The sequence below is a fragment of the Curtobacterium sp. MCLR17_039 genome (genome assembly GCF_003234745.1).
GTDB lineage: Bacteria > Actinomycetota > Actinomycetes > Actinomycetales > Microbacteriaceae > Curtobacterium > Curtobacterium flaccumfaciens.
Genome location: NZ_QKTF01000006.1, coordinates 111110 through 225346 on the forward strand (window position 1 = coordinate 111110; position 114237 = coordinate 225346).

Sequence of the window (114237 nt, forward strand, 5' to 3'; positions counted from 1 at the left end):
CCGAGGGCGAGCAGGAGGCCCGCCCGAACGGCCGCGCGCTGTGTCGCGAGTGGGTCGGCGCCCAGTGGCTCGTCCGCTCGAACTCCCCCGACGGTGACGAGCAGTACTCCCTGACCAGCCACGCCCTCGAGGCGCTGAGCCTCGTCGACGCCCTGTCGGCCGACCGTGCCCTGATCAGCGAGAGCCGGCTGGCGATGATCGTGGACGCGGTGCACCGGTGGGCGGCTCGCGCCGAACCCGACCCCGACGTGCAGATCCGCCGGATCGACGCCCAGATCGCCGAGCTGCAGGCCGAGCGGGAGCGCCTGGAGCACGGCGACGACGTCGTGGCCGTCGACGACGACCGGATGCGCGACGGGTACACGAACATCTCCGACCTGATCCGGCAGCTGCCGAGCGACTTCAAGCGCGTGGAAGAAGCGGTCGCGACGATGCACCGCTCGATCGTCGAGGACTTCCGGCAAGAGGTCCGCCCGATCGGCGAGATCCTCGACGACTACCTGGCGCGCACCGACAACCTGATGGAAGCGACGCCCGAGGGCCGTGCCTTCGAGGGTGCCTTCGAGCTCCTCCGCGACGACGCCCTGCTCCTGCGGCTCCGCGACGACATCGCGACGATCCTGGCGCACCCGTTCGCGCAGGGCCTCGGAGCCGGCGAGCGTCGGGCCTTCCGCAACACCGTGACGATCCTGCGCCAGGGCATCGAGGACGTCCTCGCCCAGCGCCGTCAGCTCACCGCCACGCTCCGCGACCAGATCGTCGCCCACGACGTGGTGCGCGACCGCGAGCTCGACGCGGTGCTCCGCTCGATCAACCGCGGCCTCGCCACCCTGATGGACCAGGGCGGCGCACGCGACCGGATCCCGCTGCCGCTCCTGCCGGCGGCGGCCGAGGTCGGCACGCTGCGCGAGCGCTTCTACGACCCGGACGCCGAGTCCGTGCCGCCGCCCATCGAGGAACCCGACGACGACGTCTTCGAGGACCTCGACGTCGAGATGCTCCGCAAGCACGGTGGGCCGCTCCTGACCGAGCTGCGCGCGGCACTCCGCTTCGCCGAGGCCGACTCCAGCGTCGATGCGTTCCACGGGCTGCCGCCCGAGCAGCGCCGACCGGTCGAGCTCTTCGGCCTCGCGCACCTGCTGACGGGGCGCGACGACTTCGAGTCGGCCGCCCACGTCGCCGAGCACCGCACGGTCCGCCCCGACGGCACCGCGATCACCTTCCACATGCCCACCGCTGCGCTCGACGACGAGCGCACTCCGGTCGGCGACGCACACGACGAGAACGCACAGGAGGCACGGTGAGCGACATGACGCCGGCACCGGTCGACGACACGGTCCCCTACGACGACCCCGCATCCGTGATGCAGGACGACGAGCGTGACGAGTCCAGCTTCGCCCTCTTCGAGGGCGACGAGGGCCGGCTCGACGAGCACCAGCGACGCGCCCTGGTCGCCCTGCTGCGGCACTCGTACGTCAGCTCCCGCACGCACCCCGACGAGTGGCGTGCGGTCCTCGACGCCGAGTACCAGCTGCGGTCCCGTCTGAACGACCTGTTCCTCGAGCTGCACGTCGACCGTGACCGCGAGGTCGCGTGGAAGCGCCAGGCCCGGTCGGAGAGCCAGCGCCGCACGTTCCCGACCCTGCTCCGCGACCTGCCGTACACCCGCGAGGAGACGATCGTCCTCGTCTACCTGCGGATGCGACTGCGCGCCGACGCCCGACCGGGCCCGGACCAGGTCGTCGTCGACCGGTCCGAGATCCTCGGCCACGTGGCGGGCTTCCGTCCGGCGACCGCGACCGACCGCACCCGCGACGAGGGCCGGGTCGCCAAGGCCATCGAGCGTCTCGTGACCGCACGCATCCTGATCCGCACCTCCGACCCGGACCGTTTCCGGGTGGCGAGCGTCGTCGAGGTGCTGCTCCCCCTGGAGCGCCTGCTCGAACTGGACGCCTGGCTGCGGACCACCACCGCGCAGGGTGAGGCGACCGCCCCGGGCGGCGAGCCGACCGACGGGGACGACCCGGGCCTCCCGGCAGACGGCGAAGCCGAGACCGACACCGACACCGACGACGAAGGCGAGACGGAAGCGTGACCGACACGTTCGAGATCCCGGCGCTCTTCGACACGGTCGCGCAGTGGCGCGCCGAGTCGATGCAGGTCGTCAACTGGGGTGGGTTCCACGGCCACCGGCAGGTCGAGCTGTCCGGCACGGCGACGCTCATCTCCGGCGCCTCGGGCACGGGCAAGTCCACGCTGATGGACGCCTACCTGGCCGTAATGATGCCGTCCGACGTGCCGTTCAACGGCGCCTCCAACGACGCCACCACCGGCCGCGCCCGCAGCGCCGACCAGCGCAACCTGCTCACGTACCTGCGCGGCAAGGTCGACACCCGGCGCGACCCGGAGACCGGCAGCCTGCGCGACGTGAACCTGCGCGGCGACGACCAGACCACCTGGGGCGCTGCGGCGGTCACGTTCCGGAACGACGACGAGCGGCGCTTCACGGTGCTGCGTGCGTACATCGTGCCGAAGCGCGCCCGCGGGGTCGGCGACATCCAGATGACCATGGCGACGGTCGACGACACCTTCGACCTGCGCCGGCTCGAGGAGTTCGTGCCGTCGCGGTTCCACCACCTCGAGCTGACCGGCCGCGTGCCGGGGCTCGTCATCCGCGACACCTACCAGGAGCTCGCGTACACGTTGCAGACCCGGCTGGGCATCGGTGACTCCGGCGGCGGCAACCGCGCGATGCGCCTGCTCGCCCGGATCCAGGCCGGCCAGCACCTGCCGACCGTCGACGCGCTGTACAAGTCGCTCGTGCTCGAGACCCCCGGCACGTACGAGGCGGCCGACCGGGCCCTCGCACACTTCTCCGCCCTCGACGAGGCGTACGAGGCGATGGACACCGAGGAGCGCAAGGTCCGCATCCTCTCCCCCATCACCGACCTGCACGACGAGATCTCGCGCGCGACCGAAGCCGCAGCGGCCCTGGACGGCATCGCGACCGGCGCCGAGGTGTCGCCGTTCGCGCACTGGACGGCCTCGCGGAAGCGCGACCTGCTCGACGCCGAGGTCTCGCGCAACGCCCGGGAGCGCACGGCATCGCGCGCCGAGGTCGCCGCGGCCGAGGCCCGGCACGCCGCCGTCGAGATCGAGCTGCGCGACGCCGAGGCCCGGCTCCGCGACCAGGGCGGCAACGCGCTCGCCCAGCTCGAGGACCGCATCGAACGGCTCACCCGTGAGCGCGACGCCGTGGTCCGCACCCGTGCCACCTTCGACGAGCGCACCGCGGTGCTCGGCACGTCCGTCGCGACCGAGGCCGACTTCACCGCCGCACAGCGCAGCTCGCACGAGTTCCTCGGGTCGTACACCGACGCGCGCACGGCCCTCGACGAGCGCCGCGACGCCCTGACCCGCGAGGAGTACCCGCTCCTCGACCGCGAACGGTCCCTGCGGCAGGAGCGCCAGTCGCTCGAACACCGGCAGGGCGCCATGCCGCTGCCGATGCACGAGGCCCGGCTCGCCATGGCCCGCGCCGCCGGCATCGACCCGGCCGAACTGCCCTTCGTGGCGGAACTGCTCGACGTGCTGCACGGCGAGGAGCGCTGGCGCACGGCCATCGAGTCCGTCCTGGCGCCCGTCGCCCGCACGCTGCTCGTCGACCAGGACCGCCTCGGCGACTTCAGCGAGGCGATCGACGCACTCCGCCTGCCCGTCCGCGTGCAGTTCGAGGGTGTGCCGACCGGGCCGCACCTGGACCTCGACGGCGACCCGGCGATGGTGTCCGGCAAGCTCGCCATCAAGCCGTCGCCGTTCAGCACCTGGGTGCGCGAGCGGATCGAGTCCGACCGCACCGACGCCCGCTGTGTCGCCTCGGCGTCCGACCTCGGCGGTGGTGGCCGCCGGGTCACCGAGTCCGGGCAGCTGCGCGACGGCCGTCGTGGCGCGCACGGTGACCGCCGCCAGTCGAACGTCATCGGCTTCACGAACGAGGCCCGCGTCGCCGCGGTCGAGCAGGAGCTCGCCTCGATCGCGCAGGACCTCGCCACGCTCGAGGCCCGCCGCACCGACGTCGCGCAGGACCTCACCGCGCTCGACGTGCTCCGCGCCGCGCACCAGCACGTGGTCGACGCCACGTGGGCCGCGATCGACGTCGACGGGCTGGGGACGTCCCTCGCCCGGCTCGACGAGGAACGGCAGGCGCTGCTCGCCGCCGACGACGGCCTCCGGACGCTGCGGGCCTCGGTCGCCCGGCTCCGGAAGTCCCTCGACGAGGCTGCCGACCGTCGCTCCGCCGCACGGCTGTCCGTCCAGCGGCTCGAGGAGCGCCACGCGGTGCTCGTCGACGGCCAGGACGCCGCCGCCGAGATCCTCGAGCGCTTCGAGTCCTCGCCCGGTTCGCTGCCGGACGACCAGCAGGCCCGCCTGCTCGAGGAGACCTTCGAGGAGATCGGCGCCCCGGACGGCGTCGATGGGTTCGACGACGCCACGCGACGGCTGAAGCGCCGGCTCGAGGAGCGGCTCACGCAGGCACTCGACGGTGCCGCAGCAGCCTCGACCTCGTTGACGCTGACGTTCCAGAGGTACCAGGATGCCTGGCCCGACCCGAACCTCGGCACCGGTGTCGCGTCGTACCCGGACTACCACGCGATCCTCGACCAGATCGTGGCGACCGGCCTGCACGCGCGTCGGAGCGAGTGGCGTCGACGCCTGTCGCAGTGGAGCGGCGAGGACCTCGTCCCGCTCGCCGGTGCCTTCGACCGCGCCGTCGTCGAGATCGAGGAGCGCCTCGAGCCGGTCAACGAGATCCTGCGGGAGCTGCCCTTCGGCGCGAACCGGGACCGCCTGAAGATCCAGATCCGCCGGGTCACCCGCGAGGACGTCACCGCCTTCCGCCGCGAGCTCCGCGCCCTGTCCGCCTCGGTCGACACCGAGCTGACCGACGACGTGCTGGAGACCCGGTTCCGACGGCTCCGGCGCTTCATGGCGGTCATCCGGCCCGACCCGGACGCCGCCCGGGGCCGCACCACCCAGCGCGACGCGGTGCTCGACGTCCGCCGGCACATGGAGATCACGGCAGTCCGGTACGACACCGACGGGAACGACCTCGGGGTGTACTCGTCACTCGGCGACAAGTCCGGTGGCGAGACGCAGGAACTCGTGGCGTTCATCGTCGGCGCCGCGCTGCGCTACCAACTCGGTGACGAGACCCGTCCCCGGCCCCGGTTCGCGCCGGTGTTCCTCGACGAGGCGTTCATCAAGGCGGACTCGGAGTTCGCCGGCCGTGCGGTCACCGCGTGGCTCCGGCTCGGGTTCCAGCTCGTCGTGAGTGCGCCGCTCGACAAGGTCACGGCGCTCGAGCCGTCGATGGAGCGGCTCCTGTCGATGCGCAAGCACCCTGAGACGGGCCACTCGTCCATCACCGAGATCGCCCGGCTGGAGCCGGCCGCCGTCTGACGCGGGCCGCGGTGAGTGGTCGCGCGTGTCGGCTGGTCAGGACACCCCGCTCAGGTTCGCCGAGCGGTCACGAACTGTCGGATGGCGGCGCCGCAGCCGACACTTCGTGACCACTCGAGGCGGTGTCGGCGGGGTGTCCTGACCACCCGGCCCGCGCTCTGGACGCGACCGACAGCGGCCTGGAGGCGCGGTGCGTGTCCGCCACGGGCCTCCCGGCCGTCGTCCCGCCGGTCGCAACACCCCGCTCACCTCCGCGCGCTGGTCACGAACCGTCGGATGGCGGCGGCGCAGCCGACACTTCGTGGCCACTCGACGCGGTGTCGGCGGGGCGTCCTGACCACCCGGCCCGCGGCCTAGACGCGACCGAGCGGTCTGGAGGCGCGGTGCCGGCCCGCCACGGGCCTTCCGGCCGTAGTCCCCCCGGTCGCAACACCCCGCTCAGGTTCGCCGAGGGGTCACGAACCGTCGCCTGGCGGCGCCGAGGCCGACACTTCGTGACCACTCGACGCGGTGTCGGCGGGGTGTCCTGACCGCCCGGCCGCGGCCTGGAGGCGACCGACGGCGGTCTGGAGGCGCGGTGCGGGCGCGCCACGGGCCTCCCGGCCGTCGTCCCGCCGGTCGCAACACCCCGCTCAGGTTCGCCGAGGGGTCACGAACCGTCGCCTGGCGGCGGCGCAGCCGACACTTCGTGGCCACTCGACGCGGTGTCGACGGGGTGTCCTGACCACCCGACCCGCGCTCTGGACGCGACCGACAACTGCCTGGAGGCGCGGTGCCGGCCCGCCACGGGCCTCCCGGCCGTCGTCCCGCCGGTCGCAACACCCCGCTCACCTCCGCGCGCTGGTCACGAACCGTCGCCTGGCTGCGCCGCCGACGACGGTTCGTGGCCACTCGACGCGGTGTCGGCGGGGTGTCCTGACCACCCGGCGGCCGGGCCGTCAGCGTGTCGGCAGGTGCCGCACAGACGTTCCATGACCACGCGCCGCTACGGTGATGGCGTGTTCGGACGCCGCCGCTCCCCCAGTCCCCGCCCCGACGACGCTCCCGGTCTCGGCATCGGTGCCCTCGTGCAGGTCATCGACACCGATCGGGGTGGCGAGCAGTGGGCCGACGAGCCGATCGGGGTGATCGTGGCTCCCGGCGGGAGTCAGATCGGCGGGACACAGCGCACGTGGACCGTCGCGTTCGAGGAGCCCGTGTACACGAAGGACGGCCGCGGCCCCTTCGAGCGCGCGACCGTCCTGAGTCGTCAGCTGGTGCCGGTCACGACCGACAGCGGCGAGTAGTCCGGGTCAGGGACTCAGTACTCCTCGGAGCCGCTCTTCATCATGGCCGCGACGGCCATGCAGCACCCGACGCCACCGAGGACGCCGACGCCGATGATGATCCCTGCGATGAGTTCGAGCATGGGTGGTGACTCCTTGGTTGCGTCGGCGTGTGGCTCCGCTCAGGTTACCGGATGCCGCGCATGAGCCGCAGCACCGGCTTGGCCAGGAGCAGCAGGACCACGCCCACCACGACGGCGACCAGGCCGAGGATCGTGAAGTACGGGGCCTCGTTCGCCGGGTCGTAGTAGCGGGACAGCACCCCGGTGACGGCGGTGCCGAGCGACACCGACAGGAAGAACAACGCGACCATCTGCGTCTGGAACTTGGGCGGCGCGAGCTTCGTGGCGACGGACTGGCCGACGGGCGAGAGCAGCAGCTCCGCGAGCGTGAAGACCAGCAGGATGCCGACGAGCGCGAGCAGCGGTGTGCCGTTCTCGCCCGAGCCGGTGAACGGCAGGAAGAGCAGGAACGCGAGCCCCATGATCCCGGTGCCGAGGGCGAACTTCGTCGGGGTGGACGGCTGGCGATCGCCGAGCTTGGTCCACAGCGCCGCGAAGACGCCGGACAGCACGATGATGAAGACCGGGTTGATCGACTGCACCCACGACACCGGCATCTCCCACCCGAACAGCGAGCGGTCGAGGCGCTCGTCGGAGTAGACCGTCACGACGGTGAACTGCTGCTGGTAGAGCGACCAGAACACGGCGCTGCCGATGAACAGCGGGATGAACGCGAAGACCCGCGACCGCTCGTCACGGGTGATGCCGCTCGACAGGATCACGACGAAGTAACCGATGGTGGCCAACACGACGACCGCGACCACGACGGTGGGCAGGTTGCCGACGTTGAGCAGGCCGGTCAGCACGGCGACGACGATGACGACGAGCGCGACGACGACGCCGGCACCGATGAGCGGCAGGCGGCGGCGGTCGACGGGGTTCGCCACGTGGCGGACGACCTCGGGTAACTTCTTCCGACGGATCGCGTACTGCACCAGGCCCGCCGCCATGCCGACGGCGGCCAGGCCGAAGCCCCAGTGGAAGCCGAGCGAGCTCTGCAGCAGCCCGGTGAGCAGCGGTCCGAAGAACGCCCCGAGGTTCACGCCGAGGTAGTAGAGCGAGAAGCCGGCGTCGCGGCGCGGGTCCTCGCGGCTGTAGAGGCCGCCGACGATCGTGGTGGCGGTGGCCTTGAGCCCGCCGGAGCCCAGCGCGATGAGCACGAGGCCGACCCCGACCCCGGCCACCCCGGGGATGAGCGCGAGGGCGATGTGCCCGAGCATCACGACGATCGCGCTGCCGAACAGGGTCCGGTCCGCACCGATCAGCCGGTCGGCGATCCACGCCCCGATGATCGTGAACAGGTAGACCGCGCCGCCGTAGGCACCCATGATGCCGGTGGCGATGCCCTTGTCGATCCCCAGGCCGCCCTGCGTGACCGTGTAGTACATGTAGATGAGGACGATGCCCTGCATCCCGTAGAACGAGAACCGCTCCCAGAGCTCCACGGCGAACGGTGTCGAGAGCTCGAACGGTTGCCCGAAGAAGGTGCGTCCGGGACGGCCTTCGCGGTCCGCGGGGGTGGTACATGACATGGCGGCCAGTCTGCCCCTGGCCGGGTGGGCACGCCCAATCGTCGAACACGGCTCATGTCTTTGGAGGGTTCCCACGACCTCGTGACGCCACCGACGACACGGGGTTGTGCGGCCCGCACGGCGTTCCCGCCACTGTCGGCACCGGTGTCTAGCGTGGACCGTGCAACACGGACACCGCAGTTCAGGAGGACTCCGCCCATGGTCGACACCGCCCCCGCCCAGCGCACCACCCCCGCCAGCGGCAACGACACCGCGCCGGACGTCGACGCGCAGCACGCCGCGCCGAACGCGGACGCCGCCGGCGACCCGGCAGCGGGCACCCCGACCGCCGGCACGGACACCGACGTCCGCATCGACGTCGAGCTGGTGCAGGAGCTCCTGCTCGGACGCTGGGCCGAGGACCGCCGGATCTCCCGGCGGCTCGCGCTCGACCCCGCGATGCAGAAGATCGAGGGCCAGCCGATCCCCGAGCACCGGGCACGCGTGCTCGAGCAGCTCCGGACCCTGGTCGACGCCGGGGCGATCCAGCGTCCCTACCCCACCGAGTTCGGCGGCCAGGACAACCACGGCGGCAACCTGGCGGCGTTCGAGGAGCTCGTCGTCGCCGACCCGTCGATGCAGATCAAGGCCGGGGTGCAGTGGGGACTGTTCGGGTCCGCCGTGCACCACCTGGGCACCGAGGCGAACCACCGCGAGTTCCTGCCGGGCATCGTCTCGTTCGAGGTCCCCGGCTGCTTCGCGATGACCGAGACCGGCCACGGCTCGGACGTGCAGAGCATCGCCACGACGGCCACGTACGACCCCGCGACCGAGGAGTTCGAGATCCACACGCCGTTCCGTGGTGCGTGGAAGGACTACATCGGCAACGCGGCCCTGCACGGGCACGCCGCCGTCGTGTTCGCGAAGCTCGTGACCGCAGGTGTCGACCACGGCGTGCACGCGTTCTACGTCCCGCTCCGCGACGCCGAGGGGACGTTCCTGCCCGGCGTGAGCGGTGAGGACGACGGCCCCAAGGGCGGCTTGAACGGCATCGACAACGGCCGGCTCGCGTTCGACCACGTCCGGGTCCCCCGCACGAACCTGCTGAACCGCTACGGCGACGTCGCCGCGGACGGCACCTACTCGTCGCCGATCGCCTCGCCCGGTCGCCGGTTCTTCACGATGCTCGGCACCCTGGTGCAGGGCCGGGTGTCGCTCGACGGCGCCGCGGTCGTCGCGCAGAAGATCGCGCTGCAGATCGCCCTGACGTACGCGATGCAGCGCCGGCAGTTCCCCACCGGTGACGGCACCGAGGGCGTGCTGCTCGACTACGGCCGGCACCAGCGCCGTCTCATCCCGCGCCTGGCGACGGTGTTCGCGCAGTCGTTCGCGCACGAGAAGCTCCTGCGCACCTTCGACGACGTCTTCAGCGGGCGCGAGGACACCCCGGAGCGCCGGGAGGACCTGGAGACCCAGGCCGCGGCGTTCAAGTCGATGTCGACGTGGTCGGCGCTCGACACCCTGCAGGAGGCCCGCGAGGCCTGCGGCGGCGCCGGGTTCCTCGCCGAGAACCGTCTGACCGGGCTCCGCGCCGACCTCGACGTCTACGTGACGTTCGAGGGCGACAACACCGTGCTGCTGCAGCTCGTCGGCAAGCGCCTGCTCACCGAGTTCCGCGCGAAGGCCCCGAAGGACCCGGCGTCCACCGCGAAGTTCGTGGCGGCCGTCGCGGCGTCGAAGCTGGCCGACGCGTCCGGCATCCGCCGCCTCGGCCAGACCGTGGCCGACCGCGGGTCCCTGGCCGCCAGCGTCGCCGACCTGCAGGACCCCCGCACGCAGCGCGAACTGCTCGCCGGTCGGGTCGACACCATGGTCGCCGAGATCGGCATGCGCCTGGCGTCGGCCGGCAAGGACCGAGCCCGCGCCGCCCGACTGCTGAACCGCTCGCAGCACGAGCTCATCGAGGCGTCGAAGGCGCACGCCGAGCTCATGCAGTGGGACGCCTTCACCGAGGCGCTCGACGAGGTCACCGAGGGCGACACCCGACGCGTGCTGGTCTGGCTGCGCGACCTGTTCGCGCTCGGCCTGCTCGAGCAGCACCTGGACTGGTACCTGCTGCACGGCCGGCTGTCGGCGCAGCGTGCCCGTGCGGTGTCGGCGTACATCGACCGGCTCGTCGCCCGGGTCCGGCCGATCGTGCCGCAGCTGATCGAGACCTTCGGGTACGAGCCCGGTCACGTCCGGGCGCCGATCGCGCTCGGTGCCGAGCAGGCCCGACAGGACGAGGCCCGTGCCTGGTTCGCGGCCGAGGCCGCCGCCGGCCGCCTGCCCGAACAGGAGAAGAAGCCCCGTCCGTGACGGACACGCGGCCGCGCCCGTGACGGACACGCGGCCGCGCCCGTGACGGACGTGCAGCCACGTCCGTGACGGGCGTGCAGCCGCGCCCGTGACGGGCGCGGCCGTGTCGGCCGCTAGGAGTCGGTCGGCTCCGGCGGAGCCTGGTCGCCCGCGGCCGCCCCGCCGCGAGCCCCGAGCGCCGCGCGCAGCTGCGCCTCGGCGTCGTCACCGGCAGCGGCGGCCTCGGCGTTCGCCTCGGCGACCGCACGCACGACCTCTTCGCGCTGGATCTTCACGCCGCGCGGGGCGTCGATGCCGATCCGGACGCCGTCGCCCCGGGAGTCGAGCACCGTGATGACGATGTCGTCGCCGACGAGGATCCGCTCGCCGACCTTCCGCGTGAGTACCAGCACCCGTTCAGCCTAGCGACACGACGGGGAGCCCCAGCAGGTCCACCGACCCGGGCGTGGCGGTCTCCCCCGCACCGATCGCCACGACACCGACCACGGGCAGCCGCGAGGCCACCGCGGACACCATCGCTGCCGAGTCCGCGGGCTTCCGCCCGACGTCGACCACGACCCACACCTGGTCGGCCTGCAGCGCGTCGCCGGTCGCCCGGTCGTCCCAAGCGGCGACGGCGAGCACGGCGTGCCCGTCGCGGACACCGTCGGCCCGCGCCAGGATCGCCGCACGGCGGTCGGCGGCGTCCGTCGGCCGGAGCGCGTGCCGCACCGCGAAGAGCCCGGCGGCCGCGTCGACGTCGTTCGGCCGCCCGACCAGGAGCACCAGGTCACCGTCCGCGGACCGCACGGTCGGGGCCGTGGGCCGGCCCACCGGTGCAGGCGAGGGCGCGTCGAGGACGCGGGACGGGCCTCCCGACCGGGTCTCGACGACCGGCTGCGCGACGGCCACCGCCTGCGCGTCGACCACCGTTTGCGCGTCGACGGCGGCCTGGAGGCGCGGGTCGACCCCGGTGGGCGCGTCCGGCTCGGACGGCGCGCGCGTCGGGCGCGGGGCGCTCGGCGTGATGCCGTCCGCCTGGAACCCGTCGAGCACCGACGCGAAGGCGTCGGCCCGCGTCGCCCTGGTGCCGTCGGTGCCGGCGATGCGTGCCTCGGCTGCCTCGGCGTCGGCGAGCAGCGCGGCGATGCCGACGCGCTGCACGGGCGAGTCGGCGATGAGGACCCGGGCGGTGGGCTGGTCCCCCGGTTCCGGCACCTCGACGGTGGCCTCGACGTGCGCCTTGCGGAACAGCCCGCCGAAGCCCGGCGTGGTCACGCGTTCGGCCGCGACGATCCGCGCGCCCGCGCCGAACTCGGTCCGGACCGCGTCGCGGAGGGACTCGAGCGTGGCGCCGCTACGCTGCAATCGGGTCGGCGGCACGGACCACTCCCACGGTCTCGATGGTGGAGCCCGCGGCGGTGGCCTCCTGGTACGACAGCACCGGGAGCCCGTTCGACTGGGCGGCGACCATGCGGTGCACGGCCGGGCGGAGCTGCGGGGCGCAGACCAGGACGGCGGAGAGCCCCTGGTCCTCCACGGAGCGCACGGCGTCGCGGACGGAGCCCAGGACCTGCTCGATGCGGTGCGCGTCGAGCACGATCTGGCTGCCCTGCTCGGACGGCCGGAGCCCCTCGAGCATCGACTGCTCGAGCATCGGGTCGATCATGATGACGCGCAGGGTGCCGGCGTCGGTGTGGCGGGCGGCGAGGGCCGGTCCGAGGGCCGCACGGGCGGACTCGACGAGCCCCTCGGGGTCGGTCGACACCTTGGCGCGGAGCGTGAGGGCCTCGCAGATCCGCCCGAGGTCGTTGATCGGCACGCGCTCGGCGAGCAGGCCCTGCAGCACCCGCTGCAACTCGGCCATCGAGAGCATGCCGGGGACGAGTTCCTCGACCGCGGCGGGGTTGACCTGCTTGACGCCCTCGGTCAGGACCTTGACGTCCTCGCGGGTGAGCAGGCGTGCGGCGTTGTCGCCGATGACCGCCTGCAGGTGGGTGACGAGCACCGAGACCCGGTCGATCACGGTCGCGCCGGTCATCTCGGCGGCGTGGCGCAGTTCGGCGGGCACCCACTTGCCGGTCAGGCCGAACACCGGCTCGACGGTGGAGGTGCCGGGCAGGCCGTCCAGGTGGTCGCCGAGCGCCAGGACGCTGCGGGCGGGCGCGGTGCCACGACCGGCCTCGACGCCGGCGATCCGGATGGCGTACGTCGACGGCGGCAGGTCGATCGAGTCGCGGGTGCGGACCGGCGGGACGACGATCCCCATGTCGATCGCGATCTTGCGGCGGAGGGCACGCACCCGGCCGAGCAGGTCGTCGGAGGCGCCGGAGACCATGTCGACCAGGTCGGGGGCGAGCAGGATCTCGAGGGCGTGCACGCGCATCTGCTCGAGCAGGTCCTCCGGGGTGTCGCCGGTCGGTGCCGCCGCCGCGAGTGCCTGCTGCTGGGCGGCGTCGGCCTCGGCCCGGGCGGCGTTCCGGCCGATGCGCCAGCCCGTGAAGAGCAGGGTCGCGCCGACGAGCAGGAAGGGCAGGATCGGCATGCCGGGGATGAACCCCATCGCGATCGCGGCGACGCCGGCGATCATCAGGGCGTTCCGCGACTGCGACAGCTGGGTCGCGGCCGAGGAACCCATCTCGGACTCGGCGCCGGACCGGGTGACGATCATGCCCGTCGACACCGCCATGAGCAGCGCCGGGATCTGCGTGACCAGGCCGTCGCCGATCGTCAGGATGCCGTACTTCGACAGGGCGTCGGTGGCGGACAGTCCGTTCTGCAGCATGCCGATGGCGATGCCACCGATCAGGTTGATGATGATGATCAGGATGCCGGCGATCGCATCGCCCTTGACGAACTTCGACGCACCGTCCATCGCGCCGTAGAAGTCGGCCTCGGCGGACACCGCGGCGCGGCGCTCCTTGGCTTCCTGGTCGGTGATCAGTCCGGCGTTCAGGTCCGCGTCGATCGCCATCTGCTTGCCCGGCATCGCGTCGAGGGTGAAGCGTGCCCCGACCTCGGCGACGCGCTCGGCACCCTTCGTCACCACGACGAACTGGATGACGATGAGGATCAGGAAGATGACTGCGCCGATGATGATCGACCCGGAGACGGCGACGTGGCCGAACGCCTGGATGACGTCGCCGGCGAAGCCCTCGCCGAGCACCAACCGGGTGGACGCCACGTTGAGGCCGAGCCGGAACAGCGTCGCGACGAGCAGCAGGGACGGGAACACCGAGAAGTCGAGCGGCTTCTTCACGAACAGCGTCGTGAGCAGGATCACCAGCGCCAGCAGGATGTTGATGATGATCAGGAAGTCGAGCAGGAACGACGGCACCGGCAGGATCAGCAGCAGGATGATGCCGACGATGAACACCGGGACGACGAGCTTCGGCAGGTCCTTGCGGTTCATGCGGGGAGTCCTTCGGTCTGGTTCTCTGCGGTGCGCGGTGTGCGGAGCCTGCGGGGGCGGAGGTCCCCGGTCAGGGTGGCGGGGTCGATGACGCTCGCGACCTCGTCCGGGGTGGTCGGCCGCGGCGGCGCGTGTGTGCCGGCCGCGGTGCCGCGCGCCTTGAGCGCCATCACGAAGGACAGGACGCGGGCCACGGGCGTGTACAGGTCGACGGGGATCTCGTGCCCGAGCTCGCACGTGGCGTGCAGTGCCCGGGTGAGCGGGACGTCGCGGACGATCGGCACCCGCTCTTCCTCGGCACGGGCGCGGATCACGTCGGCGACCGGGCCGGCCCCCTTCGCCACCACCCGGGGCGCGGACTTGCCCGGCTCGTACTTGATCGCGACGGCGTAGTGGGTCGGGTTCGTCATCACGACGTCCGCGGTGCCGATGGCCTGGATCATCCGGTTGCGGCTCATCGCGAGCTGACGGGAGCGGCGCTGCGACTTCACCAGCGGGTCGCCGTCGCTCCGCTTGTTCTCGTCCTTGACCTCGCGCTTGGTCATCATCGTGCGCTTCCGGTTGCGGCGGATCACCACGAACACGTCGAGGGCTGCGAGGACGAGCCCGGCGACGATCGCGGCGCGCAGCAGGGTGCCGGACCCGGCAGCGGCGGCCTCGAGCACGGCCGACAGCGGCAGCGAGCCGCTCGTCATCAGGACCGGCATCAGCCCCTGCACCGCGAACCACAGGACGAGCCCGACGACGGCGGTCTTCAGCAGCGCCTTCGCCCCGTTCCAGAGCGCCTGGGTGCCGAACACGCGCTTCAGTCCGGCGATCGGATCGAAGTGGTCGGGCTGCGGCGTCATCTTGCGGAAGTGCACCCCGCCCTGGGTGACGGCGGCGGCGAGCACCGCGACCGCGACGACCGCGAGCATCGGACCGAGGGTCGCACCCATCGAACCGAGGGCGTCGGCGAGCAGGGCCTGCACGGCACCGAGCTCGGGGTCCTCGATGACCCGCTGCACGGCGAGGAGCTGGTCCTGTCCGGCGGCCGCGGCGTTGCCGATCGCGGCCGGGATCATGAGCGCCGCGACGGCGATCCCGATCCACGCGCCGAGGTCCTGCGAGCGACCGATCTGGCCCTTCTCGTGGACCTCGCGCATCCGCTGCTGGGTTGCCTGTTCGGAACGTTCTCCGCTGTCGGACACGTCGTCACCCCCGTCCCGTGATCGCCTCGACGGCGTCGCCGGTCAGCGACGACACCACCGAGGGCAGGGCCATGAAGAGCGCGCCGGCGAACAGGACGGTCAGGCCGATCTTGATCGGGAAGCCCATCTGGAACGCATTGAGCGCCGGTGCCACACGGGTCAGCAGCCCGAGGCCCACGTCGGCCAGGAAGAGCACGACGACGAGCGGGCCGGCGATCTGCAGGGTGGCGAGGAACATCTGTGACATCGCGGTCACGAGCATCGACGCGAGCCCGTCCACCGCGAATGTGCCGGTGAGCGGCACGGCGTCGAACGACCGCACCAGGCCGCCGACGATGAGCTGGTAGCCGCCCGAGGTGAAGAGCAGCGCGAGCGCGGTCATCTGGAACAGGCGGGTGAACTGGGCGCCGTTGACCTGGGACTGCGGGTCGAACGCCTGTGCGAGCGTGAACCCGCCGAACAGGTCGATGAGCGCACCCGCCGACTGCACGGCGGCGAACACCAGGAACACCAGGAACCCGAGGGACAGCCCGACGACGAGCTGGGTGAGCAGGGCGAGCAGGAACGGCCCCGTGTCGAGCGACTCGTAGCCGACGGCGACGCGCGGGGCGACGCCGATGGCGAGCCCCAGCCCGAGGATCACCTTCACCGTGCCGGGGAACGCCCGGTACGAGAACGGCGGCGCGATGACGAAGAACGCGACGAGCCGGACGCCGGCGAGCATGGTCGCCTCCAGACGGTCGGCGTCGATGCTGAGCTCCATCAACCGGCCCCGAGCAGCTTCGGGATCATGTCGAAGGCGACGTGCGTGAACGCGATCATCTCCGAGATCATCCAGTTGCCGCAGACCACCAGGGCGATCGCGACGGCGACGGCCTTCGGCACGAACGAGAGCGTGACCTCCTGGATCTGCGTCACCGACTGGAACAGCGAGATCGCGAAGCCGACGACGAGCGAGGTGATGAGCACCGGGGCGGCGAGCTTGCCGGACACCAGGAGCGCCTGGAGCACGAGGTCGATGACGGCCTGCTGGTTCATGCGTGCCCCCTAGACAACGTGGTAGCTCTCGATGAGCGACGTGATGATGAGGCCCCAGCCGTCGACCAGCACGAAGAGCAGGATCTTGAACGGCAGCGAGATCATGACCGGCGGGAGCATCATCATGCCCATCGACATCAGGGCCGCGGAGACGACGAGGTCGATCACCAGGAACGGGATGAAGATGACGAACCCGATGATGAACGCGCTGCGGAGCTCCGAGATGATGAACGCCGGGATCACCGTCGTCATCGGCACGTCCGCCATCGACTTCGGGTTGTCGAGCCCGGCGGCTCGGGTGATCAGGGCGACGTCCTCGTCGCGGGTCTGGTGGAGCATGAAGGTGCGCAGCGGCTTCGTGCCGATCTCGACGGCCTGGTTGAAGTCGAGGTGCCCGGCCAGGTAGGGCTGCAGGGCGTCGTCGTTGATGTGCCCGAGCACCGGCGCCATCACGAACAGCGACAGGAACAGTGCCAGTCCGGCGATCACCTGGTTCGGCGGGATCGACTGCAGCCCGAGCGCGTTCCGGGTCATCGCGAGCACGACGAAGATCTTCGTGAACGACGTCATCATGAGCATCAGCGCGGGTGCGACGCTCAGCAGCGTGATGCCGATGAGCGTCACCACGGCCGACGACGGGGTGCCGTCCGGGCCGTTCACGCTGACGCTGAAGTCACCGGTCGCGGGGGCTGTCGGGGTCGCCGGGGCGGTGGGTTCGACGACACCGGCGGCGTGCGCACCGGTCGTCGTGAGCATCAGGAACCCGGCCACGACCGCCAGGCCGAGCAGGACGAGGGCGACGAGTCGACCCGACCGTGCCAGACGGTGCGGCCCTGCCGCGGTCACCCGGCCCGCCGGTTCCGCAGCGCGGCCGCGGCCTGGCGCCAGGTGTCGACCGACAGGATCGAGCCCTGCAGCTGCTGGGCGCTCGGCACGGCGCGCTGCGGGCGACGGTTGCGCGGGCGCATCGGCAACGGCGCGACGGCGCTGGTCGCGTCGGTCGCCCGGGTCACGTCGTCCGTGCCTGCCGGGAGGCCCGTGGTGGCGTCCGACTGCTGCGCGAGTTCCCGACCGAACGCGTCGGCCGACGGGGCGGGACGCACCGGCAGTGCCACCGGTCCGGTCACGATGGTGAGTTCCGGCGCGGGCGCCTGCCCGCTGGTGAGCAGGTTGACCCCGTGCTCGGACACGCCGAGGACGAGCCGCTCCCCCTCGACGTCGACCACGACGACGCTCGCCTTGCCGCCGATGCCCTGCCGACCGACGACCTCGACGGTCGCCGCACGACGGCCCGACGGCTTGCCCGAGAAGCGCTTGCGGCTCGCGCGGTGCAGCACCCACATGAGGGCGAGCACGACGCCGAGCGAGAGCGCGACGCGGAGGGTGACGACGAGGGTGTCCACGTGCGGGTCTCAGACGCTCTCGGCGACGTCGAGGATGCGGGTGATCCGGACCGCGTAGTCCTGGTCGACGACGACGACCTCGCCGTGCGCGATGAGGCGGCCGTTCAGCAGGACGTCGGCGGGGGCGCCGGCACTGCGGTCGAGCTCGACGACGGCCCCGGGCTCCATGCCGAGCACGTCGCGGACCGACATCCGGGTGCGGCCGATCTCGACCGTCAGGGTCATCTCGACGTTGTTGATCCGGCCGAGGTTGCCGGCGGGCAGGTTCGCCACGACGGGCGCCGACACCGTACCGTTCTCGCGGACCCGGATGCCGAACCACCCGGCGGGCAGGCCGCCGGCGGTGAGTTCGAACACGACGGTGTCCGGGTCGGCCAGCAGCGACGCGGCCGACTCGCGGTGCGCCTCGCCGAGCACCCCGACGCCGAGGACCCCGGCCGCGGCCTCGAGCGACGGACGCAGCACGTCGGTGACGGCCACGATGCCGTGGTCGGTGCCTCCGGCGGCCGTGATCGATTCGAGGTCGGTGAGCACGAGCGCCAGGTCGGCCGACAGGCCGCCGACGAACGAGGCGACCACGGCGTCCGTCGCCGCGTCGAGCACGACCGGTGTCGCGCCTCCAGGCAGGAGCACCGCGGTCAAGGGGGCGGCCGTCGGGAGCTGCGCCGCGAGCGACTCGGCCGCTGCGGTGTGGAGGGTGGTCGTTTCGGTCATCAGTGCTGCTCCGTGCTCGTGGTGGTGACGACGATGCCGGCGAGGCGCGAGCCGTTCGCGCCGACCGCGGCGGTGCCGACGGGTTCGCCGTCGACCGCGATGGTGAGGGGCCGGTGCTGCGGGTGCGGCAGCGGCAGGACGTCGCCGACGGCGAGCCGCAGGACCTGCGTCGGCAGGACCGCGGCCGGGGCGAAGCGCAGGCTGACGCCCACGGGCACGCTCTCGAGCTGCGCGTCGAGCAGGGCTCGGGCGTCGGCCGGCGACACGTGCGCCGCGGCCTCGCCGAGCTGCGGCAGGACGGCCTCGGCCGGCAGGGCCAGCGTGCCGGGGGCGATGCGGTCGCCGACCCGGATCGAGAACGAGGCGACGATCATCAGGTCGCCCTTCTGCGCGGCCTGGGCGAACTGGCTGTTGAACTGGAACCCGCCGACCGCGACGTCCTGCGCGAGCAGCCCGCCGAACGAGTAGCGGAGGTCGTCGAGGGCGTCCTCGACGATCTTGCGGACCAGGGCCTGCTCGATGGGCGTGAAGGTGCGGTCCGGCGTCGGCAGCGGCTTCGAGGCGCCCAGCGCGTGCGACACCCACGTGAGCGCGGCGTCGAGCGGGACCTGCAGCACGCCCTTCGGGGTCAGGCCGGTGATCGGCAGCAACACCATGCCGGTGAGCGCGGGCAGCGACGCGGCGTACTCGTCGTACGTCGTCATCTCCACCTGCTCGCAGGTGACCTGGCTGACCGCACGGACCTTCGCCGTCAGCTGCGTGCCCCACTGGCGCGCGAACGTCTCGAAGGCGAGCTCGAGGACCCGGGCGTGCTCACGGGCCAGCGTCGACGGGCGTGCGAAGTCGTACACCTCGGGCGCTGGCAGGGTCTCGGTCACGGGTGCGTCTATCGGTCACCTGTGGGGCACCCGTCAGTGCTGTACCCCGTAGTGGGGCGGTGGCGTCAGCGCTGGTGCACTCCGCGCGGTGCGTGCCTCAGCCCTGCTGCGCTCCGTCCTGTGCCTTCGCCAGCGCCGGCATGAGGGCGCTGACGTCCTGGTCGGCGTTCGACAGGACCACGATGTCGACCCGCCGGTTCAGGGCGAGGTCCCGGTCCGTGCCGCCCTTCGCCAGTGGCCGGCTCGACCCGAACCCGACGCTCTGCACGTGCTCGCCGGGCATCCCGCCCCGCTCGACCAGGTCGCGCAGGACCCCGGTCGCCCGCGCCGCGCTGAGCTCCCAGTTCGTGGCGTACGGCGCCGTCGAGTTCCGCTGGTCGGCGTGCCCCTCGACGCTGACGTCGTGGTCGGAGGTCTTCAGCACCGGCGCGATGGCGTCCATGATCGACCGCGCCTGGTCGGACAGGTCCGCGCTGTTCGTGCCGAAGTACGTCTCGCTGCCGATCAACCGGACGATCAGGCCGCGGGCGTCCACGGTGAACTGGACGTTCTCGCTCTGGCCCGCCTTCGCCAGGTTGTGCTGGATCGCACGCTCGAGCTTCGTCAGGTCGTCGAGCTCGCGCTTCGCCTCGGCGAGGTCCTGCTTCGTCGCCGTCGTCGGCACCACCGTCGACGCGGGGTCGACGTTGGTGTCCTTCGTGCCCGACGAGGCGGTCGAGTGGTCGGCCTGGGACTTGTCCGTCGAGTAGCCGGAGCCGTCCTCGACCTGGTCCTTCGTCACGACGGTGCCGCTCGCGGTGTCGATCTTCTGCGAGTCGACCTCGCCGAAGCCGGTGGCGAGCGACTGCTTCAGCTGGATGTACTTCTCCTGGTCGACGGTGGACATCGCGAAGAGCACGAGGAACATGCACATCAGCACCGTGATCATGTCCATGTACGACGCCATCCAGCGCTCGTCGGGGTGCTCGGCCTCGTCGTGGGATTTCTTCGCGCGACCGCGGCCGCGGCCCCGGGGGTTGGCGCTCACGGTCAGGCCGCCAGCTGCTGGTCGTCGGCCGCGTCGGCCTTCTTGCCGGCCTTGCCGCCCTTGCCACCCGTGTCGGCGCGGGCGGCGGGCGGGACCATGGCCTTCAGCCGCTCACCGAGCAGACGGGGCTGGCTGCCGGCCTGCACCGCGAGCAGCCCCTCCATCAGGAGCGTCTGGCGGTCCGACTCGAGCTGGGCGAGCTTGCGGAGCTTGCCGCCGATCGGCAGCCACATGAAGTTCGCGGTCAGCAGGCCCCACAGGGTGGCGACGAACGCGCTGGCGATCAGCGGTCCGAGCTCGTCGGGCTTGCCGAGGTTCGCGAGCACGTGGGTCAGCGAGACCACGGTGCCGATGATGCCGACGGTCGGGGCGAAGCCGCCGAGGCCCATGAAGAACGCGCTCGCGCTCCGGGTCGGGGCCGCGTTCGACTCGATCTCGTCCTCGAGCAGGATCCGCAGCTCGTCGCCGTCGGTGCCGTCCGCGATGTTCTGCAGCGCCTTCTTCATGAACGGGTCGTCGTGCTTGTCGGCCTCCTGTTCGAGGGCGAGCAGGCCGTTCGCGCGGGCGGTCTCGGCGAGCCCGACGACGTCGTCGATGACCGACGCCGGCGGGGTGACCTTGCCGGTGAACGCCTTCGGGACCGCCTTGAAGCTGGCGATCGCGTCCTTCAGCGTGGTGCTCGCGATGCCGCAGCCGATGGTGGCGCCGAACACGAGCAGCATCGGGGCGGGCAGGAAGAGTCCACCGAGCTCGACGTGCTCCATCTGGACCATGCCGAACAGGGCGCCGAAGGCGAGCAGGATGCCGACGATCGTTGCGATGTCCACGTCAGCGACCCCCGTCCAGCGCGCGGCCGTGCTGCGTGGAGCGGAGTGCGGCGACCGGGGCGAGCGTGGGCTGCGGGCCGGTGTTCGTGCTCGAGCGGGGGGCCTGGTCGGTGCCGTAGGCCATCCCGACGATGCGGGCGCGGTACGCGGCGATCAGGTCGATGACGTCGGCCATCGACTCCCGCACGATGTACTTCGCGCCGTCGACCATGATGAGCGTCGTGTCCGGCGTCTCCTGGATGCGCTCCACGAGATCGGGGTTCACAGCGAATCCGCTGCCGTTCAGTCGTGTGACGACGATCATGGCCCGTCCTGGTTCTCGATCGTCCCGCCGCCGTCCGTGGGGCGGGATGCGGGCCCGTCCGTGGGCCTGCACGGAGGACTATCGGCGGGTGCGACGGGTGCGTTAGCGGCCGTCACTAGCCTGGTTCGGTGATCGATGCCTCGGACCTGCTCGCCCACCCGCGTGGCCGGCGCTTCTGCCTGGAGCTCGTCAGCGGTGTCCAGGACCCCGACGACCCGGCCGCCCTACAACTCGGCGACCTGCTCTTCTGGGCGGAGCACCACCTCGGCGTCGAACGCGGCGACGACCGAACGCTCTTCGGCATCGGTGGTGCGGTCGAACCCGATCCGGCTCCGAATCTGGCAGCGGTGGCGAGCGCACTCGCGGCGGTGTCCCTGCCGTCCGTGGGCGAGGACGACGTCGTGGTCGCACTCGAGTCGACTGCGGAGAGCGCGCTGTGGTGGCAGCAGCCCGATGCGCTGGACGCGCTCCTCGCTCGGACGGAACTGCTGGCCGCGCTCCGGCGGCTCGCTCGGTGGGCGGTCGACAGCCCGGTCGTGCGCCGGCTCTCCGACCCGCAGGGCGGAGCATGGAGCGTCGAGTTCGACGAGGGCGACCAGCCCCGTCGTCCGAGCGCGGAGGCGGCACTGGCCGACTGGGCGCTGGAGCTGCGGGACGAGATCTCCGAGGGAAGTCCGGGGACCGGCAGCGGGGTGTGGTGGACGACGCCGCCGTGGCCGCTCGCGCAGCACACGCGAGCGCCGTTCCCGTCCGCCGGGCCGCTGGCGCTCTGGGCGGTCGAGGACTCCTTCGGGCAGGAACGCGCCGTCGTCTCGGCGGTGCCGGCCGATGCCACGGCGCGCGTGTGCACTGTCGAGGGTCCCGCCGACTGGGCCGCGCTGTGCCGGCGCTGGCCGCTCGACGTGACGGGGACGACCCGACGGAACGACTGGGCCGTGGCGACCGGACGGCAGGGCGACTGGGTGCTGCCGGACTGGTCCGCGGTGGCCACCGAGTACGACGTCGTGCACCTGACCGTCGCGGGCTGGTTCCGCACTTCCGGGCTCGCCGTGCCGGTCGACGGCAGCCGCGCGAGCGTCGTCGCCGGGTGGACGCCGGACTCCGCGTACCGGCTCACCGACCTGGGAGCCGGGGACGAGGCCGTCACGGGCGATCCGGAGACCTGGTCGCGTCCGGGCAACGCAGGGGTCTGGCGCCGTCTCAGCTGATCCCCAGGAAATCGCTGCATCCGATCGGGGTGCTCCGGCGGTAGTGGGGGTACGACGTCGAGGACGACGTCGTCCGCACCGGCCCGGACAGGCCCGAAGGAGACACGTCATGCGCAAGACACTCGCCACCGGCCTCAGCGCCGGTGTCCTGTTCGCCGCAGCTGCGGCCGTACTGCCCGCGACCGCTGCGACCGCCGCCACCGGCGAGGCGACGCTCTCGGTCCTCCACGCCGTGCCGGACGTCACCGTCGACGTCTACCTCGACGGCGAACGTGCCATCGACGACTTCACCCCGGGCACCCTCGCCGGCCCCATGATGGTGCCGGCCGGTGCGCACCAGCTCGCGATCACCGCCTCGGACGCCACCGATGCGTCGAAGCCGATCATCGGCCCGGCGGACGTCTCGTTCGACGCCGGGGGCAACTACACCGCCGTCGCCCACGACGCCACGGACGGGTCCCCGACCGCCACGGTGTTCACCAACGACACCTCGGCCGTCGCGGCCGGCCAGGGACGCCTGGTCGTCCGGCACGTCGCCGCCGCACCGGCCGTCGACGTCCTCGCAGGTGGGAAGGCCGTCGTGTCGAACCTGTCGAACCCCGACGAGCAGGCACTCGAGCTGCCGGCCGGCACCGTGTCGGCGACCGTCGCCGCCACCGGGACCACCGACCCCGTGATCGGCCCGGCGGACGTCGCTGTCACCGCGGGCTCATCGACCATCGTCTACGCCTGGGGCAGCCTGGACGATGACAACCTCGCCCTCGCCACGCAGACGATCGCGGACCTCGGTGGCACGCCGAACGGCGTCCCTGCCGGGAACGCCGGTCTCGTGGCCACGAACGACCAGGACCCCCTGCCCCTGGTCGGCGCAGCGGCGGCCGCACTGGCCGCCGCTGCCGCGATCGGGGCCGTGGTGCTCCGCCGCCGGCACGCAGCGACCCGCCGCTGAACGTGCCACGCCCCGTGCGGTCCGCCACGGTGACGCTCGTCGTCGCCGTGGCGGCCGCCGCCCTGACCGGGTGCTCGTCGGCCGGGACCACCCCCGGCGGGCAGCCGTCCGTCCTGCCGACCACCACCCCCACACCGGTCCCGTCGGCGTTCTCGACCGAGGTGCCGCAGCAGGCCGCCACGATCCCCCCGGTCCGGGACGCCCCCGCCCCGACCACCATCACCGTCGACCACGCCGGCATCAGCGCGCCGGTCCGGCCGGAGGGGGTCGACGAGGACGGCGCGATGGCGCTCCCGCCCGACCCGGCCACCGCGGGCTGGTACCGGTTCGGTGCCGCACCGTCGTCCACCGAGGGCACCGTCGTCATCGCGGCCCACGTCGACGCGGTCGGCTACGGCATCGGCCCGTTCTCCCGCCTCGGCGACGCCCCGTCCGGCACCCGGGTCACCCTGACCGACGCGGACGGTGCCGAGACCGCGTGGCGGATCGACTCCGTCAGCATGCTCGAGAAGCAAGGACTCCCCTGGGGTGAGGTGTTCCGTCACGACGGGCCCCGACGGCTCGTCCTGGTGACCTGCGGCGGGACGTTCGACGCAGCCACCGGACACTACGAGAGCAACCTCGTCGTCACCGCGGTCCCGGCCTGACCGTGGCGACGATCCGCCCCCTACGATCGGATCGTGGTCGACGACGACCGCGCCAGCGACAGGAAGACGTGACGACCATCCTCCCGGACGACAGCGAGCTCTCGGACGCGTTCCGCGCCGGGGGCGAGCACGCCCTGCGAGCCGTCTACGAGCGGTGGTCGTCGCTCGTGTACTCGCTGGCCCTGCGCGCCCTGGCCGACCCGGCCGCCGCGGAGGACGTCACGCAGCAGGTCTTCGTGAAGGCCTGGCAGCGCAGCACGAGCTACGACCCCGGCCGCGCCCCGCTCGGCGCGTGGCTGGTCGGCATCACCCGGAACTGCATCGCCGACGCGCAGAACGAGCGCCGACGGCACGCCAGCGCCGCCGACCCGGACGTGGTCGAGGAGACCACCCCGGCGCCGGAACCGGCCTTCGACCTGGCCGAACGCGCACTGGTCGCCGGAGAGCTCGAGCGGCTCGACGAGGTCCCACGGCGCGTGATGCGACTGGCGTTCTACGACGACCTCAGCCATCGTGAGATCGCCGAACGGCTCGAACTGCCGCTGGGCACCGTCAAGAGCCACATCCACCGAAGTCTGGCTCGGCTCCGAACACGTCTGGAGGTGATCGAATGAAGCACGTCGACGATGAGACGCTGGCGATGCTCGCGGTCTCCGACCAGGTCGCGAGCGACGACGTCGCCGACCACCTGGCGTCCTGCGACCGGTGCCGCGACGAGGTGGCCGCGCTGCAGCGGGTCGCCGCGGTGACCCGGGCGTCCGAGGACGTCACGCTGGCCGCGCCCCCGGAGCACGTGTGGGACCGGATCGCGGCCGAGATCGCCCGGACGCCACAGCAGGCCGCGGCGCCGGCGACCGAACCCGAACGAGCGGCCGAACGCGCGTCCGGCGGGACCCAGTCTGGCGCCCAGCACCACGCCGTGGCCCGCCGACCCCGATCCCGTCCCCGTCGTCGCCGAGCCCTCGCCATCGCGATCGCCGGCGTCGGTGTCCTGGCCGTCGTCCTCGGCATCGGTGTGGCGTCGGGGGTCGTCCCCGGACTCCCCCGCGGCGACACCGAGACCGTCCTGGCGAACACCGAGCTCGCAGCGCTGCCCGGTTGGTCGGGGACGACTGGCCGCGCCGAACTCGAACGTGACCAGGACGGCCGGGTGACCCTGCTCGTCGACCTGCACGGTGAGCGCGGTCGCTCCGGCACCGGTCCGCTGCGCGAAGTCTGGATGATGCGGTCGGACCTCGGCGGACTGGTGAGCGTCGGCTACCTCGACGGCGACCAGGGCCGCTTCACGGTGCCCGACGGCGTCGACACCGCGGAGTTCCCGGTCGTGGACGTCTCGGCCGAGGCCGACGATGGCGATCCGGCGCACTCCGGTGACTCCATTGTCCGGGGCACCCTGACCGATCCCTGAGCAGTGCGGGGCACTGGTGTTCGCGAGCGGGACAACGGTGCGCGCGGCCACGCGAAATCGTACGGGTGGGACTGCTCAACAGACGGCGTTGATTGGTGCCCCGCCTGTCGTGCAGCGCAGGCAGCACTCGACTCCTAGACCGCCGGCTCGGTCAATCGTGCCGTCGCTCGTCCTGCACCAGCCCGATCAGCGCGAGGGTACGCTGCAGCGCAGCCTCGGCTCAGAACCCGCCCGCGGAGTGATCGAGGAGGTTCAACTGCTTGATCGCCTGGCGACGCTCAGCGGCGAGCTCGTCGACAGTGAGCCACTGCAGCGCCTCGGTCCCTGGATGGGGACAGCGCACTCCTCTGGCCCCGGCGGATCGAGCCGGGACTAGGGAGAAACACCTCCCCGGCTCGACCCGTACCTGCGTGCCGACGACGTGTCGATAGGCGATCTGCTAGCGCATGTGCTGTCGGCGCCTACTGGCAGCATGAGTAGATGTCTCAGGTTCCCCCCGCGCGGCGGCACCACACCGTCCCGCAGTTCTACCTCCGTGGTTTCGCCGACGGTGAAACGCTTCGCACCATCGCTTTGCCTGGCCGTCGCCGGTACAAGCAGTCGGTCCGCGATGCGTCTGTTGAGACCGACTTCTACGCTCTCCCCGGGCATCCCGAGGGCGACGATGTACTCGAGCGGGCTCTGTCCGAGGTTGAGGGGGCCGCTGCCGCCGTATTGCGTCTCATCGTGAAAGGCCGATGGCCACTTGACGTCGCAGATCGCACTGCCTTGGGGTACTTCATCGCGTTGCAAGCAACCCGGACACAGGTGAACCGAAGAACGGCAGACTCGCTCGCTGCTTTCGCCGCACGGCTTGAGATTGGCTTCGGGGGACGAAATCGGTTCAAGGCTCGGCTCGAGCACGACGGAAGGACCGTCCCCGAGGAGAAAGTGCAACAGCTGTGGGATGAAGCAATGCGCCCCGAGGGGCCGCCCGTACAAGTCAGTCATGGGGAGTTCGCCGAACAGATGCTGAAGACCGCCGACGGCCTTCTGAAAAACCTGATCGGACGACCTTGGACGCTGGTCCGATTCGATCGCAGGTCGCTAGTCACCTCCGACTCCCCGGTGAGCTTGGTCGCACAGCCCGACGCTAACGAGTGGGAAGGGGTCGGATACATGACCGCTTGGGGCATCGCAATGCCCTTGACTCGGAAGCTTGGACTCATCATGGGAGACCCGACGCCGTTCCAAGGCCTGGTCCCCGTCGAGGAGGTGCACCAGGGCCTGCGAGACACACTCGTCCCTGTAGGCACGACCGCCTACGAGCGCTTCTTCAACGAGCACACGATCGGCCACGCAAGCCGATGGCTCTACTGCCACCCCAGCGATGAGCACCGCATCCCGGAGGACCTACCCGAGCCCCATCTCGTGAACATGCGCATCCAGAACGACCCTTGGGAGTTCGACGGCGAACCGAACGGTGTTGTCTAACCGCTCGCCGACGCCGAGCACGCCGCGAATCCGGCCCACGCGGACCGTCTCGATAGCCGATCGGCTACCGGACGAGATCAGCGGAAGAGCTCGGCGTTTTCCGCGACCCAGTCCGGGATCGAGCGGGCAGGCCGGCCCAGCAGATCTTCCACAGTGGACGTCTTTTCGGTGCTGGCGCCAGAAGCAAGGGCTTCGACGTCGATGCTCACGAGGAGCCCCACGACCATCTCCGGCAGTCCGAGTGACAGCAGCAGGGCCCGCTGTTCGTCAGGGGTTCGGTGCGTGTAGGTCACGGTGCGCCCGATCGCTTCCGAGATGAGCTCTGCGATGGCGTCCATGTTCAGCCCGTCGGGTCCGGTGAGGTGGTAAGCCCTGCGGACCGAGCCGCTCGCTGCACCGCTCAGGATCAGGCGTGTCGCGACGTCTCCGACGTCGCGCACGTCGATGAGGTTCGCGGGCAGCGTGCCGGCAGCGCCTCCCCACAGGTCGCTCTTGATGAGTCCGGCCTGACCGCCGATGACGGCGCTGAAGGTCATGGGGCGCAGCACGCTGTAACCGATGTCGACCGCGCCGAGATGGTCCTCCACCTGCAGATGCCAGTCGATTGGGTGCATGCGGGAGGGCCAGCTCCACGAGCTGACCTTGACGACGTGTTCGACCCCGGCGCGAGCGGCCGCGTCGATGAGGGCGATTTCCTGGTGGGCTTGGTCGTCGGAGCTGCCGAGGCTGATGACCAGCACGTCGGCGCCGTTGACAGCGGACGCGATCGACTCGGGGTCCGCGTAGTCGATGTGGACGCTCGTGGTCTGGGTGCCAGCGTTTTGCGCTGCGGGTGTCCGGCTGAGTGCACGTACCGCGGTGCCGGCAGCGGAGAGCCCGTCGGTGATCACCCTGCCGACACGCCCCGTCGCGCCTGCGATCGCAACGAGCCCCGGTCCTGATACTTCGGTCATGTCGATGTCTGCCTTCTCTTGGTGACTGCGGGTCGGGCGGGCGCTTCGCGCTCCTGGGCGACCGGGATGAGCGGTGGTCGAGGTGCGGTTCAGCCGTTCGCTCGGACGGAGAACTCCTTCCAGGACTCCCACTCCGCCAGTCGGGCGGCGTAGACCTGGGGGACGACAACGGTGGGTGCGGCGCCGAAGAAGACGCGGAGCGGCGGGGTCGGGTTGTCGACGAGCTCCAACATGGCTGCGCCGACGGCCTCGGGCTTGCCCAGCCACTCGACCGGTCGGTTGCTTTCGGCCGCCTCGGCTGCGCGGTGGGCGTCCTCGTACGCCGAGTTCGGGGTGGCGTTGACAGCGCTCGACCCTGCCCAGTCGGTGCCGTACTGCCCCGGTTCGACCAGGGTGACGTTGATCCCGAACGGGGCTACTTCCTGGGCGAGGGCGTCCGAGAGGCCCTCGAGTGCCCACTTGGAGGCGTTGTACCCGCCGAGGCCGGGGAACGCGATGACCCCGCCGATGGTGGAGATCTGCACGATGTGGCCGCTTCCCTGAGCGCGCAGGACGGGCAGCGCCGCCCGCGTGACGTTGAACGCGCCGAAGAAGTTGACGTCGAACTGCTGGCGGAGTTCGGTTTCGCTGAGTTCCTCGACCATCCCGAACAGGCCGTACCCGGCGTTGTTCACGACGACGTCGAGCGTGCCGAAGCGTTCGGCCGCCGCGTCGACCGCCGCGTGGACGGCGGCGGCGTCGGTGACGTCGAGTGCGATGGCGAAGAGGCGGTCGCCGTGGGTGGCGGCGAGGTCGTTGAGTGCGGCGAGGTCCCGAGCGGTCGCTGCGACGCGGTCGCCGCGTTCGAGGGCGGCAACCGTGAACTGCCGGCCGAAGCCGCGGCCGGCGCCAGTGATGAACCAGGTCTTGGAGGTCATGCGTTTGTTCCGATCTGCTGTGTCTGCGGAGTTGTGTTGCGGGGTGTCAAGTTGGAGCGGACTCAACTGGTTGACGAGTTCGTGTCGGTTCGGCTGATGGTCCTGTCTCGGTGTGCACGGACGCGGGCCGCGTTGCCGCAGCGGGCCGACGAGTGCCACTTGCCGGCCCCGTTCTTGGACTGATCGAAGAACGCGACCTGGCAGTCCGGGTTCGCGCACAACTTGAGCCGCGAGAGCGCACCCGTGGCGCGCCCTTCGAGCAGCGCGACTGCGACCTTCGCCTCGATGAAGTCACCGCCGTCGTGCGGCACGGTGATGCCGTCGTCGTCGAGGCGCAGGCGGAGGGCGAGATCCACTGGCTGATGGTGTTCCGCGGGCCCGTCACCGAGCAGTCGCCTGATGGCTGTCCGTAGGCGACGCAGGCGTTCGAGGGAGTCAACGTCGACGCCGGCCCCGGTGCCGGTACCGATCGACGCCAGCCAGGTCGTTGCGCTGTCGGTGGATCCAAGGAGGTCAGCCCCAGGGCCGACGCTGACGGTGTTGACGAGGTCCTGCAGGAGCGCAAGGTCACCCGGTGCGGGGTTCGCCTCGTACCGGGTCGTCGCGGTGCCCTCGAGCATCAAGCCGCTCCCCCCAGGAGGGTGAGACCACCGAACCAGACAGGGCTGAGATTGAGGTGGTGAGGGTAGCGGGTGGTCACCTCCTGCAGGAACCGCTCCGGGGTGACACCGTCATCGAGCAGCGCCATGACGTCGCGCAGGTACGTCCGGGTTTCGGCGATGGTTTCGGGGCTGTCCGCCAGTGCCCGGTTCTTGTGGCCTGCCACGACGTGATGGGCTCCGAGTGCTTCGATGACGTCGAGCGCTGCGAGCCAGTGCTCGAAGCCGCCACCAGGCCCCTCCAGGAGGTACTGGTGCACCCCGTTGTAGACGCTGTCGCCAGCGACGACGAGGTCCAAGTCCGGGACGTGGAGCACTGTGGTGCCGTCGGTGTCGGTGTGTCCGACCTCGATGGGGAGCAGCCGATGACCTTCGAGGTCGAACCCGTCGGGGCCAACCTCTTCCGCGATGACAGGTGCCTCCGGGATCAGCCCCGGGAAGATCTGGTCCCACAGCTGTTCGCGGCCCGTTGTCGCCTCCTGGTGCATCATCGCGATCGTCTGCTTCGTCGCGACCACCGTCGCCGACGGGAACCGCTCCACCAGGGCGTGTCCACCGAACCAATGGTCACCGTGGCCGTGGGTTGCGTAGATGTACGTCAGTGTCTTGCCGGACGCTTCGACCCAATCACCGACCGCCTTGATCTGCTCGTGGGTGAACGGTGCGTCAACGAGCACCGCGTGCTCCGCCCCGGAGATCAGGACCGTGCTGCCTGGGTTCCACACCAGAGGGCGGCCGTCAGGCAGCCGTGCGTCACCAGCCCACTCCGGTCCGTCGGTCACGAGAACGTCGTAGCTCAATTCACTCATGCAACTCACTGTAACGTACAAAACGGTTTTGCTCGTTACAGAACCTCAAGGAGTTCGATGCTGCCGTTCGGCTCGGCTCGGCACGCACCCGCCCGCGCACCCCCATCGGTCAGGCTGATCGCGGGGCTGCCACAACAGGCCTCACTCACTGAGCATGCCCTCATCGAGCAGGACCCACTTTTCGACATACGGTCGTATGGCGTGATGCGACCGCAGGACCGCGGCCATGCGACCGCGGGCGCTTCGGAACCGAGCGCCGTCAAGACACGACTCGCCGGCGAGGAGCCCCGTGAACCTGTACTTCCGACTTCTTCTGGTGCTCTTCGGACAGCGCTTCCGACGAGGCCTCAACATCCACGAGACCGACACCACCATCTTCCGCGTGACCGTCGGGGACCTCGACGTATACGGCCACATGAACAACGGCCGCTACCTCACGATCATGGATCTCGGCAGACTGCGGTGGCTCCGACGCACCGGGATCTTCGGTCGCACCCGGGCCAGAGGTTGGGCAGCGGTCGTGGCGCAGCAAACGGTGACCTACCGGAGGCCCCTCCGAGTCGGCCAGCGCTTCGAACTCCGCACGAGGTACCTCGGTTCCGACGATCACGGCAGCTACACCGAGCAGACCTTCGTTCGACGCGGAAACCTGCACGCGCACGCCGTCGTGCGGACGAAGTTCTTGACGCGACACGACGGCCCCGTCGTAACCGACGATCTCCGCGCTCTCCTCGACGGGGACGATCTCGTTGTGCCCGACTGGGTCGCTGACTGGTCCGCTTCCGCTCGCAGCGCCGCGGCCGATTCGCCGTCGTGAGCCCGGCGGCCGCGTGACACAGATCCCGCTCAGGACCGCGGGGTGTCAGTCGCCGGACGGCCGATCGACGATGGCGTCGGCGTGCTCGACTATCCAGTCCATGAGGGGAACGAGTCGAGCTGCCAGTTCGCTACCGCTGTCGGTGAGCGAGTAGTCCACCCGAGGCGGGATCGTGGGCTGCGCGACCCGGTTCACGATCCCGTCGTGCTCCAGCGTCCGCAGAGTCGAGGCGAGCATCTTCTCGCTGATCCCCTCGATGGTGCGTCGAAGTTCCCCCCAGCGCATGCTGCCCGGCTCGAGCGCGAGGAGCACGAGGACACCCCACCGACTCGTGACGTGGGTGAGCACAACTCGCGTAGGACACGCCGCTGGGAAGCGCGCGAACGCATCCGGATCCTGCACGGGCGGTGCAGGGGCTTCCACGATTCCGACATCCATGTAAGTACCTTACAAAAAGGTGCGTACCTCCGTACAGGAGAGTTTCCTGCGATGCTGCGATCACCCGCTGAAGATCGCAGAAGGAGACCTCGTGTCCATAATCGTCACCGCCGCTTCCGGCCAGCTCGGCCGCCTCGTCGTCGAAGCTCTCATCGAACGCGGGGCCGACCCCGAGTCGGTCATCGCGACCTCACGCAACATCACTCGCCTCGCAGACCTCGCGACACTGGGCGTCCGGACCGCCGTGCTCGACTACACCCGTCCGAGCACGATCGCTGACGTCATCGGTGCCGGCGACGTCGTCGTCCTGATCTCGAGCGATGCCGTCGGGCAGCGCGTCGCCCAGCACACTGCGGTGATCGACGCCTCCGCAGCGGCCGGCGCCAGCAGGATCATCTACACGAGCGTCCTGGACGCCGGTCGCTCGGAGTTGATCCTCGCTCCCGAGCACAAGGCCACGGAGGAGGCCATCGCCGCATCCGGCGTCCCCGCCACCATCCTCCGCAACGGTTGGTACACCGAGAACTACGCGACCACGCTCGACATCGCACGGCAGTCGGGTGTGATAACGGCGAGTGTCGGAGACGGCCGCGTCGCCAGCGCCAGCCGACGCGACTTCGCGGAAGCAGCCGCAGTCGTCGCGCTCGATGACGAGACCGCCGGGCGTGTGTTCGAACTCTCCGGCGATTACGCATGGACCCATGCCGAGCTCGCCGACGCCCTCACCGACGTGATCGGTTCACCGGTGCACTACCAGGCCCTCAGCACGGACGAACACGCTGCGTTCCTCCGGGGAGCGGGGCTCGACGAGGGCACGGTCGCGTTCTTGGCGGCCCTCGGCGCGGGCATCCGCGACGGTCTCCTCGCCCAGACCAGCGGGGAGCTCAAGGCTCTCATCGGCCGACCGACCACCCCGCTCGCCGAGGGCCTCGCAGCCATCGCGGCGCAGTGACCCGCATCCAGTCCCGTCAACCACACACGAGCAGGAGCACAACCATGACCAACGACCTGATCACGCGCACACGAAGCAGCCGCATCGCCCGCGGCGCGGCGGCCATCGCCGGCGCTGCCCTCCTCACCGGTCTCGTCGTGTCCACGCCGGCAGCGGCCGCTCCCGCAACCCAACCGAAGCCGACCGTGACGGTCGCCGGGAACCGGCAGGACACCACCACCGAACACCGCAACGCCTGCATCGTCCGGACGCTCATCACCCGGACCTTCACCGATCCTGACAGCAGGTCCTCCCGGCAGCTCGCGGCACGGTTTGTGTCCCCGAGCGCAGTCACGCACGGCGCAGCAACCGCTACCGGACCGAAGGGTGTCCTTGCCCAGTTCTCGGCGGACCGTACCCGCGTCCCTGGTGCTCGAGCAGTGATCAAGCGCACCGCAGCAGACGGCAACCTCGTCGCCGTGCACTGGCAGATCGCACCAGACCCGCGCAACGAACGACGCGGTGATGCCGCCGTCGACCTGTTCCGCCTCCAGCACGGACGGATCGTCGAGCACTGGTCGCTCGAGCAGCCCATCCCGACGGGCACCCCCGCAAGCGGGAACACGAACACCATGTTCAGCGACCTGTACCGGCCGGCACGTCCGACCACCGCGCCGTCGGAACGTCAGGAAGAACGCAACCGCGTCCTCGCGGTGTCGGCGTACAACACACTCTTCCGAGACCACGATGCGTCCGTCCTCGACCGCGCCTTCGACCCCGCGTACCTGCAGCACAACACCGTCGCTCCGAACGGGACAGCAGCCCTCAAGCAACTGTTCGGGAGCGGCACCCAGTTCCCGGCGCAGCAGTCCGTCATCTCGCTCTCCGACGGTGACATCGTCTGGACCTTCTCCCGCGCGGTCGGGGCGAAGCCCGGCGACCCGCTCCTCGCTGCCGACCTGTTCCGCGTCGACGGTGGCCTCATCCGAGAGCACTGGGATGTCGTCCCCACCAGCTGACCACCGCCCGGGAGGCAGAAACTGCCACCGCGACGAGTTGTCTATGATGACTGCAACCAGTCGGCAAGACGGGGTCTCATCAGCCGATCGCCTACCGGGACAGCGGAGCTAAGGGTGATTCGCTGAGTGCCGTGACGGCCCCCGAAGTGATCCTCGTTCACGACTTCTACCACCAGCCGCAGCACATGCAGCCACTCCGGGCAGCTCTCGAAGAGCAGGGCGCGATCGTGCACATTCCTCGCCTGCACCGAGGGTCTCTCATCAGCTCCGTCAGCGGAGGATGCCGAGCGCCCGGGCTTCGGACACCGCGGCGGTCCGGGATCCGACGCCGAGCTTGGAGAACACGTGCACCAGGTGTGACTTCACGGTGGCGTCGGTGATGTGCAGGCGTGCTGCCACGTCGACGTTCGAGGCACCCTCGGCGACGAGCCGGAGGACCTCGATCTCGCGAGCGGACAGGCTGACCCGTGGCGCACGCATCCGTGCCATCAGGCGGCTGGCGACCGCTGGCGCGAGGGCGCTCTCACCGGCGGCTGCGGCGCGCACCGCGGCGAGCAGTTCGTCGGGTGGCGTGTCCTTGAGCAGGTACCCGCTGGCCCCCGCTTCGACGGCGCCCAGGATGTCGCCGTCGCTGTCGTAGTTGGTGAGGACGAGGACGTACGGCGCGGCGTCGGTCGACCGGATCTGCCGGGTGGCGTCGGCACCGGTGCGGTCCTGCCCGAACTGCAGGTCCATGAGCACGAGGTCGGGGTCCAAGGACGACACGAGCGCGGCGGCTTCGTCGGGTGTCGCGGCTTCCCCGACGACGTCGATGTCGACCGCCCCGTCGAGGAGTGCGCGCAGGCCGGCGCGGACGACGGGGTGGTCATCCGCGATGACGAGTCGGATCACGGGCCGCCGACCTCCACGGTCGCGGTGATGGTGGTGCCGTTCCCGGGCGCGCTGTCGATGGTGAGACGGCCACCCAGCTGGTCGACACGTTCACCCATCGCGCGGAGCCCGAACGCGTCGGACATGCCGGAGCGGGTGCCGACACGGTCAGGGTCGAAGCCGCAGCCGTCGTCCTGCACCCGCAGGGACGCGTGCGTCGCGCTGACGTCGAGGGTGATGTCGACGGTCGTGGCACCGGCGTGCTGGGCGACGTTCGCGACGGCCCCCTGGGCGATGCGCAGCAGAGCGGTCTGCACGTCCATCGTCAACTCCGACGCTTCGGGTGCGGCCGTCACGGTGATGCCGAGCCCTTCGCGGTGCCACTGGTCGCTGAGGCGGCGCAGTGCCGCGGGGAGGCCGGCATCGAGGGACGGCGGTGCGAGCTCCCGGATGAAGCGCCGCGTGTCGGCGAGGCCGTCGGCCGCTGTGGCGCGTGCGAGGCGGATGTGCTCGATGCCCGGCCGGCTGCCGTCGGCTGCTTCGGCGGCGTGGAGGAGCATCTGGATGCTCGAGAGGTCCTGCGCGACGGTGTCGTGGATCTCGCGCGCCAGGCGGGCGCGTTCGGTGAGGACGCCCTGCTGCCGTTCGGTCGCGGCGAGTCGGTCGCGGGTGGCGAGGAGTTCTGCCAGAAGTGCCTCCCGCTCGACGGACTCGCGGGCGAGCGCCCGGTACCCGAGGCCGATGAGCAACGCGACCCCGGCACCGACGAGGGGCCCGATCACCCCGCCCACGGTGAAGCCGCCGTGCAGGCCCAGGGCGACGACAGCGATCAGGGTCGCTGCGACCACGGCGGCCGGCCCGACGATCCGGGGCAGGACGTGCAGGTAGAGGAAGAACAACGGGAACACCAGGTACGCCGCTTCCGGCACCAGGACGAGCAACGCCACCCACACGACGGTCAAGGCGGTGATCCAGGCCGCTCCCACCACGGCTCGGCGTGTCTCCGGCGCGGCGGCGACACCGGCACCGAGCAGGTACAGGACCGCGAACCCGACCACCAGGGCGATCGCCGCCCACATGGTCGGGTCGCGGACGACGAGGACCCGGACGACGACGAGTGCGACGAGCGCGGCGAACAGCACGTGCAGTCCGGTGCGGAGCCCGACGAACACGGGCGTGAGGGTGCTGTGTGCCATGTCCGTTGCAGCGTACGGCGGCCACGACCCACCGGACATCAACCAGAAGTCGGACGAGAGCAGTCAACCTCCCGGCGATGGCACTTGGACCCACGACGGCGAGGCTCGTCTGGACGGCAGGGAGCGTCCCTGCCGTCGGGAAGGAACCATCGTGTTCGTCGCTTGGCGCGACCTCCGATCTGCCCGTGGCAGGTTCGTGCTCATCGGGTCCGTGGTGTCGTTGATCACACTCCTCGTCGGCTTCCTCGCTGGCCTGACCGGCGGCCTCGCCGCGCAGAACGTGTCCGCGGTCCTCGGCCTCCCCGGGAACCGGCTCGTCCTGCAGGGGTCCTCGACCGGGCAACCATCGTTCTCGCAGTCGACGATCGACGCCGCGACGGTGTCCGCGTGGCGGGAGTCCTCCGGCGTCGAGCAGGTCACGCCGATCGGGATCGCACAGGGGCGCGCCGCCGTGCACGCCGAAGCCGCACCAGCGGTCGCCGTCGCCCTGTTCGGCGTCCCACGGGGAGCCCCCGCGTCGACGGTCACCGACCTGGCTCCGAGGTCCGACGACACGGTGGGCCTGTCCGCCGGCGCAGCGAAGGACCTCGACGTCGCCGTCGGGGACGCCGTCACGATCACCGGGACGACGTACCGGGTCGCCACCGTCGGCGGAGACGCCTGGTACAGCCACACCCCCGTCGTCGCGCTCTCCCCGACGGCGTGGGCGTCGACCGACCGGCGCCTCGGCGGGAACGGCGAAGCGACCGTGCTCGCCGTCTCCGGAACGCCGGACTGGGGCAGCACGGCGGACCGCACGCGCACCGTCGCCGAGTCGCCGCTCGCCAGCCTCACCGCGCTCGAGACGTTCAAGTCGGAGGTCGGGTCCCTCGGACTCATGATCGTGATGCTCTTCGGTGTCTCCGCGCTCGTCGTCGGGGCGTTCTTCACCGTGTGGACGCTGCAGCGTGCCGACGACATCGCCGTCCTGAAGGCCCTCGGCGCCTCCGACGCGTCGCTCGTGGGCGATGCCCTCGGCCAGGCACTCGTCGTCCTGGCCGCGGGCGTCGGGGTCGGGATCGGTCTCGTGTCGGTCCTGGGGACGCTCGCGAACGGTGTCCTGCCGTTCCTGCTCAGCCCGCTCACCACCCTGCTGCCGGCCGCCGTGATGGTCGTCCTCGGCCTCGCCGGTGCCGCCGTCGCACTCCGCACGGTCACCAAGGCCGACCCCCTCACCGCACTCGGGAGCAACCGATGATCACCCTCGACGACGTCACCCTCACCTTCCCCGACGGCGACTCCCGCATCACGGCGGTGGACCGCGTGTCCCTGACCGCTCCGAGCGGGGTCGTCACGGGCATCACCGGGCCCTCCGGCTCCGGGAAGTCCTCGCTCCTCGCGGTCGCGGCGACCCTGATCCGCCCGGACTCCGGGCACGTGTGGATCAACGACGTCGACGCAGCGACCCTGAGCCCGAACGAGGCGACGACGCTCCGCCGCGGACAGGTCGGCATCGTGTTCCAGCAGTCGAACCTCATCGAGTCGCTCACCGCTCGGGCACAGCTGCTCGTCATGGCGGAGCTCGGCGGCGGCCACCGAGACCGGACCGCGGTGCGCACCCGTGCCGATGCGCTGCTGGCAGCGGTCGGTCTCGCCGAGCACCGCGGCAAGCGACCCGCGCAGCTCTCCGGCGGCCAGCGGCAACGGGTCGCAATCGCCCGCGCCCTGGTGAACACCCCGTCCGTCCTGCTCGTCGACGAACCCACCAGCGCGCTCGACCAGGAGCGAGGCGCCGAGATCATGGCGCTGATCGCGCGCCTCACGCACGAGCAGGGCACGGCGACGATGCTCGTCACGCACGATCTCGTCCACCGCGACGCGCTCGACCGCCTGGTCACCGTCGTCGACGGCCGCCTGACCGATGCCTGAGCGTTCGTCCCCCGAAATTCCCAACTGTGACGTATTCGAGACCTCAGGACGCGCAACGGGTGTCGATCTTCCATCGGTTTATCTCATGAGCGTGTTAGCGTGGCGCGCATGACCGACACCACCACCGTCGTCTCGCCGGCATCTCCGGCGACCGCAGCACCCCTCCGTGAGGTCGGCGCCCTGATCCGGGGCGCCCGCAAGGGCCGCAGCATGACGCAGGCCCAGCTCGCCGAACGCGTCGGCACCAGCCAGAGCGCGATCAACCGCATCGAGCAGGGTGGGCAGAACCTGTCCCTCGAGATGCTCACCCGCATCAGCGACGCCCTCGACCAGCAGATCGTCTCGATCGGCGGCGCCCCGCAGCGCGCCCACCTGCGCGTGCAGGGCGGCCGGAAGCTCAGCGGCTCCATCGCGGTGAACTCGAGCAAGAACGCCGCCGTGGCGCTGCTCTGCGCCTCGCTGCTCAACCGCGGCGTGACCCGTCTGCACAAGGTCGCCCGGATCGTCGAGGTCGACCGCATCATCGACGTGCTCCGCAGCCTCGGCGCGAGCGTCACCTGGTCGGAGGACGGCGAGACCCTCGAGATCGTCGCCCCCGACGACCTGCACCTCGACGCGATCGACGCCGACGCCGCCCGCCGCACCCGCAGCGTGCTCATGTTCCTCGGCCCGCTCAGCGGCCGGTACGAGTCCTTCCGCCTTCCCTACGCCGGCGGCTGCGACCTCGGCACCCGCACGGTCGAGCCGCACCTCATCGCGCTGCGTCCGTTCGGCGTGGACGTCGAGGCGACCTCCGGCTGGTACGAGGTCGACGTCGCGAACCAGACCGTCCCCACCAAGTCGGTCGTGCTCACCGAGCGCGGCGACACCGTGACCGAGAACGCGATCCTGGCCGCCGCCGCCCGCGACGGCGAGACCGTCATCCGGAACGCCAGCCCCAACTACATGGTGCAGGACCTCTGCTTCTTCCTCGAGCTGCTCGGGGTGCAGATCGAGGGCATCGGCACCACCACGCTCCGCATCACCGGCAAGAGCAAGATCGACGAGGTCGTGGACTACTGGCCGAGCGAGGACCCGGTCGAGGCGATGAGCCTGCTGACCGCCGGCATCGTCACCGCGTCGACCCTCACCGTGACGCGTGCGCCGATCGAGTTCCTCGAGATCGAGCTCGCGACCCTGGCCGAGATGGGCCTGCGCTTCGACGTCAGCGAGGAGTACGCCGCCGCCAACGGCCGTACCCGCCTCGTCGACATCACGGTGCACCCGTCCGAGCTGCACGCGCCGATCGACAAGATCCACGCGATGCCGTTCCCCGGCCTGAACATCGACAACCTGCCGTTCTTCGTCGTGATCGCGGCCATGGCCGAGGGCACCACGCTCGTGCACGACTGGGTCTACGAGGGCCGGGCGATCCACCTGCTCGACCTCACCCGCCTGGGCGCGAGCGTCACCCTGCGTGACCCGCACCGCCTCGACGTCACCGGCCCGACGCACTTCTCCGGGGCCGAGATCAGCTGCCCGCCGGCACTGCGGCCCGCCGTGGTGATCCTGCTGGCGATGCTCGCGGCGAAGGGCGAGAGCGTCCTGCGCAACGTCGGCATCATCGCCCGTGGCTACGAGCAGCTGCAGGAGCGCCTCAACTCGCTCGGCGCGTCCATCGAGACGTTCCACGACTGACGCTGAACCCCCGCAAGACACCGGTGTTCGCCGGTTGAACACGCGCAGACCGCGGTTCAACACGCGAACACCGGTGTTTTGCGTTCCCCCCGGCCGGCCCGTCCCCGCAAGTGGGGACGGGCCGTCACCCGTTCTGCGGGGTCCCCACGGGCCTCCAGGCCGATGCCCAGGAGCGCTCCATGCGCCGCCCAGGCCGACCGTGCTGGATGGGCAGATGGCCACGAGATCACTCCTGACCGTCCCCCTGCTCATCACCGTCGCGGCCGCCGCGGCGGCCTGGCTGGTGCTCGGCCCCGCCGCAGCGCTCGCCTTCGTGGCCCTCGCGTTCCTCGAGATCGCGATGGCCGCGGACTCGTCCGTGCCGATGGCCGGCATCGCCGGCCGGCTGCACTCCCCCGCCCGGCGGCTGTTCCTGTCGCTCGGCATCGTCGCGGGCGTGCTCGCGATGCGCCTGCTCCTGCCTCCGGCCGCCGTCGCGGTCGGTGACGCGACCGACCCGGCCAGCTCGGTCGAGGAAGCCGTCTTCGCGCCCGGCTCGTTCTCCGCGCACCTGGCCGAGGTGCGTCCCGCCCTCGCCGCCTTCGGCGCCGCGTTCATCTGGCAGGTCTTCGCCGAGTACCTGTTCAACACCGACCGCGCGTCCCGCAGGTCGTGGCTGGGCAGCCTGGAGGCGCGGCTCGCCTCCGTCGCGCGACCCCGCGTCTGGTCGCTGGTCACCGCTCTGACAGGGGTCGTGGTGACCTCCGTGCTCGTCGGGTCGCGTTCCGGGTGGGCCGCCGGTGCGCTGCTGCCGGTCGCACTCGGCGGGGTGGCCGGCATCGCCGCGTACCTCGTGTCGAAGCGGACCGCGTCGTGGGCGCTGCGCAGCGGCCCCGTCGGCGGCGGGTCGGACACGGCGTCGATCGGGGTCGGCCGCGGAGCCTGGCGCATCCACCTGTACGCGTCGACCGTCGTGTTCGAGCGGGGGCTCGTCGTGTTCATGCTGTTCGAGATCCTCGACGGCGTGTACAGCCTGTCGGGGTCCGGGCCGCTCGGATCGGACGGGCTCGGGGCCCTCGAGCAGGCCGCCGTCGCCATCGGGGCGATCGGTGTGGGCGCCGTCTTCCTCGCCCGCCTGACCTCGCGGGTGGACCAGGCTGCGGGGCTGAAGCGGCTGCGGTACCTGAAGGCCGGGGCGGCGTACGTCCTCGGCGTGCTGTCGGTGCTGCTGTGGGCGAGTCTGCTCGTGCCGATCCCGGGCGTCGTCGTGGGGTGGTTCGGGACCGTCGTGATCGGGTCGGCGCTGGTGAGCTCCCTGCCGTGGCGCGCGTGGTGGCGGCGGGTGGTGCGGCGGCCGCGGGCGGTGTGACGCGGCGGCTCGTGACGCGTCGTGCGGCGCGGTGCGGCGCGTCGTCCGGGTGTGGTGCGGCGCGTCGTCCGGCTGTTCTGGAAGGATCCACCGTGGATCGGCGTTGACTGGCGGGTCGGACGACGATCGGAGTGCACGTGCTGGGACCGGAACTGGTGGTCGTGCTCGGCCTCGCCATCGCACTGACGGCGGCCGTGGCCGACCGGATCCGGATCGCACCACCCGTGCTGCTCCTGGTCTTCGGCGCGCTGCTCGGGCTCGTGCCGGAGTTCGCGGACGTCGAGCTCCCCGCCGAGGCCGTGCTGCTGCTGTTCCTGCCGGCGCTGCTCTACTGGGAGAGCCTGACGACGTCGCTCCGCGAGATCCGGAAGAACCTGCGCGGCATCGTCCTGATGGGCACCCTGCTCGTCGTGGTGACCGCCGGTGCCGTCGCCGTGCTGCTGCACCTGCTCGGGATGCCGTGGGGGCCGGCCTGGGTGCTCGGCGCCGCGGTCGCCCCGACCGACGCGACCGCGGTCGGTGTGCTCACGAAGATGCTGCCGCGGCGGAACGTCACGGTGCTCCGGGCCGAGAGCCTGGTGAACGACGGCACCACCCTCGTCGTCTACGGCATCGCGGTGGCCGTCACCGTCGGCACGCAGGAGCTCACGTTCTGGGGCGTGTCCGGCATGCTCGTCCTGTCCTACATCGGCGGGGTCGCCGCCGGGCTCGCCGCCGCGTGGATCGGGACGATGGTGCTGCGGCGCGTCGACACCGTCGTGCTCGAGAACCTCGTCACCCTGCTCGTGCCCTTCGCAGCCTTCCTGGCCGCCGAGGCCATCGGCGCCTCCGGCGTGCTCGCCGTCGTGGCGGCCGGCATCGTCGTCAGCCAGGTCGGCCCCAAGCTCGACCGTGCCGAGACCCGTCAGCAGGTGCGCGCGTTCTGGTCGTTCCTGACCTTCCTGCTCAACGGCGCGCTGTTCGTCCTGGTCGGCATCGAGGCGATGGTCGCCGCACGCGCACTCGACCCCGCCGACCTGCTGCGCGGGACCGGGATCGTCTTCGCGGTCGCGGTGCTGCTCGTCATCGTGCGGTTCGCGTTCCTGAACGCCGCGGGCGGGACCATCTGGCTCGTCACCCGACGCACCGGCGGGGAACCCCGTGAGGGCCACCGCGACCGGCTCGTCAGCGGGTTCGCCGGGTTCCGGGGCGCGGTGTCGCTCGCCATGGCCGTCGCCGTGCCGCGCACCCTCGAGTCCGGCGGTGACTTCCCCGAGCGGGACCTCATCGTCTTCGTCACCGCCGGTGTGGTCATCGTCACGATCGTCGGGCAGGCCCTCGTGCTGCCGGCCGTCCTGCGCCGCGCCGCGCTGCCCGAGGACGAGTCCGTCAGCGAGGAACGTCGCTACGCCGAACGCACCGCCATCGAGGAGGCGCTCGATGCGCTCCCCCGTCTCGCACGGTCGACCGGAGCCGATCGTGCCACCGTCGATCGCCTGCGGAAGGAGTACGAGGCGCACCTCGACGTGATCGAGGCCCGCGAAGGGGACGACGACGACCACCCCGCGCTGCAGCGGCACGACAACGCGGTCGCCCTCGAGCTCGCACTCGTCCAGCACAAGGCGAACACCCTGTTGCGCCTGCGGGACGCCGACGAGATCGACGACCTGGTGCTGCGTCAGGTGCGCGCCGGGTACGACGCGGAAGAGGCGCGGCTGGACGGCATCGAATCGGTGGCGTCACCGCCCACGTCGTCGTAGGGCAATTCCGGGCACACCTGGTCGAAACGGGCGTACCCGGTCTGTCGTTCTGACCAGGTACGCCCGATTCCCGTTCCCATCGCAGCCGTCATGGGAAGGAACGCACTCGCTCGGCCGGCCGGTCAGGGCCGCGCGTCGAACCGTCGGCGGTAGCTCGAGGGAGTGCTACCGAACGCCGCGGCGAAGTTCTGCCGCAGCGTGACCGGGTTGCCGAACCCGCACGCTGCGGCGATCCGGTCGACAGGCAGGTCGGTGGCCTCGAGCAGCCGACGGGCCTCGTCCAGACGGCGACTCCGTACCCAGGCCGCCGGGGTGGTGCCGGTCGATGCCTTGAAGGCCCGGACGAAGCTACGGCGGCTCATGTGGGCCGCCGCAGCGAGTCGGTCGACGCCGAGATCCTCGTCCAGGTGCTCGACCGCCCAGGCCGATGCCGTCGCCACCGGGTCGTCGCCCCGACGCTGCACGACCGGGCGCTCGATGTACTGGGCCTGCCCGCCTTCTCGGTGCGGCGCGACGACCAGGCTCCGCGCGACCCGGTTCGCCGCCTCGGCGCCCAGCCGCGTCCGCACGACGTGCAGGCACGCGTCCAGCCCGGACGCCGTGCCCGCCGAGGTCAGCACGTCACCGTGGTCGACGTAGAGCACGTCGGCGTCCACGGTGACGTCGGGGTGCGCGGCGGCGAGCCGATCGACCTCGCGCCAGTGCGTGACGGCGCTGCGTCCCGCGAGGAGCCCGGCACCGGCGACCGCGATCGACCCGAGGCACAGACCGACCACGACCGATCCCCGCGCGTGCGCGTCGACGACCGCCCGTTCCGTCAGTGTCGGCAGGCGGGTGCCGTCGTCGGTCCAGGACGGCACCACGACCAGGTCGGCGTCCGCGGCGGCGTCGAGCCCCTGCACCGGACCGAGCGTCAGTCCCTCGGCGGTCCGGACCGAGCCGTGCCGGTCGGAGAACACGACGGTCTCCCAGTCGGCGAGCCCGAGCCGGGTGACCTCGTCGAACACCATCTGCGGGACCGAGAGGTGGAACATCGTGATGCCGTCGAAGGCGTAGATGGCGATCCGCACGCGCGACTCCTCCGGTTTGGCCTGGACCCATCGTACCGATGCACGCGTGCCAATCGCACCGAGCGTGTTCACGGACGAGGATCGTCGAGTACGCACACCGACCCAAGGAGCTCCCGTGTCCGATCCCCAGCGCGCCCTCGTCCTCGTCGACATCCAGCTGGAGTACTTCAGCGGTCCACTCGAGGTCCGGTTCCCGCCCGTCCACGACGCGCTCGCCCAGATCACGACCGCGATCGACGCCGCGACGGCTGCCGGCACGCCGATCGTCGTCGTCCAGCACACCGCCGGTGACGCTGCGCCGGTGTTCAACCCGACGACGGAGGCGTTCGCCCTGCACCCCGAGATCGAGCGACGACGGACGCCCGAGTGGCATCAGGTCACGAAGCAGTTCAGCTCCGTCTTCGCCCACACGGACCTGCTCGCCTGGCTGCAGGAGCGGTCGGTCGACACGGTCACCCTGGTCGGCTTCATGACGAACAACTGCATCATCGCCTCGGCAGCCGAGGCGGAGGCGCTCGGCGTCTCGGTCGAGGTGCTGTCCGACGCGACCGGCGCGATCAACATCGTCAACGCCGGCGGGGCCGTGTCCGCCGAGACGGTGCATCGCACCCTGATGGCGTTGTTGCAGTCGAACCTCGCCGCCGTCGCACCGACCGCGGAGTGGACGTCGGCACTCACCGCCGGAGTCGCGATCCCCGGGGACGCGCTGCCGACGTCGGCCGTCGCGGGAACCCAGCGGTTCCCGGGCTGACATCCGTTCTCATCTATAAATGTATTGCTACTTCTGCATACGTGCTCTACGCTGAGGGCATCCCAACCGACGATCAGCAGGAGGTCACCATGGCCGAGCACGAGAACAGCGCCGAGCACACCGTCGCCGAGCACACCCACCAGGACGGCTGCGGCCACGAGACGGTCCAGCACGAGGACCACGTCGACTTCGTCCACGACGGACACAAGCACGCCCAGCACGGCGACCACTACGACGAGCACTGATCTCCTGATCAGCGCAGGCCCGTGATCAGCACCGATCGACGGACCTGCACGACGGCCCCGACGCACCGCGCCGGGGCCGTCGTGTTGCATGCACGTATGCGCGTGCGCTTACATGAGTCCATGTCAGACGGGATCGAAGCAGCAGCCGAACTCTTCAAGGCGCTGTCCTCGCCCGCCCGACTCCGGATCCTGTCGGCGTTGATCTCCCAGCCTTCCGACGTCGGCTCCCTCGCCGAAGCGACCGAGCTGTCGCAGCCCCTGGTGTCCCAGCACCTCCGCACGCTGCGGCTCGCGGGCATCGTGCAGGTCGAGCGCATCGGGCGGAATGCCGTCTACTCGCTGCACGACGAGCACATCGCCCACATCGTCGGTGACGCGGTCAGTCACGTCAGCGAGTCCGAAGCCGGCTGAACCGCCGACCACAGGCAGACTCCGTTCAGCAGCAGTCGCAACCCTCGCGCTCGCGCTCCCCCGTCAGCGCCGACACCGGCTGTTTGCACGCGTCACCGCGCCAGGCTTCGAGGCCCTCGCGCACGGCGAACACGACCACGACGAGTCCTGCGAGCGGATCGGCCCACCACCAGCCGAACAGGCTGTTCGCCAGCAGGCCGAGCAGCACCGCCGCCGACAGGTAGCTGCAGATCAGCGTCTGCTTCGAGTCGGCGATCGCCGACGCCGAACCGAGTTCGCGTCCGGTCCGCCGTTCGACGAGGCTCAGGAACGGCATGACCGCCAGGCTCACCGCGGCCAGGACGATGCCGACCGGACTGTGCTCCGGCGACCGGACACCCGCGAAGGTCAGGACGGCATCGGCACTGACCACCAGGGCGAGCCCGAAGAACGAGACCGCGATCACCTTCAGCGCCGTTCGTTCCCGGGCTTCCGGGTCGCGCCCGGCGAACTGCCACGCGACGGCCGCCGCCGACAGGACCTCGACGATCGAGTCGAGCCCGAAGCCGATCAACGCGGTGGACGAGGCAACCGAACCGGCGGCGATCGCCACGACGGCCTCGATCACGTTGTAGGCGATGGTCGCCGCGACGATCCACCTGATCCGTCTCCGGAGCACGCCGACACGAGCCGGTGCGAGCGACACCGCGGTCGTGGTCACCGCTCGACCTCGCATCCGTCGTCGTCGGTGACGTCCACCGCCAGCACCACGTCGACCAGGGACTCGAGCGCGCGGGTGAGGTTGCGGTCGGCGATCTCGTAGCGGGTCCGACGCCCCTCGGGCACGGCGACGACGATCCCGCAGCCGCGCAGGCACGCCAGGTGGTTCGACACGTTCGTCCGCGTCAGCTCGAGTTCCTCGGAGAGCCGCGCCGGGTAGCCGGGTTCGTCGAGCAGCCGGAGCAGGATCCGCGCACGCGTGGGGTCGGAGAGCGCCCGCCCGAGGCGGTTCAGCACGTCGTGCCGCGAGGCAATGGTCAGCATGCGCTGACCATACCCGAGCCGTACCCTCGCCGCCACCGCTCCGGACGACGTGTGACGCACCCGGACAGCGCTCCGGCTCAGACGTCCGAGAGCCGGCACCCGGTCAGCGCGTCGTTCCAGCTCGTGCGGCCGCCGGGAGCACGCGACTCGTGCACGCCGTCGTGGCCGCGTGGTCGATCACACCGCCAGCGGTCGAAGACGCTGGCGCAGCGGTGGTCGGACTGGTGGTCGGTGTCGGGGTTCTCGCGCATCGCACCGATGAGACGTCACGGGGCGCAGTTTCGTCACGCACCGACGCCGAACTCCCTGCACCACGAACGATGGTGAGCAGGAACGGTCGAGTCCCCCTTCAGCACCCGACCGTTCCTGCTCACCAAGCACCCGGCGACGCGAGCGCAGCGCCCGCGACGCGAGCCCCGCGCCTAGCGCTTCAGGTTGGTGAGCTCCTGCAGCACCTCGTCCGAAGTGGTGATGATGCGGGCGTTCGCCTGGAACCCGCGCTGCGCCACGATCAGGTTCGTGAACTCCTGCGACAGGTCGACGTTCGACATCTCGAGCGTCCCCGCAGCGAGCGAACCGACGCCCGCCGAGCCGGGACCGCCGACGGTCGCACCGCCCGAGTTCGCGGTGGCGCGGTAGCCCGACGCCCCGGTCTTCTCGAGGCCGGCCGGGTTGGCGAACGTGGCGAGGGCGATGCGGCCGAGCGCGAGCGATGCGCCGTTCGAGAACGTGCCGGTGACGGTGCCGTCCTTCGAGATCGAGTAGCCCTGCAGCGCGCCGGCCTCGCGGCCGTTCTGCGAGCCGATCGCCGCGGTGTTGAGCGAGGCGAAACCGGTCAGGTCGCCCATGTCGACCCGGATTCCTCCGACGGCGAGGGTGCCGCCGGCGGTCAGCTTGCCGTCGGTGCCGAAGGTCAGCGAGGTCGTCGCCGTGGTGCCCTGGCCGTTGCGCCCGGTGACGTCCCAGCCGTCGGCGGTGCGCGTGTAGGCGAGCGACATCGTGTGCTTGGCACCCGATGCGTCGTACACGGTGGCCTCACGCGTGATGGTCTGGCCGACCGCGGTCTCGGACGGCAGGTTGCCAGCGACCGTGGCGGCGGTGGTGCGGACCGCCGGGGCCGCGGCGTCGAGCGGCAGCGTGATGTCGGACAGCTGGCCGTTCTCGTTGACGACGCCGTTCGTGGCCGGGTAGCCCTGCACGATCTTGCCGTCGGCGGTGACCAGACGCCCGTCCGCGTCGAAGTCGAACGCACCGGCGCGGGTGTAGACGGTGTCGTTGCCCAGGCGGGTGACGAAGAAGCCGTCGCCCGAGATCATCAGGTCGGTCGCCTTGCCGGTGGCCTGCGCCGAGCCCTGCGAGAAGTTCGTGGAGACCCCGGCGACCTGCACGCCCAGGCCGATCTGGGCGGGGTTCGTGCCGCCGATGCCGGTCTGCGGTCCGCCGGCACCCTGGGTCATCTGCGACAGGGTGTCCTGGAAGACGGTGGTCGACGACTTGAAGCCGACCGTGTTGACGTTGGCGATGTTGTTGCCGGTGACGTCGAGCATCTGCTGGTGGGAGCGGAGGCCGGAGATCCCGGAGTAGAGCGAGCGGAGCATGGTGCGTCCTTTCGGAGAGGCAGGAAGAGCGAGGAAGAACGAGGGAGTACGAGGAAGAACGAGGAAGGAACGAGCGGGCGTCAGGACGCCGGAGCGGTGGTGGTGATGCCGGAGATCACGTCGAGGGCGACCTCCTTCCCGTTCACGGTGACCGTGGGGACGCTGTTCGCGTACGACACGGCCGAGGCGGTCCCGGTGACGGACTTGCCCGAGTCGGCGTCGGTGTAGCTGACCTGCTTGCCGACGAGGTTCGCTGCGGCGATGCGCATCTGGAGCGAGAAGTTCTCGTTCCCCGTCGTGGTCTGGTTGGTGATCTGCTCCATCATCGCGAGCTGCGTCTGCTGGCTGATCATCTGGTTGGTGTCCATCGGCGAGGACGGGTCCTGGTTGCGCAGCTGCGTGACGAGCAGCTTCATGAAGACCTCGGAGTCCATCGTCTGGGACTTCTGGGCCGTCGAGTTGGCGGCCAGTGCCGCTGACTGCGCGGTCGGGTCCACGCTGCCGGTGATGCCGTCGATGGGCATGGTGAGTTCCTGTTCGTGAGCCGGATCAGGCGAGGACGTCGAGTCCCGCGGTGCGGATGGAGGGCGTGTGGGCGGTGGGCTGCGCGCGCGGGGTGACCCGCGCCTCCAGGCCGGGGTCGCCAGGCAGGGCACGCGCGGCCGGACGCTCGTCGCGACCCGGCGCGTCCTGCGGCTGGTTCTGCGACGACAGGTCGAGCGTGGTGCTCACACCGGTGCCGGCCGCGTCCCGCCGCAGGTCCGGCAGGACCTGGCGGACGGCCTCCCGGCCGGCGTCCGACGCGGCGAACAGCTCGACGTGCATGCCGTGCGCGGTGACGTGCGCGCGGACCGTGACCGGGCCGAGGCTGTCCGGCACGACCTGCACGGTGACGACGTGCTCGCCGGGGCCGGCCTGTGCGAGCGAGAACACCGGTCGCGCCAGCTGCTGGGCAAGCGGTGCCGGGGCCGGCGCGGTCGCCGCGGCGGGCGCGGTGGTCGGCGTCGTCGACATGACGAACGGCGTCTCGCCACCGCGGCTGGGAGCGACGGCCGGGAGGCCCGGATCACCCGGCGTCGACGCGTGCTGCTCCGTCCCGTGGCCGGCTCGGGAGCCCGTGCCGGCTGCAGGGGCGGCCGTGACCACCGGCGCCTGGCCCGGGGCCACGGTGGCGGTGTCGCCGTCGGCGGTGCGGGTGGCGGCGGGGGCCGCGATCGCGGCAGCGGCCGTCGGGGCGGTGGTCGCCACGTCGGTCGCGGCTGCGGTCGTCGAGACAGTGGTCGTCGAGACGGCCGTCGTCGCGGCTGTGGTGATCGCGGGGGTGGCGCCCGCGACGATCGTCGCGGCGGCGGCCGGAGACGCGGTGCCGGCGGGCGACACGGCGGGCGTCGTCGTGGCGGTGGTCGCCGTGCCCGTCGTCGCTCCGGCAGCGTTCTGCCGTGCACCGCCCGATGCCGGTGTCTGCTGCGGGGCCGCCGTGGCGGAGGCGGTGGTCGGCGCCGGGGTCGACGGGACCGGCGTCGAGGTGTGCTCGTTGACCGACGCCGGTGTCGCGGTCGTTCCGGCCGTCACCCCCGTGGCCACGGCGACGTGCTGGTCGCCGGCGGGTGTCTCGGCGGCGCTGCTGGCCGACTGGTCCCCCGTGCCACCCGCGAGGCCCGCCGGAGCGGTCGGTGCGGCCACGGCCACGAGTCCGGCGGCGAGCAGCGCCTGCGCGTCACCCGACGGGGAACCGGTCGCGGGCACCGACTGGTCCGACGCCGACGCCGACGCAGACGGCGTGGCGGCGGTGCTCGGCGTCGCGGCCGAGCCGTCCGCCGTGCGGCCGTCGGTGTCGTCCCGCCCGGCCGCACCGTCTCCGGGGCGCCGCTCGGTCGCGACGGCGGCGGTCAGTGCCGCACCGAAGGACCCGGCAGCAGCGGGGTCGGACGATGCACCCCGGGTGGGGCCGGGTGCGGAGGGCACGGACGGCTGGGTGGCGATGGTCAGGCTCATGCGGCGCTCCCGGACTGCATCATGGACAGCAGCGCGGCGGTCTGCAGGTCGGTCGCGGAACGCGCTGTCGAGGCGGTCGGCGCGGCGACGGCCGCCGGGGCCGCCTGTGCGGGGACGATCCGGCGGATGGTCGCGATGTCGCCCTGGGAGTACCAGTTGTCGACGATCCGGACGTCCTTGCCGGGGCGCGGCGCGTGCAGCACCTTGCCGTCGCCGACGTAGATGACGACGTGGCCCTCGCCCTTCGGGATGATCAGGTCGCCGGGCTGCGCGTCCTTCAGGGAGCCGACCTCGACGCCCATCTTCGCCTGGTCCGGCACGACCCGGGGCATCGTGACCCCGAGGTCCTTGAAGACCGTCTGCACCAGGCCCGAGCAGTCCATGCCCGCGGTCGTCTCCCCGCCGAACACGTACGGCACACCGAGGTACTTCTTCGCGTCGGCCACCACGTCGGCGCCGGTCGCACCGCTTCCGGTGGCGAGGGTTCCAGCCCCGGCGTCGACCGAGGTCGCGGGGGCACGGGTGCCCGTCGCGGAGGCTGCGGCGGTGGCACCGGCAGCGGTCGCCGCGCCGGTCGTGCCGTCGGCGGTGGCGAGGGCGTCGGCGAAGGCCGAGGACCCCGCGGCACCGCCGGTGGCGGACGCGCTCGGGGCAGCCGTGGCAGTCCCGCCGCGCAGCGTGTCGATCTGGGACCGGATCTCCGAGATCCGGGAGAGCACCGCTTCGACGCTCATCGGGCACCACCTTCCGTGCGGCGTCGTGCCGCGATCTCGTCGAGGGCGTTCTGTTCGGTCCGGAGTTCCTCGGCCGCCTGCTGCTCGGTGTGCTTGCCCTCGAGCTTCTCGAGGCCGACGGCGGCACGACGGGCGGCGGTGTAGTCCTGCTGTGCCCGGTCGGCGTCGGCACGGCGGTTCTGCACCACGGCGTCGAGCTCCTCGAGCATCCCGCGGGTCGCGGCACGTGCTGCGGCGACGGCGCTCAGGGTGGCGGCGTCCTGGATGGGCTGGGCGTCCTCGCTGTCGGCGAGGCTCCGGCGTGCGGCGATCCGGGCGTCGGCCGCGTCACGGACGCGCTCGTTCGCGGTGGCCAGCGTGGCGGCGGCACGGTCCTGTTCGGTGTGACGCAGGCGCAGGAGTCCGGCGAGCGGGAAGCGGCGGGCCATCACGACACCCCCAGCTGCTGCACGAGGCCGCCGAGGCGCTGCCAGGACGCGTCGGCGGTCGCCCGCTCGTCCATGCCCTGGCGCAGGAACGCGTCGATCGATCCCTGGTGGTCGACGGCGGCGTCCACGAGCGGGTTCGACCCGCGCTGGTACGCACCGACGTCGAGCAGGTCCTGGGCGCCGGCACGGGCGGCCATCACCTTCCGCAGCACGGTGGCGGCGGCACGCTGCTCGGGTCGGGTGACCTTCGAGGCGACGCGGGACACCGAGCCGAGGGCGTCGACCGACGGGAAGTGCCCGGTGATCGCGAGCTTGCGGTCGAGCACGACGTGGCCGTCGAGGATGCTGCGGGCCGCGTCGGCGATCGGCTCGTTGTGGTCGTCGCCGTCGACCAGCACGGTGTACATGCCCGTGATGCTGCCGACGCGGTCGGTCCCGGCGCGCTCGAGCAGTCCCGCGAGCACCGAGAACGTCGACGGCGGGTAGCCCCGGGTGGCCGGCGGTTCCCCCACCGACAGCCCGATCTCACGCTGCGCCATCGCGACGCGGGTGAGCGAGTCCATCATGAGCACGACGTCCTGGCCGGCGTCGCGGAACGACTCGGCGATGCGGGTGGCCACGAACGCTGCGCGCAGGCGCATGAGCGCGGGCTCGTCGGAGGTCGACACGACGACGATCGAGCGGGCGAGCCCCTCCGGTCCCAGGTCGTCCTCCAGGAACTCGCGCACCTCGCGGCCGCGCTCCCCCACCAGGGCGATGACGTTGACGGCCGCGTCGCTCCCCCGCGCGATCATCGACAGCAGCGACGACTTGCCCACGCCGGACCCGGCGAACAGGCCCATGCGCTGACCGCGGCCGACGGTGGTCAGGGTGTCGAGCACGCGGACGCCGAGCTGCATCGGGGTGTCGATGCGGGTCCGGGCCATCGCGCTCGGGGTGTCGTGGTCGAGCGGGACCCAGGTGACCGGTTCGCCGCCGGGGCCCTCCAGCGGGCCGCGGTCGTCGATCGGTCGGCCGAGTCCGTCGAGCACGCGGCCGAACAGACCGGATCCGGTCGGCACGAGCACCGGGCGGCCGGTCGGACGCGCCGGGGTGCCCGCGGTCACGCCGGTCAGGCGGCCGAGCGGCATGCAGCGGACGCCCGAGGCATCGGTGGCGACGACCTCGACCGCGGTCTGCTCGCCGTCCTCGGCGCCGACCGTGACGACCTCGCCGACGCGGGCGTCGAGCCCGGCGATCGTCAGCCCCAGGCCGACGGCGCTCGTGACCACACCGACCCGCTGGGGTGCGGCCCGTAGCAGCGCCTCGTCGAGACCGCGCGGACGGAGCAGCGTGGCGGTCACCGGTCGGTTCCCGTCGCGTCGACCCCGAGGGCGGTGCGGGCGCGGTCGAGCGCCGTGGCGATGCGCGCGTCGAGCATGCCGTCCGGCAGGTCGACGACGGCGTCGCCGTCGCGCAGGGCGCCGTCGGCGACGACCGGCAACGGCAGGTCGAGGTCGGCGACGCGCGCGGCGTCCGCCGGGCTCAGCCGGACGGCCACCGGGATCGTGCGGTCCACGGACGCGAGCGCCCGCCGGACGGTGGCCTCCGCGCCGGACGCGATCCGTGCCTCCCGGCTGCCCTGTCCGTCCGGACCGACGACGGTCGCGTCGTGTGCGGGCCTGGAGGCGCGTACCACGTTCCCGACGATGGCCTCGGCCAGGTCGACTGCCGCGCTCGCGACCGACGCCTCGGCGTCCGCCAGGACGGGTGCGACCGTGGAGAGCATGGCGTTCGTGGCGGCGTCGAGGACCGCGATCCGGCGTGCCGTGTCGGCCTGCAGCGCGGTGACCCGCGCGGCGTGCTCGGCCTCGAGCCGGGCGCGCAGGGCGTCGGTCTCGGCCTGCGCGGCCCGCAGGCCGGCGGTGTACCCGGCCGCGTGACCGCGGACGTCCGCGCTCGACGCGCGCTCGCGTCCGGCGGGGTCGGCGAGCACCGGGAAGGCGACGCGGTGCACGACGGTGTCAGTCAACGAGCTCGTCCTCCTCGGCGCGGTGCACGGTGACGACGCCCTGGGCCTCGAGCTCGCGCACGGAGCGGACGACCTCGGCACGGGCTTCCTCGACCTGCGAGACGCGGACCGGGCCCATGGCCTGCAGTTCGTCGTCGAGGAGTTCGCGGTTGCGCTCGGACACGTTCGCGCGGATGGTCTCGACGACCGGCCCTGCTGCGCCCTTCATGGCGGTCGCGAGGATCTTCGAGTCGATGCCGCGCAGCACCTGCTGGATGTCGCGGGACTCGAGCTTCACGATGTCCTCGAAGGTCAGCATGCGGGAGCGGATGTCCTCGGCGAGCTCCGGGTCGCGGGCTTCGAGTCCCTCGAGCACGGCCTTCTCGGTCGCGACGTCCGAGCGGTTGATGATGTCGACCAGGGGTGCGATGCCACCGACGACCTCGACGCTCTCGCGCGGCGACACGACGGCCCCGGCGCGCTGGCGCAGCACACCGGCGACGATGCCGACGGCCTCGGGGGTCGCACTGCCCATGGTCGCGAAGGCCTGGGCGACGTCGGTGCGGACGCGCTCGTCGATCCCGGCGAGCACGGCACTGGCCTGCCCGGGGCCCAGGTGGGCGAGCACGAGCGCGATCGTCTGCGGCAGCTCGCCCTCGAGCAGGGAGATGACCTGGCCGGGTTCGGCGTCGTCGAGGAAGTCGAACGACTGGCCGGCGAGGTTCGAAGCCAGACGGTCCATCACGCCGGCGGCCCGCTCAGCACCGAACGACGCCTCGAGCAGCCCGAGGGCGGTCTCCTTGCCGCCGCGCTTCTGCAGCCGGCCGCTCATCGTGATCCGGTGGAACTCCGACAGCGTCTGGTCGACGACGGTGTCCTCGACGCGGCGCATCCGGACGATCTCGGCGGAGATCTCCTCGGCCTCCATCTCGGTGAACTGCTTCATCACCTCGGCGGCGCGGTCGGTCTCCATCTGCATGAGGATGAGCGCGACCTTCTGCGCACCGGTCAGGGCACGGTCGCTCGGACCGGAACCGCCGCCGGGGCTCGGCATCAGCGCGCTCACACCGGTGCCCGGTCGTCGAGGAGCCCGCGCAGGAGCTCGGCGGTGCGCTTCGGGTCGCGCTCGGCCAGGGCGGAGATGTCCTGACGGCGGCGCTCGGCGGTGATCTCCTCGGTCGTCAGCACCTCGGTGGGGGCGTCGCCGCCGGGCATCGCCGACAGCACCGCGGTCGGGGCGTCACCGGCACCGAGCGTCGCCCGGTCGTCGACGCCGTCCATCGCGAGGGGCAGCTGGAACGTCTCACCGGCGAAGGCGTCGAGCTCGCCGAGGTCGACGGCCTCGCGCTCCTGCTTCCGGTTGCGGCGGGCGACGAAGAACATGATCGCGATGACGGCGAGGACGATGCCGATCACGATGCCTGCGGTGCGGATCGACGACCACAGTGCTTCCTGCTGGTCGGCCTTCTGCTGGGCCTCGAGGGCCTTCGCGGCCTGGTCGGAGGCGCTCGTGTCGAAGTCCATCATCGCGACCTTGACCTGGTCGCCACGGTTCTGGTCGACCCCCGCGGCGGCGGACACCAGGTCGTTGATGCTCTGCAGGTTCGCGTTCTGCACGGCGTCGGCCTTCGAGTTCAGCGCGACCGAGATGGTCTGCCGGTCGAGCCCGCCCGAGGGGATCTGCGTGGTCTCGGTGGTGTGGTCGACGGCGTTGTTCTTCGTCGCCGATTCGTTCTTGTACCCGTCGTCGCCGGTGCCGCTCGTCGCGGTGCCGTTCGGGACGGCGATGTTGTCCGGACCGAGGACCCCGGTCGCGCCGGTCCCCGCACCGGCGCCGGCGCCGTACTCCTCGGTGGTGCTCGACTCGTTCAGTGCGACCGGGCCCGACGTGGGAGACGTGTAGCTCTCGGACGTCCGGGTGCCGGACTCCTGGTTCATCGTCCCGGAGACCACGACGGTCGCGTTGCCGACGCCGAGCGTGGTGTCGAGCAGGTCCTGGATCTTCTTGCTCGTCGCCGCGTCGTAGTCGGCGGCCTGGTCGGCGCCGCTCCCGGTCGCACCGGTGCCGACGGCGGACAGCGTCTGGCCCTTCGCGTCGACGACCGAGACGTCGGTGGGCTGCATGCCCTCGACCGAGGCGCTCGTCAGGTGCACGATGGCCTGCACCTGGTCGGTGCTCAGCTGCGTGCCGTTCTCGGTCGCGATGAACACCGACGCGGTCGGGTCCTTCTCCTCGGAGACGAACACCGACTTCTCCGGGATCGCGAGCTGCACGGTGGCGGTCTGCACGCCGTCCATCGCACCGATGGTCTTGGCGAGCTCGCCCTCCATCGCGCGCTTGTAGGTGACGTCCTGCTGGAACTCCGAGCTCGTCACGCCCATCTTGTCGAGCAGCGAGTAGCCGCCCTCGTTCGACGACGGCAGGCCGTTCGACGCCGCCTTGAGCCGCTCCGAGTACACCTGCGCCTGCGGCACGAGGATCGTCGCGCCGCCGTCGGTGAGCTGGAACGGCACACCGTCGGTCTGCAGCTGGTCCGTGATGGAGCTCGCGTCGGCCGCGGCGAGCCCGGTGAAGAGCGGGGCGTAGGACGCCTTGCCGAGCCAGGACGCGAGGGCGATCCCGCCGAGCACGAGCGCCGCGATCGCCAGGATCGCGATGGTGCGCTGGGCGGCGGAGAAGCCCTTCACGTAGGCGCTGAGGCGCGCGAAGACGTTCTTGACGGCGACGGGCATCAGGCCTGCATCCTCATGATCTCGTTGAAGGCGTCGACGCCCTTGTTGCGGACGGCGGAGACGAGCTCGAGCGTGACCTGCGCGCGGGTGGCGGCGATCGTGGCGTCGTGGATGTCGTCGAGGTTGCCGGTCACGGCCTTGAGCGCCAGGGTCTTCGAGTCGCTCTGCAACGACTGCAGTCCGTCGACGGCGTTGCCGAGGCTCGCGGCGAACCCGCTGCCGTCGGTCGTCGCGCCGGCGGCACCGGTGGCGTTCGTGCTGTCGCTGGACGTCCCCGAGACACTCGTCAGGGCGTTCGTCATCGCGTTGGTGGTCACACCGTTCACGGCGTCGATGGGCATCAGTTCTTCCCGATCTGCAGTGCCGCCTCGTAGGCGGTCTTGGCACGGTCGACCACGGCGGCGTTCGCCTGGTAGCCGCGCTGGGCCATGATGAGGTCCGCCATCTGCGTGCCGAGGTCGATGTCGGGCATGCGGACGTAGCCCTCCTCGTTCGCGAGCGGGTTGTCCGGGTCGTAGGTCACACGGCCGGCGGCGCTGCCGAACGCCGCGCCCTTGACGTAGGCGCCGGAGACGCCGTTGCCCTCCTGCACCTCGACGTAGCGCGCCTGGAACGCGGTGTCGTCCATCGACTTCACGGTGTTCGCGTTGGCGATGTTGTCCGAGACGGCGTCGAGCCACTTCCGGTGCACGGTCAGGCCGGTGCTCGCGATGCCGATCGCGTCGAAGGTCGTCATGAGTTCGTCCGCATCGCCGCACGGACGCTGGTGAGCTCGGAGTTCATCGCCTGCGTGGCGAACTGGTACCGCAGCACGGTGTCGATGTTCGACAGCGTCTCCTCGTCGAGGTTGACGTTGTTGCCGTTCGTGTTCGTCGGCTCGAGGCTGCGCGCCATCGTCGGCGTGGTGGCACCGTCGCCGTCCACGATCGACTTCGCCAGGGCGTCCTCGAACTGGACCTTCTCGGCGTGGTAGTTCGTCGTGTTGATGTTCGCGATGTTGTTCGCGATCACCTTCTGGCGCATCGACAGACCGTCGAGTGCGCTCTGCAGCGCGACGCTCGTCACGGAATCGAACACGAAGGATCCCCTCGTCAGGCGTCGTCGGTGCGACGTCGCCGTGCGGTGGTGGCCGATCCCTGGCCGAACTGGTGAGCGATCCGTGCTCGAGTGGCGCTATCGGAGTCCGTCGTCCGCCGCGTTAGGCGTCGCCCCGAACGGGGGGCGGTGGGTGCGGGTGCGGCGTCGGTGTGCGGTGTCGCTGGTTGCGCGCGCTGACAGTTGCACACGCGCGGGAGCGACACCGTCGACGTCGTACGACATCGACATCGTCGCCCCGTGCACGCGCCACCAGTTGCACGCGCGCGGAAGCGACGGAGCCGACGTCGTACGACAACGACGACGTCGCCCGTTGCGCGCGCCAGCAGTTGCACGCGCGCGAGAGCGACAGGGTCGCCGTCGTACGACGACGACATCGTCGCTCCGTGCAGACGCCGCCGGTTGCGCACGCCGACGGTTGCACGCGCGCGAGAGCGACAGGGTCGCCGTCGTACGACGACGACATCGTCGCCCGCGGGCGCGGGTCAGGCGGAAGCGTCGAGGTACACGGAGCCGCGGGGCTCGCGCGTGGCGTCGACGGCGCGCAGGGCACCGAGGTGCTCCAGCGTCGAGCGGCGGTCCGCCTCGAGCACCGTCATCCGGTCCCGCTGCGCGGCGAGCAGCCGGGAGGCCCGTCCCACCAGGTCCCGCGGCAGCGGTCCCAGCCCGGCCGGCTCCGACCACCCGGCCACGGCCGTGGAGTCGGCCGCCTGCCCGGCGGCGTCGTGCTCCAGGGAGGTGAGCAGGGCCTCCCATCCGGCTCGTCCGTCCGGCTGCTCAGGCGACAGCTCTGCGGACGGATCAGGCGACACCGAGGGCTCCCCCGGTCGGCTGCTGCGTGGTGGGCGTCGCGGGCAGCGACGCGGCTGCCTCGTGCCACGACTGACGCAGCGGCTCGAGGATCCGGATGCAGTCACGGGTGGCCTGCACGTCGCGGTGCACGTTAGCCGTGATGAGCGAGGTGGAGGCGTAGTTGTAGACGGCGAGCAGACCCTCGCCGCCGTCCCAGACGTCGATCCGGAGGGTGCTCGAGAGCTCACCGACGATCGCCTGGGCGTGCAGGAGCTGCTCGCGGGCCGCCTCCCAGTCGGCAGCGACCTGCGCGGCCTCGGCACGGTGCAGGTCGAGCAGCAGCCGGTCGTAGAGCATCGTCACGAGCTGGGCCGGCGTCGCCGACAGCACGGCCTCGTTCGTGTACTGGGCACGACGCTGGTCGGTGACGGTGCGCGGCTGGGCGGCCTGGCGGAATGCGGCTGCCTGGAAGTCGAAGGTCATGGTCGTTCCCGTCAGCTCGACGTCGAGGCCAGCTGGCCGGCGAGCCAGCTCGACTGCGACTGGAGCTTGCTGAGGCTGGTCTCGAGGGATGAGTAGAGGGTCTGCAGCGCGGCCCGGCGCCTCGTCAGCCGGTCGGTCCAGCTGTCGATCTGGGTGTTGAGGTCCTTGGCGACGGCCTGCTGCCCGGTGATGGACGTGGTGATTGAGCCGTCGTACTTGTCGGAGGCGGCGCTGGCGGCGGCGCCCACGTTCGCGGCGACGCCGGAGAGCATCGCCTGGGTGGCCTTCGGATCGGCGGCGAGTGCCTTCTGGAAGACCTCCGGGTCGAAGGTGAAGCTGCCGTCCCTCGTGATCACGATCCCGATCGTCGACGGCGACTTGCCGTCGACCGGGGCGGACATCGTGCTCGTGAGCCGCTGCACGGCGTCGCGGGACGCACCGTCGCCGAGCAGGACGCCGGCCTTCGTCGTCGTGGTGCCGGACGTCGCGCTGGTCGAGCTCGACACCGCGGTGTTCGTCTTGTAGTAGGCGGCGACCGCGTTCATCGCGTCGACGAGCCCGGAGGCCACGGACTGGGCCTTGGTGGTGTCCTGCGCGACCGTCACGGTGACGGGTTCGGTGGTGGCCTTCGACACGGTGACGTCCAGCCCGGGGACGAGCCCGGTGAAGGTGTTCGTCGCGCTCGTCACCGACTGCGCGGCGGCGGTGCCGGCCCAGAGGGTGACGCTGGCGTCGGTCGCCGTGGTGACGACGGCGGCACCGGTCTCGGTGAGGACGTTCGTCGCGGTACCCGCTGCCACGTCGTCGGCGCCGCCCCGGTACACCTGGAAGCCGCCGGCCGCCCCGGTCGTGGCGGACGTGAGCTGCAGGCGGTAGAGCTTGCTGCCGTCGGCGTCGGTGCCGGCGGAGACCTTCGTCGCGGTGACGCCCGCACCGGACTTGTTCAGGGCGGACACGGCGTCGTCGAGCGAACCGGACGCCGGCGTCACGGTGGTCGACTTGCCGCCCGCGCCGACGATCGTGATCGGCTGCGCACCGGTCGACCACGTCGACATCGCGGCCGTGACCCCGACCTGTGCCGAGGCGGTCGAACCGACGGTGAAGCTGATGGAGCCGGCGGTCGCCCCGGTACCGGTGACGGCGGTGGCGCTCGGCGCGGTGCTCGTCGCGGCGAAGAGGTCGAGCGACGAGGCCTTCGCGGCGTCCGCGGCCTTCGTGGCGAGCCCCTGGATCAACCCGTTGAGCGTCTGCAGTGACGAGATGAACGAGTTGGTGGTGATGAGCTTGTTCTTGAGCAGGGTCTGCGGGACCCCCTCGACGCTCATCAGCGAGTTGATGAGGTCGGTCGTCTTGAGACCGCTGACCAGACCGTCGATCGCGAGGCTGCTGCTCGAGGACACGGACGAGGACATCGTCGACACTCCCTGGCGTCGTGGAGGTGGTCAGGATGGTGGCGTCCGTCCTCCGGGACACCCGATCGGGCCCGGAGGACGGACGTCGTGATGGCTAGCGCAGGAGCGAGAGCACGCCCTGGGTGCTCTGGTTCGCCTGCGCGAGCATCGAGGTGCCGGCCTGGCTGAGGATGTTGTCGCGCGTGTACTTGACCATCTCCTGCGCCATGTCGACGTCGGTGATGCGCGAACCGGCAGCGGTGAGGTTCTCCTTGGCCACGTTCGTCACGTTGATGGCGTGGTCGAAGCGGTTCTGGACCGCACCGAGGTTGGAACGAGCCTCCGAGACCGACTTGATCTGCGCGTCGAGCTCGGTCACCGCGAGGCGAGCGTTGTCGCCCGTGGTGAAGTCGAGCGCCTTGACCGCCGTGGCGACCTTCGAGACGTCCGCGCCGGTGAGGTCGATGTCGATCTTGCTGGCGTCGGAGCCGTCCGCCCCGACCTGGAAGGTCAGCTTGCCGGTACCGGGACCAGCAGCCGTGGTGGAGGCCTTGCCGTCGAGCAGCTTGATCCCGTTGAAGTTGGTCGAGTCCGAGATGCGCTGCAGCTCCTCCTGGAGCTGACCGACCTCGGTCGTGATCGCCTTCCGCGAGTCCTCGTTGTTCGAGTCGTTGCCGGCCTGGACAGCCAGGTCGCGCATGCGCTGGAGGATCGAGTGGGTCTCGGTGAGGCCACCTTCAGCGGTCTGCACGACGGAGATGCCGTCCTGCGCGTTGCGGGCGGCGACCGTGAGGCCACCGACCTGGGACTTCAGCCCCTCGGAGATCGACAGACCGGCAGCGTCGTCGGCAGCACGGTTGATGCGGAGGCCGGTCGAGAGCTTCTCGAGGGACTTCGACAGGTCGTTCTGCGTCGCGTTGAGGTTCCGGTACGTGTTGAGTGCCGAGAGGTTGGTGTTGATGGACATACCCATGGTGGTTTCCTCCGTGAATGTGGGTCGTGCGTCGGCCCGTCCGTGGGCTGACATGGATGACTCTCGGCCGGTTGCCGGGAGTCGTTAGGGGATCGGCGGAGAAGTTTCCGCCGACGTCTCAACTCGCCGCGACAGCCGGGCCGGACGCGGCGTCGTGCACGGCACGGGCGACACCGGCGGCGGCGTTCGTGGCGACACGGGCGAGGTAGGCGCTGCGGCGAGCCGCGGTGGTGCGGCTCGCGGGCTCGACGGTGGTGCCGTCGCCGTAGTGGGCCGCCAGACCGTCGTGGAGCAGACGCATCGCCTCGGAGCGCTGCTGCGAGACGGCCGAGTGCGTGATGCCGAGCTCGGCGGCGACGTCGGTGACCGAGCGGTCGCCGAAGTACACGGCCTCGACGATGAAGCGCATCCGCTCCGGCAGGGCCTCGACCGCGGCGCGGAGGTACCGGCGCTTCTCGGTCTCGAGCAGGTCGTCCCCGGGGAGCGGCAGGTCCGCGGCGACGAGGTCGTGCACGGTCTCGTCGAGCGGCGCGACGGTCCGGGCGGCGTCGCTCATCGCGTCGACGGCGGTCTGCTTGTCGACGCCCATGGCATCGGCGATCTCCTGGGCACCGACGCTCCGACCGAGGCGTGCGGACAGGGCCTCCTGCGTTGCCAGGGTCTCGCGGATCCGCTTCCGGGTGCCGCGGGAGGCCCAGTCGGCCGAGCGCATGTCGTCGGCCAACGCACCGGCGATCCGGGTGCGGGCGTAGGCGCCGAACGGCACGCCGAGGGTGGGGTCGAAGGCCTCGGCGGCTGCGACGAGTGCGAGCGATCCGACGGCGGCGAGGTCGTCGCGGTCCAGGTGCGTCGCCCGGGAGCGGACGTCGGCCACGATGTAGCCCACGAGCGGGAGGTGCTCCACGATCATCGCGTTGCGTTCGGTGCGGTCCATGCTGTTCCCCTGGTCGACCTGACGTGTGTCGGCTCACCCGTCCGTGGGCGCGACGGACGCCGGCCTCGGATGGCCGGTGCGTACGCCGAAGACCCGCCCGGGTCCCTCCGAGCGGTGCACCCCGCATCGTTCCCGAGCGGTTCCGGGTGTCCCCCGGGGTGCGTTCTGAATGTATCGGCTGGCAATGCGCTGAACAGGTGCACAACCGTCCCCAGTGCGGGGGTGTCAGGCCCCGTTTCGGGTCGGCATTTGGGGGGACCCGGGGTCGGGAACGCCCGTTCTTGTCCCCCGACGGGGGTCATCGGGTCACAGAGTCGACGAGTACGGGGGACGGCACTCGGCCGCCGGGGCTTACGGTCGCGGTCACGGAGTCGATAGGTCCCGGTGTCCGCAGGATGACGGACCGGGGACCACCCCGACGAACCACCACCTGGGAGGAGCTGATGAGCGTGAACGACCTGTCCGCCGTGCTCTGGCGCGAACGCGAGCTGCTCGAACTGCTCACCTTCAAGCTCGAGGAGGAACAGCTCCTGCTCACCGCGGGCCGCTCCCGCTGGGTGTCGCACGCCAGCCGCGAGGTCGAGCAGGTCCTCGACCGGCTCCGCAGCACCGGTCTCGAGCGCGCCGCGCAGAGCGCCGAGGTCGCCGAGGAGTGGGGCGTGGCCGCCGACGCTCCCCTGCGCGACGTCGTCGCCGCGGCACCGAACGGGCCGTGGGGCGAGATCCTGTCGTCACACCTCACCGCGATGGTCGAGCTGACCACCCAGATCGGTGCCCTCCGCGACGAGAACGACCGGTTCCTCCGTGCCGCCGCCCAGGCCACCGAGGAGACCCTGGCGGGGACCGTCACCGGTGCCGCCACCTACGACGCCAGTGGGACGTCCGGCGCAGGCCAGGACGGCGCCCGCCTGTTCGAGGGGACGCTGTAGCACCGTGGTCAGTACCTTCGGATCCCTCGCGACCGCCTACTCCGGCCTGGCAGCCGCCCGTGCCGGCATCGACGTCACCGGCCAGAACATCGCGAACGCCGGCACCGCGGGCTACACGCGGCAGCGCGTCACGCAGAACTCGATCCCCGCGACCCAGACCGGGTTCATGCGGGGCACCGCGGCCCTCGCCGGCCAGGGCGTCTCGGTCGACGGCATCGCCCGCCTGGCGTCCCTGACGCTCGACGCCGGTGTCCGCGTCGCCGCCGGTTCGTCGGCCTACGCCGATGCCCGCGCCACGGCGCTCTCCGCCCTCGAGACCGGGCTGCACGAGCCCGGCAAGGACGGCCTGAGCGCCAAGCTCGACGCGTTCTGGTCGTCGTGGAGCGAGCTCGCCAGCCACCCCGACGACCCGGGTGCCGCCAGTGCCGTGCTCGGGGCCGCCGGCACCGTCGTCGCCGCCCTGGCCGCCGGCTCGAAGGCCGTCGACGCGCAGTGGTCCTCGGTGCGCGGCACCCTGACCGGGCAGGTCGCCCAGCTGAACGGCGCCGCGGAGCAGGTCGCCGACCTGAACGGCCAGATCCGCACCGCGCTCGCCTCGGGCGGCAACGCCAACGAGCTGCTCGACCAGCGCGACCAGCTCACGCAGCAGATCGCCACGCTCGCCGGCGGCACCACCCGGACGAACGCCGACGGCACGGTCGACGTGCTCCTCGGCGGCAACCCGCTGGTGCAGGGCACCGACGCCCGCTCGGTCGCCCTCGGCGGCGGCGAACGTCTCGCCGACGGCACCGCGGTCACCCTGACATGGACCACCGGCACGGCCGGGGTGGTCGGACTGGGCGGCGGGTCGATCGGTGGCGCCCTCGCGGTCCTCGCACCCGCGTCCGGCACCGGCACCGGCGGCGCACTCGCCGAGGCCTCCGCGTCCTACGACGCCGTGGCCACGCGGCTCGCCACGACCGTGAACGCCCTGCACGCCGCCGGGACCACCCCGGCCGGCACCACCGGCGCCCCCTTCTTCTCCCTGGCGGCCGGCGTCCCCGCCGCCCAGGCACTCGGCGTCGTCCCCACGGACGCCGGTGGGCTGGCGACGCGGAACGCGGCGGGGGAACTCGACGACTCGTTCGCCGACGCGCTCGCGCGACTCGGGGCGTCGTCGGACGGCGCCGATCAGGTCTGGGCGACGTTCGTGGCGGGGGTGGGCACCGCCTCCAGGTCGGCCACGTCGGAATCGACGATGACCGGCCTCGCGCTCACCAACGCGCGCACCCAGCAGCAGTCCAGCGCCGGCGTCGACCTCGACGAGGAGAACGTCAACCTGCTGAGCTACCAGCACGCGTACCAGGGCGCGGCGCGCGTCCTGACCGCGGTCGACGAGATGCTCGACACCATCATCAACCGCGTCGGACTCGTCGGGAGGGGCTGATCGTGATCACCCGTGTGACCACCCAGATGTCGATGGCGGCCGCCTCGGCCCGGCTGCAGGCCGGTGCCGCGCGGGTCGCCGAGCTCACCGACCAGGCCACGACGCTGCGTGCGATCCAGAAGCCCTCGGACGACCCGGTCGGCACCGCGTCGTCGATGCAGGTGCGCAAGGAGCAGGCCGCAGCCGCGCAGTACTCGCGGAACGCGAACGACGCCGCGGCGTGGCTCGCGACCACCGACAGTGCGCTGTCCGGCGTGTACTCGGTGCTCAACAACGTCCGCGACCTCACGGTGCGGGCCGCGAACTCAGGCACCATGAGCGACACCGACCGCGACGCGTTCGTCACGCAGTTCCGGTCGCTCAAGGCCGACCTCGAGGCACGCGCCAACACGACCTACGGCACCCGTTCGGTGTTCGCGGGATCATCGACCGCCGCTGTCGCCTACGACCCCGCGACGGGTTGGGCGGCATCGGGCACCGACGTGTCCCGTCGGGTCGGCGACGGCACCACGGTGCGGGTCGACACCACCGGCACCGCGGTCTTCGGCTCCGGCGACGACTCGGTGTTCGGCATGATCGACTCCATCGTCAGCGACCTGCAGAACGGGGTGAACGTGAACGCTCGCATCGGGGACGTCGACACGGCGCTCGGGACCGTCCGCGGCGCCCAGGCCGACGTCGGCGTCCGGCACGCCGCTGCACTCGCGGCGCAGGACTCGCTGAAGTCCGCGACCGTCTCGCTCGAGAGCCGCCGCGCCGACATCGAGGACGTCGACCTCGCGAAGGCCGTCCTCGACCTGCAGGTGCAGCAGACCAACTACCAGGCAGCCCTCGCCGTCACCGCGAAGGTCCTGCAGCCGACCCTGATGGACTACCTCCGATGAGCATCTCCCTGACCTTCGCCGTCCCGCCGTTCGGGCTCGCTCACGCCGCGGCCTTCGAGCTCTCGCCGGTCGACGGCGCCGAGGGGCTGTTCACGCTCGTCGGCGACGGCGCACGGCTGTTCCTGCTCGACGCCGCGGTGCACCTGCCGTCGTACGCGCCGGAGCTCACCGACGAGCAGGCCGCCGGGCTCGGGTTGACCGACCCCGCCGACGCGATGCTGCTCGTGGTCGCGAACCCCGGAGCGTCCGGCACCACGGTGAACCTGCTCGCGCCGATCGTCGTGAACGCCCGGACCGCCGTGGGCGCGCAGGTCATCCTCGAGGAGCAGGACCTGCCGCTGCGGGCGGAGCTCGCGCGGGTGTAGGTGGGGGCGGCGGGGGCGGGGCCGGTCGGGCCCGGTCGACGCGGAACGACACTGTCGACGTCGTACGACATCGGTGCTGTCGCACCTCCGCGTCTGCAACTGTTGCGCACGCGTGACAGCGACAGAGTCGCCGTCGTACGACATCGACATCGTCGCAAGTTGCTTCCGCCTCATCCCTCCACAGCCTGGAGGCGCGGCTCGTCATCCACAGATCGGCTCACCGTCGCCGCGTGGACGGTCCGGGCGATCGATGGTTGATCCATGGACGACCGCGCACGCACCATCCCCCTCATCCGCACGACCGGCAAGCCCAGCGCCGAACGCCGGGCACTGCAACGCCGGGTCCGTCGGGGCGAGTTGGTCGCGGTACGTCCGGGGGTCCTGGTCTCCCCGTCGTCGGTCGTCGAACTCCGGCCCGAGGGCCACCTGTTGCTCCTGGTGCGCGCAACCGCGCCGATGATCCACGCGCCGAGGGCCTTCGCGCGCTCGGCTGCGGCTGCCGTGCACGGACTCCCCTTCGTCCATGCCCCTCCGGCGAAGGTCGACGTGGTCGATCCGCGCCGCGAACGCTCCGACACGTCAGCACATCTGCGGCTCCATCCCGGACCGCTCGTCCGCGAGCCGACGCCGGACGCACGGTGGGCCGGCCTGCCCGCGACCACCCCCGCGGAGATCGACGGAGCGCCCGTCACGTCATTGGCACGGACCCTCGTCGACATCGCGGGTTCGTCCACCCTCGAGTTCGCGCTGCCGATGATCGACCAGGCGCTCCACGATCGGCATCTCCTGCCCGAGGTCCTGCTCGACGAACTCGCCGCGACGGGGCCCACGAGCCATGACAAGGCAGGGATCGCCGTGGGGATGGGCTCGGCGCTGTCGGGGTCACCGGCGGAGTCAGTGTGCCGCGTGCGTTTCCGCGAGATCGGGGTGCCGGAGCCGGTGCAGCAGCACGTGTTCGCCCGGGCCGGATCGGCCACGGCGATCGTGGACTTCTGGTTCCCCGACCAGGGCGTCGTGGTCGAGGTCGACGGCCGCGCGAAGTACGAGGACTCGGCGCTGCTCGACGGGCGATCCACCGCGGACGCGCACTGGCGCGAGAAACGTCGTGAGGACTTCATCCGGTCGTTCCCCGAGGTCCGTGTGGTCGTCCGGCTCTCGTGGTCCGACCTGATGCAGCCCGACCGGGTGCGGGCTGCCCTCCGGCGCGCGGGTGTGCCGTGCTGAGGCTGCGTGTTCGACGATCAGCGCGGACGACGCGGCGCGTCCTGGTGGTACGTGCGCTGACGCTCGATCCTCGGCCGATCGGACGCTTCACCGGCGTGCGCCACCCCACCGACCACGACCTCACCGAGTCCCACGCGGACACCACGCACCGGCCCCACGCCCTTGACCACGCCGCCGCGGTGGTCGGGGTCGGGCTCCCGGTGGTCCCCGCCGTCCGCCAGTTCGACGTCTCGCAACGAGACCGGCCCGAGCACCTGCGCGCCCTCGCCGATCCGCGCCGGCCCCTCGACGAGACACCCGGCCGTCAGGCGAGCCCGACCACCGATCACGACGTCGGACCCGTCAGCCACGATGGTCACCGGGCCCGGGCCGAGTTCGGCCTCCTCGCCGATGTGCACGGCCGACGCCGACGCGACGACGGTCACGGGTCCGGGGCCCAGGCGGGCACCGGCGGCCAGCGTGATCACCCCACCGTGACGGGTCTCGAGCGTCGTGGACGGGTACAGCTCCACGCCGGGCAGGACCGACACGCCCACCCCGATCAGGACGGACGCGGGATCGAGCACCCGGACCTCGGGCGCGAGGGCGGCCACCTGCCGGACGGTCAGGAACCCGGCCGCACGACGGGCGGCGTCGAGGGGTCCCTGCTCCGGATCGGTGTCCACCCAGCGAGCCTCTCACGTGCCCGGCGTACGGTGAACGCATGGCCCGTGCCCCGAAGGACCAGTCGATCGTGCCCCTGCCGACCGCACCGGTCTCCCCCACCTCTTCCGACCCCCGAACGCAGCAGGTCCAGCCCTCGGGCTGGGCCAAGTGGCTCGATCGGGTCATCAGCGTGCAGCGTCCTGTCGTGGTCGCGCACGTCAACGCGATCCGTCGCCGCAAGCCCGACGCGACCCCCGCCGAGGTGATCCAGATCCTCGAGCGGCAGTACCTTGCCGCCGTCACGACCGGCGGTGCCGCGGTCGGTGCGAGTGCGGTGATCCCCGGAGTCGGGATGGCCGCTGCGCTCGGACTGAGCGGCGCGGAGACGGTCGGGTTCCTCGAGACCACCGCCCTGTTCGCACAGTCGGTGACCGAGGTGCACGGCATCGCGCTGGACGACCCGGAGCGCGCCCGCACGCTGGTGATGGCGATGATCCTCGGCGCACCGGGCACGCAGCTCATCAAGCAGCTCGCCGGACAGGCCGCCGGCGGTCAGGCCCGGACCGCGTTCTGGGGCGAGATGGTGACGTCCTCGCTGCCGAAGCAGGTCGTCAACGGCATCGGCGGACAGGTCCGTGACCAGTTCATCAAGCGCTTCGCCATCCGACAGGGCGGCTCGGTCCTCGGCCGCGCGCTCCCGTTCGGCATCGGCGCGGCCGTCGGCGGTCTGGGGAACCACGCCCTGGGGCGCAAGGTGATCCAGGCGTCGCGGACGGGGTTCGGCATGCCGCCGGCGGAGTTCCCGATCGTGCTGACGGTCACACCGGCTGCCGAGAAGACCCGGCGCGCGCTGCCGTGGAAGCGCGGCGCGGGCAACGACCAGGACCTCTGGACCGAGCCGGGCCAGGACGCCCCCCGCGCGAAGCGTTAGCGGGACGACCGAGCAGGGCCCGGGCGCGGTTGCTCAGCAGCCGAGCCCGGGCCGTTCGTGCAACTGCGCCTCAGAAGGACCGCACCGGCGTCGTCACGACCTGCCCGGCATGGGCGAACCCACCACCGAACCCGAACAGCAGCGCCGGCACCCCCTCCGGCAGGTCGCCACGCTCCCACGCCTTCGACAGCCCGAGCGGCACACTCGCGGCCGAGGTGTTCCCGGACTCGACGACGTCGCGGATGACGAACTTCGACTCCCCGCCGAGCGCGGTCACGAGCGGCTCGATGATCCGCAGGTTCGCCTGGTGGAACGCGAACACCTCGATGTCGTCCATCGAGAGCCCGGCGGCCTCGACGACCTTGCGGGCGTGCCCCTCGGCCTCGGTGATCGCCCACCGGTAGATCGAGCGGCCCTCCTGGTTGAACCGCCCGGGCGACCCCTCGACACGGACGGCGTCGAGCAGGTGCGGCACGCTCCCCCACGACACCGGGCCGATCTCGGGCGTCTCGGCGACCCCGAGCACGGCGGCACCGGCCCCGTCACCGACGAGTACGCACGTCGACCGGTCGGTCCAGTCGGCGATGCCGGACAGAACCTCGGACCCGATGACGAGCGCGACGTCGGCCGAACCGGTGCGGATGGACTGGTCGGCGAGCCCGAGCGCGTACTCGAAACCGCTGCACGCGGTGTTGATGTCGATCGGCGCCGGGCCGTTCGTCATGCCGAGAGCGGCGGCGACCCGACCTGCCGTGTACGGCGCGCGGTCCTGGTGGGTGGTGGAGGCGACGATGACGAGTCCGACGGCCGAGGGTGACACCCCGGCGTCGGCGAGGGCACGACGTCCGGCCTCGATCGCCATCGACGTCACGGTGTCGTCGGGCCCGGCAATCCGACGCGTCTGGATCCCGGTGCGGGTGCGGATCCACTCGTCGTTCGTGTCGACCATCGTCGACAGCTCGTCGTTGGTCAGGACGCGTTCGGGCTGGTGGTGTCCGAATCCGAGGATGCGGCTGCCGCGGAGTGCTGGGATGTTCATCGTCGGCACGTTACCCCCTCACTCCACCGCCGCATGCCGACCGGGGAATGGAGAGCACCGCACCCGCGGTCACTTCCGCGCCGCTGCGGTCGCGCGGTCGTTCGCCTTGCCGATCGCCTCGACCAGCTCGTCCTTGGTCATCTTCGAGCGACCGCTGACGTCGAGTCGCTTCGCGACGTCCATCAGATGCGCCTTCGAGGCGTTCGCGTCGACGCCGCCCTCGGTCTTCCCCGAAGAACGCGAACCGGAACCGCGGGAGCCAGCGGCGCCGGAGTCGGACGGCCCGGAGGACTCCTTCTCCTCCCAGTGGTCGCCGACCTTCTCGTACTCGTGCTTCACGGCGGCGAACGCCGTGCGGTGCGCCCGCTCGCCCGGGCCGTACGTCTCGTTCGCCGAGTCCAGTGTCTTCTCGAAGACCTCCTGCGCGTGCTCCGGTGACCGCTGCAGGGTGCTGGGGATCTCGTCCTTGGCTGGCATGGCTGCTCCTCTCGAGTGGTACCCCCTGACTACTCCCCACCCCTCGACCGGTACTCCCAGGGCCTGGCGCCCGCAGCGCGTCACGAGTAGACCCGTCTCATGGACTACACACACCTCGGACGGACAGGGCTGTCGGTCTCGCGCGCCGTGCTCGGCACGATGAACTTCGGCCCGGAGACCAGCGAGGACGACTCGCACGCGATCATGGACCGGGCCCACGAGCTCGGCGTCAACTTCTTCGACACCGCCAACGGCTACGGCGGCTCGGTGGGCAAGGGCGCCACCGAGGAGATCATCGGCCGCTGGTTCGCCAAGGGCGGCGGCCGTCGCGAGAAGACGGTCCTCGCGACGAAGGTCTACGGCGACATGATCGACTGGCCGAACGGCGGCAAGCTCAGCGCGTTCAACATCCGCCAGGCCCTCGACGCGAGCCTGCAGCGCCTGCAGACGGACCACATCGACCTGTACCAGTTCCACCACGTCGACCGTGCGACCCCGTGGGACGAGATCTGGCAGGCCATCGACGTCGCCGTGCAGCAGGGCAAGGTGCTGTACGTCGGTTCGTCGAACTTCGCCGGCTGGCACATCGCCCAGGCGCAGGAGGCCGCGAAGCGCCGCCACACGCTCGGCCTCGTCAGCGAGCAGTCGATCTACAACCTCGTCGTCCGCGACATCGAGCGCGAGGTCCTGCCCGCCGCCCGCGAGTACGGCCTCGGCGTGATCCCGTGGTCCCCGCTGCAGGGCGGCCTCCTCGGTGGCGTCATCGAGAAGACCGAGAACGGCTCGCGTCGCCTCTCCGGCCGCAGCGCCGAGTACGTCGACTCGCACCGTGACCAGCTCCAGGCCTACGAGTCCTTCGCGAAGGAGCTCGGCCACACCCCCGGCGAGCTCGCCCTCGCGTGGCTGCTGCACCAGCCCGGCGTCACCGCGCCGATCACCGGCCCGCGCACGATGGAGCAGTGGGAATCCGCGGTCCGCGCCGTCGACATCCGCCTCGACCAGCGTGCGCTGGACCGACTCGACGAGATCTTCCCGGGGCACAAGACCTCGCCGGAGGACTACGCCTGGTGACGTCGCCGACGGAACCAACGGGTCGCTGACGCGACCATCTGCCTGGAGGCGCGGTGCGGGTCGGACCCGCACCGCGCCTCCAGTGCGTGGTCACGTCCAGAACGCGACCAGCGTCGCGATCAGAGGCGCGCGATCTCGTCGTCCTGCAGGCCGATCGCCCGCAGGTAGGCGTCGACCGAGCCCCAGCGACGCTCGACGTGGTCGATGACCGTGGTCATGATCTCCGGCACGCACCGTTGCGCGATCGCGGTGGCCTCGGGGTCGGCGCTCGCTGCGCGTTCCCGTGCGAAGCGGTCGACGAGCCGCTCGGCACTCATGGCGTAGTCCTCGCCGATCGCGTCGATGTCCGCGCCCCAGTGCCGTGCGAGCAGCGCGCTGACGATCCCGGTGCGGTCCTTCCCGGCCGAGCAGCAGACCAGCACGTCGCCGTCGGTGGTCGCGACGGCGCGGAGCGCTTCGGCGATCCCGGTGCGGTGCCGGTCGAGCCAGTCGATGTACTGGTCCTCGAGGGCGATGGCCTCGGCTGCCGACTCCAGGTCCGACGACGGATCGAACATCGGGACACCTCGGTAGCCGGGCGACGCCGCGAGCGGATGCGGCACGGCGGCGGTCTCGTCGACCCGGCGGAGGTCGATCACCGCCGCGAGACCGGGCGGGTAGGCGTCCGGCCCCACCGGTTCGGTGTTCGCCCGGTACACGGTGCGGGGGTGGTCGGCCTGGAGGGCGGTGCCGCCGACGGCGCGGAGGTTGGTGAGGGCGCAGCATCTTGGAGATGGAGTTCTCCACCCTCCGGACTGCTCCCAGATTGACACCTCGGCCGTGTTCCGGCGTGAGATTCACTCCGTACGGTGAACCGCCATGGCCGGCCGACAGCAGGTGCCCGCCATGGTCTTCGGCGAGTCGGTCCGCACCGCCAGCCGGCCGCTGCTCATCAGCGTCGCGCACGCTGAGCGGATAGTGGCGATCGATCATCGCTTCACAACGACCTGGGCGGCACCGTCTACTTCAGCCGAACTCGACGCGGAGATCCGAGGCATCCCAGATACTCTTGATCCTCATGCCAAGGTCTCGGAACCGTTCGTCCGCGGGTATCGGCAGATCGATTTCTACCGCCTCACCAAAGTGGCGAGCACGAAAGTCCAAGACGAACTCGTTCGGTTTGTTGATGATGGTCTGGAGCGCCGCACCAGCCGTGACCGATGCATGCAGCATTGACCCACCAGAAATCACTGACGCCAACGAAAGCGTGAATCCCCGCGCCGGTTCCGCAACGCCGTCGACTTTGTACGGCGACGAACCGACGAGTCCGGACCATGACCTCTCATCTGCACTGTCGACGTTCAGATCCTTGACCGTCCATATGCCATCGAACACAGGCAGCGCAACTTCAATCGCGGCGGAAGCGTCAACCAGACGCGCGGCGATCACGTCCGCAGACTCAGGCCTTGCATCCCAGTCAGCCACGAGGTACCAGTCGGTGACATCGGTCTTCACGCTGAGACAGGGTCCGATCGAAGCTCAGGCCTCACGGGTTGTCTCGGTTCAGACAACAAAGCCCCCTTCGCTCCCAACTCATTCACCGAGGAGGCCCTCAGGAACACGGTCGGCAACCTTCATGCTCTCTGCCTCCCAGAGCACCTCGAGAGACTTTGCGAGGTCAACGAATGCTTCGAAACCCGGACCCGACGTGCTCAGAGTCGCCGGCTCGCCGAAATCCACCGAAGAAAAGCCCACAGAGACCGAGTTCGGTGCCACCCGTCGCGTTTGATGTGTGGCACCGGCACGCACGCGGATGGCCGCATAGCTACCGTCAATCACTGGCGAGAGCAGCAAGAAGCTGAACCCCCGAGCCGGATCCGGCTCACCGTCGACACGCAGCAGGCTCGATCGCACGAGTTCGGGCACTGCGTTGTCCCTGTACTCGACCGAGCCGACCTCGCTGCTCACCTTCCACGCTCCCTCAAACTCCGGGAACGCTTGGACGAAACGATCGCAACTCTGCAATGCGAGATCCGCGATCTCCTCAGCGGACTGTTGCCGCGCCGCCCACTGCGCTTTCATCTGCCAACCCGAAACGTCAACGACGCTGCTCACCATCCTGCAAACCCACTCGGTAGAGGCCGGTATTCCATGACCAGTCCATCGTGGTCAGCGGCGAGTCGAGCGAACTGTGTCGCAACGTCTCGGTCACGAGAGAACAACGGAGGACCGCCATCGCGTCCAGCTTTGCGACCGCCGAGTCAAGCCAGCCATTGATTATCGTTTCGCGGGCGGCCAAAGGGTCCGCTCCCGTTTTGACACGAGGTACTCGTCGGTCGAGTCCGAGTGCACACCATTCAGTCGAAGACCTTTGGAACCGCGCCGTCGGCGAGCTCCTCTACTCGCTTGCCAACTTCGCGCAACAACGCCCGACCTGACCCGGAACCAAGGCGGTAGTTCGCGTTCATCCGACGAAGAAATGCGTCCACCTCTCGGTCCTCGGCGCCGTCAGCATCCAGCGAGACGAACTCCTTCGACATTCCAGCAAGCTCTTCGCGGCTGAACCCGTCAACGTAGAAGTCGACGTAGTCCGCAACGGACGAGTAGTCATCCCACCAGTGTTGGTAGAGGTTCTCCAGGAAGCCTCCGAGGAGAGGAATAGCCTCGGAGTAGTTCTCGTACCCGATCTTAGTCAATCCAGTCATATCACCCTCCGAGCCGGGTCGGGTACGCGGTCCGGACCACGAAACCGCCTGGACTGTTCTTGTCCCACAACAACTGCATCCACATCTGCTTTTCGTCTGTGAAGACCCCATCACTGAACCGCCGTCCGATCACCTGATCGAACGACGCGGTGATCGTGAAGACCCTGGGTTTGGGCTTGGGCTCCATGTTCAACCAGTTCGAGATTTCGTCGGCTCGGCTGTCCAGGGTGCGGCCGATCAAACGGTTGAGATCCTCCTCAGGGAGACGGAAAGCACTGTTCCCGGCCGAAGACAGGTCGTCTCGACCTGCAATCTCGGCGTCGGACTTGACGCCGTCGATGCCGTCGAAGTGCCTGCTCATCGTGTGAGCGCCACGGATGCCTTCGTGCGCCCTGAGCCCGCCGTTGTCGATGAAGGCCTGCGATAGATGTGAGTTCCTGATCTGGGCCGGCGCGCCGGAACCGTCCAGCATGTTGATTGGCTCACCGGTTTGCGTGTGCGGAACCACGGGAGCGTCCGTCGGGCTGTCCACGTGCCCGGACGTGCCTGACCGATCGACGAGTTGCGAGTCGGCGTCAGACGACCCGGACGAGTGACTCGTATGCGGAGCGTCGCCCCCGCCACCATCCACGTGATCCGCCACCGAGTGCAACCAGTGCGACCCCGGCTCCGGATGCCCGACCTCGATGTGCGGCCGCCCGACCCCGACGCCGAACCCGTCCGGCGTCGCCATGGCGTGCTCGACGCTGACCTTCACGGTCGGGATCTTGTCCCCGAGCCCCCGGAGCGCATCCGCGAACCCGCCACGCCCCCGCGCCAGCAGGTCCGAGACCCCCGACAACGCCTTGCCCGGCAGGCTCGACAGCGCATCCCCGACGCGCACGATCGTGGTACCGGCAGCCGCGACCTTGGACCCGATGAGCGCGAGCTTGCTGCCGTCCGCCCCGAGCACCGCGAGCCGCGACCCGAGCGCCGCGACCTTCGCCCCGGCGCCGACCTCGCCCGCGCCGGGGATGAACAGCGTGCCGATGTTGAACGCGGCACCACCGGCGGCGTGGGCGGGGTCGTCCCGCCAGTCCTCCGGCGACCCGACGAAGCCCTCGACGAGGGTCTTCTGCTGATCCATGATGCTGCGGGCGGTGTCGCCGACGACGTCCGGCAGGACGCCCTTCGGCAGCGCTGCGGCGATGAGGAGCGGCGGGCTGCCCATCAAGACGATCAGCCCGAGGGACTCTGCGAAGCCCTTCCACGACTGCTTCGCCCAGTCGCCGTCGCCCCACTCGCCGGTCTGCGAGTTGTAGCCGACGAGGCCGCCGAGTCCGTCGATGGTGCCGGTCAGGGCATCGTCCATGCCGGAGTTGAACGACTCCGAGCAGGACTGGTCGCCGCGCCCGGTGCTCCCCCACGGCATCGGTTCGTTCGCCTTGACGGCAGCGTTGTAGTCGACGGCCTGTACCTGGGGCAGACACATGTCCGTGCGCAATCCGTTGATCGCGTTGACGCACTCGGCGGAGGCGGCGGAGAGCTTCGTCTCCTGCGCGGCGACCTTGGTGAGCAGCTCGTTGTTCTCGTCGACGTACGGCGTGTACTGGTCCCACGGCAGGTGCACGTCGTCGAACTGCTGGCCGAAGTTCTCGACGAGCCCGACGATGCCCTGGTTGGCCGGGTGCTCCGGGTCCCACGGGCCGACCGTCTTGCCCTTCAGCGCCTTCTCGACGAACGTCGCGGCCTCGGCCTTCAGCTCGACGAGCCGCTTCGCGATGGGCGCGACCGCCGTCGCGTAGTCGCCGATGAACGTCGACGCCTTCTGCAGGGTCGCGGCGAGTGCTGCGGTGTCGGTCTCGACGCCGTCCATGACCGCGAGCAGGTCGGCCGAGTCCGGCGTCGTGTAGCTGCTGCCGAGCTTCGCCCACGCGGTCTTCACCTCGCCGCCGCGCGTCTCGACGTCGGTGGCCGACGTCGAGAACGCCGTGCCAGCGGTCTCGACCTTCGCCGCGTCGATGTTCGCGCCGGGGATGGCGTCCGGGTCGATCAGGCCGTCAGCGCGGCACTGGCTCGTCACTGGTCACCACCCAGGTCGAAGGCCGAGAAATCGCCGGTACTGGAGGCACGGATCGCGTTGGTCTGCGCCGTCGCGGCCATCTCCTCGTCACCGTGGTAGTAGGCGAGGGTCGCGGTGGCAGCGCCGGCCAGACCGGCCGTGATGTGGTTGCCCACGCGCTGCAGGAGGGCCGAGTGGCTCTCGATGAGCGCGGCGACGGCACCGGCGACCGCCTGGTCGTCCCCGACGGCCGTTGTGAGCGTGGCGTGCGCGTCGGCGAGACCGTCGAACGCGGTCGAGAGGTTCGTCGCCGCGGTCTCGGTGTCGGTGAGCGTCGTCTGCACGCCCGCGGGCTCGATCTGCCAGCCGTTCCCCATGGCTCCCCCTGGTGGTCGTCCCGTTCGGTCAGTGTGATCGCGTGGTCACTGCGCGGCTCGGGACTCCGCCGTTCCCCCGGCGGCGTCCGCGATGCTGCGCACGATCCGCTCGGCCGTCCCCCGGAACGGGGGTTGCGCGGCCGCGTGGACCTCGGTCCACCATAGCCGATCACCCGCCACCGACAACGGACGGGCGAGCAACCGTTCGGCATCGGTGGTGCTGTCGAGCCGGCGGGACTGGAAGAGCGTGAGGAGCACCACCCCACCGTCCGACACGAGCTGCAGCGCATCGCCCGCCCAGAGCTGGCGGATGCCGATCGCGGGGTCGACCGCGGCGGCTCCGGTGAGCACGGCTGCAGCGTCCACGTGGTCGGCGCTGAGGATCGTCCACTCGGCGCTCATCGGTCCGCCCCGAATCCCAGCAGCTCGACGGCACGGGGGCCGAGCGCGGTGCCGAGCTCGGCCAGCCGCCGCCAGCGAGCCTCCACCTCGGCGCCCCCGGTCAGCCCTGCGGTCGGCGGCGCGAAGTCGAGCAGCAGCGACGGCACGCGCGGCGTCCCGACCGGCATGGCACCCACCGGCAACGAACCGGTGTCGACGCCGAGGTCCCGCACGGCGGCGGCGCCGACAACTGCTCCGAGGGGGACGGGCATCCCGCGCTGCCGGGCGGCGAGGGTCGCGTCCGCGTGCCCGCCCGAGCGCCACGCCGTCGCGAGCAGCACTCGCTGTCGACGCGCGAGGTCGGCCAGGACGTCGACGACCGGACCGTCCACCGGAGGCGAGTCGTTCCCGGGGACCGGCACCGTGCCTCTGCCCACCGGCACGGCCGGCCCGCCGCTGGCGCGTCGTCCCGGAACCGGCGGCGTGGGCCCTGGCCGTGGCAGTGCCAGCCGTGTCTCCTCGGTGACGCCCGTCGCAGACCGTTCGATGCGGAGCTGTACCGCGGCGAACCCGCCGTCGACCGGGGCGACGGCGACGAGCCGGGTCGGACGGGGCGCGCGCCCGCGGGCGAAGTCGGTGACGGCGCCGACGCTCCAGGCGAGCGTGGACGGCTCGACCGTGCCCCAGGCGGTGGGCGCGATGCCGGCGAGTCCCTCGAGCAGGAGCTCGGCGGTGCGACCGATGCCGGCCTGCTCGGTGGCGGGGTGGTGGACGGACACGATCAGCTCGACCCAGGGGACCTCGTCGGCGCCGAGCCGGGTGGTGCGCTGGGAGGCCTGCGGGGCGAACATCGCGGTCGCGACGTCGTCGACGACCTCGGTGGAGCCGGCGGCGCGGTAGCGGTCGCCCTCGCGGACGACCCACGCGCTGCTCGTGCGCCGGAGCATCGCGAGCATCGCCGGGGTGAGGCGGCTGGTGGGCGGGGTGAGCAGCACGAACGCGAGGTCGGCGGCCCGTGTCTCGAGCACGAGCCCCATCCGGGCGGAGGACAGCGACACGATCGCGGCGTCGGTCTCGGAGACGACGAAGCCGGGCCCGACCGCGTCGACGAGCGGGTGCGCGAGGGTGACGTCGTCCACGCCGGAACCCTACCGGCCGGGGATGGTCCCGCACGACGACGGGCCCCGCGCTGCTGTGTGCGCGGGGCCCGTCGTCGTGCGGGTGGTGGAGCGTGTCTAGCGGACGCTGACCGGGCTGTCGTCGGTCTGCTCGTAGAGGACGTAGCCCTCTTCGCCGTGGACCGCGGTGTCGATGCCGGCGACCTCGTCCTCGGTCTTGACGCGGAAGCCCATCGTCTTCTCGATGATCCAGCCGATGACGAAGGCCAGGACGAACGAGTACGCGCCGACGGCACCCGCTGCAGCCGCCTGCTTGCCGAGCTGCTCGAACGAGCCGGAGTAGATCAGGCCGGTGTCGTTGGCGAAGAAGCCGAGGAACAGCGTGCCGAAGATGCCGCCGACCAGGTGGACGCCGACCACGTCGAGCGAGTCGTCGAAGCCCAGGCGGTACTTCCAGTCGATGGCGAAGCAGCAGACGATGCCGGCGAGGAAGCCGAGCAGGATGCCCCAACCCGGGGTGAGGTTGGCGCAGGCCGGGGTGATCGCGACGAGGCCGGTGACGGCTCCCGAGGCGGCACCGACGGAGGTCGCCTTGCCGTCCTTGAGCTTCTCGACGAGCAGCCAGCCGAGGACCGCGGCTGCGGGAGCGGCGAGCGTGTTGATCCAGGCGAGCGACGCGACGCCGTTCGCGGCACCGGCGGAGCCGGCGTTGAAGCCGAACCAGCCGAACCACAGGATGGCGGCGCCGAGCAGGACGAAGGGCGGGTTGTGCGGCTTGTGCGCGCCCTTGGCGAAGCCGACACGCTTGCCGAGGACGATCGCCAGGGCGAGACCCGCCGCACCGGCGTTGATGTGCACCGCGGTGCCACCGGCGAAGTCGATGACGCCCCACGTGGCGGCCCAGCCGGAGCTCAGGTTGAAGACCCACGAGGCGACCGGGAAGTAGACGACCGTGACCCAGATGCCGGCGAAGACCATCCACGCGCCGAACTTGGCGCGGTCGGCGATGGCGCCGGAGATGAGCGCGACGGTGATGATCGCGAACGTCGCCTGGAAGCCGACGAACGCGAGGTCGGGGTAGGTGGCGGCGAGCGTGGTGGCCTGGGACTGTTCGAACGCCTGGCCGAGGCCGATCTGGTTCCAGTCGATGCTGAAGAAACCGACGACGCCGCTGACGGCCGTGTGCGGCCCCGTGTTGGCGAAGGCGATCGCGTAGCCGTACAGCACCCAGAGGACGCCGACGAGCGCGATCGCACCGAAGGACATCATCATCATGCTGATGACGGACTTCGCCTTCACCAAACCGCCGTAGAAGAAGGCCAGGCCGGGTGTCATGAACAACACCAGCGCAGCCATGATCATGATGAAGCCTGTCTGGCCCTGATCAAGCATCTGTTCACCTCTCGATTGCACGAGCGGCTCTTGGACCGCCTCGGGTGTCACCGAGTCTGGCGAGGCGAGGTTTCACGAGGGAGCACGAACTGTTTCGCGGATGTAACGCGACCGCGCCGTTTGTAAACGTCGTGTTTCCGCCGGCCCGATGTCCCCTGCGCGAGGGGCAGGAGACCGCCGTGGACAGATCGGTCTGACGGCGGGGGGTCCTCAGGCGCGGGTGAGCGCCACCACGCGGGACGCCGCGCGCAGGTACTTCTTGCGGTAGCCGCCCTCGAGCATCGCGTCGGGGTACACCTGGTCGAGCGGCGTGCCCGAGGCGACGATCCGCACCTGCGCGTCGTACAGCCGGTCCACCAGGGCGACCCAGCGCAGCGCGTCGGTCTGGTCGGTGAACGCCCGGACGTCGGTGAGTCCGACGGCGTCGAGGTCCTCGACCAGCGCGACGTACTTCGAGGGGTGCACGGAACCCAGGTGCGCGACCACCGCGCCGAAGTCGTCGAGCGTCACGGAGCCGGACGGCAGCGCGGCGGGCACGTCGGACACCACCTGCGCCGACTCGTCCACGGCACGTCGGCGGTAGTCGAGGCCGTCGATGCGCATGGTGTCGAAGCGGTCCGACATGGCCTGGATCTCGCGCAGGAAGTCCTGCGCGGCGAAGCGTCCCTCGCCCAGGGCTCCCGGTGGCGTGTTCGACGTCGCGGCGAAGCGGGTGCCGGTCTCGGTCAGTTCCTTGATGAGCCGGGTCATCACCATCGTGTCGCCCGGGTCGTCGAGCTCGAACTCGTCGATGCACACCAGTGCGGTGCCGCGGAGCAGGTCGACCGTCCCCTGGAACCCCAGGGCGCCCACGAGCGCGGTGTACTCGATGAAGGTGCCGAACGTCTTCCGGCCGGTGGCCGCGTGGTAGGCGGCTGCGAGCAGGTGGGTCTTGCCCACGCCGAACCCGCCGTCCAGGTACACGCCGGACTTCGCCGCGGGCTCCGCCGACTGCTTCCGGCGCCCGAACAGCCCGCGCCGCGGGGCGTCCGCGGGACCGGCGGCCACGAACGCGGCCACGGCATCGCGGACCGAGGCCTGCGAGTCGTAGTCCGGGTCCGGCCGGTACGAGTCGAACGACGCGTCCGTGAACTGGGGCGGGGGCACGAGCGCCGCCGCCATCTGCTGCGGGGTCACCCGGGGATCACGGTCGACGAGGTGAGCGGGCAATCGGGGAACCCTTCCGGGAAGCATGTCGTGGGGTGTCACGTTGCGTCAGGGGCACGGTACGTCCGCGTACCGTTGCCCACAGGCACCGACGCCCGATCCTAGTCCGGCGCCAGCAGCACGCTCCCCAGCACCACGCTCCCCCGCACCCCCTGGAGGTACCCCCGATGACCGCACCGGTCGACCCGTCCGAGAAGTTCGCCGCCTACGCGCACCCGGAGCGCCTCGTCTCCACCGAGTGGCTGCAGGAGCAACTCGACGCCGGGGCCGGCGCGCCCGACCTGGTGGTCGTCGAGTCCGACGAGGACGTCCTGCTCTACGAGACGGGGCACATCCCGGGCGCCGTGAAGATCGACTGGCACACCGACCTCAACGACCCGGTGCAGCGCGACTACATCGACGGTGCCGCCTTCGCCGAGCTCCTCGGCGGCAAGGGCATCGGCCGCGACACCACGGTCGTGATCTACGGCGACAAGAACAACTGGTGGGCGGCCTACGCCCTCTGGGTGTTCACCCTGTTCGGCCACGAGGACGTCCGCCTGCTCGACGGTGGTCGTGGCAAGTGGATCGCCGAGGACCGCGCCCTGACCACCGACGAGACCCCGGTCACGCCCGTCGAGTACCCCGTCGTCGAGCGCCACGACGAGCCCGTCCGCGCCTTCAAGGACGACGTCCTCGCGCACCTCGGCAAGCCCCTCATCGACGTCCGCAGCGCCCCGGAGTACAGCGGGGAGCGCACGACGGCGCCCGACTACCCGGAAGAGGGCGCGCTGCGCGGCGGCCACGTCCCCACCGCCGTGAACATCCCCTGGGCGACGGCCGCCGCCCCCGACGGCACCTTCAAGTCACGCGACGAGCTCGACGCCGTCTACCGCGACGGCGCCGGCATCGGTGACGCCGACGAGGTCATCGCCTACTGCCGCATCGGTGAGCGCTCGAGCCACACCTGGTTCGTCCTGCAGCACCTGCTCGGCTACGACAACGTCCGCAACTACGACGGCTCGTGGACCGAGTGGGGCAGCGCCGTCCGCGTCCCCATCGTGCAGGGATCCGAGCCGGGTACTGTTCCGAACCGATGAACGCCAGCACCGACGCACCACTCCCCGCCACCCTCGCCGAGATCCGCGACGACTTCCTCGCCCTGGGCCAGAAGGACCGCCTGCAGCTCCTGCTCGAGTTCTCGAACGAGCTGCCTGCGCTGCCCGAACGCCTGCAGGGGCACGAGGACGAGCTCGAACGCGTCGAGGAGTGCCAGTCCCCCGTCTTCATCACCGTGACGGTGGGCGAGGACGGCGACGCCCCGGACGTGGTCCGGATGCACGCCACCGCCCCGCGCGAGGCTCCGACCACCCGCGGCTTCGCCTCGATCCTGGCGCAGGGGCTGTCCGGCCTGACCGTCGAGCAGGTGCTCGCCGTGCCGACGGACTACCCGCTGACCATCGGCCTGTCCGAGGCGGTCAGCCCGCTGCGGATCCGCGGCATGGTGGGCATGCTCGGACGCGTCCAGCGGCAGGTGCAGGCGGCGGTCGCGTAGACGCGACCCGTTGACGGACAGGAGGCGCGGTGCCAGCTGGCACCGCGCCTCCTGTCCGTTGCTCGTTTCGGATGCATGCGGTCCTCTGGCATTTCAGTCGCTGGCCGTGACAGGATGAGCCCGTCAGCATCTGGGGGGAATTGACGATGGCGAAGATCCACGGGAACGATCCGACCGGCTACTCGTACAGCGCGGCGGACACGCTCAAATCGGCGTCGACGGCGCTCGCGTCGTCGATCGGCGGCCAGGCCGGATCGCGGTCGTCGTCGGTGACGACCGCGACTGCGCAGTTCCGGGGGTACTTCTCCGAGGTCTTCGCGGACAACGCCGACATCGGCGCACGCAGCGCGACCAAGCTCGTCGAGTCGTTGCAGAGCCTGTCGGGGTTCGTGCAGGAACTCCGCGACGCCGCGAAGGACGAGGACGACCGGCGGAAGCAGGCGAAGGCGTGGGACGCCCGCAAGCGTGAACGCGAGGAGAACTTCTTCGTCGGCGCCGGACACGAGATCTCGACGTGGTTCGGCGGGGGCGACGACCCGAAGCCCCCGGAGCCGGAACCGGAGCCGCGGCTGCAGGCGGACGAGGTCAGCGTCAAGGGGCGCGAGATCCCCGCGGGTGGTGGGACCAGCGGTGGGACGTCGTCGGCCGTCCCCGAAGACCTCCGCTCCTTCGAGGCGAACACCCGCACGCTCGACTCCGACCTGTCGGGTGCCGTCTCCACGTTCCGCAACGCCCTGAGCGACTACGAGGCCGAGTGCAACCCCTGCTGGGGCACGCTGAACGCCCAGTCGCTGCTGACCGCCGTCAACGACTGGCTCACCGCGAACGGGCAGGACGCCGACTGGGCGGGCACCGTCGCCGCGCAGTTCGAAGCCGCCGGTGGTGGTGCCGGGCCCGCGACGCTGTCGGACGCGGCGATCGCGGCGGCCCTGTCCGCGGCGGGCATCGACGCCGGACGTGACGACTTCACCATCGGACCGTTCTCGGCGATGGGGACGCCTCCGACGAACGGGTTCGCCGACGATCCCGTCAACACCGCCACGGGCAACTTCCTGGAGCCCGAGACCGACCTGTCGTTCGCCGGGCAGGCGGCGTCGCTCCGGCTCACCCGGATGTACAACTCGCTCGACGGCCGTGCCGGGGTGTTCGGGCTCGGGTGGTCCTCGATCCTCGACACCCGGCTGGAGATCACCGACGACGCCGCGTCGGTCGTGCTCGACGACGGCCGGCAGGTCGACTTCCCGCGGCAGGGCGACGGCTGGGACCGCGCGGTCGGCGAGGACCTGTGGCTCCGGGCCGAGGGGGACGCCCTCGTCGTCCAGGACAACGCCGGCGGTCACTGGGCGTTCACGCCGTCCGGACTGTGGTTGCGCAGCGGCCGTGGAGCCGGCACCACCGTGACCGTTCGGCGTGACGAGCAGGACCGCATCACCCGCCTGTCGCACGTGTTCGGACGGTTCATCGACGTCGAGTACGCGGGCGACCGCGTGGCGTCGACGAGCGCCTCCGACGGACGCCGCGTGGAGTACCACTACGACGATGCTCGTCGACTCGTCCGTGCGACGGACGCCGTCGGCAGCCGTCGGTACCGCTGGAACGACGACGGGCTGATCGACCGCGTGACCGCTGCCACGGGTGTGGTCGAGTGCGAGAACACCTACGACGCCCGTGGCCGTGTCGTCGAGCAGCGCACGCCGTTCGGACGGCGCGTGCGGTTCGCGTACCTGCCGGGCCGCGTCACCTCGGTCTCCGACGTCGACGGCGACCACACCAACACGTGGATCGCCGACCGCAAGGGCCGGGTCGTCGGGATCATCGACACCGACGGGCGGCGTCAGTCGATGTCGTACGACCCGCACGGCAACCTCGTCTCGGTGACCGAGCGCGACGGGCAGGTGACCGTCCACGGGTACGACGAGCGGGGACGGCGCGTCCGGACCGTGACACCGGAGGGCGCCGACCTGACCTTCGGGTACGACGAGCAGGACCGCATGACCACGGTGGTCACCGCGAACGGCGGGGTCGTCGAGTACGAGTACGCGGGCGACGACCGGAACCCCTCCGTCGTCATCGACCCTGTCGGCGGTCGCACGCTGCTCGAGTGGTGGGACGGCCTGCTCGTGGGGACGACCGATCCGATGGGCGTCGTCGTCTCCTTCCACCACGATGCGTCCGGTGAGCTCACCGGGGTCGAGAACGCCGTCGGCGACACCGCGCAGTTGGTCCGCGACCCCGGTGGCCGGATCATCGAGGCCGTCACACCGCTCGGCAACCGGACCCGGTACCGCTACGACGCCGCCGGCCTGCTCACCGCGCGTGAGGACCCGGACGGCGGGCTGTGGCGGTTCGAGCACGGCGACGGCGGTCGGGTCACGGCGACGATCGATCCGACCGGTGCCCGCACCGAGGTCGCCTACGGCCAGCACGGCGAGATCGTGTCCACCACGGATCCCCTCGGTCGCGTCGTGACGAAGGACTTCGACGCCTTCGGCAACGTCTCGTCGATGACCCTGCCCGACGGTGCCGAGTGGGCGTTCGTGCACGACGCGCTCTCCCGACTTGAAGCCGTGGTCGACCCGGCCGGCGGCACCTGGACACGCGAGCACGACGCGGTCGGAGCCCTCGGCGCGACGGTCGACCCCACCGGTGTCCGTACCGAGGTGGGGCGCTCGCGCGCTGACGGCGTCTCCACGGTCCGGGACGCCTTCGATGCCGTGTCCGTCACGACCGACGAGTTCGGGCGCCCGACCCGGCTCGAGCACACAGACGCCTCCGCCGAACTCGCGACGTACGACGCCTGCGGCCGCCCGGTCGAGCTCGTCGACGCGGACGGTGGGCTCACCAGGATCGAGCGTGACCTGGCCGGACGCGTCGTCGCCGTCACCACCCCGGCAGGCCGCACCACCCGGTACGAGTACGACGCGTGCGGCCGCCCGGTCAGCGCGATCGACCCCGCCGGCGCACGCACCACGCTGACCTACGACGCCGATTCACGGGTCGTCGCGCGCACCCTGCCGACCGGCGAGGTCGCCCGGACCGAGTACGACCGCCAGGGCCGGGTCGTCCATGCAGACGTCCCCGGAGTCGGCACCGCGCGGTACCGGTACGACCGCGTGGGTCGGGTCGTGTCGGCGCGGGACACCCGTTTCGGCCAGCGGACCTTCCGCTACGACGCCGCCGGACAACTCGTCGCCGCGGTGAACGGGCTCGGCGGCACCACCCGCTACGAGTACGACCAGCGTGGGCGCCTCGTCCGCACCGTCGATCCGCTGGGTGGGGTGACCGTCCGCACGTACACGCAGCTCGACAAGGTGGCCTCGTCCACCGATCAGCTCGGTCGCACGACGACGGCGACCTACGATGCGGCCGGGCGCCAGCTCACCCAGACGGACCCGGACGGGAGCGTCCTTCGGTGGGAGTACGACGCGGCCGGTCGTGAATCCGCGCAGTACGCCGGTGACCGTTTGATCGGCCGCATCGACCGCGATGCGCGTGCTCGCACGGTGACGATCACCGACGAGACCCGTCCCGACTCCCCCGCCACCCACGTCCTCGAGTTCAGCCGACTGGGCCAGCTCGTCCGCCGTGCCACCGGCGCGCGCGAGACCCGGTGGACCCACGATGCCGACGGACTCCGCACCTCGGTGCAGTCCCCTGACGGGTCCACGACCCGGTACGAGCACGACGCCACCGGACGGGTCGTCCGCGTCGACCACTCGGCCTTCGGCGAGGTCCGGTACGAGCACGACGCGGCGGGGCGGCTCCTGCAGGCCCGCGCCGGCGATCAGCTGCAGACCTGGGAGTACGCGAACGGACACGTCGTCCGGCACGCGCGCATCGACTCGGACGGCACGCACGCCAGCACGATCGAACGCGACGCCGACGGGCGCATCACCCGGGTCGACGGACCCGGCGGGAGCACCACCTACGAGCACGACGATGCCGCGCAGCTGGTGGCGTCCGTCCAGGACGGCAGTCGCACCGGCTGGGTCTACGACGTCGCTGGTCGTCTGGTCGAGGAACGGACGGACTCCGGGGCCCGACGGTTCACGTACGACGCCGCCGGACAGCTGACCAGGGTCGACGCTCCGGACGGGGCGCCCGAGGCGGAGTACGCCTACGACGGCGCAGGTCGACGGGTACAGACGGTCCGAACGGACGGCGTCGCGACCACGTACCGCTGGACCCCGCAGAGTCACCTCACCGGGGTGGCGGAGACCACCGCGGCAGGCAGCACCACGACCGACCTGCACGTCGACGCCCTCGGTGAACTCGCCGATGTCGACGGCGTCCAGATCGACTGGGACACCGCCGCGTTCGCGCCGACGCTCCTCGCTGTCGGCGACACACCGGTCGTCCGTGCTCCCGGTGGTCTCACCGGCGTGGACGACGGGTGGGCCACCAGCGGTCGACGCACGACCAGAGCAGCCGACGATGCCGACCCGTGGCAGACGCTCGTCGACCTCGGCGGCTCCGGCCTGCCGGGCGGGGTCGCCCTCGGCGCCGACGGTTCGCTGCAGGTCGCCGGCTTGGAGTGGATGGGTGCTCGCGCCTACGACTCGTCGTCGCGCGGCTTCCTGTCCGTCGACCCGGTCACCGCGCCCGCGGGAGCAGCCTGGGCGGGCAACCCGTACTCGTTCGCCGGCAATGATCCGCTGCACGCCATCGACCCGCTCGGACTCGCGCCGGTCACCGACGCCGAGCTCGAGGCCTACGCAGCGGCGCAGCAGGGGCCGCTCGCACGTGCCGCAGCCGCGACCGGTGACTGGTTCGCGAACAACTGGGAGTACGTCGCCGGTGGCGCGATGGTCGTCGCCGGCGGTGTGCTCGTCGCCACCGGCGTCGGCGGTCCGGTCGGCATGATGCTCATCAGCGCCGGTGCCGACACCATCATCCAGAAGGCCACGACCGGCGAGGTGAACTGGGGCCAGGTCGCCGTCAGCGGGGCCTTCGGTGCGGTCGGCGGTGGTGCCGGTGCCCTGATCGGCAAGCAACTGGTCAAGAACGCAGCAGAAGGGGCGGCGGAGAACGTCGCGAACTACGCGGTGAGTGGCCAACCCGTGACCCCCGGTGGTCTGCTCCGGAACGCGGCCGAAGGTGCGGCGACGTCGGCGGCGACCGGCGGCACCATGTCGAAGGTCCACCTCCCGACGGCGGTCTCGAAACTCGACGACTTCGCGCCGACTCCGCCTGTTCCAACAACGATCTATCGCGGCATCAACGCCGCGCATCACCGGTTCGAGGCAGCAAAGAACGGGGAAGCATTGCCCGGAGACTTACAGGGGCACCAAGATGGCGCCATGCACAACGGAGGAAACAGCCGAGAAAGCAAGCTCACCAGCTGGACCACCGACCGAACCGTCGCCGAGCGATTCGCGTCCGACCCATATGGAGACGGCGAACTCACACCTGGAGGCCGCGGCGTGATCCTCAGCACAGATCTCGAGCCGTACCGGAGCAGGGTAGTTCCCGGGCCTGACGAGTTCGGTGAGTCGGAAGTCCTCATCCGCGGAGTCGTCCGTGGCGCAAAGGTGGAGAGGTACGAGAGTTGAGCGAAGTCATGACTGTCGAGGTGCTCGAAGGGATGATCGAGCGCTCGGGATTGAACGTTCCAGCAGATGCGCTGACCCTGTTGACAGAACTGCCACCTGAACAGGAATTGTTTGTAGACCAGTTCGAGGCAGCCGAATTCGAGAGAATGGTGCGGGACAATTACCTGGTTCGATCTCCGAACTTAGTTGAACTTCTAGCGCCACTGCATGATCTTGGCAATGGATCGATCCTATTTTGCCAGGCCGAGGCGGGCGAGCGGATCGCGTCCTTCGTCGTAGACGCCGAACACCAAGTTCCGCTCGCAGCGACATACCTCGATCGCGCACCGACGCAAAAAACAATCTCCGTAGGAGCACTTCGTCATCTCTTGAAGGAATTGACAACCCCGGCCGCTTTGAAGGCGTCCGCGGCGCTTCTGCCTCAAGCCTGTGAAGAAGATCTCCGACTCAGCGTACAGGACGCCTCGAGCATCGCGCGGACACTTTGGACGAAGTACAACTTGGCCAGGGAGAAAGGTGTCGTCGTGATTGGGTTGGAAGAATTCACGACGAATCTCGCTCTCCTCGGTTCTACCGAGGTTCGCCTGTGTTTCGTGTGGCTTGAGGACTCCCTCGTGACTGTCGCACTCGAAAAGGAAAGGGACCAGGTGATGGGCGCGCTGTTCGTCACCAACTTCATCGGGAAACCAGGCGAACGTTGAGAACCAGTCTGGTCGCGGCCGATGACGACACCGCGTATCACCCGCGACGGCGGATCCAGTTGTGCGCATCGATTCTGTCGACAGCACCACGGTGACAGTCGTCTTCGACGAGGCAGTAGTCAACCCGACGATGAGATTGGACAACCAACCGACGTGTTGCTGAAGGCTTCGCATCAGACCCCAGCGGTGCGGGTGTCTACAACCCGGAAGGCCGCGGAGTTATTCTGAGCACAACGCTCGAAGAGCACGCGCACAAGGTAGTGCCGGGTCCAAGCATTCCGGAGGAGGCCGAGGTGCTCATCAAGGGAATCGTCAGCGACGCACATGTGGAGAGGTTCGGCCCGTGGTAAAGACACTTGAGCCTGGCGAGATGTTGCGCCTACTGAACACGGCGAGGGCCCCCGAAGCCATTCGCGAAGCGGTTGCTCGGTTTGATCGGAACACCCTGTTCGATGTTTCGATATTTCCTGCTTCGTCTCTCGCAAACACGATTCAAAAGGCGTACCCGCGACGCGCGTCAGTATTTGCTCCGTTGATCGAGGCTCTGAAACCACTCGCGGACACACAAGTCATCTACTGCCAGGCGGCTGTCGCGGACGAGGTTATAGCCGTGATCCTGCGCAACTCCGACCGCTCGTTCGCCGCAGCGATCAAACATGATGCCTCCGGAGACCGCCGCAATATCTCTCTCACGAGACTTCTGCTGAACCTTCGATCCTCACCGATCCCCCTAGCTTCAGATATGGTTCGCGAGCTCGAATCAAGTCGGGGAGATCGTCTCATCGCACTGCATCCGCAGTCAGTCAAGGACACAGCAGTGATGTTCCCGGGGAAGTACTCACCTGCGAGGCACGACGGGGTAGCCATCGACGGACTCGAAGACTTCGTATCCCAGCTCTTGGTCATGGGGGATGCGACAGTCCTGCTGGCTACCGTAGACACCACAACGGGCTACTGGATCATCGCTCTGGGCGAGGGCGATGAGTCGGTGATCGGTGTCATGTCGGTGCAGAATGACGACAGCGTTCAATGAGAAACGAATCGGTCCGGATGGTCCCCTTTTCCATCGACAGTCTTGAACTTCCGTGATCTACAGAGGCGATGCCGAATGCCCCCCGGACTGATCAGTTCCTGTTCGAGGCACGACCGCCCGCCTCTCGGACTGACAGACAGGATTCGGGCGCGTGTGTGCCCTACGTTGTCGGCTCCGCGTCAGATCTAGGACGAGTGAACGATCATGGCCAGTGACACGGCAGACCCTTCCGGGGGCGCGATGACCGTCGAGCGCGCGGGCACGCTCGACCTCATAGGCGTCGACTTCCGGCTCGAGCTGGGGTTCGGCAACGGCTACCGCGTCCAGCTCGAATCCGAGTGCACCGTCACCGACCGGTCCGGAAGCACCGCGGTCGTCGATCCCGACCGCAAGGACTCACTGCTCCCGGTCCTGCGGCTGTTCGGTGCCGAGCTCGTTCGGAGTTCGACCGAGAACGGCGTACTGACGCTGATCTTCGACGGCGGGGACACCGTCGTCGCCGGTCCCGATGCCGAGTTCGAGTCCTGGCAGGTCTCCGGGCCGAAGGGTCGCCCGGCCCGCACCGATCCGCCGACCGGAAGCACGGGCACGGGCACGGAAGGAGATCGAGGATGAGCGGCGTTCCGCGCCAACCCTTCGCGCTGGACATCGCCGGCGACACCGTCGACCTCATCAGCATCGGACCAGACGTGACGATCCGCTTTTCGAGCGGTGCGTCGCTCCGGTTCGAGACCGACTTCGCGCTGACCGGCTCTGACGGGGAGCACGCGTTCCTCGATCCCGGCGACAAATCGTCCCTGCTCGACCTCCTTGCCCTGCACAACAAGGTCGTCTCGGACGGTGCAGTCACGGGCGCGCGGATCGCCATCCGGTTCGCCTCGGGTGAGTTGCTCGAGGGCTGGTCGAACCGCCGAGGTCCGTCCTGGCACTACAGCGAACCGGGCCGCGCACGGGTGGACATCGACGCCCTGCCCGACGGTGACATGCAGTACCGATACAGCCCGTCGTCCGTGGGTGTCCGACGGTGACGCGCGCACCCTCGGACGTCTCGGTCACGCACCTCCGAGCGGTCACCAACGGAACGGCTGTGGACCTGCCAGACCGTGTCGTCGACGTCCTCGCCGCAGTGGGATCGGTCGCGCAAGTGCTCGTCTCCGACGTGTCCGCACGCTCGTTCGCAGCGGTCATCCGGCAGTCCTACTCGAAGCAGGAGCCGAACCTCGTACCGTTCATCGACCCACTCGAAGCCCTCGGAGACGAGCTCGTCCTGATCTGTCAGGTCGAGCACGGCGATGAACTCGTGACGGTCGTGTTGCGCGCGACGGACCGGACGCTCGTGGCTGCCACGGCGGTCGACCGCTCCGTCGGACTCGTCCACATCACCGTCCAGGAGCTGTGCAGGCGCCTGCGCGCATCAGACGCCCCGGGGGCCGAACTGGCGCTCGAGGTGGCATCGCGGTGTCTGGCCGAGGAACGGCTGCGCATCTTCGAGCAGGGCGCGCTGTCGACGGCACGAACCTTCCTGACGAAGTACACGATGGCCGCGGAGAAGGGCTTCGACGTCCGCGGACTCGACGGGTTTGCACGTGCCGCTCGGCGACGAGCAGCCGGGGTTCTGCATCGTGCAGGCTGACACATGGGTCGGATTCACGGCGTTCACGCCCGGCAGGACCGACGTCCTCGCTGCCATGAGCGTGGGCGGCCTCTCGCCCCAGACCGAGACGACCGAGGAGAACGGATGACCACGACAGTGCCGGGCGACCTGGGGATGGTCACCTACCGGATCCCCGCTGCTCGCATCGTGCTGCCCGACCTGGTGCAGTTCTTCTCAGAGCTCGAAACATCAGAGCTCGATTCACCAGAGCTCATCTGGGTCCTCACGACCCTGTACGCCGTCACGTCCCCTGACAAGCCGGTCCAAGCGCTCCCACTCGAACGCCGCGTCGACGCGGCGGCGGAACCCGGGCTCATCCTGAGCCATGCCGAGGCGATGGAGATCGCTGACAGCACGCGGCAGCTCATCGACGGCGAGTTCCTCGGGTACCTCCCCGGCTCGGACCTGACCGACGAGTCGAACCTGGTCGTCCGGATCGACGCGTTCGACAGCGGCGAATGGACCGTGACGGTCCGACCGCCGCTCACGACGATGAGCGAGGCCTTCGACCGGACGCACGGCCCGGCGCAGCCCGGCCGACCGGCGACCCGTCTCGAGGAGTTCGGGCGAGGCCAGCAAACGACGATCTAGATGCTCGCTTCGTAGCCGTCCCACTGCGCGCCGGAGGTCTCCGCGGTGATCCCTTCGAAGAACCGCACCGCCTCGCCGAGTCTGGCATCGTCGACGAGCACGTTCTGCTGATCGGCGGCGACGTACCACTCCACACCGGACGGCTTGACCGCGACGTTCCATCCGGCGGCGGCGATCCGCGCGGAGGCAGCCCTGGCGGAGCCACCGTCGGGGAAGTAGACGAAGTGCACCCAGTCGCGCGGCTGGGACAAGTCGCCGCCCCGCTGCACGATCTGCTGCAGCACGGGGTTCGTCGGCAACGAGGGCACCGTCTCGGGGCGCTTGCGGAACGGCCACATGGGTCGATTGTCGCAGACGGCACCACCGACAAACGGGAGGCGCGGTGCCAGCTGACACCGCGCCTCCCGTCCGCCCTTCGGTCGCGTCTACCGCGCGCTGGCCGCCCCGCGCCGCTGGACCACCTCGGTGAGCCACGCGAGGATCCGGGCGTCGAACCAGTCGGCATCGTGGTTCCACAGCGCGACGACGTCGCCGGCGACCGGCGGGGTGCTCAACCAGGTTGATCTGCCGACGGCGGTGAAGAAGCTCGGCGACGAGTTCCCGACGCCCTTCGAAGGTCAGAAGATCTCCCGTGTCTACGGCGGAGATGCTCAGGCGACCGGTGCCTCATGGTCGCCGTCCCACCCTGGTTCTGTTGCCGACCACGCGACGTCGCAGGACTACCGTCAGGGAAGAGCGAGCCCGATCACAGCGTGAACTCGGGGCAGTTCCTGCTCGAAATAACGTTGCGCGACCCCCTCCCGAACGGCATCGAGAAGGGCGCGATCCAGCTCGATCGCGTCAGCGGCATCAATCCGGAGTTCTGACATGCAAGAAGTCTTCTTTCTCTCGTCCATGGACAGCAAGCGGTTCTCGTCCGTCTTCCGGTGCGAAGTGGAACGACCGATCGAGCTCCCGAACGGTCACCATGCGCTGATGGTCACCTGCGATCCCCCGCTGAACGGTCAGGAGCTCGGCCACCCGCTGGGCGTCGGGGAGCTGTTGCTCTGGGGTCGCTTCGAAGACGAAGACCTCTGGACCTTCCCCGCCTTCCCGCACTTCGTGCAGATCTGTCTCCCTGACGTCGATCTGCCTGTCCATGTCATGCCTCCGAGCATCGCATGGGGCGAGATCTACAAGACCGAGGCAGACGCGCACGCCCACGAGATGAGCGCCCGCCCGCGCTCCTCGACGAAGTGATCGATCTGGTCGGCAAGCTCCGGCAGACTCGCGAACCGCCCGACGAGGCAGCAGGAAGCGCCTCGAACGGAGCGATTGCCGGACCACCCGCTTCGTGAGCAGGAATGGTCGGGTGTCGGACGGTGACCCGACCATTTCTGCTCACGATGCGACCGAACGGACGCAAGGACGGACGGGAGGCGCGGTGTCAGCTGGCACCGCGCCTCCCGTCCGCCCTTCGGTCGCGTCTACCGCGCGCTGGCCGCCCCGCGCCGCTGGACCACCTCGGTGAGCCACGCGAGGATGCGGGCGTCGAACCAGTCGGCGTCGTGGTTCCAGAGCTTGGTGTGCCGGGCCGTGGTCTGGATCTCGAGCCGCACCAGATCGGGCCGTGCGCGGGCCAGGTCGTGCGAGGCCGAGGACGGCACGAACCCGTCGTCGTCGCTGTGCAGCAGCAGGATCGGCACCGTGAGCTCGTCGGAGCGCGTGACCATGTCGAGCTCGCGCAGGTCCACAGGAGCCTGGAGCCCGGCGAGCCGGTGCAGCACCGGCGTGCGGAGCAGGCGTTGCGCGACCTTGCGGACCGGACGCGGCAGACGCAGGAGCTGGCTCTGCGACTTCAGCACCGCGTGCCAGTCGACCACCGGGGACTCCAGCACCACCCCGTCGACCAGGCCGGCGAAGCGCGAGCGGAGCAGGGTCTGCAACACGACGGCGCCACCCATCGACCAGCCCATGAGCACGACGCTCTGGGCGTCCTGCGCGGTGAGCCAGCGGAGGACGGAGTCGACGTCCTCCCACTCGGTGCTGCCGAGGCCGTAGCGGCCGTCGACGCTCGGCGGGGCGACGCCGTCGTTCCGCCACGAGGCGAGCACCACCGAGTACCCGGCGGCGCGGAACACCGGGACGGCGCGGATCGTCTCGGCACGCGTGACGCCACGGCCGTGCACCAGGACCGCCCAGGGCGCTGCCGGGTCGTCGGCGCGGACGACCCACGCGGGAGCGGGGCCGTTCGGGGTGGGGATGTCGACGTCCTCGACGGGCACGTCGAGTTCGCCGGGGGTCAGGTAGAACCAGCCACCCCAGCGACCGCGACGGGCGGCGGTGGGGTCGCCGGCGTCGATCGCGATGATGCGGCGCGTGACGGTGGTGTCGGTCGTGCCGAGGACCTCGCCGACGCGCATGTGGCCGGTGCCGCCGCCGAACCAGAGCGAGTAGCGGCCCTGCAGCTCGGTGTCGGCCGTGCGCTCGATCGTGACGGTCTTCCGGACGGGGTCGACGGCGTGGATCGGGACGCGCTCGTTGCGCTTGCGGTCGGGGGTGACCACGGCGCGGGCGACGGCGGCGACGAAGCCACCGATGACGGCCGTCCCCACCGCGGCAGCTGCCAGACCGGCGCCGAGTGCGATGAACCCGGCCGATCGAGCGGTCTCCTGGACGACGTCCTCGGCGGGTCGCGCGGATCGGGACATGGCCCGGAGCCTAGTCTGCATGTGTGTCCGAAACCCGAGAGCCCGACGCCTTCGCGCGGCTCCGCGCGTTCGTGTCCGGCGGCAGCGGCCGTGCCGAGACCACCGTCACCGAGATCCCCTCGCCGACCCGGATCGCACCGTTCTCGATCGCCCTGGCGGCGGACGTGTCCGGCACCGCGCACGGCGTCGAGTCGGACCTGGGCACCGGCCGGTTCATCGCCCTGTACGACCCGGAAGAACCCGAGGGCTGGGGCGGCGCGTTCCGCGTCGTCTCGTTCGCCCAGGCACCGCTCGAGCCGGAGATCGGCGTCGACGAGTTCGTCGCCGACGTGACCTGGAGCTGGCTCGTCGACGCGCTCGAGTCGCACGGTGCGACGTACGACCACGCCTCCGGCACGGCCACCAAGATCATCTCGCGCGGGTACGGCGACCTCGCCGCACAGGGCGACGGCGCCCAGCTGGAACTCCGCGCGTCGTGGACACCACGCGGCGACGACCTCACCGCACACGTCCGGGCCTGGCAGGACATCGTCGCCATGCTCGCCGGTCTGCCGCCCGCATCGGACGGCGTGACCCTGCTGGCCCCGAGGAGGCTCGCCAAGTGACCGACCCCGCTCCCCAGGACGCCGCTGGATCGACCGGCCCGGCTGCGTCCGCAGCCACGGCTGCCGGCTCGACTGCTCCGGCTGCCGCTGCTGGCTCGGCCGCTCCGGCCGCCGCCGCCAGCCCCGCCTTCGAGGCATCGCACGACGCCGTCAAGGTGATCGACACGCGCGAGGACTACCTCGAGGCGGTCGCCGCCATCGCCGCCGGCCACGGCCCCGTCGCGGTCGACGCCGAGCGCGCCAGCGGCTACCGTTACTCGCAACGCGCGTACCTGATCCAGGTGTTCCGCCGCGGTGCCGGTGCGTTCCTGTTCGACCCGATCCCGATCGGCGACTTCTCGGAGCTGCAGGCCGCCATCGTCGACGAGGAGTGGCTGTTCCACGCCGCCTCGCAGGACCTGCCGTGCCTGCAGGAGGTCGGCCTCGTCCCGACGCGCATCTTCGACACCGAACTCGGCGCCCGCATCGCCGGGTTCCCCCGTGTCGGCCTCGGAGCCGTCGTCGAGCAGCTGCTCGGCATCACCCTGGCGAAGGCGCACTCGGCCGCCGACTGGTCGACCCGTCCCCTGCCGCAGTCGTGGCTCGTCTACGCGTCGCTCGACGTCGAGCTGCTGCCCGACCTCCGCGACGCCCTCGCCGAGAAGCTCGACGAGGCCGGCAAGACCCGGATCGCCCAGGAGGAGTTCGACGCGGTCCTGCACCGCGCGCCGAAGCCCGCTCGTGCCGAGCCCTGGCGTCGGCTGTCCGGCATGCACGCGCTCCGTGGTGCTCGAGCACTGGCGATCGCCCGGTCGCTCTGGCTCGCCCGCGACGAGTACGCCCGACAGGCGGACATCGCCCCCGGACGCACGATCCCCGACTCGGCGATCGTCGCCGCCGCGGCCGCCGCACCCGAGTCCCGCGCCGAACTCGGTGCGCTGAAGACCTTCACGGGCCGCGCCAGCCGTTCCGAGCTCGACCGCTGGTGGGCCGCCGTCGAGGAAGGCCGCACCACCGAGGACCTCCCCCGTCTCCGCGGTGCCGGCGAGGCCACCCTGCCCCCGCCCCGCGCCTGGGCGGACCGCAACCCGGCCGCCGACCGCCGGTACAAGGCCGCGCGCGCCGCGGTCACGAAGCGTGCCGAGGAGCTCGACATCCCGCTCGAGAACCTGCTCACGCCGGAGACGCTCCGGCTCGTGTCGTGGGCCCCGCCGTCGCCGCCGTCGACCGAGCTGGTCGGCGCCGCCCTCGCCGAGCACGATGCCCGTCCGTGGCAGGTCGAGGAACTCGCGTCGATCATCGCGTCGGCCTTTGTCGCTGCTGCACAGCGGCCCGCGGCGACGGACGACGACGAGTCGTAGGAACTGCCCAACCGGCATGCGGCCGCCCAGGCTGGGGGCATAGCGTCGGGAGGGTCGCCGGGCGAGGCCCGGCCAGGCCGGAGCGACCTGCGTTCCGGCCCGATCGATGAGGATCTGGGAGGCCCGGATTGCCAAAGGCATCAGACGTCGTGTTCGTGGACGGCGTTCGCACACCGTTCGGACGAGCCGGCGAGAAGGGGGTGTTCTGGAAGACCCGGTCCGACGACCTCGCGGTGCACGCGATGCGCGGACTGCTCGACCGGAACGCCTTCGACACCGCAGCCGTGGACGACGTCGCCGTCGCGGCGACCACGCAGCAGGGTGACCAGGGGCTGACGCTCGGCCGCACGGTCGGCATGCTCGCGGGTCTGCCGAAGTCGGTGCCCGGCTACGCGATCGACCGCATGTGCGCCGGTGCCATGACGAGCGTCACGACGCTCGCGGGTGCCATCGCCTTCGGCGCCGCCGACATCGCGATCGCCGGTGGTGTCGAGCACATGGGCCGGCACCCGATGGGCTTCAACGCCGACCCGAACCCGCGCTTCGTCGCGGAGCGCATGGTCTCGAGCGACGCCCTCGTCATGGGCGCCACCGCCGAGCGCCTGCACGACCGCTTCCCCGCGATCACGAAGGACCGCACGGACGCCTACGCCGTCCAGTCCCAGCAGCGCTACGCCGCCGCCTGGGCGAACGGCAAGCTCCAGCCGGACGTGATCCCGGTCGAGGTCAACAAGGGCGACGGCTGGGACGTCGTCAGCACCGACGAGCCGCCGCGGCCGGGGACGACCCTGGAGGCGCTGGCCGCGTTGAAGACGCCGTTCCGGCCCCACGGACGGGTCACCGCCGGCAACGCCGCCGGTCTGAACGACGGCGCCACCATGAGCCTGCTCGCGTCCGAGGACGGCGCGAAGCAGCACGGACTGTCGACGAAGATGCGCATGGTCTCGTTCGCCTTCGCCGGCGTCGAGCCCGAGGTCATGGGCGTCGGCCCGGTCCCCGCGACCGACAAGGCCCTGTCGAAGGCCGGCCTGTCGATCGACGACATCGGCCTGTTCGAGATCAACGAGGCGTTCGCCGTCCAGGTGCTCGCGTTCCTCGACAACTACGGCATCGCCCAGGACTCCCCGAACGTGAACGCCTGGGGCGGCGCGATCGCCGTCGGCCACCCGCTCGCGTCGAGTGGCGTCCGGCTGATGAACCAGCTCGCCGCACAGTTCGCCGAGCGACCGGACGTCAAGTACGGCATCACCACGATGTGCATCGGGCTCGGCCAGGGCGGCACCGTCATCTGGGAGAACCCGAACCACAGCAAGTCGGCCGAGCGTTCGGCTCGGAAGGGGGCGTGACCATGACCATCGTCGACAACGACCGACTGGCCGAACTCAGCGAGGACGAGGTCGTCACGCACTCGTTCGTCAAGCACGTCACGATGCCCTCGGGTGGCACGCTGGCGCTCATCACGCTCGACAACGGCAAGGACTACAAGCGGCCGAACACCCTCGGGCCCCGCACGCTCCGTGAGCTCGCCGGCGTGCTCGACACCCTGAAGACCGAGGCCGCCGCCGGCACGATCCAGGGCGTCGCCATCACCGGCAAGGAGTACTGCTTCGCCGCCGGGGCCGACCTGTCCCAGGCAGCGGCGGTCCCGTCGCGCGAGGCCGCCCACGACCTGGCCGCCCTCGGGCACGCCACGCTCAAGAAGTTCGCCGACCTCGGGGTGCCGTCGTTCGCGTTCGTGAACACCCTGGCGCTCGGCGGTGGGCTCGAGATCGCCCTGCACTGCACCTACCGGGCGTTCTCGTCCGCGGCGCAGGGCATCGGGCTCCCCGAGGTGTTCCTCGGCATCATCCCCGGCTGGGGCGGCGCGACGCTGCTCCCCCGCCTGATCGGGCCGGAGCGCGCCCTCCGCGTCATCGTCGAGAACCCGCTCAAGAACAACCGCCTGATGGACGGTCCGGCCGCGGTCGAGATCGGCATCGGTGACGTGCTCGTCCCGTCCGTCACGTTCCTGCCCTCGGCCGTGGCGTGGGCGGACGGCGTCATCACCGGAACGACCAAGGTGGTGCGGAAGAACGAGCCGGGCATGCTCGAGAAGGCCGCATGGGGCACCGTCGTCAAGGTCGCTCGCGGACAGGTCGCGTCGAAGATCGGCACCGTGCCGAAGTCGCCGTTCCGGGCGCTCGACCTCGTCGCCGCCGCCAAGTCGGGTTCGCTCGACGAACGCTTCGCCGACGAGGACGAGGCCCTCGCCGACCTCATCTCGGGCGACCAGTTCGCCGCGTCGATGTACGCCTTCGACCTCGTGCAGAAGCGTGCGAAGAAGCCCGTCGGCGCTCCCGAGGGCGTCGACGCGAAGAAGATCACGAAGGTCGGCGTCCTCGGCGCCGGGCTGATGGCGTCGCAGTTCGCGCTGCTGTTCGCCCGACGCCTGGGCGTCCCCGTCGTCATCACCGACGTCGACCAGTCCCGTGTGGACGCCGGCGTCGAGCGGATCCGCGGCGAGGTCGCGAAGCTGCTCGACAAGGGCCGGATCTCCCCCGACGACGCGAACCGCATCACGGCACTCGTCAGCGGGTCGGTGTCCTACGACGCCTTCGCCGACGCCGACTGGGTGATCGAGGCGGTCTTCGAGGAGATGACCGTCAAGCAGGAGGTCCTCCGGAAGATCGAGCAGGTCATCGCGCCGGACGCCATCCTCGCCACGAACACGTCGTCGCTCTCCGTCGACGAGATGGCGTCGGTGCTCACCAACCCGGAGCGACTCGTCGGCTTCCACTTCTTCAACCCGGTCGCGGTCATGCCGCTGCTCGAGGTGGTGCGCGCGGCGAAGACCTCGGACGAGGCCCTCGTCACCGCACTCGCCGTCGCGAAGACCCTGAAGAAGACCGCGATCATCACCGCGGACCAGCCGGGCTTCGTCGTCAACCGGGTGCTCGCCCGGGTGCTCGGCGAGGCGATGCGCGGCGTCGAGGGGGGCACCTCGTTCGACACCGTCGCCCAGGGTGCCGCACCACTCGGCCTGCCGATGTCACCGTTCGAGCTGCTCGAGCTCGTCGGGCTGCCGGTCGGCGCGCACGTGCTCGACTCGCACCACGCGGCCTGGCCCGAGCGCTTCTACCCCGGCGACGGCCTGAAGAGGATCGCCGAGCACGGGACGATCCTGACCCGGGACAAGAAGGGCAACGTGACCGGGTACGACCCCGCAGCCGTGAAGCTCGTCGCGCCGTCCAAGAAGGACGCGACGCCGGTCGACGCCGCCGAGATGCAGCGCCGGTTCGAGGACGCCCTGGCCGACGAGCTGCACCGCATGCTCGAGGACCGGGTCGTCGAGCACGTCGAGGAGATCGACCTCGGGCTCATCCTCGGTGCGGGGTACCCGTTCCAGGCCGGTGGGATCAGCCCCTACCTCGACCGCTCCGGCGCGTCCGAGCGAGTCTTCGGCGGCACGTTCCACGAGCCTCGGATCGTCGGCCCCGCTTCCCGCTAGAGCCCAGTACGCAAAACACCGGTGTTCGCGCACCGAACACCCGCAAAACGCGGCGTGGAGCGCGAACACCGGTGTTTTGCTGAACGGAACGGACCGAACCGGTGCTGAACGGAGCGGACCGCGCGGTCAGCGGTCGGACGCCGCGGACTCGCGGGACCGCGCGGGCTTCGCCTGCGGCAGCTTCGTCCCGACGACCTGGTCGATGACGTCGCGGGCGATGGCCTGCGCCGTCAGCCCCGCGTCGGCGAGGATCTGCAACCGGGTCGCGTGGTCGATGAACGCGTCGGGCAGCCCGAGCTCGTTCACCCCGGTGTCGACCCCGGCAGCGCGCAGGTCCTGCCGCAGCCGGGTCCCGACGCCGCCGACCCGCACGCCGTCCTCGATGGTGATCACGAGTCGGTGCGTCCGCGACAGCTCGATCAGCGACGTCGGGATCGGCACCACCCAGCGCGGGTCCACGACGGTGACGCCGATGCCCTGCGCCTCGAGCAGCGCCGCGGCCTCGAGTGCCACCGGCACCATCGACCCGACGGCGACGAAGAGCACGTCCTCGACGTCGTCCGCGGCGGCGTGCAGGACGTCCACACCATCGGGGAGACGACGGACCGCGGGGATGTCCGGTCCGACCTGCCCCTTCGACCACCGCAGCACGGTGGGGGCGTCGTCGACGGCGATCGCCTCGCGGAACTCCTCGCGCAGCGTCGGGGCATCGCGGGGCGCGGCGATCCGGATCCCCGGCACGACCTGCAGCAGCGCGAGGTCCCACATGCCGTGGTGCGAGGGGCCGTCCGGGCCGGTGATGCCGGCACGGTCGAGCACGAACGTCACGCCGGCCCGGTGCAGGGCGACGTCCATCAGCACCTGGTCGAACGCGCGGTTCAGGAAGGTCGCGTAGAGCGCCACGACCGGGTGGAGACCGCCGTAGGCCAGGCCCGCGGCGGTCGTCACGGCGTGCTGCTCGGCGATGCCGACGTCGTAGACCCGGTCGGGGTGCTGCTCCTGGAACAGGTGGAGCCCCGTCGGCCGGAGCATCGCCGCCGTGATGGCGACGATCCGGGGATCCGAGGCGCCGGCATCGGCCAGGGAAGACGCGAACACCGACGTCCACGACGGCCCCGATGCGGCGTCGAGCGACTCCCCCGTCTCCGGGTCGATGTGCCCGACGGCGTGGAACTGGTCGGCCTGGTCGCGCAGGGCGGGCTCGAAGCCGTGGCCCTTCTCGGTGATCGCGTGCACGATGACGGGAGCGCCGTACTCCTTGGCCTGCCGGAGCGCTGCTTCCATCGCCTGCTGGTCGTGGCCGTTCACCGGGCCGATGTACTTGATGTCGAGGTTCGAGTACAGCGCCTCGTTGTTCGTCAGCCGCGACAGGAAGCCGTGCAGGCCCCCGCGCATGCCTCGGTACACCGCACGACCCGGAGCGCCGAACCGGGCCGCCACGGCCTGCGTGCCCTCGTACAGGGCCCGGTACTCGCGGCGGGTGCGCACGGAGCTCAGGAACCGCGCCATGCCACCGATCGTCGGGGCGTACGAACGGCCGTTGTCGTTGACGACGATGACCAGGCGACGGTCGTTGTCGTCGGAGATGTTGTTGAGCGCCTCCCACGTCATGCCGCCGGTGAGCGCGCCGTCCCCGACCACCGCGACGACGGTGCGGTCGGTCTGCCCGGTCTGCCCGAACGCGCGGGAGATGCCGTCGGCCCACGACAGCGACGACGACGCGTGCGAGGACTCGACGATGTCGTGCTCGGACTCGCTCCGCTGCGGGTAGCCGGCGATGCCGCCGCGTTCGCGCAGCTTCGAGAAGTCCTGACGGCCGGTCACGAGCTTGTGCACGTACGACTGGTGCCCGGTGTCGAAGACGAACGGGTCGTTCGGTGAGTCGAACACGCGGTGCATCGCGAGCGTCAGCTCCACGACGCCCAGGTTCGGCCCGAGGTGCCCACCGGTCTTCGCGACCTCGGCGACCAGGAAGCGCCGGATCTCGGCGGCGAGGTCGGTCATCTGCGCGTCGGAGAGACGCTTCAGGTCGCGCGGCGACGTGATGCTGGCGAGCAGGCTCACGGGCGCTCCTTTCGTGGGTACCAAGCCATCACCCTATTCCCGCTACCAGGTGACGGACTGGAGGCCCGTGGCGGTGTCGCCACGGGCCTCCGGTCCGATCTGTGGTCGCGTCAGCGACCCGTGCCTACGACGCTCCTGTCGTTCAACGGACTCAGACGAGCGAGCGGAGCACGTACTGCAGGATGCCGCCGTTGCGGTAGTAGTCGGCCTCGCCGGGGGTGTCGATGCGGACGACCGCGTCGAACTCGATCGGCTGCTTGCCGGCCGGCGAGTGCTCGCTCGGCGTCGCGGTGACGTGCACCGTCTTCGGGGTGCGGCCCTCGTTCAGCTCGGTCAGCCCGGAGATCGACACGACCTCGGTGCCGTCGAGCCCGAGGGACTCGACCGTCTCACCCGCCGGGAACTGCAGCGGGACGACGCCCATGCCGATGAGGTTGGAGCGGTGGATCCGCTCGAAGCTCTCGGTGATGACCGCGCGGACCCCGAGCAGGTTCGTGCCCTTGGCCGCCCAGTCACGGGACGAGCCGGAGCCGTACTCCTTGCCACCGAAGATGACGAGCGGGATGCCCTGCTCCTGGTAGTGCTGCGAGGCGTCGTAGATGAACGACTGCGCACCGTCGGGCGTCGTGAAGTCACGGGTGTAGCCGCCCTCCACGCCGTCGAGCAGCTGGTTGCGCAGACGGATGTTCGCGAACGTGCCGCGGATCATGACCTCGTGGTTGCCGCGACGCGAGCCGTAGGAGTTGAAGTCCTTGCGGTCGACGCCGTGCTCGGCGAGGTACTGGCCGGCGGGGCTGTCGGCCTTGATCGAACCGGCCGGCGAGATGTGGTCGGTCGTGACCGAGTCGCCGAGCTTCGCGAGCACCCGGGCGCCGGAGATGTCCGACACCGCGTCGGGCTGCATCGTCATGCCCTCGAAGTACGGGGGCTTCCGGACGTAGGTCGACTCCTGGTCCCACTCGAAGGTGTCGCCGGTCGGAGTCGGCAGGTTCTTCCAGCGGTCGTCGCCCTCGAACACGGAGCCGTACTCGTGGGTGAACATCTCGGTGTCGATCGACTCGTCGATGACCTGCTGCACCTCGGCCGCGTCGGGCCAGATGTCGGTCAGGTAGACGTCGTTGCCGTCCTGGTCGGTGCCGAGGGCGTCCTTGTCGAAGTCGAAGTGCATCGACCCGGCGAGGGCGTAGGCGATGACCAGCGGCGGGGACGCCAGGTAGTTCATCTTGACGTCGGGGTTGATCCGGCCCTCGAAGTTGCGGTTGCCCGAGAGCACCGCGGTGACGGCGAGGTCGTTGTCCTGCACGGCCTGCGAGATCTCCTCGGGCAGCGGGCCCGAGTTGCCGATGCAGGTGGTGCAGCCGTAGCCGACCGTGTAGAAGCCGAGCTGCTCGAGGTAGGTGGTGAGACCGGCCTTCTCGTAGTAGTCGGTGACGACCTTCGACCCGGGTGCGAGGGTGGTCTTCACCCAGGGCTTCGCGGTGAGGCCCTTCTTCGCGGCGTTCCGGGCGAGGATGCCGGCGGCCATCATGACCGACGGGTTCGACGTGTTCGTGCACGAGGTGATCGCGGCGATCGCGACGGCACCGTGGTCGATCGTGAACGGGTCGGCCCCGTCCATCGCGACCTTCGTCGGCGCGGAGGCGGTCGACGGTGCGCTCGACACGTGCACGTGCTCGTGCAGCGCCGTGTCCTCGTTGGTCGAACCGGCGGCGATCGGGTCGGAGGCCGGGAACGTCTCCTCGACCGCGTCGTCGAGGTCGGTCTGCTCGGACGGCGTCGTGTAGTTGTTCAGGTCGAGCTCGAACTGGCTCTTCGCGTTCGTGAGCTCGATGCGGTCCTGCGGACGCTTCGGGCCCGAGATGGACGGCACGACCGTCGAGAGGTCGAGCTCCATGTACTCGGAGTAGTTCGGCTCGACCGAGGCGTCGTGCCACAGGCCCTGGGCCTTGGAGTACGCCTCGACCAGCGCGATCTGCGCCTCGTCGCGACCGGTCAGCCGCAGGTAGTCCAGCGTGACGTCGTCGACCGGGAAGATCGCCGCCGTCGAACCGAACTCGGGCGACATGTTGCCGATGGTGGCGCGGTTGGCGAGCGGGACGGCGCCGACGCCCTCGCCGTAGAACTCGACGAACTTGCCGACGACGCCGTGCTTGCGGAGCTCCTGCGTGATGGTGAGCACCACGTCGGTCGCGGTCACGCCGGCCGGGATCTCACCGGAGAGCTTGAAGCCGACGACCTTCGGGATGAGCATCGACACGGGCTGGCCGAGCATCGCGGCCTCGGCCTCGATGCCGCCGACGCCCCAGCCGAGCACGCCGAGGCCGTTCACCATCGTAGTGTGCGAGTCGGTGCCGACCAGGGTGTCCGGGTACGCGTAGGTCTCGCCGTCGAAGTCACGCGTGTAGGTGACCTTCGCCAGGTACTCGATGTTCACCTGGTGGACGATGCCGGTGCCCGGCGGGACGACCTTGAAGTCCTCGAACGCGGTCTGGCCCCAGCGGAGGAACTGGTAGCGCTCACCGTTCCGCTCGTACTCCAGGTCCGTGTTGCGCTGCAGGGCGTCCGTGCTGCCGAACAGGTCGGCGATGACGGAGTGGTCGATGACCATCTCGGCCGGGGACAGCGGGTTGATCTTGTTCGGGTCGCCGCCGATGTCCGCCATGGCCTCGCGCATGGTGGCGAGGTCGACGATGCACGGCACACCCGTGAAGTCCTGCATGACGACGCGCGCCGGCGAGAACTGGATCTCGGTGTCGGGCTCCGCGTCGGGCCGCCAGGAACCGAGCGCCCGGATCTGTCCCTCGGTGACGTTCTTGCCGTCCTCGGTGCGGAGGAGGTTCTCGAGCAGCACCTTCAGGCTGTAGGGCAACTTCTCGTGCCCGGGAACCGAGTCGATCCGGTGGATCGCGTAGTCGACACCCCCAACCGACAGTGTGTCCTTCGAGCCGAAGCTATTGACTGCAGCCACCGTGCCGCCTCCCTACTGATCGGTTTGCCCTCATCCTCGCGGGCCGTGGACCGTCCCACCAGCAAGGCAAACCTAATCCCGAGAACGCGTGCGCGCCCTGCGAGAACTATCTTGATGTCGAGAGAACTCTACACCGGGGCGACGTCGTCGCGTCGGACGAACACGGTGCGGACCAGCAGCCACGTCACCCAGAGCACCGCCGCGTACAGCGGCACGCCGAGGATGAGCTTCAGCCCGGCGAGCAGTTCGACCTGCGCCGTCAGGTACAGCGGGACCTCCACCGCGAGACGGACCGCGAACAGCCCGACCCAGATCCAGGTGGCGACCGTCAGCACCCGGCGCTTCACCGGGTCGGCGCGCCAGTCGACGTGCGAGCCGTCCTCGTTCGCGGGCAGCAGGAAGCCGACGACGAGCCCGATGAGCGGCCAGCGGATCGCCAGCGTGATCAGCAGCCCGACGAGCCAGACGGCGTTGATGACGATCCCGGGGATGAAGTTGCTCTCCGCACGGCCGGTGATGAGCGCAAGGCCGGCCGAGACCGCGACGCCGAGGATGCCCGCGAACGACATCGTCACCGACTGCCGCTGCAGCAGCCGGAGCACCACGAACACCAGGCCGACCGCCACCGGGATCACGACGCTCGGCACGAGCTCCTTCGTGATCGCGTAGACGACCAGGAACGCGAACCCGGGCAGCACCGACTCGGCGAGGCCGCGCACCCCGCCGACCGCGCCGAGCAGCGCCCGGCCGGACGGCGCCTCACCGGGCGCCACGCGCGCGATGCCGGCGTTCTGCACGGCGTCGCGGAACTGCGCGGAGAAGGACGGTGCGACCGGCGGCTCAGCCGCCGGTGCCACGGCCGGCACCACCGACGGCTCGGCCGCCGGTGCAGCGGGGTCGGAGCCAGCCGTCTCGGGTCGTGGGGTGTCGTCGTGGTCCGGCACCGTGCCTCCAGGCGGGGTTGGTCGTCAGTCGGTCAGATCGCGGTCTGCGTCGACTTGGGCATGTGCAGCGGGATGAGGTCGCGCGGCGGCATCGGAGTCGTGCCGCGCACGACGACGACGCTGCGGAACAGCTCCTCGATCTCGCTGGCGTCATCGGGCTGCTCGGCGGCCTTGCCGGCGATCACCCCGCGCAGGAACCAGCGCGGGCCGTCGACGCCGACGAAGCGGGCCGGACGGGAGCCGGCGGTGCCGCCGTCGCCGTCCACGGCGACCGGGACGGACGCGCGAAGCTCGGGGCCGAACGGGCCGTCGACCTCGGTCACGACACCGCCCTGGCGCTCGATCTGCTCGGCGATCTGGGCGCGGATCTCGTGCCACAGGCCGGTGGACCGGGGCGCCGCGAACGGCTGGACCTGCAGCGTGGACTCGTCGTAGTCGAGCCCGACCGCGACGACGCGCTGCGAGCCCTCCTCGACCTCGAGGCGCAGGTGCAGGCCCTCGCGCGGGAGCACCTTCACCCCGCCCAGGTCGACGTAGGGGCGGACCAGGTTCGCCTCGGTCTCGTCGTGGGGGCCGTTCTCGGCCCGGTCCTCCGGAGCGGACTTGTCCGTCGGGGCGACCGCGTCGACCTCGTCGAGGTCCGCGTCGGCATCCGTCGCGATGTCGACCTCGGGGGACGTGTCCGCGACCTCGATGTCGTCGGTGACGGCGTCCGCCACCTCGACCTCGTCCCGCTTGCGTCGGCCGAACTTCATGCGCGCGTTCCTTCCTGAGCGTCTGCGGCGGCACCGGTCACGGCGTCGCTCCGGTCACCGTAGCCCGACGAGCCGAACCCGCCCTGTCCGCGGACGCTGTCCGGCAGGTCGTCGACCCGGGTGTAGGTCACCTGCGGCACCGGCATCACGATCAACTGGGCGATGCGGTCGCCGACGTGCACCTCGTACGGTTCCGTCTGGTCGGTGTTGAGCAGGGCGACCTTGATCTCCCCGCGGTAGCCGGAGTCGACGGTGCCGGGGCTGTTCACGATCGTGATGCCGTGCTTCGCCGCCAGGCCGCTCCGCGGGACCACGAACGCGGCGTAGCCCTCGGGCAGCGCGATGCGCAGACCCGTGGCGGCCAGGTGTCGTTCCCCCGGCTGCAGCACGAAGGCCTCGGTGGAGACGAGATCGGCACCCGCGTCGCCGGGGTGGGCGTGGCCGGGAGCGTGCTCCCCGGTCCAGAGGACGTCGACTGGTTCGGTCACGTGACGAGGGTAGTGCAGCCGTGACCGTTCCGTGACCTCGCTCGCTCGTGATCGAATGGACCCGTGACCCTGTACCGCGAACGACTCTGGGCCCCGCCCGCCCTCTACCTGGCGACGGCGCTCGTCATCCCCGCCACCCTGCTCGTCTTCCTCCCCATCAGCGTCCTGGCCGGCGTCCTCGTGGCGATCGGGATGGAGCTCGGGGTCCTGGTCCTCCTGTGGGCACTCGCACCCACCATCGAGGTCACCGACACCGAGTTCCGCGCGGGCAAGGCACACCTTCCCCGCACGCTCGTCGGCACGACCGAGGCGTTCGAGGGCGCAGCGGCCACCGAGCAGCGCGGGCCGGCACTCGACGCCCGCGCGTGGACGCTCTTCCGCGGCTACGTCCGGGGGGTCGTCAAGGTCGAGGTGCGCGACGACGCGGACCCCACGCCCTACTGGCTGGTGAGCGTCCGGCACCCGGGCAAGGTCGTCGAGGCGCTGCGGTCCTGACGGACCACGGACCACGGTCCACGGCCTGGAGGCGCGGCTCGGCCCCGCCTCGCAGCACACGACGAAGGCCCCGCATCCCTGGAGGATGCGGGGCCTTCGCTGATCGTTGCGTCGAGGACGACGCGGCTGTGTTCGCTAGAGCGACGCGCACTCCGCGCAGACCGGTCCGAGCTTCGACTCGTGGTCGAGCTGGGAGCGGTGCTTCACGAGGAAGCACTCGACGCAGGTGAACTCGTCGACCTGCGGGGGCAGCACCACGACGTCGAGGTCGACGTCGCTGAGGTCCTGCCCGGCGAGTTCGAAACTGCCGGGGTTGTCGGAATCATCGTCGACGACCCCCGACATCTTGTCGGGAACGCGCTCCTTGAGGGCCTCGATCGACTCCGAGTCGGAGTTGTCGTCGGTCTTCCGGGGGGCGTCGTAATCGGTGGCCATGCCCATCCATTTCTCGTATCGAGAGGTCGTCGCCGGGTGATCGGCGGCGACAGTTTGCACCACGCCCCGCCAGAGCGCAAACCGAGTGCTGCGGCGGGTCGTGCTGGCGGTGCAACCCACGACCGGAACCGGACATTCCCGACACCCGTTGCCGGAGTGCCGCGTGCCCGGGATCGGCGGCGCGGATGTCCGCGGCACGCCCGTGCGCCTCCCCGGAAACCGCCCGTCGTCCCTGCATACTCACGGGGTACGACAGCAGGACCGTACGCGACGCTGGGAAGGCGGAACCATGCAAGACGTGAGAGTCATCGGAGTCGAGTCCGGCGCACTCCTCCTGGCGACCGACGGCGGCACCGAGTTCCGGTTGCCCGTCACGTCGTCGCTCGCAGGCCAGGTGCGCCAGGCGAACCCCGACGCCGGTCCGCAGAAGCGGGTCTCCCCCAAGGACGTCCAGGCACGCATCCGTGGCGGCGCCGACGCCGCCGACGTGGCCGCCGCGCTCGACGTCGACGTCGAGTACGTCCGTCGCTTCGAGGGGCCGGTCCTCGCCGAGCGCGCCTTCATCCTCGACGCCTCGCACCGCGTGCCGGTCACCCCGGTCGACGACGAGTCCCCCGACACCTTCGGCCCCGCGATCACCGCGAAGCTCGAAGCCGGCGAGGCCACCGCGATCACCTGGGGCTCGTGGAAGCACCCGGAGAGCGGGTGGCAGGTCCGCGTCCGCTACACCGCGGGCGAGGTCGAGCACGACGCCCAGTGGCACTTCGACCCGAAGACCTCGACCCTCGCGCCGGACAACGGTGACGCTCACCGGCTCTCGCACACGGACGACGAGGGCATCGCCCCGCGCCTGCGTGCGGTCGAGTTCGAGCAGCAGGACGACGACGGCACCCGCTTCGACTCCGGCGCGTTCCGCGTCGACGAGCCGGAGCAGCCGGCCGCCGAGCCCGAGCCGTCCCAGCACGCGCCGCTCCGTGCACCGCTGCCCCGCATCGGCCAGGCCGCCGTGGAAGAACGTGCTCCCGGCAACGAGACCGCGGACCTGCTCGAGGCGCTCCGCCGTCGCCGCGGGGAACGCGAAGCAGCGTCCTTCGGCGAACAGCGCGACGAGCCCGCCCGCGGGACCTCCATCAGCGTCGTCGACATCCCGCTGCAGGGCTTCGAGGACGGCGGCGCGCACGACACGGCACCGCAGTCCTCCGACGTCCGTCCGGCCTCGGCGCCGGAGTCCGAGAGCCGTGGCGAACGCAAGAAGCGCAACCGTCGCTCGATGCCGAGCTGGGACGAGATCGTCTTCGGCACCCGTCCGGACGACGACCCCGCCTGATCATCAGCACGTGCACCGACCGTCGGCGCCGACGTCCTAGTGGGCGAACGCGCCGGCGAGTCGGAGCGGCACGATCGTCTCCTCGTCGGTCATGGCACCGTGCTGGCCGATCATGCGCTTCGGCGTCTCGTCCTCGCGCAGGGCACGGTCGTCGTTGAACGCCCACGAGCCGCGCGCCACGAGGAGCACGTCGCCGATGCGCGGCACCACCTGGTCGGACACGTGCCCGAACCACCCGGCCTCGATCGCCTCGGCACGGCTGGCGATGTACGCCTTCTTGCCGTAGCGGGCCCGGAACGCGCCGACGAGGGCGCGCACGTCGGTGCCCGGTGCGACGGTGAGCTGGCGGCAGCGCGGGTCACCCGCGACGCCGACCACGTCGGTGAGCAGCAGCGGGTCGATGGCGATGTTCGCGTGGTCCGGCACGTCGAGCACACCGTGGTCCGCCGTCACCAGGACCCCCACGTCGTCGGCGCTGCGGGCGTCGAGGCGGGCGAGTTCGCCGTCGAGCAGCTCGAGGGCCGCCGTCCACCGGTCGGACTGCCATCCGTACTTGTGCCCGATCGAGTCGAGCTCCGGCACGTACAGGTAGACGAGCGAGCGGCCGCCGGTGGTCTCGGCCAGTGCGGCGTCGACGCGCTGGGCAATCGTGTCCGCCGACACGTACCGGGCGCCTCCGAGCACGTTCGCGGTCATCCCGGACGAGCGGTACCGGTCCGGCCCGACGACGACGGGATCGAGTCCGAGCTCCGCGGCCCGGGTGAACAGGGTCCGGGTCAGGAACCAGTCCGCAGGGACCTCGGTGTCCCAGCCGCCCAGCAGGTTCATCACGGCACCGGTGTCCGGGTTCCAGCCGCTGTAGCCGACGACGCCGTGGGTGCCGGGCGACCGGCCGGTGGTCAGGGTGCTCAGGGCGGCCGCGGTCGTCGTCGGGAACCCGCTCCGGAGCTTCTTCGCGGTGCCGGTGCCCTTCGCGCCGGTCAACCAGCGGGCGTGCCCGGCGCGCGCCGCCAGCGCGGCGGAACCGAGGCCGTCGACCAGCACGACGATCGCCGAGCGGGCGGGACGGAGGGTGATCCGGGCCTCCAGGCCGTCGTTCCGCAACCACGCGTCGTCCGCAGCGCCGAGCGCCACGAGGCAACTCGGGAAGACGTCGGCGAGGTTCGCGACGGCGTCGGGGGCCGTCGGTACGCTTGTTCCCATCCCACGAGTCTCCCAGACGACTCCGGTTCTCCAGAAAGGTGCCATGGCACGCACGGACGTAGTCGGCCTGCCCGACGGTGAGCGCATCGAGGACGTCGACGTCTCCGAGGAGATGCAGGGCTCCTTCCTCGAGTACGCGTACTCCGTCATCTACTCGCGGGCGCTGCCCGACGCCCGCGACGGCCTGAAGCCGGTGCAGCGTCGCATCCTGTACCAGATGGCCGAGATGGGGCTGCGACCCGACCGCGGACACGTCAAGAGTGCCCGCGTCACGGGCGAGGTGATGGGCAAGCTGCACCCGCACGGCGACGGCGCGATCTACGACGCGCTGGTCCGCATGGCTCAGCCGTTCACGATGCGCGTGCCGCTCGTCGACGGCCACGGCAACTTCGGCTCCCTCGACGACGGCCCCGCTGCCGCCCGGTACACCGAGGCACGGCTCGCCGAACCGTCGATGGCGATGACCGAGGGCCTGGGCGAGGACGTCGTCGACTTCGTCCCGAACTACGACAACCAGATCATGCAGCCGGGCGTGCTGCCGGCGGCGTTCCCGAACCTGCTCGTCAACGGCGCCTCCGGCATCGCGGTCGGCATGGCGACGAACATGGCGCCGCACAATCTCGGCGAGGTCGTCGAGGCCGCGAAGCACCTGCTCATGAACCCGCAGGCCACCCTCGAAGAACTCATGGAGTTCGTGCCCGGCCCCGACCTGCCGTCCGGCGGCACGATCGTCGGGCTCTCCGGGGTCCGCGACGCCTACGCCACCGGCCGTGGTTCGTTCCGCACCCGCGCGAAGGTGAGCGTCGAGAACCTCACCCCGCGCAAGGTCGGGCTCGTCGTCACCGAGCTGCCCTACCTGGTCGGCCCCGAGCGTGTGATCGAGAAGATCAAGGACGGCGTCCAGTCCAAGAAGCTCGTCGGCATCTCCGACGTCAACGACCTGACCGACCGCAACCACGGGCTCCGGCTCGTCATCGGCATCAAGAGCGGCTTCAACCCCACCGCCGTGCTCGAGCAGCTCTACAAGCACACCCCGCTCGAGGACGGCTTCGGCATCAACAACGTCGCGCTGGTCGGCGGTTCGCCGCGAACCCTCGGGCTCCGCGAGCTGCTCGACGTCTACGTGCAGCACCGGCTCGACGTCGTCACCCGCCGGTCGCAGTACCGGCTGGCACGACGCAAGGAGCGGCTGCACCTGGTCGAGGGCCTGCTCATCGCGATCCTCGACATCGACGAGGTCATCCAGGTCATCCGCACCTCCGATGACTCCGAGGCAGCGCGCAACCGCCTGCGCGACGTCTTCGACCTGTCCGAGGTGCAGGCCGAGTACATCCTCGAGCTGCGCCTGCGCCGCCTGACGAAGTTCTCGCGGATGGAGCTCGAGGCCGAGCGCGACCAGCTGCTCGCCGACATCGCCGCCCTCGAAGAACTGCTGGCGTCCGACGAACGGCTCCGCGCGCAGGTCGCCCTCGAGCTGACCGAGGTGTCCGACAAGTTCGCGACCCCGCGCCGCACGCTGCTCACCGAGGCCGACGCCCCGGTGAAGGGCGGTCGGAAGGCCGCGGTCGACCCGGAGTCCCTGCAGATCGCCGACTCCCCCTGCCGCGTGCTCCTCTCGACCACCGGACGGCTCATCCGCGTCGACATCCCGACGTCGGAGCTCGGCATCGTCCGCGTGCCGAAGCGCTCGAAGCACGACGCCGTCCGCTCCGCCGTGGTGAGCACCGTGCGGGGGCAGATCGGCGCGATCACCTCGACCGGGCGGGTCCTCCGGCTCTCCCCCGTCGACGTCCCCGCCGTGCCGCCAGCCGCGGTCCGGCTCGACGCCGGCGTCCGGGTCACCGATTTCCTGGCGCTCACCAAGGGCGAGACCGTCGTGGCGATCGTCGACCTGTCCGGTGCGTCGTCGGACTCGCTGGCGATCGGCACCGCGCACGGCGTGGTGAAGCGCGTCGTGGCGGGTGCGTGGCCCGACAAGCCGGAGTTCGTCGCGATCGGCCTGAAGCCCGGCGACCACGTCGTCGGTGCCGCGCAGGCGCCCGAGTCCGACGACCTGGTGTTCATCAGCTCGAACGCGCAACTGCTGCGGTTCCCGGCGTCCGTCGTCCGCGCGCAGGGGCTGCCCGCCGGTGGTGTCGCCGGCATGGCTCTCGCCGACGGCGCCTCGGTGATCTGGTTCGGATCGGTCGCACGCTCCGACGACGCCGTGGTCGCCACGGTGTCCACCACCTCGACCGCGCTGCCCGGCACCGACGCCGGTCGCGCCAAGGTCTCCGCGCTGTCGGAGTTCCCGGCGAAGGGCCGTGCCACCCAGGGTGTCCGGGCGCACGCGTTCCTGAAGGGCGAGGACGGGCTCACGGTGGGATGGGCGGGCATCGCGCCGCCACACGCCGTCGGCACGGACGGCGCCGCACGGACCCTGCCCGACTGGCTGTCGAAGCGTGACGGGTCCGGCGCCCCGCTCGAGGCGGTCATCGGCTCGATCGGTGGCAGCGCCGCGACGCTCGACGGCACCGCCGGCGAGGCGTAGGCGGGCGCTGGCGTCCGCCTCGTTTCGCGCCTGGCGACATCTCACGGCCTGGGAGCCCCGTGAGGTGTCGCCCAGCGCGTGAGAACGCAGGGCGCACGGCCGGGAGGCGCGGGGCGGCGCCGCCACGGGCCTCCCGTCCGCCGTCACCGTGTCGCGGACGCGGCGCGGTTTCGCGCTGAGCGACAGCTCACCGACCGACGGCCGCGTGGACTGTCGCCCAGCGCGTGAGCACGCCAGGCCGCTGCACGCCAGGCCGCTGCGCGGCCCGAGCGTGAAGGCGCGCTACGCGTCGATGCGGTCGCGGTCCAGGCCCTCGCCGGCCAGGATGAACTCCTTGCGCGGCGCGACGTCGTTGCCCATGAGCAGCTCGAACACCTTCGCGGCACCCTCGGCATGGGTCACGTTCACCCGGCGCAGGGTGCGGTGCGCACGGTCCATCGTGGTCTCCGCCAGCTGGTCGGCGTCCATCTCGCCGAGGCCCTTGTACCGCTGGATCGGCTCCTGGTACTTCTTGCCCGTCTTCTCGAGCTTCTTCAGCACCGTCTGGAGCTCCTGTTCGGAGTACGTGTAGAGCGTGTCGTTCGGCTTGCCGCGGTTCACCACGACGACCCGGTGCAGCGGCGGCACGGCGGCGAAGACCCGGCCCTGCTCGATCATCGGCCGCATGTACCGGAAGAACAGCGTCAGCAGCAGCGTGCGGATGTGGGCACCGTCGACGTCGGCGTCGGACATGATGATGATCTTGCCGTAGCGGGCCTGGTCGATGTCGAACGTGCGGCCCGAACCGGCGCCGATGACCTGGATGATCGACGCGCACTCGACGTTCGAGAGCATGTCCGACACGGACGCCTTCTGCACGTTGAGGATCTTGCCGCGGATCGGCAGCAGCGCCTGGTACTCACTGTTGCGGGCGAGCTTCGCGGTGCCCAGCGCCGAGTCACCCTCGACGATGAAGAGCTCCGTGCCCTCGGTCTCCTGCGAGCGGCAGTCGGCGAGCTTCGTCGGCAGCGAGGAGTTCTCGAGCGCGTTCTTACGGCGCTGCGTCTCCTTGTGGGCCCGCGCCGAGATGCGGGTCTTCATCTCGGACACGACCTTCTCGAGCAGGGCGGCCGACTGTGCCTTCTCGGTGCGCTGCGTCGAGGTGAGGATCTCGGTGATGCGCTTCGACACGACCTGGTCGACGATCTTCCGGACCGCCGGGGTGCCGAGGATCTCCTTCGTCTGCCCCTCGAACTGCGGCTCGGGCAACCGCACGGTCAGCACGGCGGTCATGCCGGCGAGGACGTCGTCCTTGTCGAGCTTGTCCTGCCCGACCTTGAGCTTGCGGGCGTTCGCCTCGACCTGGGCACGAACGGCCTTGACGACGCCCGACTCGAACCCGGCCTGGTGGGTGCCGCCCTTCGGCGTCGCGATGATGTTGACGAAGCTGCGGAACACGGTCTCGTAGCCACTGCCCCAGCGGAGCGCCAGGTCGACCTCGCACTCGCGCTCGACCGAGGTGGAGACCATGTGGCCCTTGTCGTCGAGCATCGGCACGGTCTCGGTGAAGGTGCCGGTCCCCTGCACGCGCCAGACGTCGGTGAGGGGGCTGTCGACGGCGAGGTGCTCGACGAACTCGCCGATCCCGCCCTCGTACCGGAAGCGCTCGACCAACGGCCCGGCGGCCACGGTGGTGCCCGTCGCCTCGGCCCGGGCGGCAGCGGCGTCGATCGACGCCGCGCGCTCGTCGGTGATGGTGATGCCGAGCCCGGGCACGAGGAACGCGGTCTGCCGTGCACGGGTGACCAGGTCGTCGGTGCTGAACCGGGCGTCGGCGGTGAAGATCTGGCGGTCCGCCCAGTAGCGGATCCGGGAGCCGGTGACACCCTTCTTGACCTTGCCCACCACACGCAGCTCGCTGCCCGAGGTGAAGGGCGCGAACGGAGCGTCCGGGCCGATGCCCTTGCTGTCGTCGAAGGTGCCCGGCTCGCCGCGGTGGAACGACATGGCGTAGGTCTTGCCGCCCCGGTCGACCTCGACGTCGAGGCGCTCCGACAGCGCGTTCACGACCGAGGCGCCGACGCCGTGCAGGCCACCCGAGGCCGCGTACGACCCCGAGCCGAACTTGCCGCCGGCGTGCAGCTTGGTGAACACGACCTCGACCCCGGTGAGGCCGGTCTTCGGTTCGACGTCGACGGGGATGCCCCGGGCGGTGTCGCGGACCTCGACCGAGCCGTCGGCGTGCAGCACGACACCGATTTCGTCACCGTGCCCAGCGAGGGCTTCGTCGACCGAGTTGTCGATGATCTCCCACAGGCAGTGCATGAGGCCCCGGGAGTCCGTCGAGCCGATGTACATGCCCGGCCGCTTCCGGACCGCCTCGAGCCCTTCGAGGACGGAGAGATGGCGTGCGGAGTAGTCGGAGCTCACCGTCGGAGTTTACCGAGCGGCACCGACAGCACCGTGTGGACACTCGCACTGGGGCCAAGCGATCCGCGCTGAGCGAAACAGGGCCCGACAATGCGTCGCTCTCAGGCATCACGTGTTGAAATGGTGCAACCACCCGGCACCA

At 70.7% G+C, this 114237-nt stretch carries 112 protein-coding genes (1 of these 112 running past the window's edge); 46 read left to right on the top strand and 66 right to left on the bottom strand.

Translation table 11 applies throughout. The features are described 5' to 3' along the window. From DEJ00_RS09455 to DEJ00_RS09470, 4 genes are all read left to right on the top strand, one after another. A protein-coding gene (locus DEJ00_RS09455) for a DUF3375 family protein (RefSeq protein ID WP_111057174.1) crosses the window boundary here: on the top strand, positions 1 to 1304 show its 3' portion. 262 nt of this gene lie to the left of the window's left edge; the window shows 1304 of its 1566 coding nt (coding positions 263-1566); its start codon lies off the left edge, out of view; the stop codon is at positions 1302 to 1304. 5 nt (positions 1305 to 1309) lie between these two features. Then, on the top strand, positions 1310 to 2095 hold the full coding sequence (locus tag DEJ00_RS09460) for a DUF4194 domain-containing protein (protein WP_258373624.1): 786 nt from the start codon (positions 1310 to 1312) through the stop codon (positions 2093 to 2095). Beyond that, entirely contained in the window at positions 2092 to 5460 is a 3369-nt protein-coding gene (locus DEJ00_RS09465) for an ATP-binding protein (RefSeq protein WP_111057176.1), read from the top strand. Before DEJ00_RS09460 ends, DEJ00_RS09465 begins: the two co-directional genes overlap by 4 nt. Positions 5461 to 6458: 998 nt before the next feature. Then, positions 6459 to 6746 (top strand): hypothetical protein, encoded by a 288-nt coding sequence (locus tag DEJ00_RS09470; RefSeq protein ID WP_139178754.1) that lies wholly within the window; start codon positions 6459 to 6461, stop codon positions 6744 to 6746. Between the two features lie 166 nt (positions 6747 to 6912). Here DEJ00_RS09470 and DEJ00_RS09475 read toward each other — a convergent pair whose 3' ends face one another. After that, positions 6913 to 8379, bottom strand: a complete 1467-nt coding sequence (locus DEJ00_RS09475; RefSeq protein WP_111057177.1) for a peptide MFS transporter — start codon at positions 8377 to 8379, stop codon at positions 6913 to 6915. A 198-nt stretch (positions 8380 to 8577) separates the two neighbouring features. Here DEJ00_RS09475 and DEJ00_RS09480 point away from each other — a divergent pair, with 198 nt between their 5' ends. Next, positions 8578 to 10716, top strand: coding sequence for an acyl-CoA dehydrogenase (locus tag DEJ00_RS09480; protein WP_111057178.1), 2139 nt, complete (start codon positions 8578 to 8580; stop codon positions 10714 to 10716). A 113-nt stretch (positions 10717 to 10829) separates the two neighbouring features. Here DEJ00_RS09480 and csrA read toward each other — a convergent pair whose 3' ends face one another. From csrA to DEJ00_RS09545, 13 genes are all read right to left on the bottom strand, one after another. Beyond that, positions 10830 to 11108, bottom strand: coding sequence for a carbon storage regulator CsrA (gene csrA / locus DEJ00_RS09485; protein ID WP_111057179.1), 279 nt, complete (start codon positions 11106 to 11108; stop codon positions 10830 to 10832). Between the two features lie 4 nt (positions 11109 to 11112). Continuing rightward, positions 11113 to 12078: a hypothetical protein gene (locus DEJ00_RS09490; RefSeq protein WP_111054176.1), complete on the bottom strand. Its 966-nt coding sequence runs from the start codon at positions 12076 to 12078 to the stop codon at positions 11113 to 11115. Further along, positions 12053 to 14107: a flagellar biosynthesis protein FlhA gene (locus DEJ00_RS09495; protein ID WP_027465543.1), complete on the bottom strand. Its 2055-nt coding sequence runs from the start codon at positions 14105 to 14107 to the stop codon at positions 12053 to 12055. The genes DEJ00_RS09490 and DEJ00_RS09495 overlap by 26 nt, the downstream gene beginning before the upstream one ends. Next, positions 14104 to 15297: a flagellar biosynthesis protein FlhB gene (locus DEJ00_RS09500; RefSeq protein ID WP_035808276.1), complete on the bottom strand. Its 1194-nt coding sequence runs from the start codon at positions 15295 to 15297 to the stop codon at positions 14104 to 14106. Before DEJ00_RS09500 ends, DEJ00_RS09495 begins: the two co-directional genes overlap by 4 nt. A 4-nt stretch (positions 15298 to 15301) precedes the next feature. Further along, complete coding sequence (locus tag DEJ00_RS09505; RefSeq protein ID WP_071403902.1) at positions 15302 to 16060, bottom strand: flagellar biosynthetic protein FliR; 759 nt, start codon at positions 16058 to 16060, stop codon at positions 15302 to 15304. Next, a complete protein-coding gene (locus DEJ00_RS09510) occupies positions 16060 to 16335 on the bottom strand; it encodes a flagellar biosynthetic protein FliQ (protein WP_027465541.1) in 276 nt (91 codons plus the stop codon). The genes DEJ00_RS09505 and DEJ00_RS09510 overlap by 1 nt, the downstream gene beginning before the upstream one ends. 9 nt (positions 16336 to 16344) lie before the next feature. Next, the gene (gene fliP, locus DEJ00_RS09515; protein ID WP_027465540.1) at positions 16345 to 17181 is read right to left on the bottom strand and encodes a flagellar type III secretion system pore protein FliP; all 837 of its coding nucleotides are present in this window, start codon (positions 17179 to 17181) and stop codon (positions 16345 to 16347) included. Beyond that, on the bottom strand, positions 17178 to 17738 hold the full coding sequence (locus DEJ00_RS09520; protein ID WP_027465539.1) for a flagellar biosynthetic protein FliO: 561 nt from the start codon (positions 17736 to 17738) through the stop codon (positions 17178 to 17180). The genes fliP and DEJ00_RS09520 overlap by 4 nt, the downstream gene beginning before the upstream one ends. A gap of 9 nt (positions 17739 to 17747) precedes the next feature. Continuing rightward, positions 17748 to 18452, bottom strand: a complete 705-nt coding sequence (gene fliN, locus DEJ00_RS09525; RefSeq protein WP_111057180.1) for a flagellar motor switch protein FliN — start codon at positions 18450 to 18452, stop codon at positions 17748 to 17750. Beyond that, positions 18452 to 19330, bottom strand: a complete 879-nt coding sequence (locus tag DEJ00_RS09530) for a flagellar motor switch protein FliM (protein ID WP_027465537.1) — start codon at positions 19328 to 19330, stop codon at positions 18452 to 18454. Before DEJ00_RS09530 ends, fliN begins: the two co-directional genes overlap by 1 nt. A 97-nt stretch (positions 19331 to 19427) precedes the next feature. Beyond that, a complete protein-coding gene (locus tag DEJ00_RS09535; RefSeq protein ID WP_027465536.1) occupies positions 19428 to 20357 on the bottom strand; it encodes a flagellar motor protein MotB in 930 nt (309 codons plus the stop codon). Positions 20358 to 20359: 2 nt separating this feature from the next. Next, positions 20360 to 21184: a motility protein A gene (locus DEJ00_RS09540; protein ID WP_111039553.1), complete on the bottom strand. Its 825-nt coding sequence runs from the start codon at positions 21182 to 21184 to the stop codon at positions 20360 to 20362. A gap of 1 nt (position 21185) precedes the next feature. After that, positions 21186 to 21488, bottom strand: coding sequence for a flagellar FlbD family protein (locus DEJ00_RS09545; protein WP_110863815.1), 303 nt, complete (start codon positions 21486 to 21488; stop codon positions 21186 to 21188). 128 nt (positions 21489 to 21616) lie between these two features. Between DEJ00_RS09545 and DEJ00_RS09550 the strand changes: the two genes are divergently transcribed. From DEJ00_RS09550 to DEJ00_RS09580, 6 genes are all read left to right on the top strand, one after another. Further along, positions 21617 to 22696, top strand: coding sequence for a hypothetical protein (locus DEJ00_RS09550; protein ID WP_111057181.1), 1080 nt, complete (start codon positions 21617 to 21619; stop codon positions 22694 to 22696). A gap of 109 nt (positions 22697 to 22805) precedes the next feature. Continuing rightward, the gene (locus tag DEJ00_RS09555) at positions 22806 to 23645 is read left to right on the top strand and encodes a DUF4397 domain-containing protein (protein ID WP_071403907.1); all 840 of its coding nucleotides are present in this window, start codon (positions 22806 to 22808) and stop codon (positions 23643 to 23645) included. A 14-nt stretch (positions 23646 to 23659) separates the two neighbouring features. Beyond that, entirely contained in the window at positions 23660 to 24292 is a 633-nt protein-coding gene (locus DEJ00_RS09560) for a class F sortase (protein WP_181440138.1), read from the top strand. 68 nt (positions 24293 to 24360) lie between these two features. After that, complete coding sequence (locus DEJ00_RS09565) at positions 24361 to 24906, top strand: RNA polymerase sigma factor (protein WP_071244624.1); 546 nt, start codon at positions 24361 to 24363, stop codon at positions 24904 to 24906. Next, positions 24903 to 25700, top strand: coding sequence for an anti-sigma factor domain-containing protein (locus DEJ00_RS09570; RefSeq protein ID WP_111057183.1), 798 nt, complete (start codon positions 24903 to 24905; stop codon positions 25698 to 25700). Before DEJ00_RS09565 ends, DEJ00_RS09570 begins: the two co-directional genes overlap by 4 nt. A gap of 480 nt (positions 25701 to 26180) precedes the next feature. Continuing rightward, positions 26181 to 27173 (top strand): DUF4238 domain-containing protein, encoded by a 993-nt coding sequence (locus DEJ00_RS09580; RefSeq protein WP_111057185.1) that lies wholly within the window; start codon positions 26181 to 26183, stop codon positions 27171 to 27173. 77 nt (positions 27174 to 27250) lie between these two features. On the opposite strand, the gene DEJ00_RS09585 is transcribed toward DEJ00_RS09580, so the two are convergent. The 4 genes from DEJ00_RS09585 to DEJ00_RS09600 all read right to left on the bottom strand — a co-directional run bounded on the left by DEJ00_RS09585 (position 27251) and on the right by DEJ00_RS09600 (position 30484). Then, entirely contained in the window at positions 27251 to 28126 is an 876-nt protein-coding gene (locus tag DEJ00_RS09585; RefSeq protein WP_111057186.1) for an NAD(P)H-binding protein, read from the bottom strand. An 89-nt stretch (positions 28127 to 28215) separates the two neighbouring features. Continuing rightward, positions 28216 to 29043: an SDR family NAD(P)-dependent oxidoreductase gene (locus DEJ00_RS09590; protein WP_111057187.1), complete on the bottom strand. Its 828-nt coding sequence runs from the start codon at positions 29041 to 29043 to the stop codon at positions 28216 to 28218. A gap of 62 nt (positions 29044 to 29105) precedes the next feature. Then, a complete protein-coding gene (locus DEJ00_RS09595; protein WP_111057188.1) occupies positions 29106 to 29663 on the bottom strand; it encodes a CGNR zinc finger domain-containing protein in 558 nt (185 codons plus the stop codon). Then, positions 29663 to 30484 (bottom strand): MBL fold metallo-hydrolase, encoded by an 822-nt coding sequence (locus DEJ00_RS09600; protein WP_220038856.1) that lies wholly within the window; start codon positions 30482 to 30484, stop codon positions 29663 to 29665. The genes DEJ00_RS09595 and DEJ00_RS09600 overlap by 1 nt, the downstream gene beginning before the upstream one ends. A 316-nt stretch (positions 30485 to 30800) precedes the next feature. On the opposite strand from DEJ00_RS09600, the gene DEJ00_RS09605 reads away from it, so the two are divergent. Then, positions 30801 to 31328 carry a thioesterase family protein gene (locus DEJ00_RS09605; RefSeq protein ID WP_111046121.1) on the top strand — a complete coding sequence of 176 codons (528 nt, stop codon included), beginning with the start codon at positions 30801 to 30803 and terminating at the stop codon, positions 31326 to 31328. Positions 31329 to 31373: 45 nt separating this feature from the next. Here DEJ00_RS09605 and DEJ00_RS09610 read toward each other — a convergent pair whose 3' ends face one another. Next, positions 31374 to 31766 (bottom strand): helix-turn-helix domain-containing protein, encoded by a 393-nt coding sequence (locus DEJ00_RS09610; protein WP_083404110.1) that lies wholly within the window; start codon positions 31764 to 31766, stop codon positions 31374 to 31376. A gap of 91 nt (positions 31767 to 31857) precedes the next feature. Between DEJ00_RS09610 and DEJ00_RS09615 the strand changes: the two genes are divergently transcribed. Both DEJ00_RS09615 and DEJ00_RS09620 read left to right on the top strand, forming a co-directional pair. Further along, on the top strand, positions 31858 to 32718 hold the full coding sequence (locus DEJ00_RS09615; protein ID WP_111057190.1) for an SDR family oxidoreductase: 861 nt from the start codon (positions 31858 to 31860) through the stop codon (positions 32716 to 32718). Positions 32719 to 32762: 44 nt separating this feature from the next. Further along, positions 32763 to 33716, top strand: a complete 954-nt coding sequence (locus DEJ00_RS09620; protein WP_111057191.1) for a nuclear transport factor 2 family protein — start codon at positions 32763 to 32765, stop codon at positions 33714 to 33716. A 270-nt stretch (positions 33717 to 33986) separates the two neighbouring features. Here DEJ00_RS09620 and DEJ00_RS09625 read toward each other — a convergent pair whose 3' ends face one another. Beyond that, entirely contained in the window at positions 33987 to 34607 is a 621-nt protein-coding gene (locus tag DEJ00_RS09625; RefSeq protein WP_071244614.1) for a response regulator transcription factor, read from the bottom strand. Further along, positions 34604 to 35782 (bottom strand): sensor histidine kinase, encoded by a 1179-nt coding sequence (locus DEJ00_RS09630; RefSeq protein WP_111057192.1) that lies wholly within the window; start codon positions 35780 to 35782, stop codon positions 34604 to 34606. The genes DEJ00_RS09625 and DEJ00_RS09630 overlap by 4 nt, the downstream gene beginning before the upstream one ends. A 151-nt stretch (positions 35783 to 35933) precedes the next feature. On the opposite strand from DEJ00_RS09630, the gene DEJ00_RS09635 reads away from it, so the two are divergent. The 5 genes from DEJ00_RS09635 to DEJ00_RS09655 all read left to right on the top strand — a co-directional run bounded on the left by DEJ00_RS09635 (position 35934) and on the right by DEJ00_RS09655 (position 42454). Continuing rightward, on the top strand, positions 35934 to 37019 hold the full coding sequence (locus DEJ00_RS09635) for an ABC transporter permease (protein WP_111057193.1): 1086 nt from the start codon (positions 35934 to 35936) through the stop codon (positions 37017 to 37019). After that, a complete protein-coding gene (locus DEJ00_RS09640; RefSeq protein WP_111057194.1) occupies positions 37016 to 37690 on the top strand; it encodes an ABC transporter ATP-binding protein in 675 nt (224 codons plus the stop codon). Before DEJ00_RS09635 ends, DEJ00_RS09640 begins: the two co-directional genes overlap by 4 nt. A gap of 108 nt (positions 37691 to 37798) precedes the next feature. Then, the gene (locus DEJ00_RS09645) at positions 37799 to 39367 is read left to right on the top strand and encodes a UDP-N-acetylglucosamine 1-carboxyvinyltransferase (protein ID WP_181440139.1); all 1569 of its coding nucleotides are present in this window, start codon (positions 37799 to 37801) and stop codon (positions 39365 to 39367) included. Between the two features lie 214 nt (positions 39368 to 39581). Continuing rightward, positions 39582 to 40715 (top strand): DUF475 domain-containing protein, encoded by a 1134-nt coding sequence (locus DEJ00_RS09650; RefSeq protein ID WP_111057195.1) that lies wholly within the window; start codon positions 39582 to 39584, stop codon positions 40713 to 40715. A 137-nt stretch (positions 40716 to 40852) separates the two neighbouring features. Next, entirely contained in the window at positions 40853 to 42454 is a 1602-nt protein-coding gene (locus DEJ00_RS09655) for a Na+/H+ antiporter (protein WP_071404013.1), read from the top strand. A gap of 122 nt (positions 42455 to 42576) precedes the next feature. On the opposite strand, the gene DEJ00_RS09660 is transcribed toward DEJ00_RS09655, so the two are convergent. Continuing rightward, positions 42577 to 43524, bottom strand: a complete 948-nt coding sequence (locus tag DEJ00_RS09660; protein WP_111057196.1) for a GlxA family transcriptional regulator — start codon at positions 43522 to 43524, stop codon at positions 42577 to 42579. A gap of 115 nt (positions 43525 to 43639) precedes the next feature. On the opposite strand from DEJ00_RS09660, the gene DEJ00_RS09665 reads away from it, so the two are divergent. The 3 genes from DEJ00_RS09665 to DEJ00_RS09675 all read left to right on the top strand — a co-directional run bounded on the left by DEJ00_RS09665 (position 43640) and on the right by DEJ00_RS09675 (position 44931). Continuing rightward, positions 43640 to 44275 carry an isochorismatase family protein gene (locus tag DEJ00_RS09665; RefSeq protein WP_111057197.1) on the top strand — a complete coding sequence of 212 codons (636 nt, stop codon included), beginning with the start codon at positions 43640 to 43642 and terminating at the stop codon, positions 44273 to 44275. A gap of 89 nt (positions 44276 to 44364) precedes the next feature. After that, positions 44365 to 44520 (top strand): hypothetical protein, encoded by a 156-nt coding sequence (locus DEJ00_RS09670; RefSeq protein WP_017887460.1) that lies wholly within the window; start codon positions 44365 to 44367, stop codon positions 44518 to 44520. A gap of 120 nt (positions 44521 to 44640) precedes the next feature. Continuing rightward, positions 44641 to 44931 carry a helix-turn-helix transcriptional regulator gene (locus DEJ00_RS09675; protein ID WP_027465525.1) on the top strand — a complete coding sequence of 97 codons (291 nt, stop codon included), beginning with the start codon at positions 44641 to 44643 and terminating at the stop codon, positions 44929 to 44931. Between the two features lie 25 nt (positions 44932 to 44956). Here the strand turns inward: DEJ00_RS09675 and DEJ00_RS09680 are convergent, their stop codons facing one another. The 20 genes from DEJ00_RS09680 to DEJ00_RS09770 all read right to left on the bottom strand — a co-directional run bounded on the left by DEJ00_RS09680 (position 44957) and on the right by DEJ00_RS09770 (position 61100). Further along, the gene (locus tag DEJ00_RS09680; RefSeq protein ID WP_111057198.1) at positions 44957 to 45646 is read right to left on the bottom strand and encodes a cation diffusion facilitator family transporter; all 690 of its coding nucleotides are present in this window, start codon (positions 45644 to 45646) and stop codon (positions 44957 to 44959) included. Further along, positions 45628 to 45954 (bottom strand): helix-turn-helix transcriptional regulator, encoded by a 327-nt coding sequence (locus DEJ00_RS09685; RefSeq protein WP_111057199.1) that lies wholly within the window; start codon positions 45952 to 45954, stop codon positions 45628 to 45630. The genes DEJ00_RS09680 and DEJ00_RS09685 overlap by 19 nt, the downstream gene beginning before the upstream one ends. Before the next feature lie 77 nt (positions 45955 to 46031). Next, entirely contained in the window at positions 46032 to 46205 is a 174-nt protein-coding gene (locus tag DEJ00_RS18500) for a hypothetical protein (RefSeq protein WP_181440140.1), read from the bottom strand. Between the two features lie 171 nt (positions 46206 to 46376). Beyond that, a complete protein-coding gene (locus tag DEJ00_RS09690) occupies positions 46377 to 47552 on the bottom strand; it encodes a flagellar hook protein FlgE (RefSeq protein ID WP_110859846.1) in 1176 nt (391 codons plus the stop codon). Positions 47553 to 47632: 80 nt separating this feature from the next. Continuing rightward, positions 47633 to 48076, bottom strand: coding sequence for a flagellar hook assembly protein FlgD (locus tag DEJ00_RS09695; RefSeq protein WP_111057200.1), 444 nt, complete (start codon positions 48074 to 48076; stop codon positions 47633 to 47635). A gap of 25 nt (positions 48077 to 48101) precedes the next feature. Continuing rightward, positions 48102 to 49547, bottom strand: a complete 1446-nt coding sequence (locus DEJ00_RS09700) for a flagellar hook-length control protein FliK (RefSeq protein WP_111057201.1) — start codon at positions 49545 to 49547, stop codon at positions 48102 to 48104. Next, a complete protein-coding gene (locus DEJ00_RS09705) occupies positions 49544 to 50281 on the bottom strand; it encodes a C40 family peptidase (RefSeq protein ID WP_027465519.1) in 738 nt (245 codons plus the stop codon). The genes DEJ00_RS09700 and DEJ00_RS09705 overlap by 4 nt, the downstream gene beginning before the upstream one ends. Beyond that, positions 50278 to 50709, bottom strand: a complete 432-nt coding sequence (locus tag DEJ00_RS09710; RefSeq protein ID WP_071403924.1) for a flagellar FliJ family protein — start codon at positions 50707 to 50709, stop codon at positions 50278 to 50280. The genes DEJ00_RS09705 and DEJ00_RS09710 overlap by 4 nt, the downstream gene beginning before the upstream one ends. After that, positions 50709 to 52052, bottom strand: a complete 1344-nt coding sequence (locus DEJ00_RS09715) for a FliI/YscN family ATPase (protein WP_110863829.1) — start codon at positions 52050 to 52052, stop codon at positions 50709 to 50711. Before DEJ00_RS09715 ends, DEJ00_RS09710 begins: the two co-directional genes overlap by 1 nt. After that, positions 52049 to 52720: a hypothetical protein gene (locus tag DEJ00_RS09720; protein ID WP_111057202.1), complete on the bottom strand. Its 672-nt coding sequence runs from the start codon at positions 52718 to 52720 to the stop codon at positions 52049 to 52051. Before DEJ00_RS09720 ends, DEJ00_RS09715 begins: the two co-directional genes overlap by 4 nt. Then, positions 52713 to 53753: a flagellar motor switch protein FliG gene (fliG, locus tag DEJ00_RS09725; RefSeq protein WP_071244891.1), complete on the bottom strand. Its 1041-nt coding sequence runs from the start codon at positions 53751 to 53753 to the stop codon at positions 52713 to 52715. Before fliG ends, DEJ00_RS09720 begins: the two co-directional genes overlap by 8 nt. 8 nt (positions 53754 to 53761) lie before the next feature. Continuing rightward, positions 53762 to 55432, bottom strand: a complete 1671-nt coding sequence (fliF, locus tag DEJ00_RS09730) for a flagellar basal-body MS-ring/collar protein FliF (RefSeq protein ID WP_111057203.1) — start codon at positions 55430 to 55432, stop codon at positions 53762 to 53764. After that, complete coding sequence (gene fliE / locus DEJ00_RS09735; protein ID WP_027465513.1) at positions 55432 to 55773, bottom strand: flagellar hook-basal body complex protein FliE; 342 nt, start codon at positions 55771 to 55773, stop codon at positions 55432 to 55434. The genes fliF and fliE overlap by 1 nt, the downstream gene beginning before the upstream one ends. Further along, positions 55773 to 56168 carry a flagellar basal body rod protein FlgC gene (locus DEJ00_RS09740; RefSeq protein WP_071244596.1) on the bottom strand — a complete coding sequence of 132 codons (396 nt, stop codon included), beginning with the start codon at positions 56166 to 56168 and terminating at the stop codon, positions 55773 to 55775. Before DEJ00_RS09740 ends, fliE begins: the two co-directional genes overlap by 1 nt. Then, positions 56165 to 56509, bottom strand: a complete 345-nt coding sequence (locus DEJ00_RS09745) for a flagellar basal body protein (RefSeq protein ID WP_017886135.1) — start codon at positions 56507 to 56509, stop codon at positions 56165 to 56167. The genes DEJ00_RS09740 and DEJ00_RS09745 overlap by 4 nt, the downstream gene beginning before the upstream one ends. A gap of 503 nt (positions 56510 to 57012) precedes the next feature. Then, positions 57013 to 57339, bottom strand: coding sequence for a hypothetical protein (locus DEJ00_RS09750; RefSeq protein ID WP_111057204.1), 327 nt, complete (start codon positions 57337 to 57339; stop codon positions 57013 to 57015). Next, a complete protein-coding gene (gene fliS, locus DEJ00_RS09755; RefSeq protein WP_027465510.1) occupies positions 57329 to 57802 on the bottom strand; it encodes a flagellar export chaperone FliS in 474 nt (157 codons plus the stop codon). The genes DEJ00_RS09750 and fliS overlap by 11 nt, the downstream gene beginning before the upstream one ends. Positions 57803 to 57813: 11 nt before the next feature. Next, a complete protein-coding gene (gene fliD / locus DEJ00_RS09760) occupies positions 57814 to 59214 on the bottom strand; it encodes a flagellar filament capping protein FliD (RefSeq protein WP_111057245.1) in 1401 nt (466 codons plus the stop codon). Positions 59215 to 59308: 94 nt separating this feature from the next. After that, complete coding sequence (locus DEJ00_RS09765; protein ID WP_220038857.1) at positions 59309 to 60166, bottom strand: flagellin; 858 nt, start codon at positions 60164 to 60166, stop codon at positions 59309 to 59311. 118 nt (positions 60167 to 60284) lie between these two features. Further along, positions 60285 to 61100, bottom strand: a complete 816-nt coding sequence (locus DEJ00_RS09770; protein WP_027465507.1) for a sigma-70 family RNA polymerase sigma factor — start codon at positions 61098 to 61100, stop codon at positions 60285 to 60287. Positions 61101 to 61543: 443 nt separating this feature from the next. On the opposite strand from DEJ00_RS09770, the gene DEJ00_RS09775 reads away from it, so the two are divergent. The 5 genes from DEJ00_RS09775 to DEJ00_RS09795 all read left to right on the top strand — a co-directional run bounded on the left by DEJ00_RS09775 (position 61544) and on the right by DEJ00_RS09795 (position 65928). Then, positions 61544 to 62029 (top strand): flagellar protein FlgN, encoded by a 486-nt coding sequence (locus DEJ00_RS09775; protein WP_027465506.1) that lies wholly within the window; start codon positions 61544 to 61546, stop codon positions 62027 to 62029. 4 nt (positions 62030 to 62033) lie between these two features. Beyond that, positions 62034 to 63455, top strand: coding sequence for a flagellar hook-associated protein FlgK (gene flgK, locus DEJ00_RS09780; protein ID WP_111057206.1), 1422 nt, complete (start codon positions 62034 to 62036; stop codon positions 63453 to 63455). Positions 63456 to 63457: 2 nt separating this feature from the next. Continuing rightward, a complete protein-coding gene (locus tag DEJ00_RS09785; protein ID WP_111057207.1) occupies positions 63458 to 64339 on the top strand; it encodes a flagellin in 882 nt (293 codons plus the stop codon). Continuing rightward, the gene (fliW, locus tag DEJ00_RS09790) at positions 64336 to 64704 is read left to right on the top strand and encodes a flagellar assembly protein FliW (RefSeq protein WP_111057208.1); all 369 of its coding nucleotides are present in this window, start codon (positions 64336 to 64338) and stop codon (positions 64702 to 64704) included. Before DEJ00_RS09785 ends, fliW begins: the two co-directional genes overlap by 4 nt. Positions 64705 to 64965: 261 nt before the next feature. Next, positions 64966 to 65928: a hypothetical protein gene (locus DEJ00_RS09795; RefSeq protein WP_111057209.1), complete on the top strand. Its 963-nt coding sequence runs from the start codon at positions 64966 to 64968 to the stop codon at positions 65926 to 65928. A 17-nt stretch (positions 65929 to 65945) separates the two neighbouring features. Here the strand turns inward: DEJ00_RS09795 and DEJ00_RS09800 are convergent, their stop codons facing one another. Beyond that, positions 65946 to 66593, bottom strand: a complete 648-nt coding sequence (locus DEJ00_RS09800; RefSeq protein WP_111057210.1) for a hypothetical protein — start codon at positions 66591 to 66593, stop codon at positions 65946 to 65948. A 38-nt stretch (positions 66594 to 66631) separates the two neighbouring features. Here DEJ00_RS09800 and DEJ00_RS09805 point away from each other — a divergent pair, with 38 nt between their 5' ends. Beyond that, a complete protein-coding gene (locus DEJ00_RS09805) occupies positions 66632 to 67504 on the top strand; it encodes a hypothetical protein (RefSeq protein ID WP_181440141.1) in 873 nt (290 codons plus the stop codon). A 70-nt stretch (positions 67505 to 67574) separates the two neighbouring features. Here DEJ00_RS09805 and DEJ00_RS09810 read toward each other — a convergent pair whose 3' ends face one another. Both DEJ00_RS09810 and DEJ00_RS09815 read right to left on the bottom strand, forming a co-directional pair. After that, a complete protein-coding gene (locus DEJ00_RS09810) occupies positions 67575 to 68543 on the bottom strand; it encodes a beta-ketoacyl-ACP synthase III (RefSeq protein WP_027465501.1) in 969 nt (322 codons plus the stop codon). Between the two features lie 69 nt (positions 68544 to 68612). Then, positions 68613 to 69020, bottom strand: a complete 408-nt coding sequence (locus tag DEJ00_RS09815) for a ChaB family protein (protein ID WP_111057211.1) — start codon at positions 69018 to 69020, stop codon at positions 68613 to 68615. 99 nt (positions 69021 to 69119) lie between these two features. Between DEJ00_RS09815 and DEJ00_RS09820 the strand changes: the two genes are divergently transcribed. Then, positions 69120 to 70091, top strand: a complete 972-nt coding sequence (locus DEJ00_RS09820) for an aldo/keto reductase (protein WP_111057212.1) — start codon at positions 69120 to 69122, stop codon at positions 70089 to 70091. Between the two features lie 119 nt (positions 70092 to 70210). On the opposite strand, the gene DEJ00_RS09825 is transcribed toward DEJ00_RS09820, so the two are convergent. The 10 genes from DEJ00_RS09825 to zapE all read right to left on the bottom strand — a co-directional run bounded on the left by DEJ00_RS09825 (position 70211) and on the right by zapE (position 79317). Next, positions 70211 to 70903: a tyrosine-protein phosphatase gene (locus DEJ00_RS09825; RefSeq protein ID WP_181440142.1), complete on the bottom strand. Its 693-nt coding sequence runs from the start codon at positions 70901 to 70903 to the stop codon at positions 70211 to 70213. A 193-nt stretch (positions 70904 to 71096) separates the two neighbouring features. Further along, complete coding sequence (locus DEJ00_RS09830; protein WP_111057214.1) at positions 71097 to 71585, bottom strand: hypothetical protein; 489 nt, start codon at positions 71583 to 71585, stop codon at positions 71097 to 71099. A 78-nt stretch (positions 71586 to 71663) separates the two neighbouring features. Then, positions 71664 to 72188, bottom strand: a complete 525-nt coding sequence (locus DEJ00_RS09835; protein ID WP_111057215.1) for a hypothetical protein — start codon at positions 72186 to 72188, stop codon at positions 71664 to 71666. Between the two features lie 239 nt (positions 72189 to 72427). After that, on the bottom strand, positions 72428 to 72775 hold the full coding sequence (locus tag DEJ00_RS09840) for a hypothetical protein (RefSeq protein ID WP_111057216.1): 348 nt from the start codon (positions 72773 to 72775) through the stop codon (positions 72428 to 72430). Between the two features lies 1 nt (position 72776). After that, on the bottom strand, positions 72777 to 74837 hold the full coding sequence (locus tag DEJ00_RS09845) for a hypothetical protein (protein WP_111057217.1): 2061 nt from the start codon (positions 74835 to 74837) through the stop codon (positions 72777 to 72779). Continuing rightward, positions 74834 to 75193 carry a DUF6507 family protein gene (locus tag DEJ00_RS09850; protein WP_111057218.1) on the bottom strand — a complete coding sequence of 120 codons (360 nt, stop codon included), beginning with the start codon at positions 75191 to 75193 and terminating at the stop codon, positions 74834 to 74836. The genes DEJ00_RS09845 and DEJ00_RS09850 overlap by 4 nt, the downstream gene beginning before the upstream one ends. 45 nt (positions 75194 to 75238) lie before the next feature. Further along, positions 75239 to 75595: a hypothetical protein gene (locus DEJ00_RS18505; RefSeq protein ID WP_181440143.1), complete on the bottom strand. Its 357-nt coding sequence runs from the start codon at positions 75593 to 75595 to the stop codon at positions 75239 to 75241. Beyond that, a complete protein-coding gene (locus tag DEJ00_RS09855) occupies positions 75592 to 76713 on the bottom strand; it encodes a DUF6177 family protein (protein ID WP_111057219.1) in 1122 nt (373 codons plus the stop codon). Before DEJ00_RS09855 ends, DEJ00_RS18505 begins: the two co-directional genes overlap by 4 nt. A 96-nt stretch (positions 76714 to 76809) precedes the next feature. Then, a complete protein-coding gene (locus DEJ00_RS09860) occupies positions 76810 to 78054 on the bottom strand; it encodes an ammonium transporter (RefSeq protein ID WP_258373619.1) in 1245 nt (414 codons plus the stop codon). 240 nt (positions 78055 to 78294) lie between these two features. Continuing rightward, positions 78295 to 79317, bottom strand: a complete 1023-nt coding sequence (gene zapE / locus DEJ00_RS09865) for a cell division protein ZapE (RefSeq protein ID WP_111057221.1) — start codon at positions 79315 to 79317, stop codon at positions 78295 to 78297. 140 nt (positions 79318 to 79457) lie between these two features. Between zapE and DEJ00_RS09870 the strand changes: the two genes are divergently transcribed. The 9 genes from DEJ00_RS09870 to DEJ00_RS09905 all read left to right on the top strand — a co-directional run bounded on the left by DEJ00_RS09870 (position 79458) and on the right by DEJ00_RS09905 (position 90355). Next, positions 79458 to 80369: a sulfurtransferase gene (locus tag DEJ00_RS09870; protein ID WP_111057222.1), complete on the top strand. Its 912-nt coding sequence runs from the start codon at positions 79458 to 79460 to the stop codon at positions 80367 to 80369. Further along, positions 80366 to 80824: a SufE family protein gene (locus DEJ00_RS09875; RefSeq protein WP_027465483.1), complete on the top strand. Its 459-nt coding sequence runs from the start codon at positions 80366 to 80368 to the stop codon at positions 80822 to 80824. Before DEJ00_RS09870 ends, DEJ00_RS09875 begins: the two co-directional genes overlap by 4 nt. A gap of 146 nt (positions 80825 to 80970) precedes the next feature. Beyond that, positions 80971 to 86376, top strand: a complete 5406-nt coding sequence (locus DEJ00_RS09880; RefSeq protein WP_111057223.1) for a DUF6531 domain-containing protein — start codon at positions 80971 to 80973, stop codon at positions 86374 to 86376. Continuing rightward, the gene (locus DEJ00_RS18275; RefSeq protein ID WP_146247935.1) at positions 86373 to 87077 is read left to right on the top strand and encodes a hypothetical protein; all 705 of its coding nucleotides are present in this window, start codon (positions 86373 to 86375) and stop codon (positions 87075 to 87077) included. The genes DEJ00_RS09880 and DEJ00_RS18275 overlap by 4 nt, the downstream gene beginning before the upstream one ends. Positions 87078 to 87420: 343 nt before the next feature. Next, complete coding sequence (locus tag DEJ00_RS18280) at positions 87421 to 88110, top strand: hypothetical protein (protein ID WP_146247936.1); 690 nt, start codon at positions 87421 to 87423, stop codon at positions 88108 to 88110. A gap of 204 nt (positions 88111 to 88314) precedes the next feature. Continuing rightward, a complete protein-coding gene (locus DEJ00_RS09890; RefSeq protein WP_111057225.1) occupies positions 88315 to 88725 on the top strand; it encodes a DUF6188 family protein in 411 nt (136 codons plus the stop codon). Continuing rightward, complete coding sequence (locus tag DEJ00_RS09895; protein ID WP_111057226.1) at positions 88722 to 89138, top strand: DUF6188 family protein; 417 nt, start codon at positions 88722 to 88724, stop codon at positions 89136 to 89138. The genes DEJ00_RS09890 and DEJ00_RS09895 overlap by 4 nt, the downstream gene beginning before the upstream one ends. A 59-nt stretch (positions 89139 to 89197) precedes the next feature. After that, a complete protein-coding gene (locus DEJ00_RS09900; RefSeq protein ID WP_146247937.1) occupies positions 89198 to 89743 on the top strand; it encodes a hypothetical protein in 546 nt (181 codons plus the stop codon). Between the two features lie 105 nt (positions 89744 to 89848). Beyond that, positions 89849 to 90355, top strand: coding sequence for a hypothetical protein (locus DEJ00_RS09905; RefSeq protein ID WP_111057228.1), 507 nt, complete (start codon positions 89849 to 89851; stop codon positions 90353 to 90355). Here DEJ00_RS09905 and DEJ00_RS09910 read toward each other — a convergent pair. Both DEJ00_RS09910 and DEJ00_RS18790 read right to left on the bottom strand, forming a co-directional pair. Continuing rightward, a complete protein-coding gene (locus DEJ00_RS09910) occupies positions 90352 to 90693 on the bottom strand; it encodes a ribonuclease E inhibitor RraB (RefSeq protein WP_111057229.1) in 342 nt (113 codons plus the stop codon). The genes DEJ00_RS09905 and DEJ00_RS09910 overlap by 4 nt on opposite strands. A gap of 87 nt (positions 90694 to 90780) precedes the next feature. Beyond that, positions 90781 to 90909 (bottom strand): hypothetical protein, encoded by a 129-nt coding sequence (locus tag DEJ00_RS18790; protein ID WP_258373620.1) that lies wholly within the window; start codon positions 90907 to 90909, stop codon positions 90781 to 90783. A gap of 313 nt (positions 90910 to 91222) precedes the next feature. Between DEJ00_RS18790 and DEJ00_RS09915 the strand changes: the two genes are divergently transcribed. After that, entirely contained in the window at positions 91223 to 91594 is a 372-nt protein-coding gene (locus tag DEJ00_RS09915; RefSeq protein ID WP_111057230.1) for a hypothetical protein, read from the top strand. Positions 91595 to 91821: 227 nt separating this feature from the next. On the opposite strand, the gene DEJ00_RS09920 is transcribed toward DEJ00_RS09915, so the two are convergent. After that, positions 91822 to 93045, bottom strand: a complete 1224-nt coding sequence (locus DEJ00_RS09920) for an alpha/beta fold hydrolase (protein WP_146247938.1) — start codon at positions 93043 to 93045, stop codon at positions 91822 to 91824. A gap of 23 nt (positions 93046 to 93068) precedes the next feature. Here DEJ00_RS09920 and DEJ00_RS09925 point away from each other — a divergent pair, with 23 nt between their 5' ends. From DEJ00_RS09925 to DEJ00_RS09940, 4 genes are all read left to right on the top strand, one after another. Beyond that, entirely contained in the window at positions 93069 to 93650 is a 582-nt protein-coding gene (locus DEJ00_RS09925; RefSeq protein WP_017886108.1) for a DUF3000 domain-containing protein, read from the top strand. Continuing rightward, positions 93647 to 94990 carry an HRDC domain-containing protein gene (locus DEJ00_RS09930; protein WP_375537592.1) on the top strand — a complete coding sequence of 448 codons (1344 nt, stop codon included), beginning with the start codon at positions 93647 to 93649 and terminating at the stop codon, positions 94988 to 94990. Before DEJ00_RS09925 ends, DEJ00_RS09930 begins: the two co-directional genes overlap by 4 nt. Before the next feature lie 128 nt (positions 94991 to 95118). Beyond that, complete coding sequence (locus tag DEJ00_RS09935) at positions 95119 to 96336, top strand: thiolase family protein (protein WP_027465475.1); 1218 nt, start codon at positions 95119 to 95121, stop codon at positions 96334 to 96336. 2 nt (positions 96337 to 96338) lie between these two features. Beyond that, on the top strand, positions 96339 to 98477 hold the full coding sequence (locus tag DEJ00_RS09940) for a 3-hydroxyacyl-CoA dehydrogenase NAD-binding domain-containing protein (protein WP_111057231.1): 2139 nt from the start codon (positions 96339 to 96341) through the stop codon (positions 98475 to 98477). 126 nt (positions 98478 to 98603) lie between these two features. Here DEJ00_RS09940 and dxs read toward each other — a convergent pair whose 3' ends face one another. The 5 genes from dxs to dut all read right to left on the bottom strand — a co-directional run bounded on the left by dxs (position 98604) and on the right by dut (position 105696). Further along, on the bottom strand, positions 98604 to 100541 hold the full coding sequence (gene dxs, locus DEJ00_RS09945) for a 1-deoxy-D-xylulose-5-phosphate synthase (protein WP_111057232.1): 1938 nt from the start codon (positions 100539 to 100541) through the stop codon (positions 98604 to 98606). A gap of 151 nt (positions 100542 to 100692) precedes the next feature. After that, positions 100693 to 103509 carry an aconitate hydratase AcnA gene (acnA, locus tag DEJ00_RS09950; protein WP_027465472.1) on the bottom strand — a complete coding sequence of 939 codons (2817 nt, stop codon included), beginning with the start codon at positions 103507 to 103509 and terminating at the stop codon, positions 100693 to 100695. 128 nt (positions 103510 to 103637) lie between these two features. Further along, on the bottom strand, positions 103638 to 104453 hold the full coding sequence (locus DEJ00_RS09955) for a DUF3159 domain-containing protein (protein WP_111057233.1): 816 nt from the start codon (positions 104451 to 104453) through the stop codon (positions 103638 to 103640). A 32-nt stretch (positions 104454 to 104485) separates the two neighbouring features. Further along, complete coding sequence (locus DEJ00_RS09960; RefSeq protein ID WP_232536646.1) at positions 104486 to 105208, bottom strand: DUF3710 domain-containing protein; 723 nt, start codon at positions 105206 to 105208, stop codon at positions 104486 to 104488. Further along, on the bottom strand, positions 105205 to 105696 hold the full coding sequence (dut, locus tag DEJ00_RS09965; protein ID WP_071403948.1) for a dUTP diphosphatase: 492 nt from the start codon (positions 105694 to 105696) through the stop codon (positions 105205 to 105207). The genes DEJ00_RS09960 and dut overlap by 4 nt, the downstream gene beginning before the upstream one ends. A 63-nt stretch (positions 105697 to 105759) precedes the next feature. On the opposite strand from dut, the gene DEJ00_RS09970 reads away from it, so the two are divergent. Further along, positions 105760 to 106191 (top strand): DUF3093 domain-containing protein, encoded by a 432-nt coding sequence (locus tag DEJ00_RS09970; protein WP_110859581.1) that lies wholly within the window; start codon positions 105760 to 105762, stop codon positions 106189 to 106191. A gap of 135 nt (positions 106192 to 106326) precedes the next feature. Here the strand turns inward: DEJ00_RS09970 and DEJ00_RS09975 are convergent, their stop codons facing one another. Next, entirely contained in the window at positions 106327 to 106626 is a 300-nt protein-coding gene (locus DEJ00_RS09975; RefSeq protein WP_017886098.1) for a DUF4193 domain-containing protein, read from the bottom strand. A 298-nt stretch (positions 106627 to 106924) separates the two neighbouring features. Between DEJ00_RS09975 and sepH the strand changes: the two genes are divergently transcribed. Beyond that, positions 106925 to 107953 carry a septation protein SepH gene (gene sepH, locus DEJ00_RS09980; RefSeq protein ID WP_173033640.1) on the top strand — a complete coding sequence of 343 codons (1029 nt, stop codon included), beginning with the start codon at positions 106925 to 106927 and terminating at the stop codon, positions 107951 to 107953. A gap of 36 nt (positions 107954 to 107989) precedes the next feature. On the opposite strand, the gene DEJ00_RS09985 is transcribed toward sepH, so the two are convergent. Next, a complete protein-coding gene (locus DEJ00_RS09985; protein ID WP_181440144.1) occupies positions 107990 to 109156 on the bottom strand; it encodes an alkaline phosphatase family protein in 1167 nt (388 codons plus the stop codon). Between the two features lie 43 nt (positions 109157 to 109199). Between DEJ00_RS09985 and DEJ00_RS09990 the strand changes: the two genes are divergently transcribed. Continuing rightward, positions 109200 to 111686 (top strand): DNA topoisomerase (ATP-hydrolyzing) subunit A, encoded by a 2487-nt coding sequence (locus DEJ00_RS09990; RefSeq protein ID WP_111057234.1) that lies wholly within the window; start codon positions 109200 to 109202, stop codon positions 111684 to 111686. Between the two features lie 282 nt (positions 111687 to 111968). Here DEJ00_RS09990 and DEJ00_RS09995 read toward each other — a convergent pair whose 3' ends face one another. Further along, a complete protein-coding gene (locus tag DEJ00_RS09995) occupies positions 111969 to 114095 on the bottom strand; it encodes a type IIA DNA topoisomerase subunit B (protein ID WP_111057235.1) in 2127 nt (708 codons plus the stop codon). Between the last annotated feature and the right edge of the window lie 142 nt (positions 114096 to 114237).

Coding starts and splice junctions, on each gene's coding strand:
- DEJ00_RS09460 (WP_258373624.1), top strand. CDS start 1,310: ATGACGCCGGCACCGGTCGACGACACGGTCCCCTACGACGACCCCGCA.
- DEJ00_RS09475 (WP_111057177.1), bottom strand. CDS start 8,379: ATGTCATGTACCACCCCCGCGGACCGCGAAGGCCGTCCCGGACGCACC.
- DEJ00_RS09480 (WP_111057178.1), top strand. CDS start 8,578: ATGGTCGACACCGCCCCCGCCCAGCGCACCACCCCCGCCAGCGGCAAC.
- DEJ00_RS09495 (WP_027465543.1), bottom strand. CDS start 14,107: ATGAACCGCAAGGACCTGCCGAAGCTCGTCGTCCCGGTGTTCATCGTC.
- DEJ00_RS09505 (WP_071403902.1), bottom strand. CDS start 16,060: ATGGAGCTCAGCATCGACGCCGACCGTCTGGAGGCGACCATGCTCGCC.
- DEJ00_RS09510 (WP_027465541.1), bottom strand. CDS start 16,335: ATGAACCAGCAGGCCGTCATCGACCTCGTGCTCCAGGCGCTCCTGGTG.
- fliN (WP_111057180.1), bottom strand. CDS start 18,452: ATGACCGAAACGACCACCCTCCACACCGCAGCGGCCGAGTCGCTCGCG.
- DEJ00_RS09545 (WP_110863815.1), bottom strand. CDS start 21,488: ATGATCGTCGTCACACGACTGAACGGCAGCGGATTCGCTGTGAACCCC.
- DEJ00_RS09555 (WP_071403907.1), top strand. CDS start 22,806: ATGCGCAAGACACTCGCCACCGGCCTCAGCGCCGGTGTCCTGTTCGCC.
- DEJ00_RS09570 (WP_111057183.1), top strand. CDS start 24,903: ATGAAGCACGTCGACGATGAGACGCTGGCGATGCTCGCGGTCTCCGAC.
- DEJ00_RS09580 (WP_111057185.1), top strand. CDS start 26,181: ATGTCTCAGGTTCCCCCCGCGCGGCGGCACCACACCGTCCCGCAGTTC.
- DEJ00_RS09585 (WP_111057186.1), bottom strand. CDS start 28,126: ATGACCGAAGTATCAGGACCGGGGCTCGTTGCGATCGCAGGCGCGACG.
- DEJ00_RS09590 (WP_111057187.1), bottom strand. CDS start 29,043: ATGACCTCCAAGACCTGGTTCATCACTGGCGCCGGCCGCGGCTTCGGC.
- DEJ00_RS09595 (WP_111057188.1), bottom strand. CDS start 29,663: ATGCTCGAGGGCACCGCGACGACCCGGTACGAGGCGAACCCCGCACCG.
- DEJ00_RS09610 (WP_083404110.1), bottom strand. CDS start 31,766: ATGGATGTCGGAATCGTGGAAGCCCCTGCACCGCCCGTGCAGGATCCG.
- DEJ00_RS09620 (WP_111057191.1), top strand. CDS start 32,763: ATGACCAACGACCTGATCACGCGCACACGAAGCAGCCGCATCGCCCGC.
- DEJ00_RS09630 (WP_111057192.1), bottom strand. CDS start 35,782: ATGGCACACAGCACCCTCACGCCCGTGTTCGTCGGGCTCCGCACCGGA.
- DEJ00_RS09640 (WP_111057194.1), top strand. CDS start 37,016: ATGATCACCCTCGACGACGTCACCCTCACCTTCCCCGACGGCGACTCC.
- DEJ00_RS09645 (WP_181440139.1), top strand. CDS start 37,799: ATGACCGACACCACCACCGTCGTCTCGCCGGCATCTCCGGCGACCGCA.
- DEJ00_RS09650 (WP_111057195.1), top strand. CDS start 39,582: ATGGCCACGAGATCACTCCTGACCGTCCCCCTGCTCATCACCGTCGCG.
- DEJ00_RS09670 (WP_017887460.1), top strand. CDS start 44,365: ATGGCCGAGCACGAGAACAGCGCCGAGCACACCGTCGCCGAGCACACC.
- DEJ00_RS09675 (WP_027465525.1), top strand. CDS start 44,641: ATGTCAGACGGGATCGAAGCAGCAGCCGAACTCTTCAAGGCGCTGTCC.
- DEJ00_RS09680 (WP_111057198.1), bottom strand. CDS start 45,646: ATGCGAGGTCGAGCGGTGACCACGACCGCGGTGTCGCTCGCACCGGCT.
- DEJ00_RS09685 (WP_111057199.1), bottom strand. CDS start 45,954: ATGCTGACCATTGCCTCGCGGCACGACGTGCTGAACCGCCTCGGGCGG.
- DEJ00_RS18500 (WP_181440140.1), bottom strand. CDS start 46,205: ATGCGCGAGAACCCCGACACCGACCACCAGTCCGACCACCGCTGCGCC.
- DEJ00_RS09690 (WP_110859846.1), bottom strand. CDS start 47,552: ATGCTCCGCTCGCTCTACTCCGGGATCTCCGGCCTCCGCTCCCACCAG.
- DEJ00_RS09695 (WP_111057200.1), bottom strand. CDS start 48,076: ATGCCCATCGACGGCATCACCGGCAGCGTGGACCCGACCGCGCAGTCA.
- DEJ00_RS09700 (WP_111057201.1), bottom strand. CDS start 49,547: ATGAGCCTGACCATCGCCACCCAGCCGTCCGTGCCCTCCGCACCCGGC.
- DEJ00_RS09705 (WP_027465519.1), bottom strand. CDS start 50,281: ATGAGCGTCGAAGCGGTGCTCTCCCGGATCTCGGAGATCCGGTCCCAG.
- DEJ00_RS09710 (WP_071403924.1), bottom strand. CDS start 50,709: ATGGCCCGCCGCTTCCCGCTCGCCGGACTCCTGCGCCTGCGTCACACC.
- fliG (WP_071244891.1), bottom strand. CDS start 53,753: ATGCCGAGCCCCGGCGGCGGTTCCGGTCCGAGCGACCGTGCCCTGACC.
- fliF (WP_111057203.1), bottom strand. CDS start 55,432: ATGCCCGTCGCCGTCAAGAACGTCTTCGCGCGCCTCAGCGCCTACGTG.
- fliE (WP_027465513.1), bottom strand. CDS start 55,773: ATGCCCATCGACGCCGTGAACGGTGTGACCACCAACGCGATGACGAAC.
- DEJ00_RS09740 (WP_071244596.1), bottom strand. CDS start 56,168: ATGACGACCTTCGACGCGATCGGCATCGCGAGCACCGGCCTGACCGTG.
- fliS (WP_027465510.1), bottom strand. CDS start 57,802: ATGACCTTCGACTTCCAGGCAGCCGCATTCCGCCAGGCCGCCCAGCCG.
- fliD (WP_111057245.1), bottom strand. CDS start 59,214: ATGTCCTCGTCCGTGTCCTCGAGCAGCAGCCTCGCGATCGACGGTCTG.
- DEJ00_RS09765 (WP_220038857.1), bottom strand. CDS start 60,166: ATGGGTATGTCCATCAACACCAACCTCTCGGCACTCAACACGTACCGG.
- DEJ00_RS09770 (WP_027465507.1), bottom strand. CDS start 61,100: ATGGACCGCACCGAACGCAACGCGATGATCGTGGAGCACCTCCCGCTC.
- DEJ00_RS09775 (WP_027465506.1), top strand. CDS start 61,544: ATGAGCGTGAACGACCTGTCCGCCGTGCTCTGGCGCGAACGCGAGCTG.
- fliW (WP_111057208.1), top strand. CDS start 64,336: ATGAGCATCTCCCTGACCTTCGCCGTCCCGCCGTTCGGGCTCGCTCAC.
- DEJ00_RS09795 (WP_111057209.1), top strand. CDS start 64,966: ATGGACGACCGCGCACGCACCATCCCCCTCATCCGCACGACCGGCAAG.
- DEJ00_RS09805 (WP_181440141.1), top strand. CDS start 66,632: ATGGCCCGTGCCCCGAAGGACCAGTCGATCGTGCCCCTGCCGACCGCA.
- DEJ00_RS09810 (WP_027465501.1), bottom strand. CDS start 68,543: ATGAACATCCCAGCACTCCGCGGCAGCCGCATCCTCGGATTCGGACAC.
- DEJ00_RS09815 (WP_111057211.1), bottom strand. CDS start 69,020: ATGCCAGCCAAGGACGAGATCCCCAGCACCCTGCAGCGGTCACCGGAG.
- DEJ00_RS09820 (WP_111057212.1), top strand. CDS start 69,120: ATGGACTACACACACCTCGGACGGACAGGGCTGTCGGTCTCGCGCGCC.
- DEJ00_RS09835 (WP_111057215.1), bottom strand. CDS start 72,188: ATGGTGAGCAGCGTCGTTGACGTTTCGGGTTGGCAGATGAAAGCGCAG.
- DEJ00_RS09840 (WP_111057216.1), bottom strand. CDS start 72,775: ATGACTGGATTGACTAAGATCGGGTACGAGAACTACTCCGAGGCTATT.
- DEJ00_RS09850 (WP_111057218.1), bottom strand. CDS start 75,193: ATGGGGAACGGCTGGCAGATCGAGCCCGCGGGCGTGCAGACGACGCTC.
- DEJ00_RS18505 (WP_181440143.1), bottom strand. CDS start 75,595: ATGAGCGCCGAGTGGACGATCCTCAGCGCCGACCACGTGGACGCTGCA.
- DEJ00_RS09860 (WP_258373619.1), bottom strand. CDS start 78,054: ATGATCATGGCTGCGCTGGTGTTGTTCATGACACCCGGCCTGGCCTTC.
- zapE (WP_111057221.1), bottom strand. CDS start 79,317: ATGCTTCCCGGAAGGGTTCCCCGATTGCCCGCTCACCTCGTCGACCGT.
- DEJ00_RS09870 (WP_111057222.1), top strand. CDS start 79,458: ATGACCGCACCGGTCGACCCGTCCGAGAAGTTCGCCGCCTACGCGCAC.
- DEJ00_RS09875 (WP_027465483.1), top strand. CDS start 80,366: ATGAACGCCAGCACCGACGCACCACTCCCCGCCACCCTCGCCGAGATC.
- DEJ00_RS09880 (WP_111057223.1), top strand. CDS start 80,971: ATGGCGAAGATCCACGGGAACGATCCGACCGGCTACTCGTACAGCGCG.
- DEJ00_RS09890 (WP_111057225.1), top strand. CDS start 88,315: ATGGCCAGTGACACGGCAGACCCTTCCGGGGGCGCGATGACCGTCGAG.
- DEJ00_RS09895 (WP_111057226.1), top strand. CDS start 88,722: ATGAGCGGCGTTCCGCGCCAACCCTTCGCGCTGGACATCGCCGGCGAC.
- DEJ00_RS09905 (WP_111057228.1), top strand. CDS start 89,849: ATGACCACGACAGTGCCGGGCGACCTGGGGATGGTCACCTACCGGATC.
- DEJ00_RS09910 (WP_111057229.1), bottom strand. CDS start 90,693: ATGTGGCCGTTCCGCAAGCGCCCCGAGACGGTGCCCTCGTTGCCGACG.
- DEJ00_RS09915 (WP_111057230.1), top strand. CDS start 91,223: ATGCAAGAAGTCTTCTTTCTCTCGTCCATGGACAGCAAGCGGTTCTCG.
- DEJ00_RS09920 (WP_146247938.1), bottom strand. CDS start 93,045: ATGTCCCGATCCGCGCGACCCGCCGAGGACGTCGTCCAGGAGACCGCT.
- DEJ00_RS09940 (WP_111057231.1), top strand. CDS start 96,339: ATGACCATCGTCGACAACGACCGACTGGCCGAACTCAGCGAGGACGAG.
- DEJ00_RS09960 (WP_232536646.1), bottom strand. CDS start 105,208: ATGAAGTTCGGCCGACGCAAGCGGGACGAGGTCGAGGTGGCGGACGCC.
- DEJ00_RS09975 (WP_017886098.1), bottom strand. CDS start 106,626: ATGGCCACCGATTACGACGCCCCCCGGAAGACCGACGACAACTCCGAC.
- DEJ00_RS09985 (WP_181440144.1), bottom strand. CDS start 109,156: ATGGGAACAAGCGTACCGACGGCCCCCGACGCCGTCGCGAACCTCGCC.
- DEJ00_RS09990 (WP_111057234.1), top strand. CDS start 109,200: ATGGCACGCACGGACGTAGTCGGCCTGCCCGACGGTGAGCGCATCGAG.